The organism is Streptomyces sp. GS7 (genome assembly GCF_009834125.1).
In the GTDB taxonomy this organism is placed as follows: Bacteria; Actinomycetota; Actinomycetes; order Streptomycetales; family Streptomycetaceae; genus Streptomyces.
The window spans coordinates 4,462,360-4,574,830 of sequence record NZ_CP047146.1 but is presented as its reverse complement, the minus strand read 5'-3'; the positions used below and the strand labels follow the sequence as shown (position 1 = coordinate 4,574,830).

104 protein-coding genes and 20 pseudogenes (1 of these 124 cut by a window edge) are annotated in these 112,471 nt (G+C 69.5%); 70 read left to right on the top strand and 54 right to left on the bottom strand.

The features are described 5' to 3' along the window. Positions 1–477 precede the first annotated feature (477 nt). The 9 genes and pseudogenes from GR130_RS20390 to GR130_RS20350 all read left to right on the top strand — a co-directional run bounded on the left by GR130_RS20390 (position 478) and on the right by GR130_RS20350 (position 8,531). Positions 478–879 (top strand): alpha/beta hydrolase family protein, encoded by a 402-nt coding sequence (locus GR130_RS20390; RefSeq protein WP_159506045.1) that lies wholly within the window; start codon positions 478–480, stop codon positions 877–879. Beyond that, on the top strand, positions 852–1,682 hold the full coding sequence (locus GR130_RS20385) for a hypothetical protein (RefSeq protein ID WP_159506044.1): 831 nt from the start codon (positions 852–854) through the stop codon (positions 1,680–1,682). The genes GR130_RS20390 and GR130_RS20385 overlap by 28 nt, the downstream gene beginning before the upstream one ends. Positions 1,683–1,743: 61 nt before the next feature. Beyond that, positions 1,744–1,917, top strand: a pseudogene (locus GR130_RS20380) (LLM class flavin-dependent oxidoreductase); the annotation flags it as partial. 145 nt (positions 1,918–2,062) lie between these two features. Beyond that, positions 2,063–2,702: pseudogene (locus tag GR130_RS20375) on the top strand (dienelactone hydrolase family protein). Positions 2,703–3,115: 413 nt separating this feature from the next. Continuing rightward, positions 3,116–6,046, top strand: coding sequence for an ATP-binding protein (locus tag GR130_RS20370; protein WP_236573263.1), 2,931 nt, complete (start codon positions 3,116–3,118; stop codon positions 6,044–6,046). A gap of 434 nt (positions 6,047–6,480) precedes the next feature. Beyond that, positions 6,481–6,840 carry a hypothetical protein gene (locus GR130_RS20365; protein WP_159506043.1) on the top strand — a complete coding sequence of 120 codons (360 nt, stop codon included), beginning with the start codon at positions 6,481–6,483 and terminating at the stop codon, positions 6,838–6,840. 99 nt (positions 6,841–6,939) lie between these two features. Next, positions 6,940–7,674: a hypothetical protein gene (locus tag GR130_RS20360; protein WP_159506042.1), complete on the top strand. Its 735-nt coding sequence runs from the start codon at positions 6,940–6,942 to the stop codon at positions 7,672–7,674. A 39-nt stretch (positions 7,675–7,713) separates the two neighbouring features. Then, complete coding sequence (locus tag GR130_RS20355) at positions 7,714–8,109, top strand: hypothetical protein (RefSeq protein ID WP_159506041.1); 396 nt, start codon at positions 7,714–7,716, stop codon at positions 8,107–8,109. Between the two features lie 38 nt (positions 8,110–8,147). Beyond that, a complete protein-coding gene (locus tag GR130_RS20350; protein ID WP_159506040.1) occupies positions 8,148–8,531 on the top strand; it encodes a hypothetical protein in 384 nt (127 codons plus the stop codon). 293 nt (positions 8,532–8,824) lie between these two features. On the opposite strand, the gene GR130_RS20345 is transcribed toward GR130_RS20350, so the two are convergent. Further along, entirely contained in the window at positions 8,825–9,346 is a 522-nt protein-coding gene (locus tag GR130_RS20345) for an SRPBCC family protein (RefSeq protein WP_159506039.1), read from the bottom strand. A 63-nt stretch (positions 9,347–9,409) separates the two neighbouring features. Between GR130_RS20345 and GR130_RS20340 the strand changes: the two genes are divergently transcribed. From GR130_RS20340 to GR130_RS20300, 10 genes and pseudogenes are all read left to right on the top strand, one after another. After that, a complete protein-coding gene (locus GR130_RS20340; protein ID WP_159506038.1) occupies positions 9,410–9,997 on the top strand; it encodes a TetR/AcrR family transcriptional regulator in 588 nt (195 codons plus the stop codon). A gap of 192 nt (positions 9,998–10,189) precedes the next feature. Beyond that, positions 10,190–10,438, top strand: a pseudogene (locus GR130_RS41935) (alcohol dehydrogenase catalytic domain-containing protein); the annotation flags it as partial. A gap of 50 nt (positions 10,439–10,488) precedes the next feature. Beyond that, complete coding sequence (locus GR130_RS40745; RefSeq protein ID WP_236573261.1) at positions 10,489–11,424, top strand: NADP-dependent oxidoreductase; 936 nt, start codon at positions 10,489–10,491, stop codon at positions 11,422–11,424. Beyond that, positions 11,357–12,064, top strand: a complete 708-nt coding sequence (locus GR130_RS20330) for a TetR/AcrR family transcriptional regulator (protein ID WP_159506037.1) — start codon at positions 11,357–11,359, stop codon at positions 12,062–12,064. Before GR130_RS40745 ends, GR130_RS20330 begins: the two co-directional genes overlap by 68 nt. Positions 12,065–12,103: 39 nt before the next feature. Then, a complete protein-coding gene (locus tag GR130_RS20325) occupies positions 12,104–13,249 on the top strand; it encodes an FAD-dependent oxidoreductase (RefSeq protein ID WP_159506036.1) in 1,146 nt (381 codons plus the stop codon). 400 nt (positions 13,250–13,649) lie between these two features. Continuing rightward, positions 13,650–14,846, top strand: coding sequence for a DUF418 domain-containing protein (locus GR130_RS20320; protein ID WP_159506035.1), 1,197 nt, complete (start codon positions 13,650–13,652; stop codon positions 14,844–14,846). 710 nt (positions 14,847–15,556) lie between these two features. After that, the gene (locus tag GR130_RS20315; RefSeq protein ID WP_159506034.1) at positions 15,557–16,501 is read left to right on the top strand and encodes an ABC transporter ATP-binding protein; all 945 of its coding nucleotides are present in this window, start codon (positions 15,557–15,559) and stop codon (positions 16,499–16,501) included. Beyond that, positions 16,498–17,319 (top strand): ABC transporter permease subunit, encoded by an 822-nt coding sequence (locus GR130_RS20310; RefSeq protein ID WP_159506033.1) that lies wholly within the window; start codon positions 16,498–16,500, stop codon positions 17,317–17,319. The genes GR130_RS20315 and GR130_RS20310 overlap by 4 nt, the downstream gene beginning before the upstream one ends. Next, on the top strand, positions 17,316–18,575 hold the full coding sequence (locus tag GR130_RS20305) for a sensor histidine kinase (protein WP_159506032.1): 1,260 nt from the start codon (positions 17,316–17,318) through the stop codon (positions 18,573–18,575). The genes GR130_RS20310 and GR130_RS20305 overlap by 4 nt, the downstream gene beginning before the upstream one ends. Further along, positions 18,572–19,231 carry a response regulator gene (locus tag GR130_RS20300; protein WP_159506031.1) on the top strand — a complete coding sequence of 220 codons (660 nt, stop codon included), beginning with the start codon at positions 18,572–18,574 and terminating at the stop codon, positions 19,229–19,231. The genes GR130_RS20305 and GR130_RS20300 overlap by 4 nt, the downstream gene beginning before the upstream one ends. Before the next feature lie 236 nt (positions 19,232–19,467). On the opposite strand, the gene GR130_RS20295 is transcribed toward GR130_RS20300, so the two are convergent. The 3 genes from GR130_RS20295 to GR130_RS39905 all read right to left on the bottom strand — a co-directional run bounded on the left by GR130_RS20295 (position 19,468) and on the right by GR130_RS39905 (position 21,817). Further along, entirely contained in the window at positions 19,468–19,641 is a 174-nt protein-coding gene (locus GR130_RS20295; protein WP_159506030.1) for a hypothetical protein, read from the bottom strand. Between the two features lie 396 nt (positions 19,642–20,037). Then, on the bottom strand, positions 20,038–21,204 hold the full coding sequence (locus GR130_RS20290) for a copper resistance D family protein (RefSeq protein ID WP_159506029.1): 1,167 nt from the start codon (positions 21,202–21,204) through the stop codon (positions 20,038–20,040). A gap of 271 nt (positions 21,205–21,475) precedes the next feature. Next, positions 21,476–21,817 (bottom strand): hypothetical protein, encoded by a 342-nt coding sequence (locus tag GR130_RS39905; protein ID WP_201305275.1) that lies wholly within the window; start codon positions 21,815–21,817, stop codon positions 21,476–21,478. A gap of 338 nt (positions 21,818–22,155) precedes the next feature. Here GR130_RS39905 and GR130_RS20280 point away from each other — a divergent pair, with 338 nt between their 5' ends. Both GR130_RS20280 and GR130_RS40740 read left to right on the top strand, forming a co-directional pair. Next, positions 22,156–25,890, top strand: coding sequence for an nSTAND1 domain-containing NTPase (locus tag GR130_RS20280; protein ID WP_236573259.1), 3,735 nt, complete (start codon positions 22,156–22,158; stop codon positions 25,888–25,890). Positions 25,891–25,934: 44 nt separating this feature from the next. Next, positions 25,935–26,159: pseudogene (locus tag GR130_RS40740) on the top strand (transposase); the annotation flags it as partial. A 28-nt stretch (positions 26,160–26,187) separates the two neighbouring features. Here GR130_RS40740 and GR130_RS40735 read toward each other — a convergent pair. Both GR130_RS40735 and GR130_RS20265 read right to left on the bottom strand, forming a co-directional pair. Continuing rightward, positions 26,188–26,709, bottom strand: a pseudogene (locus GR130_RS40735) (transposase); the annotation flags it as partial. Positions 26,710–27,140: 431 nt separating this feature from the next. Further along, positions 27,141–28,400 (bottom strand): DUF2079 domain-containing protein, encoded by a 1,260-nt coding sequence (locus GR130_RS20265; RefSeq protein ID WP_159506025.1) that lies wholly within the window; start codon positions 28,398–28,400, stop codon positions 27,141–27,143. A 279-nt stretch (positions 28,401–28,679) separates the two neighbouring features. Between GR130_RS20265 and GR130_RS20260 the strand changes: the two genes are divergently transcribed. From GR130_RS20260 to GR130_RS20250, 3 genes and pseudogenes are all read left to right on the top strand, one after another. Next, entirely contained in the window at positions 28,680–29,363 is a 684-nt protein-coding gene (locus tag GR130_RS20260; protein WP_159506024.1) for a response regulator transcription factor, read from the top strand. Between the two features lie 55 nt (positions 29,364–29,418). Further along, positions 29,419–30,945, top strand: a complete 1,527-nt coding sequence (locus GR130_RS20255; RefSeq protein WP_236573257.1) for a sensor histidine kinase — start codon at positions 29,419–29,421, stop codon at positions 30,943–30,945. 65 nt (positions 30,946–31,010) lie between these two features. Beyond that, positions 31,011–31,801: pseudogene (locus tag GR130_RS20250) on the top strand (IS5 family transposase); the annotation flags it as partial. A 40-nt stretch (positions 31,802–31,841) separates the two neighbouring features. Here GR130_RS20250 and GR130_RS20245 read toward each other — a convergent pair. Further along, positions 31,842–32,297 (bottom strand): Lrp/AsnC family transcriptional regulator, encoded by a 456-nt coding sequence (locus GR130_RS20245; RefSeq protein ID WP_159506022.1) that lies wholly within the window; start codon positions 32,295–32,297, stop codon positions 31,842–31,844. Between the two features lie 120 nt (positions 32,298–32,417). Here GR130_RS20245 and GR130_RS20240 point away from each other — a divergent pair, with 120 nt between their 5' ends. From GR130_RS20240 to GR130_RS20230, 3 genes and pseudogenes are all read left to right on the top strand, one after another. After that, positions 32,418–32,963 (top strand): RBBP9/YdeN family alpha/beta hydrolase, encoded by a 546-nt coding sequence (locus GR130_RS20240; protein WP_159506021.1) that lies wholly within the window; start codon positions 32,418–32,420, stop codon positions 32,961–32,963. Positions 32,964–33,031: 68 nt separating this feature from the next. Then, positions 33,032–33,918: pseudogene (locus GR130_RS20235) on the top strand (IS481 family transposase); the annotation flags it as partial. A 49-nt stretch (positions 33,919–33,967) separates the two neighbouring features. Next, a pseudogene (locus GR130_RS20230) lies at positions 33,968–35,199 on the top strand (IS3 family transposase). A gap of 461 nt (positions 35,200–35,660) precedes the next feature. On the opposite strand, the gene GR130_RS20225 reads toward GR130_RS20230, so the two are convergent. From GR130_RS20225 to GR130_RS20200, 6 genes and pseudogenes are all read right to left on the bottom strand, one after another. Continuing rightward, positions 35,661–36,035 (bottom strand): VOC family protein, encoded by a 375-nt coding sequence (locus GR130_RS20225; RefSeq protein WP_159506020.1) that lies wholly within the window; start codon positions 36,033–36,035, stop codon positions 35,661–35,663. Between the two features lie 331 nt (positions 36,036–36,366). Next, positions 36,367–36,786, bottom strand: a pseudogene (locus GR130_RS20220) (tetratricopeptide repeat protein); the annotation flags it as partial. Positions 36,787–36,928: 142 nt separating this feature from the next. Continuing rightward, positions 36,929–37,882 carry an IS481 family transposase gene (locus GR130_RS20215; protein WP_159506019.1) on the bottom strand — a complete coding sequence of 318 codons (954 nt, stop codon included), beginning with the start codon at positions 37,880–37,882 and terminating at the stop codon, positions 36,929–36,931. Positions 37,883–38,381: 499 nt separating this feature from the next. Next, complete coding sequence (locus GR130_RS20210; RefSeq protein ID WP_159506018.1) at positions 38,382–39,362, bottom strand: terpene synthase family protein; 981 nt, start codon at positions 39,360–39,362, stop codon at positions 38,382–38,384. A gap of 104 nt (positions 39,363–39,466) precedes the next feature. Next, the gene (locus GR130_RS20205; protein WP_159510101.1) at positions 39,467–40,828 is read right to left on the bottom strand and encodes a cytochrome P450; all 1,362 of its coding nucleotides are present in this window, start codon (positions 40,826–40,828) and stop codon (positions 39,467–39,469) included. 786 nt (positions 40,829–41,614) lie between these two features. After that, positions 41,615–42,040 carry a zinc finger domain-containing protein gene (locus tag GR130_RS20200; protein WP_443043631.1) on the bottom strand — a complete coding sequence of 142 codons (426 nt, stop codon included), beginning with the start codon at positions 42,038–42,040 and terminating at the stop codon, positions 41,615–41,617. A 62-nt stretch (positions 42,041–42,102) separates the two neighbouring features. Here GR130_RS20200 and GR130_RS20195 point away from each other — a divergent pair, with 62 nt between their 5' ends. Together GR130_RS20195 and GR130_RS41930 are read left to right on the top strand one after the other, a co-directional pair. Beyond that, entirely contained in the window at positions 42,103–42,264 is a 162-nt protein-coding gene (locus GR130_RS20195) for a hypothetical protein (RefSeq protein ID WP_201304946.1), read from the top strand. A 6-nt stretch (positions 42,265–42,270) separates the two neighbouring features. Then, positions 42,271–42,384, top strand: coding sequence for a helix-turn-helix domain-containing protein (locus tag GR130_RS41930; RefSeq protein WP_201305195.1), 114 nt, complete (start codon positions 42,271–42,273; stop codon positions 42,382–42,384). Between the two features lie 23 nt (positions 42,385–42,407). Here GR130_RS41930 and GR130_RS20185 read toward each other — a convergent pair whose 3' ends face one another. Then, positions 42,408–43,064, bottom strand: coding sequence for a TetR/AcrR family transcriptional regulator (locus tag GR130_RS20185; protein ID WP_159506016.1), 657 nt, complete (start codon positions 43,062–43,064; stop codon positions 42,408–42,410). Positions 43,065–43,140: 76 nt separating this feature from the next. On the opposite strand from GR130_RS20185, the gene GR130_RS20180 reads away from it, so the two are divergent. From GR130_RS20180 to GR130_RS20165, 4 genes are all read left to right on the top strand, one after another. Further along, positions 43,141–43,833 carry an NAD(P)-dependent oxidoreductase gene (locus tag GR130_RS20180; RefSeq protein WP_159506015.1) on the top strand — a complete coding sequence of 231 codons (693 nt, stop codon included), beginning with the start codon at positions 43,141–43,143 and terminating at the stop codon, positions 43,831–43,833. Further along, positions 43,830–44,234 (top strand): pyridoxamine 5'-phosphate oxidase family protein, encoded by a 405-nt coding sequence (locus GR130_RS20175; RefSeq protein WP_159506014.1) that lies wholly within the window; start codon positions 43,830–43,832, stop codon positions 44,232–44,234. The genes GR130_RS20180 and GR130_RS20175 overlap by 4 nt, the downstream gene beginning before the upstream one ends. Next, positions 44,231–45,139, top strand: coding sequence for a haloalkane dehalogenase (locus tag GR130_RS20170; protein WP_268977974.1), 909 nt, complete (start codon positions 44,231–44,233; stop codon positions 45,137–45,139). Before GR130_RS20175 ends, GR130_RS20170 begins: the two co-directional genes overlap by 4 nt. Positions 45,140–45,911: 772 nt before the next feature. Continuing rightward, the gene (locus tag GR130_RS20165) at positions 45,912–46,229 is read left to right on the top strand and encodes a hypothetical protein (protein WP_159506012.1); all 318 of its coding nucleotides are present in this window, start codon (positions 45,912–45,914) and stop codon (positions 46,227–46,229) included. A 78-nt stretch (positions 46,230–46,307) separates the two neighbouring features. Here GR130_RS20165 and GR130_RS20160 read toward each other — a convergent pair whose 3' ends face one another. Next, positions 46,308–46,538 (bottom strand): hypothetical protein, encoded by a 231-nt coding sequence (locus tag GR130_RS20160; protein ID WP_159506011.1) that lies wholly within the window; start codon positions 46,536–46,538, stop codon positions 46,308–46,310. Positions 46,539–47,361: 823 nt separating this feature from the next. After that, on the bottom strand, positions 47,362–47,502 hold the full coding sequence (locus GR130_RS20155; RefSeq protein WP_159506010.1) for a hypothetical protein: 141 nt from the start codon (positions 47,500–47,502) through the stop codon (positions 47,362–47,364). On the opposite strand from GR130_RS20155, the gene GR130_RS41925 reads away from it, so the two are divergent. Next, a complete protein-coding gene (locus tag GR130_RS41925; protein WP_443043771.1) occupies positions 47,435–48,175 on the top strand; it encodes a glycine-rich domain-containing protein in 741 nt (246 codons plus the stop codon). The two genes, GR130_RS20155 and GR130_RS41925, sit on opposite strands and share 68 nt — an antisense overlap. 303 nt (positions 48,176–48,478) lie before the next feature. On the opposite strand, the gene GR130_RS20150 is transcribed toward GR130_RS41925, so the two are convergent. Further along, complete coding sequence (locus GR130_RS20150) at positions 48,479–49,411, bottom strand: hypothetical protein (protein WP_159506009.1); 933 nt, start codon at positions 49,409–49,411, stop codon at positions 48,479–48,481. Positions 49,412–49,544: 133 nt separating this feature from the next. Further along, the gene (locus GR130_RS20145) at positions 49,545–50,306 is read right to left on the bottom strand and encodes a GntR family transcriptional regulator (RefSeq protein ID WP_159506008.1); all 762 of its coding nucleotides are present in this window, start codon (positions 50,304–50,306) and stop codon (positions 49,545–49,547) included. 242 nt (positions 50,307–50,548) lie between these two features. Here GR130_RS20145 and GR130_RS20140 point away from each other — a divergent pair, with 242 nt between their 5' ends. Beyond that, complete coding sequence (locus GR130_RS20140) at positions 50,549–51,256, top strand: helix-turn-helix domain-containing protein (RefSeq protein ID WP_159506007.1); 708 nt, start codon at positions 50,549–50,551, stop codon at positions 51,254–51,256. A gap of 120 nt (positions 51,257–51,376) precedes the next feature. Here GR130_RS20140 and GR130_RS20135 read toward each other — a convergent pair whose 3' ends face one another. After that, the gene (locus GR130_RS20135; protein WP_159506006.1) at positions 51,377–51,838 is read right to left on the bottom strand and encodes a hypothetical protein; all 462 of its coding nucleotides are present in this window, start codon (positions 51,836–51,838) and stop codon (positions 51,377–51,379) included. A 74-nt stretch (positions 51,839–51,912) separates the two neighbouring features. After that, on the bottom strand, positions 51,913–52,767 hold the full coding sequence (locus GR130_RS20130; RefSeq protein ID WP_159506005.1) for a hypothetical protein: 855 nt from the start codon (positions 52,765–52,767) through the stop codon (positions 51,913–51,915). A 166-nt stretch (positions 52,768–52,933) separates the two neighbouring features. On the opposite strand from GR130_RS20130, the gene GR130_RS20125 reads away from it, so the two are divergent. After that, positions 52,934–53,776, top strand: a complete 843-nt coding sequence (locus GR130_RS20125; RefSeq protein ID WP_159506004.1) for an IS5 family transposase — start codon at positions 52,934–52,936, stop codon at positions 53,774–53,776. Between the two features lie 55 nt (positions 53,777–53,831). On the opposite strand, the gene GR130_RS20120 is transcribed toward GR130_RS20125, so the two are convergent. Then, positions 53,832–54,296, bottom strand: coding sequence for a MarR family winged helix-turn-helix transcriptional regulator (locus GR130_RS20120; protein ID WP_159506003.1), 465 nt, complete (start codon positions 54,294–54,296; stop codon positions 53,832–53,834). Positions 54,297–54,396: 100 nt separating this feature from the next. Here GR130_RS20120 and GR130_RS40730 point away from each other — a divergent pair, with 100 nt between their 5' ends. Together GR130_RS40730 and GR130_RS40725 are read left to right on the top strand one after the other, a co-directional pair. Further along, positions 54,397–54,819, top strand: coding sequence for a hypothetical protein (locus tag GR130_RS40730; protein WP_236573243.1), 423 nt, complete (start codon positions 54,397–54,399; stop codon positions 54,817–54,819). Beyond that, positions 54,820–55,629, top strand: a complete 810-nt coding sequence (locus tag GR130_RS40725; RefSeq protein ID WP_328707596.1) for an alpha/beta hydrolase — start codon at positions 54,820–54,822, stop codon at positions 55,627–55,629. A 153-nt stretch (positions 55,630–55,782) separates the two neighbouring features. On the opposite strand, the gene GR130_RS20110 is transcribed toward GR130_RS40725, so the two are convergent. Further along, complete coding sequence (locus GR130_RS20110; protein ID WP_159506002.1) at positions 55,783–56,121, bottom strand: hypothetical protein; 339 nt, start codon at positions 56,119–56,121, stop codon at positions 55,783–55,785. 318 nt (positions 56,122–56,439) lie between these two features. Here GR130_RS20110 and GR130_RS40720 point away from each other — a divergent pair. The 6 genes and pseudogenes from GR130_RS40720 to GR130_RS20085 form a co-directional block, all read left to right on the top strand. After that, positions 56,440–56,654, top strand: a pseudogene (locus GR130_RS40720) (NF041680 family putative transposase); the annotation flags it as partial. Positions 56,655–57,660: 1,006 nt separating this feature from the next. Then, entirely contained in the window at positions 57,661–58,131 is a 471-nt protein-coding gene (locus GR130_RS20105) for a helix-turn-helix domain-containing protein (RefSeq protein ID WP_268977972.1), read from the top strand. Continuing rightward, positions 58,019–58,327, top strand: coding sequence for a helix-turn-helix domain-containing protein (locus GR130_RS41920; protein ID WP_443043770.1), 309 nt, complete (start codon positions 58,019–58,021; stop codon positions 58,325–58,327). Before GR130_RS20105 ends, GR130_RS41920 begins: the two co-directional genes overlap by 113 nt. Before the next feature lie 851 nt (positions 58,328–59,178). Then, positions 59,179–59,616, top strand: coding sequence for a nucleotidyltransferase domain-containing protein (locus tag GR130_RS20095; protein WP_236573234.1), 438 nt, complete (start codon positions 59,179–59,181; stop codon positions 59,614–59,616). A gap of 1,783 nt (positions 59,617–61,399) precedes the next feature. Continuing rightward, positions 61,400–62,228 (top strand): annotated as a pseudogene (locus tag GR130_RS20090) (LLM class F420-dependent oxidoreductase). 110 nt (positions 62,229–62,338) lie between these two features. Then, positions 62,339–62,467, top strand: coding sequence for a PmrA (locus tag GR130_RS20085; RefSeq protein WP_236573233.1), 129 nt, complete (start codon positions 62,339–62,341; stop codon positions 62,465–62,467). A 245-nt stretch (positions 62,468–62,712) separates the two neighbouring features. Here GR130_RS20085 and GR130_RS20080 read toward each other — a convergent pair whose 3' ends face one another. Continuing rightward, positions 62,713–63,594, bottom strand: coding sequence for an SDR family oxidoreductase (locus GR130_RS20080; RefSeq protein ID WP_159505998.1), 882 nt, complete (start codon positions 63,592–63,594; stop codon positions 62,713–62,715). Between the two features lie 86 nt (positions 63,595–63,680). On the opposite strand from GR130_RS20080, the gene GR130_RS20075 reads away from it, so the two are divergent. Further along, positions 63,681–64,259: a TetR/AcrR family transcriptional regulator gene (locus tag GR130_RS20075; RefSeq protein WP_159505997.1), complete on the top strand. Its 579-nt coding sequence runs from the start codon at positions 63,681–63,683 to the stop codon at positions 64,257–64,259. Between the two features lie 872 nt (positions 64,260–65,131). Here GR130_RS20075 and GR130_RS20070 read toward each other — a convergent pair. Continuing rightward, positions 65,132–66,025, bottom strand: coding sequence for a LysR family transcriptional regulator (locus tag GR130_RS20070; protein ID WP_159505996.1), 894 nt, complete (start codon positions 66,023–66,025; stop codon positions 65,132–65,134). A 102-nt stretch (positions 66,026–66,127) separates the two neighbouring features. Here GR130_RS20070 and GR130_RS20065 point away from each other — a divergent pair, with 102 nt between their 5' ends. Both GR130_RS20065 and GR130_RS20060 read left to right on the top strand, forming a co-directional pair. Then, on the top strand, positions 66,128–67,261 hold the full coding sequence (locus GR130_RS20065; protein ID WP_201304945.1) for an alcohol dehydrogenase catalytic domain-containing protein: 1,134 nt from the start codon (positions 66,128–66,130) through the stop codon (positions 67,259–67,261). A gap of 28 nt (positions 67,262–67,289) precedes the next feature. Continuing rightward, positions 67,290–68,587, top strand: a pseudogene (locus GR130_RS20060) (IS256 family transposase). A gap of 78 nt (positions 68,588–68,665) precedes the next feature. Here GR130_RS20060 and GR130_RS20055 read toward each other — a convergent pair. The 4 genes from GR130_RS20055 to GR130_RS20040 form a co-directional block, all read right to left on the bottom strand. Next, on the bottom strand, positions 68,666–69,253 hold the full coding sequence (locus tag GR130_RS20055; protein ID WP_159505995.1) for a transcriptional regulator: 588 nt from the start codon (positions 69,251–69,253) through the stop codon (positions 68,666–68,668). Further along, positions 69,253–70,965, bottom strand: a complete 1,713-nt coding sequence (locus tag GR130_RS20050; protein WP_159505994.1) for a helix-turn-helix domain-containing protein — start codon at positions 70,963–70,965, stop codon at positions 69,253–69,255. Before GR130_RS20050 ends, GR130_RS20055 begins: the two co-directional genes overlap by 1 nt. Positions 70,966–70,979: 14 nt before the next feature. Next, positions 70,980–71,363 carry a hypothetical protein gene (locus GR130_RS20045; RefSeq protein WP_236573232.1) on the bottom strand — a complete coding sequence of 128 codons (384 nt, stop codon included), beginning with the start codon at positions 71,361–71,363 and terminating at the stop codon, positions 70,980–70,982. Positions 71,364–71,428: 65 nt separating this feature from the next. Next, positions 71,429–71,758 (bottom strand): hypothetical protein, encoded by a 330-nt coding sequence (locus tag GR130_RS20040; protein ID WP_159505993.1) that lies wholly within the window; start codon positions 71,756–71,758, stop codon positions 71,429–71,431. A gap of 160 nt (positions 71,759–71,918) precedes the next feature. Between GR130_RS20040 and GR130_RS20035 the strand changes: the two genes are divergently transcribed. From GR130_RS20035 to GR130_RS20020, 4 genes are all read left to right on the top strand, one after another. Continuing rightward, on the top strand, positions 71,919–72,098 hold the full coding sequence (locus GR130_RS20035; RefSeq protein ID WP_159505992.1) for a hypothetical protein: 180 nt from the start codon (positions 71,919–71,921) through the stop codon (positions 72,096–72,098). Between the two features lie 739 nt (positions 72,099–72,837). Continuing rightward, positions 72,838–73,158: a hypothetical protein gene (locus tag GR130_RS20030; RefSeq protein ID WP_159505991.1), complete on the top strand. Its 321-nt coding sequence runs from the start codon at positions 72,838–72,840 to the stop codon at positions 73,156–73,158. A gap of 591 nt (positions 73,159–73,749) precedes the next feature. Then, entirely contained in the window at positions 73,750–74,145 is a 396-nt protein-coding gene (locus GR130_RS20025) for a nuclear transport factor 2 family protein (RefSeq protein ID WP_159505990.1), read from the top strand. A 545-nt stretch (positions 74,146–74,690) separates the two neighbouring features. Then, positions 74,691–75,047: a hypothetical protein gene (locus GR130_RS20020; protein WP_159505989.1), complete on the top strand. Its 357-nt coding sequence runs from the start codon at positions 74,691–74,693 to the stop codon at positions 75,045–75,047. Between the two features lie 457 nt (positions 75,048–75,504). On the opposite strand, the gene GR130_RS20015 is transcribed toward GR130_RS20020, so the two are convergent. Then, a complete protein-coding gene (locus GR130_RS20015) occupies positions 75,505–76,494 on the bottom strand; it encodes a helix-turn-helix transcriptional regulator (RefSeq protein WP_159505988.1) in 990 nt (329 codons plus the stop codon). Between the two features lie 93 nt (positions 76,495–76,587). Between GR130_RS20015 and GR130_RS20010 the strand changes: the two genes are divergently transcribed. After that, positions 76,588–76,986, top strand: coding sequence for a VOC family protein (locus GR130_RS20010; protein ID WP_159505987.1), 399 nt, complete (start codon positions 76,588–76,590; stop codon positions 76,984–76,986). A 51-nt stretch (positions 76,987–77,037) separates the two neighbouring features. Here the strand turns inward: GR130_RS20010 and GR130_RS20005 are convergent, their stop codons facing one another. Continuing rightward, the gene (locus tag GR130_RS20005; RefSeq protein ID WP_159505986.1) at positions 77,038–77,190 is read right to left on the bottom strand and encodes a hypothetical protein; all 153 of its coding nucleotides are present in this window, start codon (positions 77,188–77,190) and stop codon (positions 77,038–77,040) included. A gap of 144 nt (positions 77,191–77,334) precedes the next feature. Between GR130_RS20005 and GR130_RS20000 the strand changes: the two genes are divergently transcribed. The 3 genes and pseudogenes from GR130_RS20000 (at position 77,335) to GR130_RS19985 (ending at position 79,189) form a co-directional block, all read left to right on the top strand. After that, positions 77,335–78,300 (top strand): SDR family oxidoreductase, encoded by a 966-nt coding sequence (locus GR130_RS20000; RefSeq protein WP_201304944.1) that lies wholly within the window; start codon positions 77,335–77,337, stop codon positions 78,298–78,300. 29 nt (positions 78,301–78,329) lie between these two features. Then, positions 78,330–78,740: pseudogene (locus tag GR130_RS41375) on the top strand (MmcQ/YjbR family DNA-binding protein). A 221-nt stretch (positions 78,741–78,961) separates the two neighbouring features. Further along, positions 78,962–79,189, top strand: coding sequence for a GLEYA domain-containing protein (locus GR130_RS19985; RefSeq protein ID WP_159505983.1), 228 nt, complete (start codon positions 78,962–78,964; stop codon positions 79,187–79,189). A gap of 94 nt (positions 79,190–79,283) precedes the next feature. On the opposite strand, the gene GR130_RS19980 is transcribed toward GR130_RS19985, so the two are convergent. Next, entirely contained in the window at positions 79,284–79,532 is a 249-nt protein-coding gene (locus GR130_RS19980) for an IS3 family transposase (RefSeq protein ID WP_159505982.1), read from the bottom strand. A gap of 106 nt (positions 79,533–79,638) precedes the next feature. On the opposite strand from GR130_RS19980, the pseudogene GR130_RS19975 reads away from it, so the two are divergent. Next, positions 79,639–81,009, top strand: a pseudogene (locus tag GR130_RS19975) (IS30 family transposase). Here GR130_RS19975 and GR130_RS19970 read toward each other — a convergent pair. From GR130_RS19970 to GR130_RS19955, 4 genes are all read right to left on the bottom strand, one after another. Further along, positions 81,002–81,622, bottom strand: coding sequence for an IS3 family transposase (locus GR130_RS19970; RefSeq protein ID WP_159505981.1), 621 nt, complete (start codon positions 81,620–81,622; stop codon positions 81,002–81,004). The pseudogene GR130_RS19975 and the gene GR130_RS19970 overlap by 8 nt on opposite strands. After that, positions 81,619–81,918, bottom strand: a complete 300-nt coding sequence (locus GR130_RS19965; protein ID WP_159505815.1) for a transposase — start codon at positions 81,916–81,918, stop codon at positions 81,619–81,621. Before GR130_RS19965 ends, GR130_RS19970 begins: the two co-directional genes overlap by 4 nt. Before the next feature lie 51 nt (positions 81,919–81,969). Further along, on the bottom strand, positions 81,970–82,572 hold the full coding sequence (locus tag GR130_RS19960; RefSeq protein ID WP_236573997.1) for a beta-ketoacyl [acyl carrier protein] synthase domain-containing protein: 603 nt from the start codon (positions 82,570–82,572) through the stop codon (positions 81,970–81,972). A 496-nt stretch (positions 82,573–83,068) separates the two neighbouring features. Further along, a complete protein-coding gene (locus GR130_RS19955) occupies positions 83,069–84,634 on the bottom strand; it encodes a hypothetical protein (protein WP_159505979.1) in 1,566 nt (521 codons plus the stop codon). A gap of 260 nt (positions 84,635–84,894) precedes the next feature. On the opposite strand from GR130_RS19955, the gene GR130_RS19950 reads away from it, so the two are divergent. The 3 genes from GR130_RS19950 (at position 84,895) to GR130_RS19940 (ending at position 86,546) form a co-directional block, all read left to right on the top strand. Next, positions 84,895–85,131: a hypothetical protein gene (locus GR130_RS19950; RefSeq protein WP_159505978.1), complete on the top strand. Its 237-nt coding sequence runs from the start codon at positions 84,895–84,897 to the stop codon at positions 85,129–85,131. 429 nt (positions 85,132–85,560) lie between these two features. Continuing rightward, entirely contained in the window at positions 85,561–85,851 is a 291-nt protein-coding gene (locus GR130_RS19945) for a hypothetical protein (RefSeq protein WP_159505977.1), read from the top strand. Between the two features lie 170 nt (positions 85,852–86,021). Then, complete coding sequence (locus GR130_RS19940) at positions 86,022–86,546, top strand: AAA family ATPase (protein WP_159505976.1); 525 nt, start codon at positions 86,022–86,024, stop codon at positions 86,544–86,546. Positions 86,547–86,718: 172 nt separating this feature from the next. On the opposite strand, the gene GR130_RS19935 is transcribed toward GR130_RS19940, so the two are convergent. Beyond that, positions 86,719–86,973 carry a hypothetical protein gene (locus GR130_RS19935; RefSeq protein ID WP_159505975.1) on the bottom strand — a complete coding sequence of 85 codons (255 nt, stop codon included), beginning with the start codon at positions 86,971–86,973 and terminating at the stop codon, positions 86,719–86,721. Positions 86,974–87,361: 388 nt separating this feature from the next. Between GR130_RS19935 and GR130_RS19930 the strand changes: the two genes are divergently transcribed. Together GR130_RS19930 and GR130_RS19925 are read left to right on the top strand one after the other, a co-directional pair. Beyond that, positions 87,362–87,619, top strand: a complete 258-nt coding sequence (locus GR130_RS19930; RefSeq protein WP_159505974.1) for a hypothetical protein — start codon at positions 87,362–87,364, stop codon at positions 87,617–87,619. A gap of 283 nt (positions 87,620–87,902) precedes the next feature. Further along, a complete protein-coding gene (locus tag GR130_RS19925) occupies positions 87,903–88,439 on the top strand; it encodes a hypothetical protein (protein WP_159505973.1) in 537 nt (178 codons plus the stop codon). Positions 88,440–88,756: 317 nt separating this feature from the next. Here the strand turns inward: GR130_RS19925 and GR130_RS19920 are convergent, their stop codons facing one another. From GR130_RS19920 to GR130_RS19910, 3 genes and pseudogenes are all read right to left on the bottom strand, one after another. After that, the gene (locus tag GR130_RS19920; RefSeq protein ID WP_159505972.1) at positions 88,757–90,013 is read right to left on the bottom strand and encodes a hypothetical protein; all 1,257 of its coding nucleotides are present in this window, start codon (positions 90,011–90,013) and stop codon (positions 88,757–88,759) included. A 269-nt stretch (positions 90,014–90,282) separates the two neighbouring features. After that, positions 90,283–91,839 carry an FAD-dependent oxidoreductase gene (locus GR130_RS19915; protein ID WP_236573230.1) on the bottom strand — a complete coding sequence of 519 codons (1,557 nt, stop codon included), beginning with the start codon at positions 91,837–91,839 and terminating at the stop codon, positions 90,283–90,285. A gap of 419 nt (positions 91,840–92,258) precedes the next feature. Beyond that, positions 92,259–92,960: pseudogene (locus GR130_RS19910) on the bottom strand (IS5 family transposase); the annotation flags it as partial. Between the two features lie 172 nt (positions 92,961–93,132). On the opposite strand from GR130_RS19910, the gene GR130_RS39890 reads away from it, so the two are divergent. Continuing rightward, a complete protein-coding gene (locus tag GR130_RS39890) occupies positions 93,133–93,591 on the top strand; it encodes a hypothetical protein (RefSeq protein WP_201304943.1) in 459 nt (152 codons plus the stop codon). Positions 93,592–94,084: 493 nt separating this feature from the next. On the opposite strand, the gene GR130_RS19900 is transcribed toward GR130_RS39890, so the two are convergent. Continuing rightward, the gene (locus GR130_RS19900; protein WP_159505971.1) at positions 94,085–94,486 is read right to left on the bottom strand and encodes a MerR family transcriptional regulator; all 402 of its coding nucleotides are present in this window, start codon (positions 94,484–94,486) and stop codon (positions 94,085–94,087) included. Between the two features lie 122 nt (positions 94,487–94,608). Between GR130_RS19900 and GR130_RS19895 the strand changes: the two genes are divergently transcribed. Next, positions 94,609–95,589 carry an alpha/beta hydrolase gene (locus tag GR130_RS19895; RefSeq protein ID WP_159505970.1) on the top strand — a complete coding sequence of 327 codons (981 nt, stop codon included), beginning with the start codon at positions 94,609–94,611 and terminating at the stop codon, positions 95,587–95,589. Positions 95,590–95,692: 103 nt separating this feature from the next. Here the strand turns inward: GR130_RS19895 and GR130_RS19890 are convergent, their stop codons facing one another. From GR130_RS19890 to GR130_RS19865, 6 genes are all read right to left on the bottom strand, one after another. Beyond that, positions 95,693–96,526 (bottom strand): transposase family protein, encoded by an 834-nt coding sequence (locus tag GR130_RS19890; protein ID WP_159505969.1) that lies wholly within the window; start codon positions 96,524–96,526, stop codon positions 95,693–95,695. A gap of 57 nt (positions 96,527–96,583) precedes the next feature. Then, positions 96,584–97,042, bottom strand: coding sequence for a hypothetical protein (locus GR130_RS39885; protein ID WP_201304943.1), 459 nt, complete (start codon positions 97,040–97,042; stop codon positions 96,584–96,586). A 179-nt stretch (positions 97,043–97,221) separates the two neighbouring features. Next, entirely contained in the window at positions 97,222–98,763 is a 1,542-nt protein-coding gene (locus tag GR130_RS19880) for a glycosyltransferase family 87 protein (protein WP_159505968.1), read from the bottom strand. After that, positions 98,760–99,629, bottom strand: coding sequence for a methyltransferase domain-containing protein (locus GR130_RS19875; RefSeq protein WP_159505967.1), 870 nt, complete (start codon positions 99,627–99,629; stop codon positions 98,760–98,762). Before GR130_RS19875 ends, GR130_RS19880 begins: the two co-directional genes overlap by 4 nt. Further along, complete coding sequence (locus GR130_RS19870; RefSeq protein ID WP_159505966.1) at positions 99,626–100,267, bottom strand: TIGR04282 family arsenosugar biosynthesis glycosyltransferase; 642 nt, start codon at positions 100,265–100,267, stop codon at positions 99,626–99,628. Before GR130_RS19870 ends, GR130_RS19875 begins: the two co-directional genes overlap by 4 nt. Continuing rightward, positions 100,264–100,989 (bottom strand): glycosyltransferase family 2 protein, encoded by a 726-nt coding sequence (locus GR130_RS19865; RefSeq protein ID WP_159505965.1) that lies wholly within the window; start codon positions 100,987–100,989, stop codon positions 100,264–100,266. Before GR130_RS19865 ends, GR130_RS19870 begins: the two co-directional genes overlap by 4 nt. Positions 100,990–101,131: 142 nt before the next feature. Here GR130_RS19865 and GR130_RS19860 point away from each other — a divergent pair, with 142 nt between their 5' ends. Together GR130_RS19860 and GR130_RS19855 are read left to right on the top strand one after the other, a co-directional pair. Continuing rightward, complete coding sequence (locus tag GR130_RS19860; RefSeq protein ID WP_159505964.1) at positions 101,132–101,860, top strand: response regulator transcription factor; 729 nt, start codon at positions 101,132–101,134, stop codon at positions 101,858–101,860. Beyond that, positions 101,850–102,962, top strand: coding sequence for a sensor histidine kinase (locus GR130_RS19855; RefSeq protein ID WP_201304942.1), 1,113 nt, complete (start codon positions 101,850–101,852; stop codon positions 102,960–102,962). Before GR130_RS19860 ends, GR130_RS19855 begins: the two co-directional genes overlap by 11 nt. A gap of 78 nt (positions 102,963–103,040) precedes the next feature. Here GR130_RS19855 and GR130_RS40705 read toward each other — a convergent pair. The 3 genes and pseudogenes from GR130_RS40705 to GR130_RS19840 form a co-directional block, all read right to left on the bottom strand. Next, positions 103,041–103,405 (bottom strand): annotated as a pseudogene (locus GR130_RS40705) (NAD-dependent epimerase/dehydratase family protein); the annotation flags it as partial. A gap of 223 nt (positions 103,406–103,628) precedes the next feature. After that, the gene (locus GR130_RS19845; RefSeq protein WP_159505963.1) at positions 103,629–104,042 is read right to left on the bottom strand and encodes a hypothetical protein; all 414 of its coding nucleotides are present in this window, start codon (positions 104,040–104,042) and stop codon (positions 103,629–103,631) included. Beyond that, the gene (locus tag GR130_RS19840) at positions 104,039–105,175 is read right to left on the bottom strand and encodes a molybdopterin-dependent oxidoreductase (RefSeq protein WP_159505962.1); all 1,137 of its coding nucleotides are present in this window, start codon (positions 105,173–105,175) and stop codon (positions 104,039–104,041) included. The genes GR130_RS19845 and GR130_RS19840 overlap by 4 nt, the downstream gene beginning before the upstream one ends. A 616-nt stretch (positions 105,176–105,791) precedes the next feature. Here GR130_RS19840 and GR130_RS19835 point away from each other — a divergent pair. Beyond that, entirely contained in the window at positions 105,792–106,625 is an 834-nt protein-coding gene (locus GR130_RS19835; protein ID WP_159505961.1) for an S-methyl-5'-thioadenosine phosphorylase, read from the top strand. Positions 106,626–106,782: 157 nt separating this feature from the next. Here the strand turns inward: GR130_RS19835 and GR130_RS19830 are convergent. Further along, positions 106,783–107,374, bottom strand: a pseudogene (locus tag GR130_RS19830) (molybdopterin-dependent oxidoreductase); the annotation flags it as partial. A gap of 210 nt (positions 107,375–107,584) precedes the next feature. Between GR130_RS19830 and GR130_RS19825 the strand changes: the two are divergent. Together GR130_RS19825 and GR130_RS19820 are read left to right on the top strand one after the other, a co-directional pair. Then, positions 107,585–108,043, top strand: a complete 459-nt coding sequence (locus tag GR130_RS19825; protein WP_159505960.1) for an SRPBCC family protein — start codon at positions 107,585–107,587, stop codon at positions 108,041–108,043. Further along, positions 108,043–108,372, top strand: coding sequence for a TfoX/Sxy family protein (locus GR130_RS19820; RefSeq protein ID WP_159505959.1), 330 nt, complete (start codon positions 108,043–108,045; stop codon positions 108,370–108,372). Before GR130_RS19825 ends, GR130_RS19820 begins: the two co-directional genes overlap by 1 nt. A 71-nt stretch (positions 108,373–108,443) precedes the next feature. On the opposite strand, the pseudogene GR130_RS19815 reads toward GR130_RS19820, so the two are convergent. Next, a pseudogene (locus GR130_RS19815) lies at positions 108,444–108,989 on the bottom strand (TetR/AcrR family transcriptional regulator). Positions 108,990–109,009: 20 nt separating this feature from the next. On the opposite strand from GR130_RS19815, the pseudogene GR130_RS19810 reads away from it, so the two are divergent. Further along, a pseudogene (locus tag GR130_RS19810) lies at positions 109,010–109,386 on the top strand (redoxin domain-containing protein); the annotation flags it as partial. A gap of 82 nt (positions 109,387–109,468) precedes the next feature. On the opposite strand, the pseudogene GR130_RS19805 reads toward GR130_RS19810, so the two are convergent. The 3 genes and pseudogenes from GR130_RS19805 to GR130_RS19795 all read right to left on the bottom strand — a co-directional run. Further along, positions 109,469–109,630, bottom strand: a pseudogene (locus GR130_RS19805) (flavodoxin family protein); the annotation flags it as partial. Positions 109,631–110,326: 696 nt separating this feature from the next. Further along, entirely contained in the window at positions 110,327–110,947 is a 621-nt protein-coding gene (locus GR130_RS19800) for a class I SAM-dependent methyltransferase (RefSeq protein ID WP_159505958.1), read from the bottom strand. A gap of 238 nt (positions 110,948–111,185) precedes the next feature. Then, the gene (locus GR130_RS19795) at positions 111,186–111,923 is read right to left on the bottom strand and encodes a flavodoxin family protein (RefSeq protein ID WP_159505957.1); all 738 of its coding nucleotides are present in this window, start codon (positions 111,921–111,923) and stop codon (positions 111,186–111,188) included. Between the two features lie 204 nt (positions 111,924–112,127). Between GR130_RS19795 and GR130_RS19790 the strand changes: the two genes are divergently transcribed. Next, a protein-coding gene (locus GR130_RS19790) for an acetolactate synthase large subunit (protein ID WP_159505956.1) crosses the window boundary here: on the top strand, positions 112,128–112,471 show its beginning. 1,348 nt of this gene lie beyond the right edge of the window; 344 of the gene's 1,692 nt are visible here — the first part of the coding sequence; its start codon is at positions 112,128–112,130; its stop codon lies off the right edge, out of view.

The following is a 112,471-nucleotide window of genomic DNA, read 5'->3' as shown; positions in this document are numbered from 1 at the left end:
CGCGTGGGTGCGGCCATAAGGGGCACGGATGGCCGGGTTCGGCGACTCCTATGGCCGATCTCGTTCGCCGTGGGTCCGTCCACGACCGGTGAGCCTGGGCGTACGCCAGCGTCGCTTGAGCCCCCATGAGCAGTCGGAACGACGGAAGTCGAGGGGACAATCCCCCGGGTCGGGCGGGGTGAACCCCCGCTCCTGCAGGGGGGTGTTCGGATGGGACAGGCGCGCGGTGCGCAGCAGAGTGGGGGTATGCGCCCGTCTCGAATCCTTCGATCCGTCGCAGCCGCGTCAGCCGCAACAGCCGCGGCTGTTGCGGCGACCGCGCTGCTGACGGGCACCGCTGCCGCCGCCCCACCGGCCCCTGCGCCGGTCACGACCCGCTCCGTCTCCTTCACCGGTTCTGGCGGGCTCACCTTGCACGGCACCGTCTTCGCCCCCTCGAACTTCCCTGCTGAGGCGACCCGTAGGCCCGGATTGGTGATGGTCGGTGGTTCCACCAGCGCCGTGCACGCGACACCCGCCACCACTGCCCTGCGCCCCGAGGCCGAGAGCTACGCCCGACGCGGCGTCGTCACCCTCGTCTACAACAAGCGGACCGTCGGCTACGCGACCTTCCACCACGACTACGCCCAGCTGGGCGACGACGCGCTGGCCGCTCTGCGTACCCTGGACCGTCAGCCTGGCGTCGACCCCGCCCGCAGCGGCCTGTGGGGGCTGAGCGAGGGGGCCTGGGCGGTGTCGCTGGCCGCCTGGAAGTCACAGGATGTCCGGTTCGTCGTGACGATCGGCGCCGCGGGGCTGCCCCCGCCCGACAGACCGGCTGGGCCGAAGAGCAGCTGTTCAGGCACGCGGGCGTGTCCGGCTCGATGCCCGGCGCCGTGACCCGTGCCCTGCGGCTGGTGTCGTCGGCGGGGCTGTTCCCGGCGGCCGGCTACGACCCGCTGCCCGCCTGGCGTCGACTCCGCCAGCCGGTGCTGCTGCTGTGGGGCGACCGGGACCGGCAGGCGGTGCCGGCCGAGAGCACCCGCCTGATCTCCGCGGCGCTCGCCCAGGGCGGCAACCGCCGGGTCAGCGTCCGCTTCCTGCCCAGCAACCACGACCTGCACACGCCGACCGACGACGGCTTCCCCCACACCCCCACCCCGACCCCGGGCACGGCCGACCTGGTGGCCGACTGGATCAACGATCCCACCCACACCCCGCCGCCGGGGCTCGGCACTTCCTCCCCAGCGCCACACCAGCTCACCGCGAGCCACCCACTGGCGCCGATGGACGTCGGCCTCCAACTCGCCGCAGCAACGGCCCTGCTGGCCGCGTTCGCGTCCTACCCGGCGACAGCGGCCGCCCGCCGCCTCATGGGGCGCCGCGCCGCACCCGCAGCGAGGGCCCCAGCCCGGCTGCTCGCCGCCGCCGGCCTGGCCGGCACCGGCCTCGGCCTCCTCTGTCTGCTGTTTCTGGTGGCCGACACCGGCGGGTATGCGCTCGGCCCGCTGCTCGGCGGCCGCACCCCGCCCTGGCTGGGCCTGCAGGCCCTCGCCGCGACCACGGTGGCCGCCACGGTGGCGACCACCATCGACTGGTGGCGAAGGCGGGACGGCGGCGGCGCCGTCCGGCTCGCGATGCTCCTCGCCGGCGGGCTGCTCTTCATCCCCTGGGCCCTCTCGTGGGGGCTGCTGGTCCCATGACGAGACGTCGGCCGCGAGCCGAGTTGATCAACGAGTACGTGCGAGCGTCAGCCTACGCCGGGACCACGTACTGCACCGAGTGCACCAGGGGCGCCCCGTCGGGGACTCCTGGATGCTGCTGACCGCAGCCGAGTTGGCGACCTCCCGGATCCGATTGGGCACCTTACTCACGCTGGTCACTCGTTACCGTCCGCAGCAACTCGCCCGCCAGGCGGCCACGCTGGACCACCTCAGTGCAGCTGATCCTCACGCACAACCGGGGAATCCACGGATCCGCGTTCGCCGAAACCGCAGGCGTTCTTGCGCCTCGGCAACCGCCCGCGACCGGCACGAGCACACGATCAACGACTCAAACCCGCCCCGCGACCGGCGACTTCACGATGGTGGATCTTCATTCGTTGTGGGGACTGCGCCCCGCGGTGCACGCCGCCGCGGATCGGCTGCGGCGCCGCCGGTCACGAGGTGATCGATCCCGACTTGTTCGAGGACCGGACCGCAGACTTGGTCTTCGGCCTCAACCGGGTCAAGGGCGAGTTGTGCAAGGAGGAGATGCGCAAGCCGGCGCACGCCGCCGTCGCCCCGTATTCCGACCGCGGGCTGGTCTGTGCCGGGTTGTCCTTCGGCACGCTGGTGCACAACCTCGCCCTGAGTGACGAGAAGGCTCGCGGGCTCCTCCTGGTGGCCGGCACCTCCGAGATCGCCAAGGGCGTCACCGCCCATGACCTGCCAGTGCAGCCGCACGTCGCCGGGCCTGGCCCGTACGAGCCGCACGACTGGCTGAACTTCCGGTACTTCCGGATGTGTCGGGCCGGCGCGGACATCGAGGCGGACCGCTGTGCCGGCGCCGGCCACTTCTTCACCGACCGGGACCTGCCGGACTACGACGCGGAGGCGGCGGAGCGTGTCTGGAAGGTGGCGCTGGGGTTCCTGGGCAGCGTGCCGGACCGGGCTGGCGAGGAGCGTGGGTCAGTGTCGAACGACTGGTTGCGGCGCGGGTCGCGACAGCGTCTGACCAGGTGAGATCGGTGTTCATCTGAGAGAGGTGCGCGTCTCGTCGGACAGGCCGAGGTGGCTCCGAAGCGCGCGCCGACCAGTGTTGGTGAGAGCGATGGCGCGACGGGTACTGATCCGACTGATCCAACCGGAGTCGAAGGTGTGACGGCACACGGCGGCACCGGCCAGGTGGGGCGGCGTTCGGTTAGGTCCAGGCACGAGCGGGCGCCGTGGCGGGAGGTGGCACGAGGCCGAGTTCGGCCGGGCAGTCGGTCCCGTTGCTGGTGGGAGTCAGCCCCTGCTCCCGGTCCAGCAAGCCCCCGGTCGGTCATCGCCTCGGTGATCGCGACCCCGAGGGCGCGCGCAAGATGGTCGTAGCACGTACGGGCGCGGGTCAACCGTCGGGGTCCTCACGTCGTCTGGAAGACCAGATGAGGACGATGAGAGTTGAGCAACTGGTGACGTTCGTACATTCCCGTGATGCGTGCGGTGACGACTGGCCGGTGGTCGGGCGTGAGCCCGAACTCGCAGCCATCGACGCGGTGGCCGCCGGCGTCCTGTCCGGCCGGACCCGCGTCGTCCAGCTCGAAGGGCCCGCAGGGATCGGCAAGTCGGCCCTGATGAGCAGCTGGTGGAACCGCAATGAGCGGTTCCGCGTGCTCCGGGCCCGCTGCCACCCTCTTGAACGTGCCTTCGCCTTCGGCGCGGTACGCCAGCTGTTCAAGCCCCTCCTGGCGGAAAGCGCCCCGGCCGATCGTACGGAGCTCGCGGAAGGGGCCGCGGCCGCCGCACTGCGGGCGCTGGACGGTGCCGCCGCGACAGATCGGCTCCGGGAGGCAGCCGATCAGACGGCATCGACGCTGCGGGAACTCGACGGTCTCGCCGCCCGGCTGGCCCAGCGGCGACCACTGCTCCTGGCCATCGACGCGGTGCAGTGGATCGACCAGCCCTCGCTGCGCTGGCTGGTGCACTTCGTCGGGCGGGCGGACGGCCACCCGGTGCTGGTAGCCGTGACCAGCCGGAGTGCCGAGGGCCGGGGGCGTGATCCGCTGTTCGCCGAGCTCGTCCGGCCCGCGAACTGCCGCACCATCACCGTGGCGCCGCTGAACGCTGCCGCCGTGACGCAGCTGGTGCGGACGGTATGGCCCACGGACCGGCCCGACGAGGCATTCTGCGCCGCCTGTCACACCGCCACGGGCGGGCACCCGCTGTTCGTTCGGGCGCTCCTTTGCCAGGCGCAGCGCGGTGGCGTGAAGCCGACGACGGAGTTCCTGGACCGTATCCCCACGGTCAACCTGTCGACGCTCGGTGCGGAGATCTCGCACCGGCTCTGTCAGACGCCGGACGAGGTCATGGAGCTGGCACAGGCGCTGGCCTTCCTGGGCGACCGCAAACCACCGGACCTGCTCGCCGCGTTCTGCGGGACCGGGCGGGCGGTGGTGCGCTCCGCGGCGGAGGAACTGCGGTCGCTGGGTCTGCTGCGGGCGGACGGCGACCCCGGCTTCACCCACCCGGTCGTCCGCGACACCGTGCTGGGCATGCTGTCGCCCGAGGAACTGGGCGCCGGCCATGCGCGGGCCGCCCAGGTGTCCTGCCTCAGCGGCCGGCCCGACGAGGAGGTCGCGGCCCATTTGCTGGCGGCCGGGCCCGTGCACGGACCCTGGGTTCTGCCGGTCCTGCGCAGAGCGGCCACCGAAGCCGTTCACCGCGGCGCGCCGGAGACCGCGGTGACCTATCTGCGCTCCGCCCTCAACCAGGCGCTGGACGCACCCGAGCGTGCCCGGGTGCTCCTGGAGCTGGGCACCGCGGCGAGCCACTACGACGCCGCTCTGGCGACCTCCTGCGTCACGAGCGCGCTCGAAGGGCTGACCGACGGGACGGCCCGCACCGACGCCCTGGGCGTGCTGGCCTACTCGCTGCTGCTGTCCCGGGGCTCCCGTACGGATCTGTCGAGCGTGGACCGGAAGATAGCGGCGTTGTGCGACCGGCCCGGGGCGGACGCCGGAGCCGCCGACGGGGAGCCGGCGCTGCGGATGACCGGACTGCGCGCGTGGATGGAGTTCGAGCGACCGTCCGTGGCCGGTCAGGGTCCGGCCCCGTCCCCCGGCGCGGACGACGACCTGGCCGACCGCACGGCGGGAGAGCGCCAACTGCTCGCCATACATGCCTTCCACGCCCTGCGCGCCGCCGAGCCGGCCCCGTACGTCGCCGGTCTCGTCGAGCGCGCGTCGGTCAATCTGCCGGCGTTCTCGCACGACCTGTTCCCGCTGCACTACTTCGTCGCACAGACGCTGCTCTACCTGGACGCGCTGGACTCGGCCGACCGGCTCAGCCGCCACCTGACCCAGGAGATCTCGGGCCGGGGCATGGAGCTGCTGGGCTCGTCCCTGAGGATCTACCAGGCCGCCCTGGCACTGCGCCGGGGAAACATCACCGAAGCCCTCGCCACCGCCAAGGCCGCCGCGGACCAGGCTTCCCCCACCGGGCGGCTCCCGTACGCACTGACCCTGGACACGATCAGGATCGACGCCCTGCTCGCGCTGGGCCGGACCGAGGCCGCGGAGCGGGTCGCCCTCGCGCACGCCGCGGCCGGGCAGGCGGAAGTGGCCTGGGAACGGCCCCGGTTCCTCATGAGCCTGGCAGCGTTGCGTACCGCCCAGGGCGATACACGGGCGGCGCTCTCCCTGCTGCGCGAGTGCGGTCACCACTGCGACGCCGTCGGCACGGTCAACCCCGCGATGTACCCGTGGCGCTCGCGCGCGGTGGCCGCCCATCTCGCCCTGGGCGAGGACGCATCGGCCCGTACGCTCGCCGGGCGGGAACTCGACCTCGCCCGCCGCTGCCGGATCCCCCGAGCCCTCGGGGTGGCGCTGCGGGCGTCCGGTACCGCGACCGGCGGTGCCCGGGGGCTCGACCTGCTGGCCGAGGCCGTGAGCGTACTCGACGCCACCCCGGCCCGCCTCGAACTCGCCCGTGCGCTCGACGACTTCGGAGCCGCCCTCATGCGCCGCGACGACAAGCCCGGTGCGCGCCAGGCACTGCGCCGGGGCCTGGACCTGGCCGCCGGGTGCGGTGCCACGACGCTCGCGGCGCGGCTGGAGCAGCGGCTCCACCTCGCCGGCGGACGGGTCGGCAGACCCGGGGGAATCCGGGTGCTGACCGCGGGGGAGGAGCGCGTCAGCGCCCTGGCGGCTCAGGGATACAGCAACAAGGAGATCGCCGAACGGCTCGTCGTCTCGCTGCGGACCGTGGAGACCCATCTCACCGGCGCCTACCGCAAACTGGGGATCCCCGGGCGCCCATATCTGGCCGCGGCAATGGCCGATGCGAGCGGTGTGAGCACGGAGCGTGGATCGGCCGCCTCCTCCTGAACTCGGCCACCTTCGCCTGAATTTCGGCGCTGCCGCCGGGCCCGGAACGGAACGCGCCGCCGCTCGGTCCTGCCGCCCGGTCGTCGGCTCCGGAAGCCTCTCATCCTCCTCGGACGAGGGGCTTCCGGCATGTCTGCGGGTATACCAACCTGGTCCCGTAGTTCGTGGTGCCGTGGGCGCTGTGGGCGCCGTGGTCGCGTTCCCGGGGCCGTGGATTCTCCCGGCTCTCCTCGTGGTTACCCCGAGAGCTGCAATCCGGGTACCGAAGACTTATCCGGAATCAATTGATCCGGCAGCTCTCTCATGACTTACTCATGCCCAACGACCTGATCGAACGACCTGATCGAACGACCTGGTCCCGAACGATCGGATTCTTCCGATGCCATGGGGAAGTGTGAGAGGGAGTAGCAACCGTGAAGTTCAATCGTAGAGCCGTGTATGGCCTTCTCGCGGCGGGAGCCGCGACCTTCTCGACCGTGCTCTCCGCGCCGGCCGCACACGCGGGAACCGGAAATTACCTCCAGATCACCAACAACGCCGGAATACTCGCCAACACCTGCTACAAGTGGCGGGACGCGGAGGACAAGAACTACTGCCACAACGTCCGGCCGGTGGGCACTACCTGGAAGGCGTATTTCCCCGCCGGTGCCACCGGCGCAAAGATCGACCTCAGCGCCAGTGTGGTCACCTACGCCACGGTGGACACCGCCGTCGTGACCGACACCAACCGGAATCACTGCTTCGAGGTGACCGGTCTCGTCGACCGCCCGAAACTCCAGGAAACGGGCTGCTGAACACGTCACTTGCCGTCACTTGTCGTCAATTGCGAGGCGGCCGCCGTCCCGCGTTCCCCCCAGGTGCGGGTTACCGCACATCTACCGAGTGAGGAAACAATGCCCCCCACATGCACTCCGACCGTCCGCTCCTCCCTCCCCGCCTCCGTCTCCAGAATAGGCGTCGCCATCGGAGCCGTCGCCGCCGCGCTCGCCCTGGCGGCGCCCGCGGCATCGGCCGCACAGGGCTCCGGAACGACCGATGTCAACGGCCACACCGACACCTGGGTGGAGGGAGGATCCCCCTCGGTCACCTACGACAACGGCTATCAGGTGAATTCCGCTGCGGAGGTCAAGCGGGCCCTGGACCAGTGCAAGAGCAGCAAGGTCTCGTGCTCGGCCACGACCACGTCGTCCCAGCAGGTGACGAAGTGGTTCGATGTCGACAACGCCGGTATGGGAATCGGCCCCATTCAGAACTGCAGCCCCGGGGCCTCCGAAATCAACCAGACGCTCAGCGGAAGCAAGACCTTCACCTGGGGCTGGAACGTCGGTGGCAGCATCGATATCACCCTGGTCAAGGACAAGTTGGGAGTCGGCGCCTCCGCGCAGTACAGCGAGACAAACGCCGAGACGAAGAGCGGCGACATCAGGATCACCATCAAGCCGGGTCAGAAGGGGATGCTGATGATGGGCCACGACATGGAACAGCGCGTCTCCGATGTGACCATCCAGGGCGGCGAGTTGGGCGGCGCGAAGATCACCGGACTGCGCACCGAAATCCCCCTCAAGGTGGCGGCGCGGGCGGACACCGACGTGGTCGCGTGCGGCGCGACCCTGAAGAACGGGCGCTGAGGCGTCGGTCCACCCGCGACAACTCACGAAGGAGCACCTGTGCGGAATGCGCGGAATATCAAGAAGTCGGTGGCATACGGAGCCGCAGCCCTGAGTCTCGCACTGGGCGGCGCGGTCATGACGGCACCGTCCGCCAGCGCTGCGGGATCGGGCAAGTACATCGGGTTCACCAACAACGGCTGGTTCCTGGTCGATACCTGCTACCACTGGAAGAACTCGGCGACCTCGGACTCCTGCGATTACGCAAAGCCCAAAGGCACCGACTGGCGAGTGGAGATCCCCGACGACGCGAAGGGCGTCAGGGTCGAGGTGACCGTAGCCGCACAGATCGGCGGCGGCAATGTGTCGCCCCAGATCACCGATCTGGGCAAGGGCCACTGCTACGAGCTGAGCGGCTACACCTTCAACCCGAAGATCACGGACAAGGGCTGCTAGGCATGTCCGACAGCCGAAGCGAGAGGTGGACTCCCATCGTGCGAAACACGAAGCGTTCGCGGACATGTGCGGTCGCCGCCCTGGGGGCGGCCCTGACCGGCGTGGTGCTCACGGCACCTTCGGCGGCCGCCGCCACGGACAACTACATCCAGTTCGATCACAAGGCAGGGTCGCTCATCGACACGTGCTACCAGTGGCAGGGACCGGACGGCATAGAGAAAAAGAACTACTGCCAGCACGACCGCCCGATCGGGACCAGCTGGAAGGCGTACTTCCCCGCGGGAGCCACCGGGGTCACCGCCACCGTCTACTGGACGGGAGGCTCCCAGCCCCTGTACATCAACGAGCCTGACAAGAACCACTGCTACCGGCTCGAAGGCACCCTGGTATCCGGAATCCACGTCCTCCGGGAGAACTGCTGACACCTGTGCTTCGCCCGCCGACCCCGGCGGGCAGGTGAGCCCGGCAGAGCGCACGGCCCGCTGACGGAGGTCGTCAGCGGGCCCCGTCCGGCCCGGACCTTCAGCAGAAACCAGAAACCTGTGAAGCCGCCCGACGATCACTCCGCCCGTCGACGGGCCGAACCAGCCGAAGCCGCCACCTGCCGGATGACCACTTGCCGGCGATCTCGCTCCTGACCCGCAGTGGCACCTCGGCCCCAGCTCACACCAGTCCCATGGCCCGCAACTTCAAGATAAAACGGGCTCATTGGAGCTCAAGCGGTTTCCTCCTCCGGCCGTGCCTTCCGGTTCGCGGTGCGGGCTATGGCGTGCAGGAGGCGGACGTAGGGGTTCCAGGTGGACGGTCGGAAGGGAGGTGCCCCGCAGGCCGTGGCGGCGCGGTCCATGCTGTCTTCCAGGCACGCGTCGTGCAGGGACCGCCACAGCAACGGCCAGGTGAGGCGGGCCGGGCCGCGGGTGCGCATGGCCAGGGTGTGGCGCAGCAGGGTGCGGTGCTCGCCGGCGGCGTGGACGGTGAACTCGTGGAAGCCGTCGAAACCGCGCGGCGCGCTGAAGGCGAAGCGCACCCACATGGAGGGTGCGTAACCGCTCACGGTGTAGCGGATCGGGCCGTGTCCGCCGACGGCTCCGACCGCAAGTGAGCGATCGAAAGCCATCCGAGGCCACGTGTGCACCGGCCACAGCGCGTCGCTTTCGCCGGCCAGCGTGTCGATCAGCGCTCCGACCTCGCTCTGCTGGGCGTTCAGTAGCCGTTCGTGCACGTTGTAGACGGCCATCGCGTCCCTCCGTTGTCATTTTGGAGACCCTCCTCTAATTCATTGGAGACTACTCTCTACTTCATGGCGAGACCAGCCCGATTCACCACCGAGCAGTTCCTCGACGCCGCCGTCCACAAGGCCGCGGAGGGCGGGGCGGCGGCGGTGACCATGTCCGCGGTCGCCTCCGAGGTGGGCGCCCCGAGTGGCTCGGTCTACCACCGGTTCACCGGACGCACCGAGCTGCTGGCCGAGACGTGGCTGCGAACGGTGACGGACTTCCAGGAGGGCTATCTGGCCGTGCTCAACGAGGCGGACAGCGATGCCCCACGGGCTGCCCGCATGGCGGCCCGCCATGTCATCGCCTGGAGCCGCGCCCACCCCGAGCGGGCCACCGTGCTGCTGTACGGCGCCGAAGCCTTCGGCCGCGCCCACTGGTCGCCCGAGCATCGCGGCCGCGCCGAGGCCGGCAACCGCCGTGTCTTCGCCGCCCTCGCCGCCCACGCCACTGCCCTGAGCCTCGACGGCCCCGAGGGCGCCGATCGCGTCGCCCTCGCCCTGGTCGACCTTCCCCTCGCCCTGGTCCGCCGCCACCTGCGCGCCGGCACGGGCCTCCCGGCGCACGCGGAGGATCTCGCCGAACAGGGCGCTTCTGCACTGCTGTTCAGATAGCGGCTTTCGGCCGGCTCTGTCGTAGAGCACGCCGACGCAGAGCGGATGTGAGTGTCACGATCGTTTGTGAGTGTTCACGCGCTCCGGGGCCGGTGCACGTCCGAACCGGCGGTGCAGGGCCGTGTGCACGCCACCATGCTGCTGCAGGCCCTCCTCGTCCTGGCGAACGCTGAGCTCGGCCGCTGATCCGCCGTGGCAGACGATCTCCCTGACACGATCACGCCGACCACCAGGGCGAGTACCCCGTCCCCCGCTCACGCCGGCGCCGTAACCTGCGAACTCCCCGCGCCGCAGGTTGAGCCCGGCGAGGTGCTCGTCCGGGTGCGCGCTGCGGGCCTCAACCCGATCGACTACAAGCTGCGGGAGGGCGGGCTGCGGCTGGTCGAGCGCCTGCCGTTGCCCATGGTCGCGGGCAGTGAACTGGCCGGAGAGGTCGAGGCGGTGGGCGCCGCGTCCCCCGATTCGCCGTCGGCGGCCGGGTGTTCGCGCGCGTGGACAAGGACAAGCCGGGTGCGTTCGCTCCCTTCGCCGTCGTCGAACAGTCACCGGTGGCGAAGATGCCCGCCGCGCTCCGCTTCACGGACGCGGCCGGACTGCCGCTCGCCGGCCTGACCGCGTTGCCGGCGCTGCGCGACGAGCTGGGCCCGCAGGCCGGCGACCGGGTGTTCATCTCCGGTGGCGCCGGCGGCGTGGGCACGCTCGCGATCCAGCTCGCCGTCTCGATGGGCGCCGAGGTGGCCACCACGGCCTCACCACGCGGCGCCGACCTCGTGAGCTCGCTCGGCGCGAAGACCGTCATCGGCTACCGCGAGCAGAAGTTCAAGGACGTACTGCGCGATGACGACGGCGCCTTCGACCTGACCGGCGGGCAGGACCTCCTGGACAGCTTCGCCATCCTCAAGCCGGGCACCACCACGGTCTCCGTCACGAAGGCCCCGGAGCCGACCACCGCCCGCAGGGACATGGGCAAGGGCCCGCTGCTCGCCGCCGTGTTCGGGTTGCTCAGCGTGAAGATCCGGCGCGAGGCGCGGCGGCACGGGGCGAGCTACCGCTTCCTGTTCATGCACCCCAGCGGTGCGGACCTGGCACACCTCGCCGCGCTGGTGGACGCGGGCGAACCGAAGCCGGTCACCGACCGCGTCTTCCCGTTCGAGCAGTTCGCCGACGGCTTCTCCTGCCTGGAGCAGGGTTGCGCCGAAGGCCAGGTCGTCGTCGAGACGTGGGCGTGTGGGGGACGGGCGTGTTGGCGGTACGGGGCGGAAGAGCCCCGGCGTGACCGCAGCGGGCGCTCCAAGCTTGTTCACCGAACATGTTCGTCACGTACTTGTTCGTGGCGAACGCGTTCGTTACGGTGGAGTCGTGACCCCACGTTCCACGAACCCGACCAGCCGGCGGCAGCGGCCGGCGAAGCCTGCCCTGACCCGTGAGGGGATCGTCGCCGCGGCGACGAGCATCATGCGCGCCGAGGGCCTGGAGAAGGTGACGATGCGGCGCCTGGCCCAGGAGTTGGACACCGGCCCGGCCTCGCTGTACGTGTACGTCGCCAACACCGCCGAACTGCACGCGGCCGTGCTGGACGAGCTGATGGGCGAGGTCGACCTGGACCTCGCCGAGGGCGGCGGCGACTGGCGCGAGCGGCTGGTGGGAGTGCTCACCTCCTACACCGCAGTGCTGTTCGCACACCCGGCGCTGGCCCGTTCCGCGCTGTCCGCGCGCCCCGGCGGCGAGCACTACCTGCGGTTGCTGGAAAGGCTGCTGGCTCTGCTCGATGACGGCGGTGTACCCCGGGCGCAGGCCGCCTGGGGTGTGGACGTCCTGCTCCAGGTCGCCACCGCCACGGCGGCCGAGCACGCCACCCGCGCGCAGTCGCCCCGTGCCGAGGCCGAGTGGGACGCCCTGACCCGCGCCGTCCATGAGGTACCCGAGGACACACACCCCCACGTGCGAGCCATGGCGGGAAGCCTGCTGAGCGGCTCCCCGCAGGACCGTCTCGGCTGGTACTTCCGGACGCTGATCAACGGCATTGCACACACGGCCGTCCCGGACACCCGCCCCCGCGGCCACTGATCCGGTCCGCCCTTTCGCACCCCGCAAAGGAGCACCGTCATGTCCACCACCCATCACCCGATCGCCATCGTCGGCGGCGGCCTCGGCGGTCTCGTCCTGGCCCGGGTACTGCATGTCAACGGCATCCAGGCACCGGTGTTCGACCTGGAGGCCGACCCTGAAATCCGCACCCAGGGCGGCATGCTCGACATCCACGAGGACTCGGGTCAGGCCGCGCTGCGCGCCGCCGGCCTGTACGAGGAGTTCCGCGGACTGATCCATGCCGGGGGCGAGGCGATGCGCATCGTCGACCCGCAGGGTGTGGTTCGCCTGGTAGAAGAGGACGACGGCACGGGCAGCCGTCCCGAGGTGGACCGCGGGCAACTGCGCGACCTGCTGCTGAACGCGCTGCCCGCGGGCGCGGTCCACTGGGGGAAGAAGGCGATCGGCGCCCGTGCACTGGGCGGCGGCCGGCACGAGGTGGCCTTCGCCGACGGCACGACGATCACCACTGATCTGCTCGTCGGCGCGGACGGCGCCTGGTCGCGGATCCGCCCCTTGCTCTGCGACGCCGTCCCCGCCTATACCGGCGTCTCCTTCGTCGAGACCGACCTGTGGGAGGCCGACACCCGGCATCCGTCGAGCGCGGCCCTGGTCGGCGGGGGCTTCTTCTTCTGCCTGGGGGACGCCAAGGGCTTCCTCGCCCACCGCGAGACCGACGGCAGCCTGCACGTCTACACCGCGCTCCGAACCGCCGAAGACTGGCTCGACACCGTCGACTTCAGCGACGTGCAGACGGCGAAGAAGGCCGTCCTGACACGCTTCGAGGGCTGGGACGAAGCCCTGCGTGCACTGGTCGCCGACGCCGACGGCCCCCTGGTGCCGCGCCGGATACACGCCCTGCCCGTCGGACACCGCTGGGACCGCGTCCCCGGCGTGACGCTGGTGGGCGACGCCGCTCACCTGATGTCTCCCTTCGCCGGGGAGGGCGCCAACCTGGCCATGCTCGACGGCGCCGAACTCGGCCGGGCGATCGCCGCCCACCCCGGCGACACCGAGGCCGCCCTGACCGCCTACGAGCAAGCGCTCTTCCCCCGCAGCGAGGCGTCCGCCGCCGAGTCCGCCGCCAACCTGGAGCTGATGTTCGGCGACAACGCCCTGCAGCGACTACTCGACATGTTCGCGTCCCACCACCAGGACCGGTGATGGCGCGTGAACCCGTCGAAGACGCTCACAGAACGTCACCACAGCTCTGACATCCCGCACTGTCCGCCAGTGGGGGATTCCGCGGCTCTTCAGTCACGGAAAGTGCCGAAGAGCCAATTCCCGATGTCCACGATCAGCGCTTTCCAGTCCACCACCGCGAACCGGGAACCCATGCGTTCCGCCCGATCGTTGCCTGTCCGTCTGCCATACCCGTAGGTCCGACCCGCGCATGGTGACAGCCGTCCCACGTCTGCCGCACCGACTGCAAAAGGCCAGGACGGCCGTGGAAGCTTCGTGCGCGGCGGCTCCAGCCACCTGGAGACGGTACACGCGAGGTGGCGGAGGTGGTTCGGACTGTCGCTGGAGACCCGGCGATCAGCGCGTTTTCCGACTGGAGACCATGACAACACAGCATGCACAGGCCGCCGCGCCCGCACTCGGCGCGGCGGCCCCGGCACATGGGAACGGCAGGGCTCGGGCGGGTCGGCTGATCGGAGTCGACCTGGCCCGCGGCCTTGCGGTCTTCGGTATGTACGCGGCCCATGTCGGCCCAGACCCGGACCAGGGTGGGGCGACCGGCTTCCTGATGGAGCTGGCCCATGGCAGGGCTTCGGCGCTCTTCGCCTTCCTGGCGGGCTTCGCCGTGGTGCTCATCACGGGGCGCAGCGCGCCGAAGACCGGGCTCGCCGGCCGCCAGGCCGTCGCCAAGGTCGTGATCCGGGCCGCGATCCTGATGGCGGCGGGCACGGCGCTGACCATGACCGGCACCCCGGTCGAGATCATCCTGGCCTACTACGGCGTGTACTTCCTGCTCGTTCTGCCGCTCCACCGGCTCGGCGCCGGATCGCTGGCGGTGATCGCGACGGGTGCGGCCGTCATCTTCCCCCAGGTGCTGTACCTCGCGGCGCCGGCGCTCGACGCGGGGAGTGCGCACCGAAGCCGGGGTGTGGTCGACGGCATCGTCTCCCTCCTCTTCAGTGGCAGCTACCCGGCCGTGGCATGGGTCCCGTTCGTCATCGCCGGTATGGCCGTCGCCCGCCTCGACCTGGCCTCTACCGCGGTCCGCATACGGCTCACCGTCTCCGGAGCCGCGCTCGCGGTGGCGGGGTACGGGGGCTCCTGGCTGGCGTTGCACCTCGTCCCCGGGGCGCTCGATGCGCTCACCGTCGTAGCCGGACCGGGCGCGGCGAGCGCGTGGTGGTCCGACATCGCCGGTTTCCCGACCGGCGACACCCCGGCCTGGCTGCTGGTGGCCTCCCCGCACAGCGAGACCACCATGTCCATAGTGGGCAACACCGGCGTGGCGGTAGCCGTCGTGGCCACCTGCCTGATCGCCGTCGACACCGTCCCGCGCCTGCGCGCCCTGGCCCGGCCGGTCATCGCGGTCGGGTCCATGTCGCTGACGGCGTACGTCTTCCACATCGTCGGCATACGGCTCATGGGCATAGAGGAACTGCCGGGATCGCCCCTGCCCGTCCTTGTCGGCTTCATCGCCGCCGCCCTCGTGTTCGCCACCATCTGGTCGCGGTTCTTCCGCCGCGGGCCGCTGGAATGGCTGATGGCCAAGGCAACCGGCATCGCCCGGTACATCCAGTAGGCCCGCGCAGGCCGACCGGGACGAGGGCTCAGCCACCGTTGTCGGGGCAGCCCCGGTCTCGTGGCCAACCTTTCCCGCATCCATGAGGAGCTCCGGACTCTCCCTGTGAAAGCTGGGGCAGCTGACAAGCGTCTCGGCGAGCTACCTCTCCCGGGTGTGGTCCGGCCGCCGCTTCCCGAGCCGACAGCCGACGTACCGGGTGGCCGAAGAGTGTGGGGCGTCCCTCGGCGAGGTCATGGCTGTCAGGAACCGCACGCTCGCCGCCCGGGGCCAGGCATACACCCGCGGAAGTGGTGTGGGGGCGTATCCCCGCAGCGAGCACCCGGCTCAGGCGGACAGGCCCGGGCCTCTCGGGCGGGGGCAGGAGGAAAGCACGCGCGAGCGAGAAGTCACCCCGCCACGGCCCTGACCCCGAACCCGGCCTGGGCGCCCACGGCCACGCCACCCAGACGGCAACAGGCCGGCGGACGGGTGCAAAACCCACGGAAAGCACACATCAGGGCAACGGACTCACGTCCGCAAGCGCATCCGCGTCGAATGACGGCCCGGCGCCAGCGAGGCGGCGTCAGCGCATCGGCGTACCCGCGTACACCCCCAGGCGGACCTCCCGGAGGTCGGAGATCCGACCTGCGGGGATCGTTCTGCGCGACAACGCCCCGTAGCTTTGTCGCGCCACGCCAGTCCACACGACGAGGAAGCACCCACCGTTCATGATCGAAGCCACCGCACTCACCAAGCGCTACGGGCCCAAAACGGCCGTGGAAGACCTCAGCTTCACCGTCCGTCCTGGCGTGGTCACCGGATTCCTCGGGCCCAACGGCGCCGGGAAGTCGACCACGATGCGCATGCTGCTCGGGCTCGACGCGCCGACCTCCGGACGCGCGACCGTGAACGGTCGCGCGTACGCCGGGCACCAGGCGCCGCTGCACGAGGTCGGCGCCATGCTGGAGGCCCGCGCCATCCACACCGGCCGGACCGCCTTCAACCACCTGCTGGCACTCGCCGCCACCACCGGCATCCCGCGCTCCCGGGTCGAGGAGGTCATCGAGCTGGTCGGCCTGGCCGAGGTGGCGAAGAAGCGCGCGGGCGGCTTCTCGCTCGGCATGGGCCAGCGCCTCGGCATCGCCAGCGCGCTGCTCGGGGACCCGGCCACCCTCATCCTGGACGAGCCGGTCAACGGCCTCGACCCCGAGGGCATCCTGTGGATCCGCAACCTGCTCAAGTCACTGGCCGCCGAAGGGCGGACAGTCTTCGTCTCCTCGCACCTGATGAGCGAGATGGCGCTGACCGCCGAGCACCTGATCATCGTCGGCCGCGGTCGGCTGATCGCGGACACCTCCGTGGCGGAGTTCACCCGCCAGGCGTCGAGCAACACCGTACGGGTGCGGACTCCGGACGCCGAGCGGCTGCGCGAGCAGCTGTCCGGTCCCGATGTGACGATCACCAGTGACGAGGCCGGAGTGCTGACGGTCTCCGGGCTGAGCAGCGAGCAGATCGGCCGGACCGCTGCCGAGCACCAGGTGGTGCTCTACGAACTGGCCACCCAGCAAGCCTCGTTGGAGGAGGCGTTCATGGAACTGACCCGTGACGCGGTGGAGTACCAGGCGGTCCCCGCCGCCACCCGCTCGAACGTGACCGAAGGAACCGCCGCATGACGACCGCGACCCTCCCCGCCCCGGCCACCGCGCGCCGCGGAAAGGTCACCCAGGCCCGGGGCCTCCACTCCGAGTGGATCAAGTTCCGTTCGCTGCGCTCCACCTATCTGACACTGCTGATCGCCGTCGTCGCCATGATCGGCATAGCGCTGATGGCCTGCTGGGCCGCCGCCAACCGCTGGCATCACCTGCCGATGGCGGAGCGGGCGCACTTCGACCCGGCCGGCCGCAGCATCGACGGCTATGTCTTCGCGCAGCTCGCCATCGGCGTGCTCGGGGTGCTGGTCGTCACGGGTGAGTACGCGACGGGCATGATCCGGGCGACGCTGTCCGCGGTGCCGCGCCGGCTGCCGGTGCTGTGGGCCAAGTTGGCCGTGTTCGGCGCGGTGACCTTGGTCGTCACCTCCGTCTCCTCGCTGCTGTCCTTCTTCGCCGGCCAGTCGATGCTCTCCTCCCAGCACATCCAGACCACGCTGTCGGCCTCCGGGGTGCCCCGCGTGGTGTTCGGTACGGCGATCTACCTCACTCTGGTCGGCCTGTTCGGTGTGGCCATGGGCGCGGTGACCCGGTCCACGCCGGGCGGCATAGCGAGCGTCTTCGGGATGCTGTTCGTCCTGCCGCTGATCCTGCACGCCCTGCCGTCCTCCTGGGTCGACAACATCGGCCCGTACCTGCCGAGCAACGCGGGCCAGGCTCTGACCGTGCTGCACACCGAGCCCCACCAGCTCGCTCCGTGGACCGGCTGCGGTCTCTTCGCGGGCTACGTCGCCGTGGCCATCGTGGTGGCGGCCGTGCTGCTCAAGCGGCGGGACGCGTGACCTCGGTACCTGAAGCAAGCCATGGCCCCGGTGCGGAACCTCCGCGCCGGGGCTCCGGCCTGCTCGAACTGACAAACCGTCACCAACTTCTCAGCGACGCCCTGTTGGTGGCCTTTCTGGGGATGGTGCTGACCGCGCCGCTGCACTGGCTCTTCCGTCAGCATCCGCACCTGCTGTTCTTCCAGGGCGCGTTGCTGGTTCCGCTGGTGCTGCGTCGCCGGGCGCCCTACGTGGTCTTCGGAGTCATCGCCGCGGTCGCCTTTCTGCAGTGGCTTTTCGGCGGGATGATCGTCACCGGCGACATCGCGTTGCTGGTCGCCCTCTACACCGTCGCCGTGCACTGCTCCCGCCGCCGGACCTGGACCGCCGCCGCCGTCCTGGGGCTGGGCAATCTGCTCGCGGTCACCCGCTGGGCCGACCCCGCGCGCGGTTGGAAGGGGTTCATCGCACTGTGCGCCATGTCCGTGGCGGCCGCCATGATCGGCGTCAATGTGCACGGACGGCGCGACTATCTCGCGGCACTGGAGGACCGTGCCGCCCGACTGGAACGTGAGCGCGACCAGCGCGCGCAGTTGGCGGTGGCGGGCGAACGGGCCAGGATCGCCCGGGAGATGCACGACATCGTCACGCACAGCCTCTCGGTGATGGTGGCCCTCGCCGACGGCGCCGCCTTCGCCGTACCGCGGGCTCCGCAGAAGGCGACCGCCGCGATGGAGCAGGTCTCCGGAACCGGCCGCCAGGCCCTCACCGACATGCGCCGGTTCCTCGGTGTGCTGAGGGCCGACGAACCCGACGCGCTGCGCCACCCGCAACCGGGCATCGCACAGCTCGACGGTCTGGCCACTCAGGTACGGGCGGTGGGGTTGCCGGTGCGGCTGCGCGTCGAGGGCGACCTGGCGGCCGTACCGGCCGCCGCGCAGCTCACCGTCTACCGGCTGGTGCAGGAGGCGCTCACCAACACCCTCAAGCACGCCGCCGCCGGAGCGCAGGCCACCGTGCGCGTAAGCTGCCACTCGGACCGGGTGGCCGTGGAGATCCGCGACGACGGCCGGCCGGTGGAGCCGTCCGGTGAGCCCGGTCACGGGATCGACGGTATGCGCGACCGGGTCGCGGCCTACGGCGGTGTCATCGAGGCCGGACCGCTGCCCGGCGGCGGCTGGCGGGTGGCGACCTGCCTCAAACTGGGTGAGGCCGCGGATGCGGGGGCCGGTGCCCCGGAAGCAGCGGAACACGGCGGATCGGAAGGGGAGCTGTGAGTATCGGCGTCCTGCTCGTCGACGACCAGCCGCTGATGCGGGTGGCGTTCAACCTGGTACTGGAGTCGCAGCCCGACCTGACCGTGGTCGGCGAGGCCGGCGACGGGGCCGAGGCGGTGCGGTTGGCCCGGCAGCTCCAGCCGCAGGTGGTGCTGATGGACGTGCGGATGCCCGGCGTCGACGGCATCGAGGCCACCGAGCAGATCATCGCCGCCTGCCCCGGCACCCGGGTGCTGATCCTGACCACCTTCGACCTCGACGAGTACGCCTTCGCCGGGCTGCGGGCGGGCGCCTCCGGGTTCCTGATCAAGAACGCGCTGCCGGAGGAACTGCTCTCCGCGATCCGGACCGTGGCGGCCGGGGACGCCGTCGTCTCGCCCCGGGTGACCCGGCGGCTGCTGGAGACCTGCGCCCATCAACTGCCCACCCCTGACGGGCCCACCGACGCCCGGCTGGCCCGGTTGACCGCCCGCGAGCTGGAGATCCTCACCGAGGTGGGCCAGGGCAAGTCCAACTCCGAGATCGCCGCCGACCTCCATCTCGCCGAGGCGACCGTGAAGACCCACCTCAGTCGGGTGCTGGTCAAGCTCGAACTGCGCGACCGCGTGCAGGCGGTGGTCTTCGCTTACGAGACCCGGCTGGTCAAACCGTCCTGATCGGACGGCCGGAGGCATGGCGGCGACGCGTCGACGGCGGCGGAGCAGGGCGCCGGCGGCGTGGAGTTGACGGAAGCGCCGCCACGGATGGAGCTCGCACCGCTACGGTGAGTGCGCGCGCCGGGGTGCCATGCCGATCGCGTAGGCGATGTCCTCGGACGAGCTCTCGTAGGGCAGGCCGGCCTTCTCCACGCTCCAGGCGAGCGCTCCGGGCCTGGCGTAGGAGGCGCAGTCGGTCAGCCCGGCGTCCAGGCGGGCCAGGCGGCGCAGGAAGCGTTCCCGGCGTTCATCGCGTAGCCGAGCAGGCGGCGGGAACGCAGGTCGATGACGGTGGCGAGGTAGAGCTTGCCCTCGCCCGTTTCGATCTCGGTCTCTCGACCACGGACCGCCGGCCACGTCGCGTCGTCCATAGGACGACGACGGCGCACCCACCAAATCGACCACATTCGTGGCGGCGACCCCGACCCACCTCATCGACACCCTCGGCGAACCGCACCGGTTCATCTGGGCGATGACGGGAGTGCCTTGAAACGTCGCTCGGCCAGGGCAGTCGGATCTCGGTCGATCTCTCTGTCCTCCCGAGGGCTCCGTTGCCGCGTCCGGGCTTCCCCGAAGCATCGCCAGACTGCGGCGAACTCCCCTGCGTCACCGGTGCGCAATCCCGCCTGAAGTCATCCTGCGCACCATGCTGAACTGCCCCGGTGTACTCACTCGCAGGCATTGCGCTGACCTGCTGTGCAAGTGAAACGAGGGGCTTCGACGTCGCACTCGGCTTTGTCTCGCCGCAGGTCTGGGAGGTTGCGGGGTCAGGGTGTGGCCGGGGGCTCGCGTCGGGAGAGGGCGTCGGAGGTCCTCACCGTGATGTAGAGCGAGGCCGCGAGGGCGAGGACCAGTGCGGCGCCCACGGCGAAGATGCTGCCGCTCGTGACGGGCGGCGGGCTGCCGGCCTCGGTGCGGGCGGAGCCGCTGAGGAAGGGGACGACGGCCAGGACGGTGGCCCCGAGGGCGACCTCGGCCCAGACGACTTTCGGGAAGTGCCGTAGCGTCAGGTGGAGGAGAGGGTCCGTGGAGTCGGCGCGGCGGGCCTGGGCGATGCGGGGCATCAGCCAGAACTGGTTGACGCCGCCAGCCGTGACCATGCCCAGGACCAGCACGATCTTGATGAGCAGGAAGAATCCGTAGGTCGTCGTCCACAACTGCCCGATGCCGCCGACGTGTTTCCAGCTCATCCACAGGCCGGAGGTGAGCACGGCGCCGACGCAGACCAGGGCGACGAAGCTGAAGCGGCGCCAGAGGTCCGCCCACAGCACCCCGGCGTTCTGGCTCAGTCGGCCACGGGCTTCGGCGAGGGTGGCGAGCAGGGCCAGACCGCCGATCCACACCGTGCCGCTGACGACGTGGACCTGAGCGAACAGAGGGTCGAGGACGTGGTCTGCGTTCTTCGGTGCGGAGGCGGGTATCGCCGCGATGAGCGAGGTCGCGAGCGCCAGGGGCAGGGCGGTCAGAGCGAGGGTGTTCAGGTGCCGTCGTGCCTGCGGGGTGAAGAGCGCGATGAGCGCGGCGGAGGACAGGACCAGGGCGGCGTTTTGGGCCAGGTAGATCGTGCCCTGGGCCATCCACGTCCCCTTCGCGGCGGGTGCGCGCAGGAAGTCCCAGATCCGTCCCGGCGCGAGAGCGTCGCCGAACGGCATGCCCTTGCCGGACCGGGCCAGGCGAGCGGCGAGCTGGAAGTAGCCGGCCACGAGCAGGACGACCCCGGCCCAGGCCAGAAAGACCGCCGTCCGCCGGCGTAGAGCGTCGACGTCACCGTGTTCGCTCTGGCTCGCGCGAAGTGCCGGGCGGACCACCGCCGCGTACGTCACCGTGGCGCCGACGGCTCCGGACAGGCCGGCGAAATAGCCGGATTTGGTGAGGATCCGCCAGGGCGGAGGCGTGCTGTAGCCGACCGAGGCGGCCAGATGCGCGAAGTTCACGGTAGGTTAGCCTAGCCTAAGTTTCTGCCCGGTTAGGGGGAGGTGGTGCCGCGGATCGGGCGCGTGAGGACGGATTGGCGCCCCCGCCCGCCGATGCCGCCCTCGCTACAGACGCGAAGAAGCGCACAAACAAGGGGTGCCCAGCCTTAACGGGCTGGGCACCCCTTGTTCACCGCTACTCGCCCCAGAAGCCGCTCCGGCGTTCAGCGACCGCCACGACGGCGGTTCCGGCGCCGACGAGGGCGTCGAGCGCCTGGGCGCTCTTTACGTGTCAGCAGAAATAGGTCGTGTAGTGGTGCCCGGGGGTGGTGCTCGACCAGTACCACAACGCGACTCCATTCGGACCGATTTCGATCCGCCCGTTCTTGTGCGTGTAGTTGCCCTCGATGTCCTTGGCGCACACCCCAACACGGTCCGGAGAACAGTTCTTATAGATCTGCATCATGGGACCGCCGTTGGCATTGGGGTTGTCGAACGACGTCCAGCAGGGGTAGTCCGCCGCCTTGCCCGTGTGTGAGGGCGCGGCGGATGCAGTCGTGGAGGCCGTCAGCATTGCGCCGACTGCCACAACGGCGGTCGCGATCGCGACCGCGCCCTTGCGTGGCGAATTCATCATCGTGTTCCTCTCGTGTTCGGAAATTGTGGTGGCAGGGACTACGGCGTTGTCCGTTGCCAGGTCGACGCGGACGGCGTCGGGCCGAGTTCTTGGCCGGGCGGACCCCTGCGTCCCGCGGCGCCCAAGGGCCAGAGCTCGGCACCCCCGTTCATCAGCCGAACCGCGGCCAACACTCGCTGACCGCCCGGTTGTTAGGCATCCCGGTTCCTGCTCACAACAATCCGCTTGCTGCCGACTTGGGAGGGCTGCACGCGGCATGGACCGGTCTTGCGGGGTACGCCGGGAAATGCCTAGCGTGGCCGGCGGTCAGGCACTGCGGGGGGACGGGGAGCAGCGTGGGGCGTCGTGAGAAGCCGGTGGACCCGGGAGCCGGGCCGGTGCAGCGGCTCGCCTATGAACTGCGCAAGCTGCGCCAAGAGGCGGGCGGCATCACCTACCGGGCGATGGCCGAGCACGTGCCGTACTCCGTTCCCACGCTCTCCCAGGCCGCCGCGGGCGAGAAACTGCCGTCCCTTGCGGTCACCTTGGCCTACGTGGAGGCGTGTGGCGGGGACACCGCCGAGTGGGAGACGCGCTGGCGCCAGGTGGGGGAGGACCTGGCTGCGCAGTCGGCCGCCGGGGACGATGCGAGCGCGCCGTATCGGGGCCTCGCCCGCTTCGAGACCGGCGACCAGGAACGGTTCTTCGGCCGCGGCGCGCTCACCGACGCACTCGTGAGGCTGGTGCGCGAGCACCGCGTCGCGGCCCTCTTCGGCCCTTCCGGCAGTGGCAAGTCCTCGCTGCTCCGCGCCGGACTGATCCCCTGCCTGCAGCACACCCAGGACCCGGGCCTGCGACCGGCTGCCCTGCGTATCCTCACCCCCGGGCCCCACCCGGTACGCAGCCACCAGCAGCTGTTCACCCCGGCCGAGGCCGACGGGGACGTCTGGCTGATCATCGACCAGTTCGAGGAACTCTTCTCCCTCTGCCACGACGCGGAGGAACGCAACCGGTTCATCGACCTGCTCCTGGCAGCGGAGGGTCCTGGCAGCCGGCTGCGGGTGGTCCTGGGCGTGCGCGCCGACTTCTATCCCCGCTGCGCCGAGCACCGCGGGCTCGTGGCGGCCCTCCAGCATGCGACGTTGATGGTCGGGCCCATGAGCCCGGCCGAGCTGCGCGAGGCCATCGTCAGACCCGCCACGGCCGAAAACCTGGTCGTCGAGCGCGCGTTGACCAGCCGGCTGATCGACGACCTGACCGATGAGCCCGGCGGGTTGCCCTTGCTGTCGCACGCCCTGCTGGAGACCTGGCGCCGCCGCCGCGGCCGGACCATGACCGTGGACGCCTATGAAGCGGCGGGCGGTGTGCACGGCGCCGTCGCCCAGACCGCCGAACACCTCTACACCCAACTCTCCCCGGCCCAGGCCCACCTCGCCCGCCGCATCCTGCTGCGGCTCATCGCCCCCGGGGAGGGAACGCAGGACACCCGCCGCCCCGCCCCGCACGCCGAACTCGACACGGACAACCCCACCGACACCCGCATCGTCCTCGAACACCTGGCCCGCGCTCGCCTGATCACCCTCGACGACGACACCGCCGACCTCGCCCACGAAGCCCTCATCACCTCATGGCCCCGCTTACGCGCCTGGATCGAGGAACACCGCGAACGCCTGCGGCTACACCGGAAACTGACCGAAGCCGCCCAAGCCTGGGAAGAACTGGGACACGACGCCGGCGTGCTGTACCGGGGAACCCGTCTGGCCGCAACGAAGGAAGCGTTCGCCACCCCGGAAGCACGGGCAGAACTCACCGTCCCGGAACGCGCATTCCTCGACGTCTCCCGCACCGCCGAGGAGAGTGCACAGGCCGCGGTCCACCGCCGCACCCGCCGGCTCCGCCAACTCGTCGCACTGCTCACCGCCGCGTTCCTCGTAGCGGGCGTCACCACTGTCCTTGCCGTCCGCGCGCGGCAGTCCGCCGACCGGCAACGCAACATCGCGGTGTCCCGGCAGGTGGCGATCGAGGCCATGGCGCAGCGCGCCACCACGCCGGCGCTGGCGGTACAGCTCAGTCTCGCCGCCTACCGTCTCGCCCCTACCGCCGAGGCCCGAGGCGGCCTGCTCAGTGCCTTCGCCACGCCTTATGCAAGCCGGCTGACCGGCATCACCGATGCCGCCGGCTTCAGCCCGGACGGGCGCATCATGGCCGCAGCGACCGATGACCACACCGTACGGCTTTGGAACGTCGCCGCCCGGGACAATCCGACGGGGCTGGCCACGCTCACCGTCCACTCCGACACGGTCCGGTCGGTGAAGTTCAGCCCCGCCGGGCACCTCCTGGCCACCGCCTCCGTCGACAGGACCATCCGCCTGTGGGACGTCACCGACCCCCGGCACCCCGCACGCCTGGCCACCCTCGGCAACCACACCGACAACGTCTGGTCGGTGGCGTTCAGTCCCGACGGTCGCACCCTCGCGGTGGCCAGTGACGACCGCCGCACCGTGCAGCTGTGGGATGTCACCGATCCCCGGAACCCCAACAGACTCGCGCCCCTCATCGGTCACACCGACACGGTCCTGTCGGTGGCGTTCAGTCCCGACGGACATTGTCTGGCCACCGCCGGAGACGACCACACCGCACGCTTGTGGGACGTCACCGATCCCCGGAACCCCAGCAGCCTCGCTACCCTTGACGGCCACACCGACACCGTCTGGTCAGCCGTCTTCACCCCCGACGGGCGCAGACTTGCCACCGCCGCAGCGGACAAGACCATACGTCTGTGGAACATCGAAGACCGGCATCGTCCGGTTGCCATGGCCACCATGACCGGCCACACCGACGCCGTCCGCTCGGCCGCCTTCAGCCCCGACGGGCGAACGCTTGCCACCGCGAGCAACGACCACACCGCACGCCTGTGGGATGTCACCGATCCCACACATCCCCACAGCCTGGCCACGCTCACAGGCCACACCGACGATGTCGTTCTGACGGCCTTCAGCCCGGACGGGCGCACCCTGGCCACGGTCGGTGACGACGCCACCGCACGGTTGTGGGACATCCCCGGCCCGATCCTCACCGGCCACACCGACGGTCTCTACAGTGCGGCATTCACCCCCGACCGCCGCACTCTCGCCACCGCCGGCATCGATCACACCGTGCGCTTGTGGAACGTCACCGATCCTCAGCAACCGAAGCACCTGGTCACCGTGACCGGCCACACCGGCACCGTCCGCTCTGCCGCCTTCAGCCCGGACGGCCGGATCCTCGCCACGACCAGCGACGATCGCACCACACGGCTGTGGGACGTCACCGACCCCCGGAACCCGCGCCGTCTGGCCACCCTCACCGGCCACAAGGACACCGTCTGGAAGGCCGCGTTCAGCCCCGACGGGCGCACCCTGGCCACCACCAGCGAAGACGCCACCGTACGCCTGTGGGACGTAGCCGATCCACGCAGTCCCACCACCCTGACCGTGCTGACCGGCCACCGCAACAACACCGAAGCAGCGGCGTTCACCCCGGACGGCCGTACCCTGGCGACGACCAGTCAGGACCGCACCATCCGCCTGTGGGACGTTACCGACCGCCGGAACCCACGCCGCCTCGCCGTCCTCTCGGGCCATGCCCGGTCCATCCGTGCCGCCGTCTTCAGCCCTGACGGACACACCCTCGCCACGGCCGGCCTCGACGGCACCGCACGTCTGTGGGACGTCACCGACCCTCATCACCCAGGGCCACTATCCGTCCTCACCGGCCACACCAATGCCGTCTACGGCGTAGCGTTCAGCCGCGACGGTCACGTCCTCGCCACGGCCAGCGCCGACACCACCGCACGCCTGTGGAACGTCGCAGACCGCCACAAGCCCACGGCCCTCGCCACCCTCGCCGGCCATACCGACCGCATCTACGCCCTGGCATTCAGTCCCGACGGCCACACACTGGCCACGGCCGGCGCGGATGCCACCGCCCGCCTGTGGGAGACGGACCCCCAGCGCGCCGCAGCCCGGATCTGCGCTACCGCTCACCCCGCACTCACCCGTTCCGACTGGAACCACTTTTTCTCCGGACTCCCCTATCACCCGCTCTGCTGACAGGGCTGACGGACACCGCCAACACCCGGCCCCCCCGGGGGATTCTCCCGAAGTCGGCCCAACCCGTAGCGAAGAAGGCCATCCAGGGCAACTACAACGCCGAGGACAAGGAGCACGCCGCCAAGGCAGTCAAGGTGTTCGGTGAGCAGTACGGGACGACAGTCCCCAAAGCCGCCAAGAAGATCGCGGACGATGATGAGGCCGAACTGCTGCCCTGCTACGGCTTCCCCGCCGAGCACTGGATCCGCCTGCGGACCACGAACCCGATCTGGGTGTGGTACTTCCTCGACGGCATCGGCGTGGGGCGCCGTAGACGCCATGGTGCTCGCTGTGGATGGCGCGGATCTCGCTCACGGTCCGCTCCTCCTCGGCCTGGCGCTCGGCGCGGGCCGGCTCGGTGGCCAGGTGCCGGTAGTAGTCGGCGCGGGACGCCCCGAGCATCCGGCAGATCCGCTGCACGCCGAAGCCAGCGCGGTTGGCGGAGATGAAGTCCCAGCGGCAGGGGCTCACTTCACCTCCCGAGTGAAATAGGCGGCTGCCCGGCACAGGATCTCGCGCTCCAGGTGCCACTCCTTCTCCACCTTCAGCAGCCGGGCATTCTCCGCCCGCAGTCGGGCCAGTTCCTCCGTTGCTCCCGCCCGCGTCACGGCGTCCGGGCACGGCCTGCGAGTCGTCCTTGCGGACCCACGTCCGCAGCGACTCCGCGGTGATGCCGAGGTCCGCGGCCACCGCAGCGTACGTCCGCTTGCCGGCCGCAGCGTGGTAGAGCGCGACGGCGTCCTTCCTGAACTCCTCCGGATACGGAGACTTGCGTCCTAATGAACATCCCTCCCCGGACCATCAAGATCCATTGTCAGGGTGTCCACTCCAAAGGAACATCCTCACCCCCCACCTTGGGGCGGTCCTCCCACGCCAGGTTCGGCCGGTCTGGGTCCACCCACGGCAATTCGACGTCGACGCTGGGGAATCGACCCGCATGCTCTTTGATCCGCTTGGCCAGCGTGTCGGGCACCGGCACCACGCGGTCCTGGTTGCCCTTCGGAGGGCCGAAGTACAGTCGCGACCTGATCCTCATGACCTGGCGCACGGTCCGCACTTCCCGAGGGCCCGCGCCTTCTGCTTCGGTTTGGCGGGAGGGCGAACCGTGGACAGAACGCGACACGGACGTTTGTTGCGGCAGAGCGCGGTTGCGAGACCGTGGGGTGGCCGTGCGAATGCTCAGGGCTTCGTTGCTCAGGGCGGGATGGAGTTCAAGGGCGGTGCAGCAAGAGGTAGCCATGCTGATCGGTGACGACCCGGTAGCCGTGGGACCGGGCGATATCGATGTCGCAAGCCTGTTGGGCATGTGAGGTGGGCCAGGTCTGCGGGGTGGCGGTGTCGACGATGATCCACTCAGGGTCGGGCCTGCTACCAGTCAGGCCGAATTCAGAGACGGTGGCGCGACTGGTGAGCTGCGGCACGAGACCGTTGGAGGCGGCAACGGTCGCTCCGTCGGGGATGCGGTCCAGGATGCGGTGGGCAGCGGTGATGCGCGCACTGGTGTGCCAGGTGGCGGCGTCGGCGAGGCGTGACAGGGGGAACAGCGGCAGCAGCAAGACGCTGATGGCGGCGCCGATGGCCAGGTGGGCGCGGGCGGCGCGTTGCCCACCCGGCCGGGTGGCGACCGCCTCGACGAGCGCGGCGAAGACGATGGGCATCAGAACCGCGCTGTAGTGGTACTTGGTGCCCCAGTAGGCAGGGTTGTGGGACAGGAAGCGCCACCCCAGGGTGGGGAGCGCGGTCCACAGCAGCGGGGAGCGGAGGGCCATGAACGCGGTCGGGGCCAGCAGCAGCACGACGGTGAGGCCACAATTGGCAGCGTGCAGCACCGCCGAGAGCCCGGCCCCGTTGGCCCCACCCGAACTGAGATTGTTCCAGTACCCGTACTGCAGACCGGGGTTGAACGCCGGTATCACGAGCAGGACTTCCAGCAGTGTCCCCACGATGCCGGCGGCGGATGCGACCAGGCCGAGCCGTACACGCCCGCGCCGGGCCACCAGTGCACCGATGACCGCAGCTGTGAGGCCGAGGTCTTCCTTGACGAGCAGGAGTGGCAGTGCCCACATGACGGCGGCGCGCAGTCTCCCCTCGCCCAGCGCGGTCAGCGAGAAGGCCAGCAGCGGCACGGCGAAGCACACCTCGTGGAAGTCGAAGCCCACGGCCTGGGCCATCCCCCAGGAGATGCCGTAGCCGAAGGCGACCGTCAGGGCGGTTGCTCGGCCGGCTGCGCGCTGCGCCCAAGAAGCCAGCGGCACCACTCCCACGGCGAACAGCGCTGCCTGGGCCAGGAGCAGCATGAGGGGAGAGGGCCACAGACGGTAGAAGGGCGCCAGAGTGGCCAGGATGGGCGAGAAGTGATCGCCGAGCAACGGGAAGCCGGGGCCCTTGAGTTCGGAGACGGGCAGTTGGCTGTGCGCGTAGGAACGGACGGCCTGCTCGAAGATGCCCAGGTCGAAACCGGTGGTGATCATCTGCTGGTGGTCTCGCACCGATACCGCCGTGTAGGCGGCGAACAGCGCAACCCCGGCAGCCCAAGGCCAGTACGCGCCGCACCAGCTACGCAGACGCCTCCCATCCCGGTCGGGGGCGGAAGCGGCAGGCAGGGCAGACGTGGTGGTGATAGCTGAGGGCACGGTTGGGGCCTTCCAGGTGTGGAGGGCCCCACGATCGCCAGGCGCTGCTGATGCTTCCCTGACCGTTCCTGATCACGCGGTCAGGAAGCGGCATCGGGGCTGTGCCAGGCTGGGCACATGCGGATCCTGCTGGTCGAGGACGAGCGCGAGCTCGCCGACACACTGCGACACGGCCTGTCGGCCGAGGGCTACCAAGTGGACCTGGCGCACGACGGCCGGGAGGGCCTGTGGAAAGCCCGCATGGGCGAGCACGCGTTGATCATCCTGGACCTGATGCTCCCGCTCATCAACGGCTACCGGGTCTGTGCCCAGCTGCGACGCGACGGCATCACGACCCCCATCCTGATCCTGACCGCCAAGGACGGCGAATGGGATCAGGCAGAGGCTCTGGACACCGGCGCCGACGACTACCTTGCCAAGCCCTTCTCCTACCCGGTGCTGCTCGCCCGGCTGCGCGCACTCCAGCGCCGCGCCAGCACATTCAGCACTGTGGTGCTCACCGTGGGCGACCTGACCCTCGACGTGGCAGCGCGCGCCTGCCGACGCGCCGGCAGCAAGATCGCGCTCACCCCCCGGGAGTTCGCCATCCTTCAACTGCTCGCCCGCCACCCTGGCAAGGCCGTCACCAAACGCGACCTCCTTTACCACGCATGGCCGGAGGACGCCGCGGACCCGAATCTCGTCGAGGCCCGCATCAGCGCCCTGCGGCGCAAGATCGACACACCCTTCGGCCGTCACTCGTTGCAGACCGTGCGTGGCCACGGCTACCGCCTCATCGACGACCGGCACCGCCATGAGTGACCGCCGGCTTGCACATGGGGTCGCCTGGCTACGTCGCAAGCTGCGCTCGGTCCGAGTGCGCACCTCATTGGCGGCTGCGGCCGCCAGTGCCGTCCTGCTGGGAGGGGGCGCCGCGTGGGTGCACCACACGGTCTTCGACCAGGCGATGGCCGCCACGCGGGAGCGGGCTGCCGTCGAGGCGGCCCACCTGGAGTCCATCCTGAGCGGCGGTTCCACCCCTTGGGGCGTCAAGGAGTGGATGGCCCTGCCCTACTCAGAGAACCTGCCCTACGAGATCGTCGCGGGAAAAGACACCTACGTCGCCTCCAGCCCCGAACTGCAGCCCTTCGATCACGGCGGCCCCACTCTGCCCGCACCAGACCGCGGCGGCATCCAGTTCAACCTGCCGGGGCGGAACGGTCCCCTCCCACCCGACGACATCCAGATCACCCCGCAAGACGGGGCGCACCTGGGCACCCCCGCCGGTAGTCGCGGCAACCCGCTCGCCGGACGCACGTTCCCCGTCGTCGCGATCGGCATGGCGGCCAAGGACGTGCACCCCCGTCAGGGTGTCAAGCTGCTCAGGAAGCTGGGCGACGGTGAAAACGTCGCCATCTACGTGCTCGTCACGCCCTTCGAGGCGCAAGCCGCCACCGACGCCATCGACCGCATCCTCCTGCCCGCCGTGCCCCTCGGCGTCCTCCTGGTCGCCGCCGTCGCGTACCTGGCCACCGCACGCGCGCTGCGCCCGGTGGAGGCCATCCGCGCCCGGACCGCGGCAGTCACCGCCACCAACCCCCGCGAACGCGTCGACATCCCTGATACCGCCGACGAGATCTCCGCGCTCGCCACCACCATCAACGCCACCCTCGAACGCCTGGATGCCGCCGCCACCGCCCAGCGGCGCTTCGTCGCCGACGCCGCACACGAACTCCGAAGCCCGCTCACCACCCTCCTAGCCGGACTCGAGATCGCCCTCGCCTACCCAGACAAGACAGAGTGGCCCACCGTCGGCACCCGCGCCGCCAGCCAAGCCCGCCGCCTACAGACACTCGCCAACGACCTCCTGCTCCTGGCCCGGCTGGACGCCACAAGCCCCTCTGCGCCCACCGACATCGACCTCGCAGACCTCGTCAGCTCCCTCGCGAACGACTACGCCGCCCAGACCCGCGGCCACCCACAGGTGCACTGCACCACAAAGGGCCCGGCCGCGGTCCTCGCCGCCCCCGGCGCACTCGAACGCATCCTGCGCAACCTGCTCGACAACGCCACCCGCTACGCGCACCACCGCGTTGACCTCACCATTCACACCGAACCGGCGGCCGAGGGATCCGGTTCGGCCGGTGCGGTCGTCGTGGAAGTCCGCGACGACGGCCCAGGCATCCCCGCGCACCAGCGTGAACGCATCTTCGAACGCTTCACCCGCCTCGATGACGCCCGCGACCGCGACTCCGGAGGCGCTGGCCTCGGACTCGCGATTGCACGAGAACTCGCCGAGCGCCACCACGCCGTCCTGCAGGCCGCCACAAGCGCCACCGGAGCCCACTTCATCCTGCGATGGCCAAAAGCCAACCCCTCGAACTCCAACCAATTGCTTTACTGATCATTTCAGAATGAGTTTGTGTTGGGGGCTTGGCAGTTGGGGTGAGAGACGGCAGTGTTCTGCGGGTGTCGGTCGATCTTGTGCCTGATGACCTGTGGGGACGTGTCGTGCCGTTGCTTCCTCCTCGGCCTCCGCGGCGCCGGCGGTATCCGGGCCGGTTGCCGGCGGATGACCGTGCTGCCCTGCGAGGCGTCGTGTACGTGCTGTGCAAGGGCGTGAGCTGGGTGGATGTGCCTGCGGAGAGGGTCGGTTGCAGCGGGGTGACTGCTTGGCGGCGGCTTCGGGACTGGGCCAAGGCTGGTGTCTGGCCTCGTCTGCACGAGGTCCTTCTGTCGGAGTTGCGGGCCGCCGGTCTGCTGGACATGGAGGACGCGGCAGTGGACGGCTCGCACGTCAGGGCTCTCAAAGGGGGGCTCGCACCGGACTTTCGCCAGTCGACCGCGCGCGTCCGGGCAGCAAGCACCATCTGATCACCGACCGGCACGGAATGCCGCCGGCGATCTCGCTGACCGGCGGAAACGGTCACGACGTCACCCGGCTGATGCCACTGCTGGACGCGATACCTCGCATTCGCGGAGTCCGGGGTCGTCCGCGTCACCGGCCAGGCCGGCCGTTCGCCGACCGTGGTTACGACTACGACAAGTACCGCCGCCTGCTCCGGGCCCGCGGCATCACACCGAAGATCGCCCGCAAAGGCACACCCCACGGCTCCGGCCCGGGCAAGACCCGCTGCGTCGTCGAGCGCACCTTCGCCCGGCTCCACCAGTTCAAACGCCTACGGATCCGCTACGAGATACGCACCGACCTCCACCTCCGCCTGCTCCAACTCACCTGCAGCGTCATCTGCTTGAGGAGACCCCGGACCTCATCTGAAATGATCAGTTGGGTGTTGTGGATCAGGACGTTGTTGACGGTGCCGTTGGCAACGACTTGGGCGGGTAGCTGCGTAGGACGAGTGAGGTGGTGACCGGTCCGTAGCGGGCGAGGGAGTCCACGACCTGTTCAAGGCGTTCGGCGTGAGAACAGTGCACGTCGAGCAGCAGGCAGTCCTCGCCAGTCACGCGGAGGGTCGAGACGACCTCGGGAGTGTGGGCGGCAAGGGTGAGTGCTTGGGACAGCTGCGCGTGGGTGGTGCGTAGCCGGACGATGGCGTGGATGTTCAATCCGACTGCGGCTGGGGCGACGACGGCACGGTAGCTGGTGATGATCCCGTTCTTCTCCAGGCGTTGGATGCGGGCGCTGGCTGCCGGCTGGGACAGCCCGATTCGGCGTCCGACCTCGGCTCCGGTGAGCCGCCCGTCGGTTTGGAGCAGTTCCAAGATGGCACGGTCGATCTCGTCGAGTGATTCCATCGTTGTCACCCCCACTTTCTTTGAGATCACTTGCTGAGCCCGATCGTTGCCGCTGATCCATCGAGAATCGCCCCAGGATGCCCCGGCGATGCGTGGGGGCCACGATTGGAAGGGTAGGCGATGGTCGCGTACGTCATCATCCCTGGGATCGACGGTTCGGACGAGCGGCACTGGCAGAGCTTGTGGGAGAAGCGATGGGGGCCCTCAGCGGTCCGGATCGCACCGGCCTCGTGGAGCAGACCGGACCTGCCGGACTGGGCTGCCGCAATCCAGGCTGCCTACGAGGTCGCTTCCCGGCGTGACAACCGGGTGGCGTTGGTGGCTCACAGCCTTGGCTGCTGGGCAGCCGCGCACTGGCTGGAGCAGGCGCGACCCGACACGGCGGCGGCGTTCCTGGTCGCGCCTCCCAATCCCCAGGGACCGGCGTTCCCACGTGAGGCCGCATCGACGTTCCTGAGCCTGTCCGCTCGCCCTTTGCCGTGCCCGAGCCTGATGGTGGCCAGCGACGACGACCCCTACTGCGACCCGACGACGTCCGCCTCCTTCGCGCACGAGTGGCAGGCGCAAGGCCATCTCATCCGAAGCCGCGGCCACATCAATTCCGACAGCGACCTCGGTGACTGGCAGACGGGCCTGGAACTCCTTCGCAGGCTCGTCGACTGCTGAGATGACTGATTCGACACGGATGCCCTCCGCGTCGACGCCGGCCCCTACCCTGCTCAGAAAGCCCATGCATGTCGCATCGCAATGCCCCGCTGTCTCCTGAAGGGCGGCGCCGTCTGATCGACCGCTGCCGGAACCGCCCGATCGCCCACGTCGCCGCAGAGATGGGAATCTCTCTCGCGCGTGCGCGTCGAAGTGGGGCAACCGCTTCCGCCGCCATGGCGACCTCGGCCTCCTGGACCGCTCTTCAGCGCCACACCGGCAACCCACGACAACTGATGCCGACGTCGTGGCCCGCATTGAGGACTTGCGCCGCACCCACAAGTGGTCAGCCGCGAGGATCACGTTCGAACTCAACAACGACGGCATCACCATCAGTCGCCGCACCGTGTCCCGCCACCTCGTGAGCCTGGGCCTGAACCGGCGCCGGTTCATCGACCCCAACGGCGAGACCGACCGCCAACCACGGAAGATCACCGCTCGCCGCCCCGGGCACATGGTCCACATCGACGTCAAGAAAGTCGGCCGCATGCCCGACGGCCGCGGCTGGCGCGCTCACGGGCGAGGCAGCGGACAAGCCAAAGCCGTGGATCGGCGCAAGAAGAAGGCCGAACGCGGCGGCTACGTCTATCTGCACTCCGCAGTCGACGGATACAGCCGCCTCGCCTACACCGAAGCCCTGCCAAACGAAAAGGCCGCGACCGCCGTCGGATTCCTCCACAGAGCCCACGCGTGGTACGCCACCCACGGCATCACCCGAATCGAACGCATCGTCACCGACAACGGCGCCTGCTACCGAGCCGACGCCTTCGCCCGCGCACTACTCGGATCCCGGCACCAACGAACCGCGCCCTACACCCCACGCCACAACGGCAAGGCGGAGCGGTACAACCGGATCCTCGCCGAGAAGTTCCTCCATGCCCGCCCTTGGCTCTCAGAGCAGCAGCGCGCCGAGGCTGAACCGCTCCGGGTCTGATGGAGGCTCGATTCCCTGAGAGGATCGAGTCATGGCACGTCCGTCCCCTTACCCTGCCGAGCTTCGCGAGCGTGCGGTGCGCATGGTCGCGGAGATCCGTCCGAACTACCCGACCGAGTGGGCCGCGATGAAGGCGGTCGCGGCGAAGCTGGGCATCGGTGCGGCCGAGACGGTGCGGACCTGGGTCCGCAAGGCCGAGGTGGACGCGGGCCGGCGGCCCGGCACCACGTCCGAGGAGGCCGCGGAGATCAAGCGTCTGCGGGCGGAGAACGCCGAACTGCGGCGGGCGAACGAGATCTTGAAGGCGGCGTCGGCTTTCTTCGCGGCCGAGCTCGACCGGCCGTCAAAGCGCTCGTAGCGTTCATCGACGAGTTCAAGAAGGTGTTCGGGGTCGAGCCGATCTGCCGTGTGCTCTGCGGCCACGGACTGAAGATCGCAACGAGCACCTACTACGCCGCCAAGAACCGCGCTCCCAGCGCCCGCGCGATACGGAGCTAAAGGCGCACATCAGTCGGGTGCATGCCGACAACTACGGCGCTACGGAGTCCGGAAGGTCTGGCGGCAGCTGCATCGCGAGGGCATGGTCGCGGCCCGCTGCACGGTCGCCCGGCTGATGCGCGAGCTCGGCCTGGAAGGCGCCCGTCGTGGCAAGAAGATCCGAACCACCCTGCGCGACGATGGGCATGAACGGGCGGCTGACCTGCTGCAACGCGACTTCACCGCCTCCAGGCCGAACGAGCGATGGGTCGCGGACTTCACCTACGTCGCCACCTGGTCCGGGATCGTCTACGTCGCATTCGTCGTGGACGTGTTCTCCCGGGCGATCGTCGGCCGGTCCGCGGCGACCAGCAAGCGGGCCAAGCTGGTCCTCGACGCCCTCGACATGGCCCTGTGGCGCCGGGATCGCGCCGGAACTCCCGCTGGACCAGGGCTGGTTCATCATTCGGATGCGGGCAGTACACGTCTTTCGCGTTCACCGCGCACCTGATCGAGGCCGGCATCGACGCCTCGATCGGCACCGTCGGCGACGCCCTGGACAACGCGCTCATGGAGTCCCAGATCGGCCTCTACAAAACGGAGCTGATCAAACCCCGCAGGCCCTGGCACGGCCTCGTCGACGTCGAGCTCGGCACCGCGGAATGGGTCGACTGGTTCAACAACCAGCGCCTCCACAGCGCGACCGGCGACATCCCGCCCCATGAGTACGAGACCAACCACTACGCTCAACACCAGCCCCGACCGGCGGCTGGAGTCAACGTATAGAGCCTCCACCGATCCCGGAGCGGTTCACTGTCAGTAACGGAGTGAGCAGTGTCCTTGGCTCGCCACGACAAGGGCGGCGGCTGTGCTCATCGTCGGACGCCAGTTGAGGGCGCTTCGCGCTGCTTAGCGGGGCCAAGGCGCGAAACCGCCAGCCCCGCCTGCGGTCGGCCCCTCGGGCGCAGGCCGTCTGGTGCTGTGGCCGGCCTGCCGCCGGCCAAGGCGCAGACGTGGGCCACCACCCACTGTGTCGCCGCGCGCCGTCGCGCTCCGCTGCCTGGCTGCCGCGTCCGGCCCGCCGCGCGGCTGTCGGGCCTCGGCTCCGTCAGCGACCGCTGCGCAGTCCTCATCTCGGTTGCGTGAAGTGTTGCTGTGTCGTTGGGCTGCGCCTGACTGATCGAATGCGAGGTCGAAGTCCTCGCTCGGTGGCAGGTTCTGACGTCGTCGCAGTGGCTGCGGTGGACTCAGTGGAAGCAGAGGCAGAACGGGTGGCCGGCCGGGTCCGCGTAGACCCTCCAGTTGGCCCCCGGGCGGAGCTGGTCCGTCCGCTCCAACACGGCCGCTCCGAGACTGAGCGCCCGCTTCTCCTCCTTGTCGAGGTCGTCCACGTCGAAGTCCAGGTGGAGCTGCTGTGGGCGCTGCTGGCCGGGCCATTCGGGCGGTTGGTAGCCTTCCACCCGTTGGCAGGCCAACGCCGTCCCCTCGAACCCGTGCACCTCGACCCAGTCGGGATCCTCCGGGTCTGCGACCACCCGGCCGCCGAGCAGATCTGCGTAGAACTCCGCGAGCCGTACCGGATCGGCGCAGTCCAGCGCGACCGCCTGCAGCTTCCGAATCAATTCCGACACCCTTCGCCCTTCAGGCGCTTCCACGGCGCCCCGTACGGGAAGGCGTACCCGCGGCCGCGGCCGGCATGCGTGGCGGTACACCGAGCCGCCTCCAGGCGTGGCCGCTGCACCGCGGTGAGCCTACGCAGTGATTCGGCCGAAGCGCTACCCGCTGCGAGCGACCGTCAGTGATGCGCAAGCGTCAGGCAGTCGTCGTCGGCGGGGTGGGTGGCGGTTGCAACCGAGGTGTCTCGGGGCCCGCAGCAATGGATGCCGCTTGTTCAACGCCCTCTCCTGGTGAGGGTCGCGCGCAGGCTGGATGCACCCGCTGCGGGTGCTGTGGCAGCAGTGGAGCCAGGCGTGCCCCCTCGTAGGCGAGTGGCATGGCGACACCGGCGGTGGTGAGAGCCGCCAGCGCCAGGAAGCGGCGGCGCTCGACGTCGGCACGCCCCAAGTCGGTGGCGGCGAGGACGGGGTCCGGCTCGTCTGTTGCTGCGGTTTCGGAGGTCCGTAGGCCGATTTCGGTCTGGGTGATGGTGCGGCCTGCGCGGCGGGAGAGCGCCTCGTCGAAGTACCGGCCGCTCCGGCCGGTGGGCTGGCGGGCCCCGTTCACCCAATGGGAGACGGCTGACTTGTTGGTCTGGAGGGTCTCGCCGTTCTCCGCGGCGATACGCCGGACGTCCTTGGCCAGGGCCTCGTAGGTGCAGCCGATCGCGTCGATGGTCTCGCGCAGGCGGGAGTCGGGCGCTCTCTGCGCTGCCACGATCGCCTCCGATCCGGAGCTGTAACCGCGTATACCGCTTCAACCCCCTCTCACCGTACCCATGATCCGAGTGCGCCTGGTCTATCCTCCCGGGCCCCGACGAGCCGGTGCTGCCCAGCCACGGCCGGGGTTATCCGCTGCGCTAGGTGTATTGCCCTGTGAGGTTGGGGACGCGGCTGGCGGGTGGTTTGCCCTTGAGCGCGGTGTGTCCGCGGTGGTGATTGTAGGTGTGGAGCCATTGGGGGAACGCTTCGCGGCGTTCGGTCTCTGAGCGGTAGGGCTTCGCGTAGGCCCATTCGTCAAGCAGGGTGCGGTTGAAGCGTTCGACTTTGCCGTTGGTCTGTGGCCGGTAGGGCCGGGTTCGCTTGTGGGTGATCCCGGCTGCTGTGAGGGCATCGCGCCAGGTGTGGGACTTGTAGCAGGCGCCGTTGTCGGTCAGGACGCGTTCGACGGTGATGCCGCAGGTGGTGAAGAACGTTTGGGCCCGGGTCCAGAAGGCGGTGGCGGTCTCCTTTTTCTCGTCGGTGTGGATCTCGCTGTAGGCCAGGCGGGAGTGGTCGTCGACGGCGGTGTGGATGTAGCTGTAGCCGACTCCCGAGCGGGTCTTGCGGCCTGCTTGCCGGCCGAGTGTCCTGTGGCCGCCGCCGTCGGGGATGTTGCCGAGCTTCTTGATGTCCACGTGGACCAACTCGCCGGGGCGGTCGCGTTCGTAGCGGCGTATCGGCCGGCCTGTGGCCCGGTCCAGGTGGGTCAGGCGGGCCAGGCCGAACCGGGTCAGCACGCGGTGCACGGTCGAGGGGACCAGTCGCAGCAGGTGGGCGATGCGGGCCGGGCCCCACCGGCGCAGGAGGCGGACCTTGATGATGCGCCGTTCCGTGCGTGTCGGGGTGCGGCGCGGGCTGTGGTGCGGGCGGCTTGAACGGTCTGCCATCCCCGCCTCACCCAGCAGCCGGTAGCGGTCGGCCCAGCGTTGGGCGGTGGTGGGCGAGACCTGGAAGCGTTCGGCGGCCCGCCGCAGGGTCCAGCCCTCGTCGACGACGCAGCGGGCCAGACGCAGCCGTCCAGTCTCGGTCAGGGGTGCATTACGGTGGGGCACGAGGGCCTTTCGGTCGGTGTAGACGTCGCAATCCACACCGAACCCGGAAGGCCCTCACCTGTTCAAGATCCCTCAGCCGAGACCTGCCTCACCGTCCACAACCTCCCCGGACAGAACACCTAGCGCTGCTGCGTCAGTGACGGTCGTCCGCGGCTGGTGGGCAGCCTCGGTGCAGTTGCCATGCCGGGAAAGTCTGAGCGCCGCTCCCGAGGGGAACGGCCAGTTTCCTGACGCTGACGGTCGCCGTGGCTCTGCTGGGTGCGGCGGCCGGCCTGCTCGTACCTCTCATCGTCGACCGCTTGGCTGTCGAACGTGGCTCCACCGCGCAGTTCGTGTCCTCGCGGCCATGCGCTGTACGCAAGCGGCGCCGAGGCTGGCTCGGCGCGCTCGTTATCTAGTGCTGTCAAGCGAACTAGCAGGTAGATCGCACAGAGAGCCGTCTGGCAGGTGAGGCAAGTTCTGCCGGGAGCGTCCGCCTATTGTCGCGAGGAAGGCGCCGTCACTCGGTGACGATGGGTTCTGAGGTTGGGGGGTCTGGGACGGCGTAGCGGTCGGTCTGCATGCTCCAGTCGAGGTTGCCGCGGATCCAGGTGCGTAGCCCGTCGATGTAGGCATGCACTCGCGCATCGTCGTGGCGGGTGGCGAGCTGGTCTGCTTGCCGGATGAAGGTGCGCATCTCGTGGGTGTGCAGGTCGACCGCAGCCTCCAGGGCCTTGGGGAGAGTGCACTGCCGTTCCTGGGCGATGCTATTGATGAGGTTCAGCGCTCCGGGCCAAACCAGTTCGCGCGGGCCGGAGAGGATGTCGTTGGTGTAGCCGACCACCCGGGCCGCGGTGCGGGAGGCTGTTTGGATCTCGGGCGTGGACCATACGGCGGCGGGCAGGGGGCAGTTGTTGGCGATCTCGTTGAGGACGAAGCAGCCGGCGCGCATGAAGACGGTCGATTCGCGCAGCTGCTGGTAGGCGTGCACGGTCGGGACGGTGCGGGCGGCCCAGTGGATGGCCTCGGGGCCGGCGGCGGCGAGGTACTCGATGAGGCCGAAGAGCAACCGCTGGACGTGTTCGGGGTCGGCGAAGTCGTCCAGCCGTCGGCGCAGGTCGGTGAGTGCCTGCATGTGCCCGGTGGCGGGCGGATCGCTCGGGTCGTGAAGGACTTGCAGGCAGTGGAGGATGTGTTCGGCAACGGTGAGAGTGTCGCCGCGGCTGCTGGCGCCTTCGACTTTGTCGTCGTCCTGCAAGAACAGCCACATCAGCCACTCGCAGGCGTACTTCACCCCTGGCAGCGTGCCGTGCGGGTGCACGCGGGCGGCCAGTTCCCCGAACCGTGCGGCCCGCGCCTTCTCCTCCTGCTCGCGGGTGGTGACGTAGCCGAAGCGGCGCAGCCAGGCTAGGGCGTGCTCGGCCAGTTCCTCGTGCTGGGGGTGAAGGGCCGGTTCGATAGGGCACCACAGGTCGGGCCTGGTCAGTCGTGCCGTGTTCACGGTGGATGCTCCTGTCGTCGGAGCCCGCACAGGTGGGGGAGTCGCCCGAGGGACGACTGTCGGCGCGCGCAAGGCGGTCGGTGCCTGCGTGGCTTCGCGCGCGTTCATAAGGCGGGTCTGTGTGAGCGGCGGGATGCCTGCATGGACAGATGTCGCGGCCGCAGGGAGGCGGCCAGGGCAGGGCGGACTCTGTGTTGGTGCAGCGGTTCCAGATGCCATTGGGCGACGATGGTCGCCAGGGCCAAGGTCGCTTCGGTGAGGGCGAACTGGTCGCCGACGCACTTGCGGGCCCCAGCGCCGAAGGCGATGAACTGGTGGTCCTGAGGGTTCGGTAGCCCGTTCGCCCATCGGTCCGGGTCGAAACGCTCTGGGCGGGGGAACAGGTCGGGGCGGTGGTGGATGACGAACGGACTGTAGATCACGGTGGTGCCCGCCGGGAGGGCGTAGCCGCCCAGGTCGGTGTCCGCGGCTAGGGTGCGGGTCAGGAGCCAGGCCGGCGGATACAGCCGCAGGGTCTCGGTGATGACCTGGCGGGTGAACGGCAAGTGCGGCAGGTCGGCATACGTCGCGTGCCGTCCGTGCAGCACTTGATCAGCCTCGTCGCGCAGGCGCACGCCGGTGTGGGGGTGGATGGCGGACAGGTGCAGGGCCCAGGCCAAAGCGGTGGCGGTCGTCTCCGTCCCGGCCAGGAACAGCGACACGACCTGGTCGGACAGCTCTGTATCCGACAGCCGCGCCGTCACTGCGTGTTCCTCGGAGATGTCCCGTGCGGCCAGAAGGGCGGACAGAAGGTCTTCGGTCTCTGCTGCCCCCTCCTGGGCGCGGCGGTCGGTGACGATCTCGCCGAGTGTCCGGCGCAGGCGTGCGCCGGCCCTCGAGAACCGGAGATTGCCCGGCGTCGGTACTCGGTTGAGCAGCCGGGGCACGATCATGCGACGGTAGACCCCGGTGAAGACGGTGACCAGGTCCTCCAGGGTCTGCCTCAGGTGTGGGGCCGTCAGCGCGTTGCCATACATCGTGGCGATCAGGCTCCTGCCGGTGATGGCCAGCATTTCCGAGAGGACGTCGATCCGCTGGCCGTCCCGCCACGTGTCGGTCACCGTGCTGATCTGCTCGGTCATCGTGCGGGCGTAGTCCTCCATACGCTTGGGGCGGAATGCCGGCTGGGTCAGGCGCCGCTGACGTCGGTGCATACTGTGCGGACAGGTGGGTAAGCCGTCTCCCACCACGTCCCGGAACCGCTCGAACAGCGGTCCCCCCTTGTCGAACAAGCTGTCTTGAAGGAGGAGTTGGCGGGTCAGCGCCGCGTCGCACACCATCACTGCCTGTGCTGGGCCTAGGCGGACACGCATGATCTCTCCCTGCTCCGGCAAGCCCGTCAGGAACCCCAACGGGTCTCTGACCAGCGAAAGCAGATGACCCAAGAAGGGAACGGCTCCCTGCGCTGTAGGAATAGCCTCCCGCACCGCCACGGCACCCCCAGCGTCACGTCGTCACGGCGCACCCGATGCCGCGGGCTCGAAGCGCCACACCTCATACCGCCCTCTCGCGAAGGCTGGGACAAGAAGATCCATCATTTCTCTCCGGGGGACTCGGCAAGGCGAAGCACCTCTTGTGCCGCACACGTCTCCGCTGGAGTCACCCAGACGCTGTCACCTCCTTCGATCCCTTCCGTAGAGGGCCGGTCGACTGCGGCGAGCCACCCGACAGCACTCGACTAGGGCTTCCCCGCCATCACGCACCGGGACTAACACTGTTGGGAACCCCTGCGGGCGCCTCGGCACGTGAACGGGTTGAACGCTTGCGCCCTTGTGAAAGGCCCGCTGCTGCCGGCTCGTCTCGATGTCGGCCATGCACAGACCAAACCGCCCTGAATGTCGGCGGCTGAGGTGGCCGGGCGTGTCCTGGCCTTGATGCCCCCTACATCCGGGGCCTTGCGGCAGTGCCGTGGCTTGCTCACGCTGTGGGATACGGACCTCGGGGGCTCCCAATGGCGGGGAACGCACCGCGCGCTGTTCGTACGCGCTCAGCGCCCCGTCGCTGGTGGAGGTGCAGAGGTCATGGGTACTGCGGAAGCGGCCTCCGAGAATGTGCCAGGGCAGCGGGCAGGTCGAGGTCCAGGACGGCGATGCCGGGGAGCGCCGACAGCTGATCGGTGGTGCCAGGCGGACGCGGTGGATGAGTCGGGAAGCCAGGACGTTGCCCTTGCCTGCCGCGGCCAACGCTGTCTCGTCGGCGCGGGTGGAGATCTTCTAGGAGAAGATCCGGGTAACCCCGGCTTCGGTGAGCGAGTCGAGCTGGGAGTCGAGGGACTGGCGGGCGGTGGATGCGCGGGCGTAGCCCAGGCGGGCGTGCCCGACGGTTTCGGCGCCGGCGTTCCTCGGCCGGGGTAGCTCGGCCCAGGCGGAGCCGGGTTTGCGCACGGCGGGAGTCGGCACGTTGAGGGCCTTGGCGAGTTGGGGCACCAGGCGAAAGCGGGCGGTGTGGTACTGGATGGCCACCTTGCCCTTGCCGGTGCGGCACGGCGAGCCCGCGGGGGCGGCGCAGGTGGACATCGGGCAGTCGTGCGATTCCACGCGCTTGTGTGAATATCCGTAGTCGCGTGCGCGGATGAGCTGGGATTCCGTCGTGGAGTGCAGGGAACTGTGACCTCCCCTACGTCGCGAAGTCGCCTGCATTACAGTCAAGTTGGCCGTAGTCGTGTGCGCGGTGCGGAGGGGGCCGGGTGGCGGAGGGACCGGTGGCCGAGCGTGGGGTGCTGACCGCCCCGGCCGATGTGTGGGATGCCGCGGTGCGGCAGGCCGAGGTGATCGTGCCTCTTGCCGAGAAGGCACCGCCGAGCGCGCCGCCCACGCCCGCGCCGTGGCCGAAGCAGTCGGCCGCCGCATCGGCCGCCCTGTAGCCCACCCTGCCGACGATCGAGTGCGCGCGCCTGCTCAAGGACCAGGGCGCCAGCCACGGACAGATCAGCGCCAAGACCGGTATCCCGAAAACCTCCCTGCACCGCTACCTGCAGGGGTAGCGGCACTGGAGGCGCTGAGGTGGTCAAGGCTGGGCGGCGCCTCCACCGGAGGCCGGTCGGCCCCGACGGCCTGCGCTGGTGGTTGCCGCGGTACGCGGCCTCGGGGCCAGTGCCGCGCGCAGCGCCGGGGTGAGGATGTGGCGGGTCTCGGACGGGGTGAGGGTGGCGGGGGTGGGGAGGGGGTTGAGGTAGCGGGTGTAGATGAGGCCGCCGAGGATCGTCACCACGGCCGTGGCGCGGGCGGTCGCGTCCCGGCCGCCGAGAAATTCAACAAGCCGGGCCAACAGCTCGTGTTCCAGGTACTCGCGGATCACCTCGGCGGCCTCGTCGCCCTGGCCGGTGAGCTGTCGGAAGTCGGCGTCCTCCCACAGGTCCGTCACCGCGTCGATCAGGCGGTCGGGGAGGGTGGCCTGGTCGCCGCCGAGGACGGCGTCCACCGCCAGCGCGTTGGCGCACTGGAACTGCATCACCTCCGCGAACAGGCCCTTCTTCGAGCCGAAGTGGTACGCGATCAGCGCCGGGTCGACCCCGGCAGCCCCGGCCACCGCGCGCACGGTGGTGCGCCGGTAGCCGCGCTCCAGGAACAGCGCGCGGGCCGCCGGGACGATCGACTCGCGGGTCGGCGGGTTGCCGCGGGGGCGGCCCCGGGGGCGGGCGGGGGCAGGAGCGTCGTTATTCATCAGCGTTGAGCCTGCGTTGGGTGGTCGGCACAGTCAAGGGCGTTCCGCGAACCACACGAAGGGATACCCCGACACCATGCGTATCGCAGTCTTCGGCGCCAACGGACCGACCGGCCGCCGCCTCACCGACCAGGCCCTCGCCGCCGGCCACGAGGTCGTCGCCGTAACCCGCCGCGCCGGCTCCCTCGCCGAGCGGCCCGGCCTCGCCGTGGCCGTCGCCGACGCCACCGACCCGGCGGCCGTCGCCGCCGCGATCGACGGCACCGACGCCGTCCTCTCCGCGCTGGGCGCGCGCTTCAGCAAGGACACCATCACCACCTACTCGGCGAGCGCCATGGCCATCACCGGGGCCATGGCCCGCCACGGCGTCAAGCGGCTGCTCGCCGTCAGCTCCAGCATCGCCGACCCGCACTGGCGTCCCACCGGCGCCCACTTCTTCAACCATGTGCTCGACCCGCTGGTGAACCGACGCCTCGGCCGCACCCTCCATGAGGACATGCGCGGCATGGAGGACCTGATCCGTCAGACGGACCTCGACTGGACCCTCGTCCGGCCCTCCGGCCTCTTCGACCACCCCGCCGTCACGGCCTACCACACCGCCGAGACCAGTGCCGACGGCGTCTTCACCGCACGCGCCGACCTGGCCGCGAGCATGCTGCGCGAGCTGGAGGAGCGGCGATACGTCCGCACGGCCATGGGCGTCATCACCACGGCCGTGAAACCGAACATCGCCAAGCTGATCTGGAACGAGGGCGTGAAGAAGAAGTGAGCCGGACGACAGTCGAACTCCCAGCCGGCATACGGGCATTCCTCACCCGCCCCCGCACGGCCACCCTCACCACCCTCCGCCCCGACCGCACCCCGCACGTCACCCCCGTCCGCTTCACTTTCGACCCGGGCCCGGCCCTGGCCCGGGTGACCACCCGGGAGGGGGCCCGCAAGGCCCGGAACGTGGCCGCGGGCGGCCCGGCGGCCCGTGTCGCGCTCTGCCAGGCGGACGGCTTCCGCTGGGTCACCCTCGAAGGCCGGGCCACCGTCACCGACGACCCCGAGCGCCTGGCCGAGGCCGTCCGCCGCTACACCGCCCGCTACCGCGCCGCCCCGCCCGCCCCGCTGGACCTGGTCGTCATCGAGATCGCCGTCGACCGCGTCCTGAGCCTCAACCTCTGAATCCCCCGTACGGAAAGCGAAGTGACACCGCGATGCCCACCCTCCCCGTCCTCGACTCCACCCTCTACTACCGCGAGTCCGGCGACCCCGACGGGCTGCCGTTCGTCTTCCTGCACGGCAACCCCACCTCCTCCCACCTGTGGCGGAACGTCCTGCCGGGGGTGGCCTCGCCCGGACGCCGCCTGCTGGCCCCCGACCTGATCGGCATGGGCGACTCCGGCAAGCCCGACCTGGCCTACTCCTTCGACGACCACGCACGCTACCTCGACGCCTGGTTCGACGCCCTCGGCCTTGCCGAGGCCGTCCTCGTCGGCCACGACTGGGGCGGCGCGCTCGCCTTCGACCGCGCCGCCCGTTTCCCGGGCCGCGTCCGCGGCCTCGCCTTCACCGAGACGATCATCAAGCCGCTGGTCGGCGACGAGTTCCCGGCGGCGGGCCGGGAGTTGTTCACCCTGCTGCGCACCCCCGGGGTGGGCGAGGAGACGATCCTGGAGAAATCGCTGTTCATCGAGGGGCTCCCCGACACGCTCGCCACGCCGCTCGACCCTGCCGACCTGGAGGTCTACCGCCACCCCTTCCCGACCCCGCAGAGCCGCCGCCCGGTGCTGGCGTGGACGCGCATGATGCCGCTGGACGGCGAGCCCGCCGACGTCGTGGCCCGCATCGAGCACTACGACGCCTGGCTGGCCGCCAGCCCCGAAGTCCCCAAGCTGCTCGCCGCGTTCGAGCCAGGCCCAGGCGCGATGACCGACGAGGGGGCCGTGGCCTGGTGCGAGGAGAACATCGTGGGCCTGGAAGTCTCCCACCACGGCCTCGCCGGCCACCACTCCCCGGAGGACCGCCCCGAGGAGCTGGCCGCAGCGATCAACGCTTGGGCCGACCGCCACGGGCTGGCGCGCCATTAAGGGTCCTCGATCCTGGCGGGGTCGATCGTCCCGGGGCCGACTGCGCTGCCGCCGACGGGTGTACGCGCCGCGATCGCTGCCACCATCGAGCGCCTCAGCGAACGAGAACCCTCGGACGTCGCTTCCCGGCCAACTCCTGGAGGCCCTGCGCGCGGGACGGCAACGACGCCACGCCGAGATGACCGTGCGATCAACCCACAGGCACGTGCAGGCGACTTCGGACTCCAGTGCAGCCGACTTCGAAAGCTGACACTGCTGAGGGGCCGTCATGGGCCCGGATCTTCGCACAATGCAACTCTCAGAAGGGGGGCCGTCCCGCTTTTGAGTGAGAACGGGTTCTGCGAACGAATCCGGTGTCGGCGGTGTCCCGGCGGGCCGTGATTGATCTTGCTCGCACAAAGGACCGTTTACGAGAGAGGCCACTCGTCGATCGCCATGGACCGCCGAGAGATGCCTTGCGCCCGGCGTCCGAAATACCGCTCTAGCCCTCGCACCTCTGATGGGGTCCACGCCCGCTTTTTGTGCCCCAGTGGCATTCCGCCGTACCGGGCGCCGCTTTCGGCGACTGGCGTCGACGCCAGTCGAGCAGCCGGGAAGTAACCTTGTACACCTTTTCGGGCTATCCTGCGCCTTCACGCGTGATGTCTTGATATACCCTTCCTCCGGGCAAGATCTCCTGATTTATTCGAGTGTGACTACGACAGAGAGGGGAAGGGAAATGGCACCTGAATCAGGGCGAGGCGAAAAGGGGCCGAAGGGGGAGGCCGGGGCTATGGGACCTGTCGACCCCCAGGGTCTCAGCGGGGAGCAGGAGCCGCCTGGACCGGTTCGTGCGGCCTACGGATATGTCGATGGATTCAAAAAAGTGAGTGGGTATGGCTTCACCGTGGAGCTCCACGGTCAAGGTCAGGCCGTACACTACGTCCTCACTTTCGACGATAAACCCCAGGCGGTCACCGTCACCCCGGCCACGAACTGGGGGTTGAGTGCGGGCGTCGATCCCCGGACGGATAAAGAGTTCAATGTTTTTATCGTTGATTGGAATGGAAAAGCCGCTACATGCGCCTTCTTCGTCATCGCCATTATTTAGTGGTATTCACTGAATTGTGATGACACATTCCGGGGCCGCGGCATGACGAAGGCACCGTTCGACATCTGGCGCGCCGAGCTAGCTGGCCTGCACCAGCAGGGCCTTCGCCAGGGTGAGGACGACCGGCGAGACCTTCCCGTCCAGGCGGCGGGCAACTTCCGCGGTCCCTGCCTCTTCGTCCAGGCCCTGAAGGGCTTTCACCGCCCCGGCGGTCATCTCGGTGGCCTTCGCGAGCGCGACCTGGGCCGGACCGCCGTCGTCGATGTTCTTCAGTACGGTGTGGTAGTTGCCGATCAGGGCCTCGGTCATCTCCCGCTCGGCGAGCCGGATCTCCTCCGGGTGACGGCCCGCCAGTTCAAGACTTCAAGATCATCCCGTGGCCCCTTTTGGGCTCACCTCGGCGATGCCCCTACAAGCCACCAGCGATGACGGTTACTCGGCGACGGGCGGGGTGCTCGGTGAGCCCTCCCCCGCTTTGGGTGGCTGACCTCGGTCGAGCCGCAGCGCTCAGTGGACCTGAGGGTCGGTCTTGGTGCGTGTGACGTGCGGTAGGGACGGCGACCGCGCCCGGCGCCGGCCGGGAGGCCGCCCCGCGGCCGAGATCTTTATCTAGGGTTGGGTCCAGTTTCCGCAGGTCAGGCGACCGTTGTTGTTGCAGGCAAGTTAGGCACGTCGCTGCACCGCCGCCGTGCTGCTGTCGGCGTCGGCACCTGCGCCCCACCTTGGTTCGGTCGAACCAAGGTGGGGCCAACTTCGTTTCGGTCGAAACAAAGTTGAGGTGGACGCTGCTCCGTAAGGCCACGAGGATTCGAATGCATCTGTGCGTCGGGGCCGGGACGGACAGCCACACTGACCGGCTCGTCGGGTATGCATGCGCCGGGCAGAGCAGGCCCCGGACTCGGTCCGGCCTCACGACCGCCCTCGACTACCTGCGCGACGGCGACATGCTCTGCGTCCAGGAAGTCGACCGCCGCGGACGGGGTCGTCGTTTGTGAGAGCCACGCGAACCGTGCGGACAGCGGCTGGATGCGGCGCCATCGAACGTCGTTCCCGGGCGAGTGAATCCCCGGCCGCGGCCGGTTGGACGCGGTGGATGAGGGAGAGGAGGCGGAGTGGTCTGTTCTGATGATGATCAGGGGGTTTTCATGAGGCTGCTCTTTCCCGCGCGGTTGAGGTGCGCGGTGCTGGTGGTCGTGGCGACGGCGGTGCCGTTGCTGGCGGTGCCGGGCTCGGCGTCGGCGGCACTGGCCCCGGTCGACCAGGCGTTCACCACCCCTGGCCGGTACGAGTTCACCGTGCCGCAGGGCGTCACCAGCCTTCACGTGCAAGCCCTGGGCGGGGGTGGCGGGGGCGGGGGCGGGGGCGGCAACAATGACGGCCGCCTCAGTGGTGCCGGCGGCGGGGGTGGCAGCAGCGGGGGCGCGGTGTCGTGCACTGCCACTGTCAAGGGCGGAGACAAACTCACCGTCGTCGTGGGCAACGGAGGCGCGGGAGGCGAGGGCGGAACGGGCAAGTACCACAACGGCAAACCCGGCAAGGACGGAAGCGACTCCGGTGTTGCGGACATGGAGCATTGGCGTCTTCTGGCCGATGCCCGGCACGGGCTGCCAGGGCGGGGCGGTGAGGCGTCAGGAACGTGGGAAAGCGGTTACGGAGGAGCCGGTGGGGCAAGCAACCGCACGCACCTCGTCTGCCAGCGCTCCGGCAGGGTCCTCGAAACAGGCGAGGCCGGTACACGCGGTCACGATGCCCGCATCAACGACCCGGGACAGGGCGGTGCGGGAGGCTACCTTTCGAAGTACCCGAAGCCCTGCCTCTTCGCGGGAGCCGGAGGCGGCGGCGGCCGCGGAGCGGGCAACTCCGGCGGAGGGGACCCCCACCAGAGGCCGTCCGAACCGGGCCGCGACGGAAAGTCTGGCTGCGTGGTGCTGACCTACACCCCCTAAGAGTCGCACCACCGGGATCCCGCTGTGCTCTCCCGCCCGGCACGTCGATTCCGGACGGGAGGCCAACCGGAAAGGTTCTGTCCTCCTCCCGGCGGCCAGGAGGCTGCGGAAGAGGTGCAACCGTGGCAACGGCCGGACGCCGATCCTCGGCCCGTAGCTGGGCGCTGCGCGGAAGATACCCAGTCCGGTGACCTTGTTCCGATCGGAGCGAGGTCACCGGACTTCTTTCGGTCCCGAAAGGAGTCGGGGAGGCTGTGATGTCACGTACGTGCCCAACTTGCCTGCACTTCCCGCTGACACCCGTCAGGCACGGGCTCCTGGAGCACCTTGCCGAACTTGCCTGACACTCAATCCGCCATCGCCGGGACGGAGCAGCCGAGGCCCACTCGCCGCTCCTTCTCGGCCGCCCACCTCGACTGCCCCTCTTCGGCTTACCTCGGTGTGGAGAGCCTGCGAGGCGTCGGCCCGCTGGGTGCGCCGCAGCGACTCGTAGAGGACGCCGCGGAGATGTCCTTGGTAGAGGAGGTGCGCCTCGCCTGGGCAGGGTGGGCACAGGGTGATGTAGCCGTTCGCGGTGGGCGTCCGCCAGGCGAGGTGCGGTCCTTGGGCCCCGCAGGCCGAGCAGGTGCGGGCCTTGTCGATCAGGTCGTCTTCCAGACGCTCCCAACGGTCCAGGAGCTCCATGTAGGCGCGCGGCAGAAGCCAGTGTGTGCCGGACCACGTCAGCAGCCGGCTCGGTTTGGTGCCGGCGATGTTCTGCATGAAGGGGGTGTCGCTGCGGGTCTGGATGAACTCGGTCATCGTCAGTCCGCCGGGCAGGCCGTTGTCCCCGAGTTTCTTCCAGGAATGCCAGTTCTCGTCGTACGGGCGTTCTTCCCGGAAGGCTTTGAGGCGGGCGGCGTCGAACATCAAGGACACCAGCTGGCGGCGCCAGTCCGGGCGGTACCACTCCTCCGGGCTGACGTCGTCGCGGTAGTCGGGCAGGTGGGTCTCTGCGAGGTCATCGAGGTCGACGGGGAGTTCGGCTAAGGCTCGTCCGGCGCGGCGCACGTCACGCTCGTCGTACGTCCAGCGCGACTTGTGCTTGTAGGCGCGCAGCGCGACGTCGCCGATGACCGTATGGCCGTGGTGGCGCAGGACGTCGGTGCGCAGCAGGACGTCTGGGTCCAAGGGGAGGGCGCAGTTGCGGGTGAGGTCCACGAATGTTGCGTGGGCTGATTTCGGGCTGATGAGCATGGGCGGATGGTGGCAGCGGGGTCTGACATCAGCGGCGCGCTGGCCGTACGCGCAAGCGGTGATTCGCACTGGTGACCCGAGGGGGGTACGTACCGCTGTGAACAGGTCACCCTCACTCCACAGGGACAGGGCTTCAGTTGGGCAATACGGCGGAGGGGTGGCGGGTGATGGAGTAGCCGATCTCGAAGGTGTCCGCGGGCATGCGCGTGTCGTTGACCTCCAGCACCGTTCCATCCGGGCTCTTGGTTGTCCGCACGATGCGCAGGAGTGGGATGCCCTTGGGCAGGCCGAGGCGTTCGGCCTCGGCCGGGGCGGGCATGCGGGCGCCCACGGTTTCCTCCCATGCCAGGGGGCCGTGGCCCATGTTTTCGAGGAGGTCGTAGATGCCGCCGGGGCCGGTGTCGCGTTCGGCGAGTTGTGTCCCGCGGGAGAGGGTGGCGGGCAGGAAGCTGGTGGCCAGTTGCATCGGCTTGCGTGCGGCGACATCGCCCATGATTCGGTCGCGGATCAGGACGTCCTCGCCCGGGGCGGCGCTGAGCAGGACGGCGACGTCGCGGGGAGCCGGGCCCCAGGTGATCGTCGGGGGCTCGAGCGCGTTCCAGGGCTGGGCGGTCGGGTCGAAGTAGTAGCCCCGCTCGTCGCGGAACACCTGCCGGCTTCGCGTGAGGCGCTGCTTTACGGGCCTGACGCGGACGGTGGTGCCGCGGCGCCGGCCCACCTCCACCAGGCCCTCGGCTTCCAGCTCGGCGATGGCCGCACGGGCGGTCTGCTTGGCGATCCCGTATTGCTCGGCGATCTCGGTGATCTTCGGCAGCGCCGCGCCTTCGGGATACGTTCCCCGTTCGATGGCCTCTCGCAGCTCCGAGGCGATCTGCCGATAGGCGGGGCTGTTCATGCCGTCCTCCTCATGTGTCACGCGGGATGCATCCCAACACGACTTAGTCCTAGCCCTATTGACGCGCCGGGCGTTCAGCAGAACCATAGTCCTAGTCCTAATGCCCCGTCAGTGACAGATCACCCCTGGGTGTAGTTCCTCCCGGGAAGTCCGTCTTGTTGCGCGGCGGTCGGATCCTTCCCCAAACGTCCTACGCCCTCGCGCGTGCACGCGCCGGGCATCGAAGGAGTCGCCCGGAGCCGGTGACCTCGTTCTACGGCTTCCCGTGCAAGTACCCGGTGGAGGAGGGGATGGACGTCTGCGCGATGCACCGGCGGGCCAAGGCTCACCCGGATACGGACAGCACCTCCTATGCCCTCGCCGCGGTTCGGATGCACGAGGGCTGGGAGGAACTCCGCGCGCGGATCTGGAACTTGGACAAGCGGGCGCTGCAGAGCGAGCGACTGCGCTTGTTCCGAGCGCTCGAGGCGCGGGCCACGCTGAGCGAAGAGGACTACCGCCTGGCAGCGCTGCTCCTGCCCTCCGACGATCCGGCGACGCAGGAGCGTCGCGCACTCGGCCTGCCGGGCCCGAACGACGGTATCGGCGACGGCGCCCGGCTGCGCGGCCTCGGTGTGTTGCTGGCGGCGGCGGAGTCGGCCGCGCTCGGCCTCAACTGGGGGCTTCCGGGACAGGATGGGGCGACCGGCACACCAGCGGAGAAGAAGAAGTCGGGGCCGATGCTCTACTCCGTTGCCGAAGCAGCCGAGCGACTCGACGTCGGAGCCTCATGGCTGCGCACCGAGTCCAGTGCAGGCCGGGTTCCTCACCGGATGATCGGCAGCCGACGGATGTTCAGCGAGGAGGACTTCGAGCAGATCGTCAAGGACGCCTATCAGCACCCGTCGACAGGCAGGACGGCGCACCCCCAGCCCCTTGTTTCCCGGCCGCCGCGTCGAAGCCGACGCTGAATCAAATGAGGCAAGCTGAAGGTCCTGTAGGAACGCGCTCGCAGTTCTCAAGAGCAGAACCTGCCGCTTGTCTCGGGCCTGGGCCTCCACGGGTGCAGCAGAAGGTGACAGTGGCGGTGGTCACGAGGTGGGCCAGCGCGGCCGCCATCCGCTGGAGTGGGCGTCTGGACCGTGCGGACTCCAGCCCTTGGGGAGGTAGGGCTTGAGGTCGTCCGCGTTGAACTCGGGTGGTGGTGGCTTCTTCGGTAGTCGCTGCAGCGGGTCCAGCGAGTCCAGATGCGCGCGTGCCCATTCCAGCCAGTCTCGTGCGCCGGCGAGATCCGGTGCCTCGGGCGTATCGGCATTGGCGATGCGCTGCTCCAACGCTGCGCAATACTCCCGCAGTTCACATGTCTCCCGCCAGCGTGCGGCCTGCTCGCGGAGACGCTCGGCGTGGTAGGCCCGGGTGGCCGCGGTCCGCGCTTCTTTCATGGCTCGTTCCCAGCGGGCCTGGCGCTCGGCCTGCCGGCGTTCTTCCTCGGCCTGACGTGCACGCTCCTCGACGGCGCGGATCTCCAACTCCCGAAGTACGGAGGCGAGCACGTCCTCCACCTGCCAGCGCTTGCGGTCGGCCCAGGAGGACTGCCGGCGTGAGCGGCTGTATCCGATGTCGATCTTCAGCTTCTCGGCGCGGAGCGGGTCGCTGCTTGGGGGAACTCCCGATCAATGATGATCTTGAAGTCGAACTCATCGATGCCGATCCCGAGTTCACCCTCACGCAGGGAGTAGCTCGGGATCGAAGGCTGCCCGAGAGCGGAATAGTAGGGATGGCGCTTCGCACGTTCCGGGACCGGGATCTCGTACACCCGATGTCCGCGGCGCGCGGCTTCCGCTGCCAGCCCCTGCAGGATCCGCAAAGAACGGTGCCGCAAGGCCGCGGGCATGACCAAGCGCTGCCTATCCTCGCGAAGACTCTCGACTACCGGATGCAGCGAGCGCAGTTGCGCTGGGACCGGCACCGGCGGGAGCTGATCGGGAGCGTCGCGCTTACTGTTCGGGTGGGGGCCGTCGACCAGGCGGATCACGAACTCCTTGTCCCTGGAGTAGAGCATCCGTGTGGTCTCGATACGTTTTCCCTCGGGCTCCAGGCCGTGCCGTTTGGCATAGTTGATATCGCGCCGCCATTCGGCGATCTCCTCGTCGCGGGGATGCATGATCGTTACGTGAGGGGCGGAGGAGAGCTGCTCCAGCAGATCGACGGCCTGGTGATGACGCCGCCCTGGTAGCGAGAGCTTCGGCGCCTCAGACTTGGACACCTTGCCGGGCCGGGGCTTCTGAGCAGGCTGCTTTGTGGCATGCGGCTGGGAGTAGGAGGCTGTGGGAGCGGGGCGAGAGCTGGTGTCGCGGTTTGGCGGGGCCGACTCCGACGCATTGTTCGGATGGTCGGGATGGTGGCCGTGCGTGAGGTAGAACAGTCCGGCGGGGGTGATGGTGGCTGTCCAGGTGCCGCGTCGCCGGCTGATGGTGACCAAGCCCCGGTTGGCCAGCGCGTGAGCGGAGCCGCGGTGTCTGGCCTCGGCGGGAGAATCGAGCTTAGAGCTCGCGCAGATAGGCGGCGTGGGGAGCTCCTGGCGACAAGGCGGGCACAGGGTCCGGCGATCATGGAGTTGCGACGCTCTGTGATCACTGGGGGGACCTGTGCCTGTGCTTCCATCATGGCTGACTGACCCGCTCTGGGACCAATTCGCGGCGCTGCTGCCCGAGCGCCCTACGGTCGATCCGTCCCACCCGCTGGGGTGCCACCGCCGCCGTATCAGCGACCGGATCGTGTTTGACAAGCTGCTGCAGCTCCTGCGGTTCGGCTGCTCCTACCAGGCGATCTCCGACACGACCTGCTCGGCGACCACCATCCGCAATCGTCGCGACGAGTGGAGCTGGCTTGGCGTCTTCGCCCGGCTCAAGCAGTTCGCGCTGGAGTCCTACGACCGGATCGTGGGGCTCGTGCTCGACCAGATCGCCGTCGACGGGTCCATCACCAAGGCCCCCGGTGGCGGCGAGGCCGCCGGGCGCTCACCGGTCGATCACGGCAAGCAGGGCCTGAAACGCTCGGGCATGACGGATGGTTACGGAATCCCGCTCGGCCGGGTCCTGGCCGGAGCGAACCGCCACGACTCGCCGCTGCGCGCGCCGACGCTGGACCTGCTGGACGGCCTCGGGCCGCTGCCCGACGACATCACGGTGCACCTGGACGCCGGCTACGACTCGGACAAGACCCGCGTCGAACTCGCCGCCCGCGACCTGCACGGCCGCATCGCGCACAAAGGTGAGAAGGCGCCGATCCAGGCGAGCCAGCGGTGGCATGTCGAGCGCACGCACGCCTGGCAGAACGCCTTCCACCGCCTTGCCCGCTGCTACGAGCGCCGCGCGACCGTCGTCAACGCCTTCTTCGACCTCGCGGACACGATCATCGCCGTCCGTAGCCTGATCCGCCGAGCCTGGACCACCCACCGCTGGGATACACGTCCTCAATGCCGACCATGAACGGTCGCCCATCTGCACGGCCTTCCAAAGGCGCCCCGGTGCGGCGTGGGGCTGCTCAGAGCTGGTCATAGATCGCCGACAGGTGATCCAGTACCTCGGAGGCCGAGTCCAGGGCCGGGCCGTCCCAGCTGGCCAGGGCGGTGTGCAGGGCTTCGGCCAGTGCCTGCTGGCGCTGGTCGTGCCGCGCTCGTCCGGCGGCGGTGAGGGTGACCAGGACGGAGCGTTTGTCCTCGGAGGCGCGGGTGCGGGTGACATAGCCGGCCGCGACGAGACCGTTGACCAGTTGGGTGGTGGCGGCGCCGGTGGTCTCCGTACCTGCGGCGAGTTGGCGGATGGTCAGCGGGCCCTGCTCGGCCAGGGCGCGTAGCGCGCGGGCGTGGGTGAGGGAGAGAGCACCGGGGGTCCGGGTGGCACGGCCGCGCAGCCGCGCGTCCGCAGCGCTCAGCCGGTAGGCGGCGCGGGCGAGGCGGTCGAGCGCTGCCGCGCGGACGGCATCCGGTCGGGACTCGGACTGGGACATGGGCGGAGGTCTTCCCATCGAGACGGGCGGGTTGACAACAGCCTAGACTAAGTACTTACTAGATAAGTACTTAGCTAATCGCAGCAGAGAAGGGATCCTCGTGACCATCCGTTCGACCGGCCGGAGCTGGACACTGGACATCGCACTCGCCCAGGGCGGCTTCGACGCCCTGCACCCCGAGGCCAAGGGCACCATGGAACTGCTCGGCCACGACCACACCGACTTCGACAAGGTCTTCGCGCTGGTCAAGAGCGGCGCAATGCTGCCCAAGGCATGGGCGACGGTTGCCGCGCAGGCCGAGGAGCGCGCGGCCCACCACGAGAAGAACGGCTTCGCGCGCACCGCCTCCGACCTGTACGAGCGGGCCGCGGTGATGTGGGGCCGCGCCCAGTACTCGATCTTCGACGCCGCCGATCCGCGCAAGGCCGCCTTCCGCGAGCGCACCAACCACTGCGTCGAGCGCCTCGGCGCCCTGCGCGACGGGCGCGTCCGGCGCGTAGTCCTGGACTTCGAGGGCAAGTAGATCTTCGCCCTGCTCCACCTGCCCGCCTCTGCGGTGCAGAACGCGCCCGCGGTGATCCTCGGCCCCGGGATGGACATGATCAAGGAGGACTACATCCACGCCGCCGAGCGGTACTACACCTCACGCGGCATGGTCGCCCTCTCGATCGAGGGCCCTGGCCAAGGCGAGTCCCGCGCCCGTGGCCTGACCGTGGACCTCGGCAACTACGAGCGCGCCATCAGCCTCTACGTAGACCACCTGGCATCTCTGCCCGAGGTCGACCTGACCCGGATCGGCATGTTCGGCATCAGCATGAGCGGCTACTGGGGCTCACGTGCCGCAGCCACGGACCGGCGCCTCGCCGCACTGGCCGCGTTCGAGGCCGTGACCGGCGACTTCCACACCATCTTCGAGCGCGCCCAGCCCACCTTCAAGAACAACTACATGTACATGGCTGGATACGACGACGAGGACGCCTTCGACCGCGATCTCGCCGCCCACATGCCGCTGGGCGACCTCGTCGAACAGATCATCTGCCCGGTCCTCTACGGAATCGGCGAGTTCGACGAACTCACCCCACTCCACCAGGCCCTCGCCTCCTTCGAACGCGTCCGTGCACCAAAGGAACTGCGCGTCTACGAGGACGAATTCCACCCCCTCGGCGGCGTGGCCGCCGAGGTCTTCCGCTTCGGCGCCGAGTGGCTCCAGCGCGCCCTCGACGGCGAACTGACCGAGCCCGGCCGCGACGTCCGCCACTACGTTCACCGCGACGGCCGTACCACCGACGGCACCGCCCACCCCGCCTGGTGGCAGGGCACCAAGCGGTCGTAGGGGGCGAGAGCGATCCACTTCAGCCTCGTGGCAGCGCAGGCACAGGTCCCCAGCGAGCACAGAGCGTGACCCAACTCCGTGATCACGGACCTGTACCTACCCTGCCTTCCCGCCGCCCCTCGACCGCCTATCTGCGTAACTTCTTACACGAAGTCACTGACACGTCCCGAATGACCAGGTTCGAAGCCTGAGGGGGATGGCGTCGAGGGCGGGGATCAGGTCCTGTTCGGTGTAGGCGTGGTAGCGGGCCATGGTGGTGGGCTTGAGGTGCAGTTCCTTCTTGGTGAGCCAGTCCCTCAGGTAGTCGGCGGTGCGCTGCCTGGGGTCGGTGATGACGCACAGGGCCAGGCCCGCGTTGAAACGCTGCAGCGCGATGCTGGCGTGGAGTTCGTCGGGGAAGCCGGCGCGGCGGATGGTGCGGCGGTGGCCGTCGACGGGCGGGGTGTTGACGGCGAAGGCCCAGGTGCTGTGGTGCGGATATGGTGCGGGCATTATGAACTGACTGTTGCATAATAGTGGGCCTTGTCCCCCGCGACGCCAGGGTTCTCGGGCCGCCCGACAACCCGCCCGCCGTTCGGGCTGGTCAGGCCTGTCCAGGGTGGGCAACGCGCAGCGCGGAGCGCCGCAATGCCACCTCAGGCGCCCTGGACCGGCCCGCACCGCCGCACACTCCACAAGCGGCTGGCCACGGTCGACAACGCAGGTGGAGTTCGCTGAAACTCCCACTCCGATGAATGCCGGACCGGGTGGGGCGACGAGTACGCCTGGCCGTTTTCAGAGATCCTCATCAGCACCTACGATCCCAAGGGCGGCCGACCGCCCGAGCACGGCGGCGAGTTCGTCTTCGGCGACCCGGCCACCTGGGGCGCCGAGCAGGCCGTGACCGTCACCAACACCCCGCCTCTACGGAATGGCCACCGCACAGGCACGGGACCGGGCTGCACTCACGGCTGACACGCCAAGCAGCCTGGACCGGCCACGACGGGCCGTTGCCCCTCATCGAGGGCACCGTCATCCGCCTGAACGACAAGCTCAGTCGGTGAATCCGGTGCTGGACACACGTGTGGCCCGGCCACATCGGCCGGGCCACATCTGCGCTGTCCCCAGCTTCGCGCTCTGGTGAGTGCGTGCTGATGAGTTGGTGGGGGTTCCGCTGCAACGGAAGATCCCCTGGTTGTCCCTGGTGCGTCCACAGCAGTACGGATGCGCCGCCCGGGGCTCGCACTGCTAACCAATCTGCGAGCTGACAAGTAAGAGTCTGACTGCCAGGACCGGAACTGTACAGCACCACGCCGCGTAGCTCTTACAGCGCATGAAAAATGACCGCTCTGACCTGCGAAAACTCACCCCTTCCGAAGCAATCTCATGGGATTATTCGCGGCACTCACGCGACAGTCCATAAATAACTGGCGAGAAGCGGAGCACGGACGGTTGTTTATGCCTTGTCGGGGATTTCCGAGATTCTTCTCGCCTTGCACCATGTACCGCCTGACCTGCGAAAACACCACCTGGAACTCTACGGAAGCCGCGCTTCCGGCGAATCCGCGCAATCCCACCGACGGTGCAGCGTGTGACGTGTTTCGTGACGCCGGGTCGGTGTTGACAGGTGTGCTCAGTCCTGCAACTCCGTGCGTATGTACCCCGCGTTGAGGCCAGTAGCGTGAAAACGGCCCTATCTTCCGGCTGCAACCGGGCGGGCCAGTCCACAGCAATCCGTCGCCTCCACTGGAGTCTTAGTGTCCCTGGTCCTTTCAAAGAACTCCGACGCCTCACAGCCCCAGTCCGAGCCCCCGGCTTCGCGTCCCCGCCTGTCCTGGGTCGACCTGGTCCTCCTGGTCGTCGTACTGGGTTCGCTGGTCACCCTCCTCGCCCCTGGGGATCGACCTGGAACGGTCGGTGGCCGTCGTGTGCGTCGCCGGCGTCGTCAGCGTCGAACTGCGGCGCCGCTTCACCCAGTCCTGACGATCCCTGGCCCGGGGCCACCGTGCCCCGGGCCGCGGGCTCGCGAAAGGAGCTGCGGTGGCCCGCCCCATGAACGCCCTGCCCACCGGCGACGGCCACGACCGTCACCTGGTGGACTTCGCCGAGGCCCTGCGCGCGCTGCGCCAACGGGCCTCGCACCCAAGCCTCGCCGAGATGTCCCGGCGCTCCGGCGTCTGCATCGCCTCGCTCTCAGGCGCGCACAACGGCCGCACGCTGCCCACCTGGCGGACGGTGGAGGGATACGTCCGGGCCTGCGGCGCCGATCCCGAGCGGTGGCGCTCCCGGTGGGAGAACCTCCGTCTCACCCAGCACACCGATACCGGCGACAAGCACGCAGCCGTGCTGAAAGAGATGGGCTCGCACCGGCCAGCTCACTCCACCCCAGTGGGTCAAGAGCGAGGCCGAGCTGGCCCGGCTCCTGGATCACATGCGCCGCTTCCGCGGGCTGAGCCTGCGAGACCTTGCACGCCACCGGGGCGGCTTCTCCCACCACACCTACGGCGCCGTTCTTCGCGGTGACCGGCCGATGTCCACCGCCCTGCTCATCGCCTTGCTGGGCGCCTGCAACGTGGATCCGGGCCCCACCGAGCGGTGGGTGTCGATACTGGCCGTTGTGCGACCGTCGGAGGTGGTATTCCGTCGAGTCCTGGCGGAGCGGCCAACCACGCCACTGGCGCCCCTTCGCCATGAACAGCGGCGGAGGCGTGATCAGTGACGGGGGGCGTCGCTTCTACTAGGTCATGAACAGCACAGGCTGAGGGAGAGAGTGAGGCGAACCGCTAGGGAAGGGGGGTGGGTGGTGAGCCAGTCCTGGAGCTCTCGGTGGCGGAACTGGTACGCCACACCAGAGATCCGGAGAAGACCTGCTCCATAGGACCAGTTCAGGAAGGTGCCCAGTTTCCACGGCAGTCGCCGACGGGAGCAGCAAAGGAAGACCAGGAAGCGGCGGCCAGCGCCTCCCGACAAGTAGAGCCCGGCCACAACACCCCACGCGAGCCCAGATACGAGTCCCTGCGTGAGTGCGATCACAAGTCCACGCACGAACCCGCCCATGACTCCGCCCATGAGCACGATCAGGAGCACCATAAAAAACCCGATGAACCCGCCCACGAGCAGACAATGAGCCCGCGCACCAGATCCTCCCGCACGGGGGACCTAGGGTCTGTCGGTGTCGAATCGCTGGTGAGTTCTGTGAGCCCTCCCCCTCCCCGAACGCCATGGTGAGCATAGCCATAAGCCCTAACAGGGGACCGACCACGAGACCGATCATGAGGCGGGTCATGAGCCCGAATACGAGCGCGCCCACGGCGCCCATGATGAAACCCAAAGACGAGGTCTTCCCTCACTAGTTGGCGGCGGGCGGCAGGGCTGCGCAGTCGCCTGAGTTGGATCCCGCTGGGAGCGGAAAACACTGACGCGGCTGGCCTGCCAGACGGCCCATAGTCCGGACAGTGCCGCCATGCTCGTGAAGACCGGGCTAGACAACCAAGCCGTAGGGGACGGTCGGATTCGGTTGGGAGTGCTGAGGACGATTGGTGTGACGCGGGGCAGACTACGGTGTGCGTTATGGCGAGAGAGACCGATCGTGCCGCCCTGGCCGCCGAGGTGTGCCTCGCGCTGAAGAGGTGTTGCCCGGGCTCAAGTACGGCGCTGATCGGCTCGCTGGCGTCAGGTACTGCGGACGCCTTCAGCGACATCGACGTCGCGTGGGTCGTGCCGGACGCGCAGTTCCCGGACTGTCTGGCCCGCGTGGTGGAGGCATTGGGTGAGGTTCGGCCGGTCGACGACGTCCGCAGTGACCCGGACTTTCACCGTTCCGACCGCCGCCGCTTGCTGTTCGTCCGCTTCGTGGGGGTGCCGCTGTTCTGGCGGCTTGATCTGGATGTCCGCACCGCATCGGTCGCGGATGACCTGCACTACGACGCGGGGAATCCGCGGCGCGCGCCCGTGAGGGTGAGTGGTCACGGCCGGCCAGTGCCCTGGCCAATGCCGTCGGCGCGGTAAAAAGCGGTGGCTCGGCAACGGGACGACGAGGCCCGCGGTCTGCTGGACCGGGGGTTCGCCCGAAATCGGTGAGGACGACCGGGCCACCGGCGCCTGGGGGAACGACGTGGCCCGGCTCGCACCGGGCCGCCGCACTGCGCGATTCCTCCCTGTCGGACCTGTCCGCCCAGGTCACCGCGCTCGCGGCCCGGCATCTTGGCAGCAAACGGCACCTGACACGCGGGATCTCCTCAGCACCGGGCATTGGTGGTGTCCTGGCCGTCACGATGCGATGGAGGGCGGTCGGATGCCCCACCGGATGCCTTTCCTCGCCGCGGACACGGGCGCGTTCCCTGCGCTGGGCGACCAGGACGTCGGGGTGGCGGGCGTTGGCGTTGCGCCAGTGCAGGTAGCGGTGCAACTTCCGGGTCTGGACAGTGTGGTGGGGATGATCCGAGTTGGCGAGGGTGAACTGCCGCAGCGGCACGAAGTGCGACTCGACCGGATTCGCCCAGGAGGCGTTCGTCGGGGTGAAGCACAGCTCGACCTTGTTCTTCGCCGCCCAGCGGCGGATTCTTCGCTCCGGTGTGGGCGGACAGGCTGTCCAAGATCACGTAGACGGGGACGCCGTCCTGACGGGCCGCCCCGGATGCTCTTGAGCGCGGCCAAGGTCGGCCGGTGCCCCTGCGGCGCCGGTTGACGACCCCAGAGAGTGTCGTCGCCGACCGAGTAGCAGCCGTGGAAATACGTCACCCCGTGGGTGCGGTGAAAGGTCGCCGGCAACCGGTCCGGCTTGCCCTGCTGCGCCCCAGCACGACCCGGCCGTCGGACGGATGCCCAAAGGACCGAACTCATCGAAGGCGAAAGTCCGTTCCGGGCGCTCGTTGCTCGCGTACTCGATCCGTTCCAGCTTGGCATCGCAGTCCGGATCCGTGGACACCTTCCAGGTCTTGGTCCGCTGGAACGTGATCCCGCGGCGGACCAACAGCGTCCGCAGGGCCTCGCGCCCGATGTGTATCGGACGGGCGACGTTGCGGCGCAGATGGTCGGCGAGTTTCCGGATCGACCAGCGGGTGAAGGGCTTGCCCAGCTTCGTCGGGCGGGTGCTGGCCGTCTGGACGACGAACCTCCTCGTCGGTCATCGCCGAGCAGGCGGGGACGGCCTCCCGCCCACGGAGAGTCCCAGACAGGCCAGCCCGCTCTCGTTGAACTTGTGGGATCAGGTCGCGGACACTGTCCTCGTCCGCCTGAACAAGCCTCGCGATGACCGGAACGCTGTTGCCGCCCGCCGGGGCCAGCAGCATCATCGCCCGCCGGAACCGCACCGTACGCGTACTGCCCCACCGTACGATCCGCCGCAGCCCCTGCCCCTCCTGCTCGGTCAGCCTGCGAACCCTGACCCGCCCCGCCATCCCGCCTCCGTGCGCTGATCGGACGTGTCGTCACATCCAACTCTCCCAAAGACCACGAACACCACCCCGGCGAACCTATGCGGTCACAGCACCAGCGGCGTCGGCTTCACTTGCGTGCGAGCAGAGCACGCCGGGCTGAAACGTCCGTTTCCCGGGGGCTGATCGGCCGGTATCCCCGATGATGAAGACCGCGAGCGCACCGGATCAAGCAACGCTGGGGAGTACGCACATGGCGGTGGAGGCCGGGACGCAGCAGGAGGCGCGCGTGGCAGGGCGGGTGTGGACGGTGCGCCTGGCCCCCCACGGCCGCCCGTCCGCCGGCGCGGTGAAACTCTCCTGCTCCCGCCCGGCCTGCGCCGAGCACCGCGGGCCCAGCGGCACTCTGGAAGACCATTTCCGCGAGCCGCGTCGAACTGCGCTCGCAGGACCCGGCCCAACGCGGCGAACTGGACGAGGCCACGGCCGAGCTGGAGGAACTCGGGTACGGCGCCATCTGGCTCGGTAACAACAGCACCGCCGACCATGCCGCCCCGTTGATCGGGACGACGCGCCGCATCCTCGTCGGCACCAGCATGCTGAACATCTGGCAGCAGGAGGCCGCCACGACCGCGGCCGGCTTCGCCAAGGTGGCATCGGCGCACCCCGGCCGCTACCTGGTGGGTCTCGGCGTGAGCCACGGCCCGCTGGTGAAGGACTACAGCCGCCCGTACGCGGCGATGACCGGCTACCTCGACGAGCTGGACGAGGTCGGCGTCGCCGCCGACAGCAGGGGCTGGCCGCGCTGGGCCCGAAGATGCTGAAGCTGTCCGGCGAGCGGGCGGCCGGCGCCATCCCCTACCTGGTCACGCCCGAACACACCGCCCAGGCTCGCGAGATCCTCGGCGAGGGCCCGCTGCTCGCCCCGGTGCTGAAGGTGGTTATGGAGACCGACCCGGCCCGGGCCCGCGCGCTGGCCCGCGACGCCCTCGCCATGTACCTCACGCTGCCGAACTACACCAACACCTTCTGCGGCACGGCTTCACCGAGGCCGACCTGACCGAGCGGCAGCGACCGCCTGATCGACGCGGTCTTCGCCTGGGGCGACGAGGACCGCATCCGCGACCGCATCGACACCTTCCATCAGGCAGGCGAGGACCACGTGGCCCCCAGGTGCTCACCGGCACCCACAGGGACAAGCTCCCGAGGGAGGAATGGCGCAGGCTCGCTTCTCTATTGGGATAACGGCCTCGTACTGGTGCGCTCGCGTATTCAACTGTCGCCGGTTCCCCGACGAGCCCAACGCGCTGATGACCTTGCGTGGCCATCGCGGGGATGGAGAGGCAGCGTCGGCAGTGGTGGCTCTCCTGGCCCGCTCCCGACACGCCTCCGTGCGGTCCCTGGAGCGATACGCCCGTCCCGGCGTCGACGCGGTCGCCCAGCACGTCGCCGAGCACGACCCCGCCGTTCGGTGGAACCGCTGACGGGCTTCAGGGTCGTTCCGCGGCGGGCTTTACAGCCACCTTGGTTGGGCCCCGAGGGGAATGATCAACCCAGGGCTGTTCCTCACGACCGGCCGGGGTCGCCACCGACACCGCAGGTCAACGACAAGCTCAGACGGGCGCGGGACATTGCCGTGCCGAGACGGTCGACCGCGAGTGACGTAGGTGAGGGGTGAGGGTCTGCCGTTGTCGGCGCGTGCGTCGTAAGCGGGCGTCCCGGTCGCTGGTCAGGGCTGGATGTTCTCCAGGTCCTCCAGGAGGCCGGGGTGTTGCGGCTCCCAGCCGAGGGTCTGCCGGGTATGGGTGCTGGACGAGGGCTGGTCGGTCGCGAAGATCGGGCCGAGAGGGCCGTACGTCTGCGACGGCACCGGCTCGACCGGCAGGCCCAGCCGTCGGCCGATGACCGCGGCGATGTCCCGCACCCGGTCTCCCTCGTCGGCCACGGCGTGCCAGACGCTGCCGGCTTGTGCCTGTTCCAGGGCGAGTCGGAGGAGGACTGCCGCGTCGAGCGCGTGGACGGCCGGCCAGCGCTGTGTGCCGTCGCCCGGGTAGCCGGACACCCCGCTCCGGCGTGCGATGTCGGTCAGCAGGCCGGCGAACCCGCCCGCGCCCTGGTTGTGGACCGTGCGCGGCAGGCGTACGGCCGTGCTCCGGACCCCGCGCGCGGCAAGGTCCAGGACGGCTGTGACCGTGCGGCCGCGGCCGCCGACCGGTCCGTCGGTCGGCACCGGGTCGGCCTCGGTGGAGGTGCGGCCCGGGGCCTGGGGCGTACCCGAGACGGTCACGAAGGGGCGGTTGCTGCCGACGAGTTCCTCGCCGAGGGCCGCGAGGGCGGTGCTCTCCTCGGCGATGTTCTTCGCGAGGGCCTCGGGGCTGCTGAAGTCATTGCCGAACGCCAGGTGGACGACCCCGTCGGCTTGAGTGACGCCGGCTCGGAGGACGTCCAGATCGGCGAGGGCTCCGCGGAGCGGCTCGGCGCCGGCAGCCTCGGCGGCGAGTGCGGACGCGTCGGAACGGGCGAGTGCGAGGACGGTGTGGCCGTTGCCGAGCAGTTCGGCGACGACGGTGGACCCGATCAGACCGGTGGCACCGGTGACGAAGACACGCATGGAGATCCCCCCCAAGTGATGGGACTCTTGTCCCGTCACACGCTACCAGGTGACGGGACAAGAGTCCCATCACATATGCTGACCCCATGAGTAGGTGGGAACCAGGCGCACGCGAACGCCTCGTCGTGGCCGCAGTCGACCTGTTCACCGAGCAGGGATACGACGCCACGACGGTCGCGCAGATCGCCGAGCGGGCCGGGGTCACCAAGAGCACCTTCTTCCGACACTTCCCCGACAAGCGCGAGCTGCTGGTGGCCGGACAGGAGACGCTGAGCCGGCTGCTCACCGAGGGGATCGCCGAAGCCCCCGACCGCGCCACCCCGCTACAGGCGGTCGCCGCCGGTCTTGAACGCGCGTCGAGCGCGATGGGCCCCATGAACCGCGAGCTCGCCCCGCGCCTGAAAGCGGCCGTCGCCGCCAGCGCCGAGCTGCAAGAGCGTGACGCCCTCAAGACCGTCAGCCTCGCCGCCGCGATGACGGCCGCCCTGGTCGCCCGCGGCCTGCCCGACCCCACCGCGGCCCTCGCGAGCGAGCTGGGCGTCCTCGCCTTCAAGCGCGGGTTCGCCCAATGGTCCGAGGGCGACCGTGACGGCAAGGACGAACTCGCCGGATACGTCCTGGCGGCCCTGGACGAGCTGCGTGCAGTGAGCGCATCGCTGGGCTGATCCGACAGATCCACCCGCTCATCGACTGGTTGCGCATCGACCCCTCGCTCGCCAGACCCGCCGACGGACGCGGCTCCGCCGCAGCCTGCTCACGTACGGCTTGACCGGTGGGCTCGCGTATTCAACTGTTGCCGGTTCCCCGAGGAGCCCAGCCCGCTGATGACCTTCCGTGATCCCCTGGGCCGTATCGGCTCCATGTTCCGCCGGTCTCGTTGCGGAGCCTGGTGGTGGTCTTGTCGTGGTAGCCGAGAGCGTCCGCGACGACGGGGGCTGGCAGTTCGAGTAGCTGCTGGCGGTGGAGGAGCCGCGGGCGGCTGCGGCCGGGATCCCGACCTCGTTCAGGAGGGCGGACAGGTGGTCGGGGCGGGACGGCTGGTCCGCCCGGCGGCCGGGGAAGAGCCAGCGGGATGCCGGGTTGGTGGCGGTGTTCATGTTGTCGCGGTTGGCGATGTGCTCCAGCAGCAGGGCAGCGACCGGTGCGGGGACGGGCGAGAGTGGCTCGCCGAGCCGTAGCGGCACGGTGTCGCCGTCGCGGATGACGTCGTCGAGGGTGAGTCGGACGATGCGGCTCACGGGCTGTGCGCAGAGGAGCAGGAGGACTCCGGCGACTCGGAGCCGCATCGGTATCTCCGTGTCGGTCAGCAGTCGGCTGGCTTTCTTCACGAGTTGTGAAGTCAGTTGTTCAGGGGTTTGGGCGGGGCCCAGATCCACAGTCTGGTGATGTTCACGAGTTTCGACGTCACCGCGGTACTTGCTCGGGCAGCAGCCGGGTGCTCCTGGTGGAAGGGGCCCCGGCGAGTGCTGAGGTCCGCGTGATGGTGTGCGCTCTTGGTGGGCTACGGCAGCGAATCCGACGTTCCCGGCAGCACGTATCAGGCAGTTGAGGTGATCGCTCGGGTGACGGCCGTGATCGCCGGGGTGGGGCGGCCGGGCAGGCGCGCCACGAGAACCCGGCGGATCTCGGGAGGCGCGCCTTCGACGTGCAGCAGGCTCACCCCGGGCGGCAGCACCGGCGAGAGCCGGGAGGGCACCGTCGTCATCCCGAAGCCGCCGGCGACCAGTTGAAGCTTCGTCAGCCAGTCGCGCGCGCAGTGGACGATGCGCGGCCGTCCGGGCAGGCCGGGCCAGACGCCGAGCAGTGGCTCGGAGTTCGACGCCGGGGTGGCGATCCACGCGGCGTCGACCAGTTCGTCGACGTGCACGGTGGTGCGGCCGGCGAACTCTCCGGTCGAAGGCGCCGCCACGACGAGCTCGGTGTCCGTGACGGTCTCGACGTGCAGGCGCGGTGACTCGCCGTCCAAGGGCCGGTGGGGCGGGCGGGACGTCAGCACGGCGAGGTCGATCGAGCCCGCGCGCAGCGCCCGGATCAGGGTGGGCGTGGTGCCCTCGGTCGTGGTGACCGTGATCTGTGGGTCGGTCGCCGCGAGGCGGGCGAGTGCGGGAGGCAGGATGGCCGCGCCCGCGCTCAGGAACAGTCCGAGCCGCACCAGTTCGGTCCGCACAACGGCGCCGGTGAGGTCCCGCTCGGCCGCCGTGAGGCAGTCCAGGATCGTGCGAGCGTGGCGCAGCAGGGTCAGACCCGCCGGGGTGAGCCGCACCCCGTCGGGACGGCGTTCGAACAGGGCAGTGCCCGCGCTCCGTTCGAGGGAGGCGGCCTGGCGCGAGACCGCCGACTGCGTGTAGCCGAGCCGGGCGGCTGCGGCGGTGAAGCTGCCGGACTCCGCGATCTGCCGCAGGACCCGTAGGCCCGCACTGGAGATATCCATGCGGCAAACGCATACCACAGATGCGAGAACGTCGCTTCCCGCATGGTCGCCGAACTCCTAGTGTCGATCGCGACGGACACGGACGAACATGGAGGTCATCACGTGCGAGCAGCGGTACTGACGCGGTTCGGCGCCCCGCTGACGGTGCGGGAGGTGCCCGACCCCGGATCCGGCGGCGGCGAGGTGGTGGTCGAGGTGCTCGCCGCCTTCGTGCCCCCGTACGCGGCCGAGGTCTTCAGCGGCGCGCGGAACTACCCCCTGGTCCCTCCCGTCGTGCCCGGTGTCGGCGGCGTGGGACGGATCGTCCAGGTCGGCCCGGACGCCACCCGGCTGCGCGTCGGCGACCTGGTGTGGTGCGACTCCACGGTGCGCTCGCGGGACGACGCCCTGACGCCCGACATCACGCTCCAGGGCTGGAGCTCCCGCGGCGAGGGCGGAGCGCGGCTCGCCCGGTACCTGCACGACGGATCGTTCGCCGAACTCATGCGGGTCCCGACGGAGAACGTCTTCCAGCTGCCCGCCGCCGCGGTGGAGGACCCGGCCCGCTGGGCCTCGCTCGGCGTGCACGTCATCCCTTACGGCGGGCTGCTGGCCGGCGGGCTCGCAGCCGGTGAGACGCTGCTCGTCAGTGGGGCCACCGGCAACCTCGGCAGCAGTGCGGTCGCGGTCGCGCTCGCGATGGGGGCGGGCCGCATGGTCGCCCCGGGCCGCAACCGGGTCGCGCTCGACCTTCTCGCCGACCGGTTCGGTCCGCGCGTGCGCCCGGTGCCGCTGACCGGGGACGTGGCCGGCGACAGCGCGGCGATGTCCGCGGCGGGCGACGGCCCGATCGACATGGTGATCGACCTGCTCCCGCCGAGCGCACCCAGCTCGGCGGCGCGCGCGGCGGCCATGACCGTGCGCGAGTACGGTCGCGTTGTCCTCATGGGCGGCGTCGGCATGCTCGGCGGCGACGACCTCGCGCTCCCGTACCCGTGGATCATGCGCAACTCGATCACCGTGCGCGGCCAGTGGATGTACCCGCGCACAACGAACGTCGGCATCATCCGGCTCCTCGCCTCGGGCGCGCTGGACCTCGCCCCCGAACGGGTCAGGTCGTTCGGCCTCGATGCCGTCAACGACGCCGTTGCGTACGCCGCCTCACATGGCGGCCCGTTCGACCGCACCACCCTTACCCCTGCCCAAGGGCCTCTGGAACCGAATGTGTCTGAAAGATCGTGTAAGTCCGTGATGTGACAGGCTGGCCGAGGCTCAGCCTCGGGCCCTGGCCAGCCGGGACGGACAGAGCGTGACGGACAACGAGAAGACCCCGGCTGTCGAGCCGGTCGAGGACAAGCTGGTGGACGAGGTCGTCGAGCGGCTTATGGACCGCGCCGACGCCTCAGGAGCATCCCTGCTGGGCGAAGGCGGGTTGCTGACCGAGGTCACCCGAGCCGTGCTGGAGCGGGCCCTGGACGTCGAGATGACCGAGCACCTCGGCTACGAGAAGCACGACCCGGCCGGCCGTGGGTCGAGCAACAGCCGCAACGGGACCTCGGCAAAGACCGTGCTCACCGACGCAGGCGCGGTCACGGTCGCCGTACCCCGGGACCGCAACGGCTCGTTCGAGCCGAGGCTGGTACCCAAACACGCACGTCGCCTGGCGGGCTTCAACGAGCAGATCCTCTCGCTGTACGCCCGCGGCATGAGCGTGCGCGACATCCGCTCCCACCTGGCCGGCATGTACGGCGTCGAGGTCTCACCAGACCTGATCAGCAAGGTCACCGATGCGGTCGCCGACGAGCTCGCAGCCTGGCAGAACCGCCCGCTGGATGCGATCTGGCCGATCATCTACATCGACGCGCTGTGGGTGAAGATCCGGTCCGGCTCGGTGTCTCCAAGCCGGTCTACCTCGCTGTCGGCGTCGACCTGGACGGCTGCGAAGACGTGCTCAGCTTGTGAGCCGGCGACGAGGGTGAAGGCGCAACGACCTGGATGACGGTCCTGACCGAACTTCGCAATCGCGGAGTGGAGGACGTGTGCATCGTCGCCTGCGACGGCCTCAAGGGCCTACCAGACGCGGTCACCGCGACCTGGCCCAAGGCCACGGTCCAGACCCGCGTGATCCACTTGATCCGCGCCTCCCTGCGGCCCGCGGCCAAGCAGCACCACGCCAAGCTGATCCCGGAGTCGAAGGCCATCTACACGGCGCCGACCGAGCAGGCCGCCGAGCAGGCCCTTGCCGACTTCACCGCCTCGGAATGGGGCCAGCGTTACCCGGCGATCGTGAAGACCTGGCAGTCCGCGTGGAGCGAGTTCACCCCGTACCTGGCCTTCCCACCGGAGATAAGGAAGGTCTTGTATTCAACGAACCTCATCGAGTCGATCAACGCACGGCTGCGGAAAGCAACCCGCAACCGAGGACACTTCCCCTCCGAACAAGCCGCGTTGAAGGTGCTCTACCTCGCGGTCCGCGAGCTGATCGCCCCCAAAGGACGCGACATCAACCACGTCGCGGCACACTGGAAGCAGGCATGGAACCAGCTCTCACTCTTCTTCGAGGACAGGCTCAATACCAGGTGAACCCCAAGGACTTACACAAAGTCACTGACACGTCCCCGAGCTGAGATTAGGACACGAAATCTGAGACCCTACATGTGGTTAGGCCGCCCAGCCGACGGAAGAGACATAGGTATAGGCGTCCCAGTCAGTGCCAAGGCCGCCTTGGATGATCTCGTCCCAGATCGCTTCGAGTTCTCGCGCGTCGTGCGAGATCCACGCGTCGACGGCCCGGTCCCAGATGGTGCCACGGACGTTGACGGAGCGGGTCTCCACGTCACGGCGGTGGCGGGGGTCTACCTGGGACTGGTCGGCGGGGTCGATCTCGATGCGCGTGCCGCGGCCCCGGTTGGCCAGCCGGCGTTTGAGGTCGGCGACCACGTTCCGGCGCCGCAGGTCCCAGTAGGCGTTGTCGAGGCGGACCAAGTTGGCTTTGCTGGGGGTGCGTTCCTCGGCGAGCCAGGCGATGAGGGTGCGGGGGCGGACGTGGATGCCGGCGCGGTCCATGGCCTCGTAGCCCGCGCCGGATGCGGTGAGGTAGCGCAGGCGGGCCGTCAGGCCGCGCTCGGATGTCACGGGCGATTCGATGCCGGTGACCATCTTGTCGATGCCTTCGGCCACGCAGACCCAGCCGGGCAGCGCCCTGGCACCGTAATGGCCGATCCGGCGCCAGCGGGAATCCAGGGCCATCAGCCGGCCACCTGGCCGACGATGTACTCACCGGACGCCTTGGCGTCGCTGCGCTTGATCTTCATCTGGGCCAGGCCGCGGCCCTCGGCGAAGACCTGCCGCCAATCGCCCGTGATGTGCAGTTCGTCGGTGCCCATCATGGCGATGACCTCCAGGCCGGCCTGGTGGGCCTTGTATGCCTTACCCCAGAGGTTGGCGTAGGCCTGGCTGTGGATGATGTGCATCCAGTCGGGCCGCTGGATCCCGCGGTTGTGGATCGACTCCCCCATCGTCGAGATGAACTTCGAGTACATCGCCTTCACATAGCCCTCGGTGATGGTGTCGCCCTGGGCGAGGGCGGTCTCGCGGGCTGCGGCCAGGACCTTGCGCAGGGCGTCGAGGAAGTTCTCCGTCGCACCCGACGTCCACGACTCGTGAACGGTCGGGGGATCGATCAGCCCGTACTTCGGGCCGGACAGGCGCAGCAGGAGCCGCAACGTGGCGTCCGTGATCCACAGGGCGCCGGGTTCTTCGCGGTCGCCGAGGGGGTCGGGCAGATGCGGGTGGTGCCATTCGGCCGGTGTGACCAGGTGGACGCCGGAGCGCTTCGGATCCACGCCGTCGCTGTCCGCGTGGTGCTCCAACTTCCCGATCGGCAGCCAGCACTTCAGGGCAGAGAGGTAGGCCGCGTTCGCGTCCAGAGCTGTGACGCGAACGTCGCCGGGGGCTTTGAGGGAGTAGCGGGGGTGGTGGAAGTTGGGCCGGGCCTCCCAGATCTGGTCCGGCTCCCGCTTCGAGGGCTTGTGCAGGATCTCCGGCAGGGACGGATAGGCCGTGTACTGGTAGCGGGCGGTCGCACGCGTCTCCTCGAACAGGCCCATCACGTCCGGGATCGCCCGCTTGACCAACGCCTGCAACGCGGCATCCGCATCGCCCTCCGCGCGCTCCAACTCCTCATGGACCGCTTGGACGATCAGACCGTTGGTCTCGGACTCGGCGCGGGCGGAGGACCGGGCCCGACGCTGCGGACGCGACGGTACTCGTGCCGGTGCCGGTGCCGGCGAAAGCCGTTGCGGTGCGACCGCGGCCGGGGAGCCGGCGTGCTGGGGTGCGACGGTAGCCGGAGGCGTAGCAGTGGGGGGTTGGCACATCGCACCGGGGTGCAAGGAGCGCCCGTCGGTGGCCTTGAAAGGGGTCACCACGCCGCAGCGGATGCACGCCTCCGGCTCACCCTGCACCACCAGACCATCGGGACGGTACGCCGTCGGCGGCAACTCAGCGGCAGACGGCAACCGCTGCGGCTGCGGCTGCGGCTGCGGCTGCGGCTGCGGCTGCGGCTGCGGCTGCGGGGCAGCGGACTCGGGGGCGTGCCGGGACGTTTCAGGGCCGGCATGCGGCTGCGGGGATTGCGGCGCCGGTGCAGCGGCACCTTCCTGCCGGGCACGCATCGTCGAAGCCGACGGCGGGACGGGTGCCGGGAAGCGGTGGGCGAGACCGTCGAGCAGTTTGCGGTAGGCCTCCAGGCGCTGCCCCCTGGGCTCGGCGCGGCCTGCCTCCCACGCCCGGATGCTCTGGACCCGTACCCCCAGGGCCTGGGCGACGGCAGCCTCGGTCAGTCCCGCGGCCTCACGCAGACGGACCCGTTCAAAGGGGGCGGGCAGCACCGTGTCGTCGTCGACGGCCTGAAGGAGCGAATCGATGGCGTCGAACAATCCCTGCGGCTGATCGGTCATCTGCTGCTTGTCTCCTACCGGATGCCCTGACGGATCTCTTCGAGGCGGGTGGTCAGCCGCTGGTAGCGCTGCGAGGCAGCCTGGGAGGAGTTGAAACCCTGATGCCGGGAAATCCGCTTCCAGTCCATCCCGCAACGCCGCGCCTCCACCACCACCTGCGTCTCCAACTGATCCAGCGCCACACGCAGCTGATCGAACAGACTCAGCGCCGCGGCCACCTCATCCGCCATGTCCCCCTGACGACCGTCATCTTCCCGCCGGCCGGCGGCAGCCGTCAGTAGCCGACCCAACAGGGCCGCGTCCTGTTCCAGGCGACGAGCGGGAGCACATTCGGCAGGGGAATCGACCACCAGCGCGGACAGCCGCCGACGCGCCACATCCAGAGGGTCTCGCGTCATGCAACCACTCTACCGCACATACACAATGAAACAACAGAAAGTTGTTTTGCTTCACAGTGAATCGGCTAGCTCATCGCGTACCGGAAGACCATCACCGCCGCTCCCCCGGTCAGGACTTCGCAGACACCGCCGCAGGCGGGTACAGCCACGCCGACCTCAGCTACCACCACGGCACCCGTGTCGCTCAGGCCCTCACCCGACAGCAGCCTCGACAGCCGCACGCGCTCCGACCTCAGAGCCACTTCGGCACCCAGGCGCAGTGGCCAGGTGCCGTCAACAGCCTCCCTGGCGTAGCGAGCCCACTCGCCCACAGCCGTGTCGAGTGCTCCGGCGAGCGGCTTCTTGCGGGGCCGGCCGCGCCTCCCCTCCCCCGGCTCTTCGCTCGGTAACGACATCAAAGAAACCCTCGAAATCGCCGCTCAGAGCAGTTGGCGCGGCCTTCGCACAAACTCCCGACCTGCGCATGCTCCCAGACGGCGGCGGCTCGGTAACGGGCAATGCCCCACCTGTGGCCGCCATGAGACATCCCTCGAACCGACCCACTGGAGGCCGACCATGACCACCGCACCGTCCACCCGCAGCCAGGACCGCACACACCGCCCGGCACCGCGCCGGCGCCAGCTGCAACGCAGGCTCTCACGCACCGCACTGGGCGATCTCGTCCGCGGAGCCGCCACCGCCATCCGCACCGCCCTCGCAGGCTGGCTCACCGCCCAGATCTGCGAACACCTGTGAACCCGCGGCGAGGGCTCGGACCATCAGAAGGCAGTCCAGGAAGCACCCGTGACGCTCGATCACCGTGTCCTTGGGCGGCGAACGCGGCCCCGCGGCCTGGACTCCACCTTGTGGTCGTTCGACGTCGTACAGCAGGCGGAGCCGAAGCGGGTAGAGGCGGCTGCCCGTCGGGAGAAGCCGGGGGGTGTTGTTAGGGTGCCCTGCCGTGAGCGAGACATGAACGAGAAGGACGCCGGCCCGTCGAAGGACCCCCGCCCCTCGGCAGACAAGCTCCTCGGCCGCCTGAGCGCATCTCAGCGGCAGACACGCGCGACGCCGGGTTCGAGGTGGAGGCGCTGCGCGCGACGGCGTCCGCGCCGGATGGCCCGGATCGGGTGGCCGCGCTGGTCGGGGAGTTCACCGACACCGGTGAACGGCTGCGCCCGGTCGACTGGTCCACCCTCTCGGAGCGGGAAGTGCCGCTGCGGCTCGTCGTGCGGCGGTGGTCGCAACTACTCGCCTTCGACCTCGCCACGGTGGCGCCCGGCGGACTCGTCGCCGTGAAGGCCGGGCACTGGCCCGCACTCGGCACCTGCACCGCGTTCACCCTCCTCTACATCTTCTGGCTCAGACGCCGGATGCCGCGCTCGCCGGGGCATAAGACAGCCGCCAAGGTCGCGGGGCTCGGCTTCGCGGCGCTGATCACCGGCGTGGGCTACGGTGCCCCCGCCTCTACCTCGACGCCTGGGGCAAGGAGGGCATGGCGACCGTCGTCGACCGGCGCGCCACATGGACGCACGGCGGCAAGGACTACACCTGTACGGTCACCCTGCCCAACGGCGACTCACGGCAACTGCAGGCATCGAGCCGCACGTGCCGGCACTTGGAACCGCTCCTCGCCGACCAGGTACCAGTGGTCTACGACCCGGCGCATGCGGTCCTGCCGATCGTCGGGACCAAGGCACAGTTGGGGACGGCGAAGACCGTACTGCCGGGCGGGATCGGACTGTTGCTCGTACTGACCGCCACCGTCCACGCGATCCGACAGACGGCAACAGCCCAGCCCGAGCACCTTCGCTAGGGCGTGACCCCGAAGGTGGTGGGCAACCGCCGGGTCTCGCTGCCACAGCACCCGCAGCCCGCAGCGGTCCTCCGGCGCCAGAGCCACGCCAGTCCCCTCTCCGTCCGCGAACACCTCACCCTGACATGAATTCGTCAACACCTGCGGACAACGCGATGCTCTTCGCATGAGCGTCCACCAACACGCAACAGTCGAGACCGCCTCCGGCATATTCAGCATCTTCAGGGGCATCCACAACGTCTTCGGCCTGTGGCTCCTGCTCGGCCTTCTCGGCGCCTTCATCCTGCTGATACTCGGCGCCGCCGCCTTCGAAGCCCTGCGCAAGCGCTTCCGCTCCGAGTTCGGCACCAGGAACGACGACGAGTCGCCCAACACATCCCCCAGAGCCCCCAGAACTCGTAAATCCCTCAGGCGGCGACGTCAAAGTCGCCCTGCCGCCTGCACATCTCGAACCACAGCAACCTCATGCTTTCCTCGGCCATGTTCAGCACTGCGAGGTGGTAAGAGCACCAGGCTGCCAGCACCTGCTGCCGTGGCGAGCTGCCTAGGATCGATGGGGAATTGACGACGTTCGGTGAAGAACGGGAGATCATGTCCACCAACAGCGTCGGCCCTACGGTCGCCAAACGCTTCCTCGCCGCGTTCCAGGCCCGAGACTGGGAGAGGCTGCGTGGCCTGCTGACCGACGACATCACCTGGACCATGCCGGGGACCGGCACCATCTCGGGCACTATCCATGGCGCGGACGCGGTCGTACGCAGAGCCCGGCACATCGCGGACCAGGGACTGCACACCGAGCTGCTCCACGTGCTCATCGGCGCACACGGCGCCGCCCTCTCGCTCCGCAACACGGCAACAGCCCCCGACGGACGCCAGCTCGACGAACACCTCGCGACCGTGCTGACCACCCGCCACGACCGCATCACCGCCATCGACAGCTACCTATCGGACGTCGACGGAATGAGCGCTTTCTTCACCACACCCTGAACTCGTCAACGCCTCGGCAGCACCTGCTGGGCAACCAGGAGTGCGACGGAGTTCACGGAACTGCGGCCAGAACCGTGATTTTCCCCAGACTCGATCGGGTTCCCCACTTGGTTTCGCGGTCAACAGACGGACGGCGCCGCCCAGTCGATGAGCGTGCGGGCCGAGCCGCCCGGCCCTGGACACCGCAACCGAACATCCGCCGATCCATGCACAACGCGCCCTGCGCCCCTCCCGGCGCGGCGCGTCACATCGGTCATGCCCGATGCGGCACACCCGCCGGGACCGGCGTGGGCTCGTGCGTGGGTACCTTCTTCAGCGCGGCGAGCACGTCCGGCTGCTCCACCAGAACGGCCTGTGTGTTCGTGACCGCGTCCAGTCGGCGGTGATCACCCGAAGAAACCCGGCATGCCGCATTACTCGGCCCGTCGGCGAGCCTGGTCGCGAAGCCGTACGGCTGCCTCGGCATGCAAGGCGGAACGTGGCCCGGCCGAGAGCCGTCTATGACTGCGTTGAAGCTCTTGCCCCGAATCGTGAAGGAATCCGCCGTGGCGCTCTCCCGCATCCGTCGCCGGTCGACCGCGTTTTGGCTCGCGGCTGTCGTGCTTCTGCTTGGCCTCGCGAGCTGGTACGTGTTCTCGGGCCGGGGTGCGGGGCTGCTGCCGCAGAGCAGCTGGGGGCCGTGGCGGGAGAAGCGCGTCGACGACTGGTCGGTGTGGGTGCGGGTCAACGCGTGGAGCGACGCAGCCGAAGCGGACGTGCACATGGGCAAGGCGGAAGGCTTCACCATGAAGGCGTACGGTACGCCGGCTCGTGCCACGACGGATATGGACGGCACCCGGTTCACCCTCACACCTGGCGGCGAGGTGACCGGACAGCGGTCCGATGAGTACAGGCTGAGGTGACCACACCCCGGCCGCACAACCGGGTACCGGATTCGAGAGGGTGAGCCGGAAACCGGCGGACGAGCCGGCCGTGTCGCGGGGCGCCCCCCTTCCCACCTCCGCCACGCTCGCGGCGATTTGATCCAACTCATCGGCGACGCAAAGGACCTGGTCGTGGACGCGCACCTCCGACGGCGCGTCGAGGCACCCTTCCACTGAGGTTGATGCTGGGGTTGACGGCCCGTCTGATGGTGCTATCCCATGGTTATGGAGGAGACGGGAGTGACGCGGGAGAGGCGTCTGCACCAACCCAGACACCGGCACCATCCGGGACGCCGCCGGCAATGAACTCCCCTGGAGCCGCCCCAGCCCGCCCGCGAGCCCGCGAGGTTGCCGAACGTGGCCATGAACCGAACTGCCGCACAGGCGTGCGGCAGGTGGCCTAACTGTGCCATCTCATGACATTGGTTCCTCGCGGTCAGGCTTGGTGGGCGTAGGGCGTGAGGCGATCGGCGAGCGCGATGACGAGGTCGCGGAGTTCATCGGGGCGCTCGATGACGAACGGCCGGTCGAGTGAGGCGAGTACCGAAGGCAACCAGTCGAGCCGCTCCGCCCGCAGCTCGACGCGCAGCCAGCGCTCGGTCGCCCGGACCTCACCGGCCGCGGACTCGTGCTCCTCCAGGCTCGCGACGCCGGCCGGAAGGTGGGTGCGGATCTGCTCAACTGTCCCGTGGATCCGCAAGGTCACCTCATGCCGGTACTCGGCCGTGGCGAACCCTGACAACACGCGCTGTGCCGGAGCGGGACCCACTGGCGCTTCGAATGAGCCGGGCAGGGTCCGCGCGTCTGCGATGCGATCGAGCCGGAAGGTTCGGTCCTCGCCGATCCGGGCGTCCTTGCCCGTGACGTACCACCGGCCCGCATGGGCGACGATCCCGTACGCGTGCAGCGTGCGTTCGCCGCGCCGTCCGTCGCGGTCGGTGTAGCGGATCGAGACCGGTCGGCGGTGGCGCACCGCATCGGCGATGGTGAGCAGGACCTCAGCGTCCGGGGTGTTGAACTCTCCGGGCTGGTCCGTGAAGGCGAGAGTCTCCACAAGTGTGTCGAGCCGACGGGCGATGTGCTTGGGCAGCACCCGCCGGATCTTCGCCGATGCCGTCTCGCTTGCCGTGTGCTCCGTCGTCGTCAACCCTGCTCGGCGGCCGGCGACCAGGCCGAGCAGCACGGCCAGCGCCTCGTCGTCGCTGAGCATGAGCGGCGGCAAGCGGTACCCGGGGGCAAGCCGGTACCCGCCGTAGCGGCCGCGCACCGATTCCACGGGCACGTCCAGGTCGATCAGCTGATCCACATACCGGCGCACGGTGCGCCCTTCGACGCCGAGCCGGTCGGCAAGTTCGGCCACCGTCCGGGTGCCGCCCGACTGCAGCAGCTCCAGGAGTGTCAGCACCCGGGCAGTAGGTCGAGGCATGTGCACAACCTAACGCGAATACAGGACCGATTCTGTCCACTATTTCTCCTAGCCTGCGACGTGCACGCCTCCAGCACAGCCAAGGAGATCCCCATGGACTTCGTCTCGATCCGCATCATCACCAGCGACGTAGCGCGCCTCGTCGAGTTCTACGAGCGCGCCACAGGGGCGCGGGCGACGTGGGCCACCGAGGACTTCGCCGAACTCAAGACCGCGGGCGCCACCCTCGCGATCGCCAGCACCCGCACCGTCCCGCTGTTCGCCCCGGGCTCTGCCCGCCCGGCGGCCAACCACAGCGTGATCACCGAGTTCCTCGTCGACGACGTGGACCGCGTTCACCAGAACCTGACCGGCTTCGTCACCGACTTCGTCACCGAGCCCACCACGATGCCCTGGGGCAACCGGTCGCTGCTGTTCCGCGACCCCGACGGCAACCTCGTCAACTTCTTCACCCCCGTCCCCCCAACGGCCATCGAAAAGTTCGCACGCTGACGCCACGCACAGCCGCTCACGCGGAAGCCGATGCTGAGACGGCCATGGTGGTCATCGCCGAGGTCGGATAGGCCACGCTCTGACGGTGTAGGCGACGTCGTCGGTGTACAGCGCCCCGAACCGGTCGAAGTCCTGGTCGTTGTAGGCGTCTACCCACTCGTGTGCGAGTTCGCTGGCGTCCGCGTGAACCGTGTTGCTGTTCATGACTGCTGGCCTTCCTGTTGCCGTTGAGAAGTCGTACCGAGAGGTTGACACCGATGTAGGTCGATTCATGTCCTATATCCGCAGAGTCGCCGATTGCTCCGTGTAGGACGCGTCCCGTCCTACTACGGGGGTGATGCTTCCGCTATGACGTCTCAGGACAACACCAAGATCACAGGCAGGAGCACGGGCATGGACGAGGGGAAGGCGCTGGCCGGGAAGGTGGCGCTGATCGCGGGGGCGACCCGGGGTGCGGGCCGGGCCATGGCGGTCGAGCTCGGCCGGGCCGGCGCCACCGTCTACGTGACCGGCCGCACCACGCACGGCAGCGCGAGCGAGACGGGCCGCCCGACAGAGACCATCGAGCAGACCTCCGAGCTGGTCACGGCGGCCGGCGGCGAGGGCATCGCGGCCGTGGTCGACCACCTCCAGCCGGAGCAGGTGCGGGCGCTGATCGAGCGCATCGACAACGAGCAGGGGCGACTGGACGTGCTCGTCAACGCCGTCTGGGGCGGCGACGGCCTCGTCGAGCACGGCAGGAAGATGTGGGAATGCGACATGGACAAGGGGCTGCGGATGCTGCGGCTCGGCGTCGAGACCCACTTCGTCACCAGCCGCTACGCCCTGCCGCTGATGATCCGTCGGCCCGGTGGTCTGGTGGTGGAGATGACCGACGGTACGGAGGAGTTCAACCGTCGCTACCGTGAGCCGTTCTACTACGACCTGGCCAAGTACGCGCCGATCAGGATGGCGAAGGCGCTGGCAGCCGAGGCCGGCGAGTACGGCTGCACGGCCGTGAGCCTGACCCCCGGATTCATGCGCACCGAGGCGGTGCTGGAGATGTTCGGGGTGAGCGAGGAGAACTGGCGCGAGGGCTGCAAGATGGACCCGACCTTCGCGGTCTCCGAGACCCCCACCTACGTCGCACGGGCGGTGGCGTCGCTCGCCACAGACCCGGACGTAGCCGGTCTCAACGGCCGCTCGCTGTCCGCGGGTGCTCTGGCCAAGGAGTACGGCTTCACGGACGTCGACGGTTCCTCCCCGGACCCCGCGCGGTACTTCGAGGACTTCATGACCACCGGCAAGGCCCCCGACCCCAACGACTACCGCTGACGACCGCGCCAGGCCCCGGGCTCCGGGGCATGCCCGCACCGCAATGCGACGAAGGAGGCAATGCCATGACCCCGGGGGATGTTGCGGAGTTCGCTATGGAGCTGCCGGAGGCGACGGAGAGCGATCCCGGCCCCGGGATGAGCCTGTTCAAGGTCGGCGGCAAGATCTTCGCCGTCCTGACGGAAGCCAACGACTCGCGTCCCGCCCAGGTGACCCTCAAGTGCGACCCCGAGTCCGCCCTGCACCTGCGTGAGCAGTAACAAGAGGTAGGCCCCAGCTACTACGCGCGCCTGCAGCACTGGAACACCGTGGTCCTGAACGGAACCGTGCCAGCCGACGAGCTCGCCGACATGATCGAACACTCCTGGGAACGCGTCGTGGTCGAACTGCCCCTCACCACCCGCGACCGGCTGCAAGGGTTCCACCAGGACCAACCCTGACCCTCCCGCCTGCCGAGCCTTCTTCCCTACCAGCCGCCACACCGCACGCCAAGGGGCGCCCTCCGGTGGCGCGTTCGGGGCCGCCCCGACCTCGATGGGATGGCGGGCCCGCGTGGCCTCCCGCCCCGCGGTGCGGTTGTACGACGGACACCATCCCGATCGACCGGTCGATTCGGCGGGCGCACGAGCGCTCCGCCTTCCCGAGCCACAAGGGAGTCTGCGTGAACCACACCCGTACCGCCGTCGCGACCGTCCTGGCCGCAGCCGCCTTCCTCGGCACCGTCGCCCTCGCCCCCGGTGCGGTCGCTGACGACGGCCGCGATAACGCCCCCCTCACCGTCTACAAAGACATCAAGGCCGGCACGTACTACCCCATCCGCGTCCTGTGGGGTAACACCGATGGCGCGGGGTACCTCCACCTCGACATCTACGGCCCGGACGGAAGGTAGGCGGCCGGATCCGCCCCGCGCGGGCGACGGACCGACGTGTCCGCGCCCGCGCACCGCATCACCCCGCGGCCCCGTGATCTTGGACACTCGATCTCTATGCCGTGAGGTCGTGTTGGTGCCGCTGCCGTGTCTCGGCTGGGGTGAGGTAGCCGAAGACTTTGCGCTTGCGCAGTCGGCGGCGGTTGTAAAACGTCTCGATGAAGTCGAATACCTCGGCGTGGGCGGTGGCTCGGTCGGGCCAGATTCGGGTGCCGATCTCTTCTTTGAGTAGGGCCCAGAAGCTCTCCGCGGCGGCGTTGTCGAAGCAAGATCCGGTTCGTCCGCAGCTTTGCCGGAGGTCCAACTCGCGTATTTCGAACTGGAATTGGCTGCTCGTGTATTCCCCGGGTTCAACGAGTCGTAGCAACATGCCTGATCAGAGGGGTGTTGTGGGACGACCAGCAGGTTGGATGACGGAGTTGACGGGACGGTCGCCGATGAAGTCGCCGGGGCGACCCTCGACCCGGCGGGAGATCGAGCGGCTGTTTTGGGGTGAGATCGCCAAGGGGCTGACCAGTGAGGACGCGGCGGTCACTGTTGGAGCGGCCCCCGCGGTGGGAACCCGGTGGTTCCGGCATGCTGGCGGGATGCCGCAGATCAGCCTGACTGTCTCGGGCCGCTACCTCTCGTTCGCCGAGCGGGAGGAGATCGCTCTGCTCCGCGTACAGGGTGCCGGAGTGCGGGAGATCGCCAGGCGGCTGGACCGGTCACCGTCGACCATCTCGCGGGAACTGCGCCGCAACGCGGCCACCCGCGGCGGCAAGCTCGAGTACCGGGCCTCGGTCGCGCAGTGGAAGGCCGACCTGGTGGCACAGCGACCGAAGGAAGCGAAACTCGTTGTGAACCACCGGCTGCGGGAGTACGTCCAGGACCGTTTGCTGGGCGTGATCCGCGCTCCGGACGGCACGGTGCTTTCCGGGCCGCAGGTTCCCGAGTGGAAAGGGCGCAACAAGCCGCATCGCCATGATCGCCGGTGGGCGAACGGGTGAAGCCCGGAGCAGATCTCGGCCCGATTGAAGATCGACTTTCCCGAGGACAAGTCCATGCGTATCAGCCACGAGGCGATCTACCAGGCCCTCTACGTCGAGAGCCACGGCGCTCTCAAGCGTGAGCTCGTGGCCTGCCTGCGCACGGGGCGCGCCCTGCGTGTTCCGCGCGCACGGGCCCGCAAGAAGCCGGGCGGTCACGTCACCCCGGAGGTGATGATCAGCCAGCGGCCCGTCGAAGCCGCCGACCGCGCTGTTCCCGGTCACCGGGAAGGAGACCTGATCATCGGGCTGAACCGGTCGGCGATCGGCACGCTCGTCGAACGCACGACCCGCTACACGATGTTGGTCCACCTGCCGCGGGCCGAGGGCTACGGCACGATCCCACGCACGAAGAACGGGCCCGCGCTGGCCGGCTACGGTGCCGTTGCCATGAAGGACGCCCTGGCCACCACCATCGTCACCCTGCCCGGGCAACTCCGCCGATCCCTCACCTGGGACCGCGGGAAGGAGCTCTCCGCTCACGCCCAACTCACGGTCGAAACCGGACTACCGGTCTACTTCACTGACCCGCACTCTCCCTGGCAGCGCGCCACGAACGAAAACACCAACGGACTGCTGCGCCAGTACTTCCCCAAGGGCACCGACCTGTCCCGATGGAACACCGACGAGCTGACAGCCATCGCCACCGTCCTCAACTCCCGCCCACGCAAGACCCTCGACTGGAAGACACCCGCCGAAGCCCTCGACGATCATCTACGATCACTGCAAGCCGGTGTTGCGACGATCAGTTGAATCCGCCTTCGCTGCCGCGGTCCGAATGCGCTATGCAGCCGGGCCGGAGGCGGCCGCGGCCGGCGGCCATCTTCAGCGCGTCGACGACGAGCGTGGCGCGGTGGTGGTCGGCCATCGGGTAGCCGACGACTTCGCGGGTGGCCAGGTCCAGCCAGCAGGCGAGGTAGAGCCAGCCCTGGCCGGTGGGCAGGGCGGTGATGTCGCCGACCAGCTTCGTGCCGGGGGTCTCGGCGTGGAAGTCGCGGCCGATCAGATCCGGTGCCGGCTTCGCCTTCTTGTCCGGCCGGGTCAGCGACCGCCGCCGTCGGCGGCGGCGGTCTCCCTGGATACCGTGCTCGCGCATCAGGCGGGCGACGCGTTTGCGGTTCACGCTCCGCCCCAGGCGCCGCAGTTCGGCATGGATGCGCGGGACGCCGTAGGTCTGGCGGGAGGCGATGTGGATGACGGTGGTCTCGTGCACCAGCACCTCGTCGGCGGCCTGCCGTGCGGCCCGGGTCTTCGAGGCGTCGAGCCAGGCGTAGAAGGAGGAACGGGCCACCTTCAGCAGCCTGCAGAGGAAAGCAACGCCGTGGGTGGTCTTCTCCGCCTCGATGAACGCGTACGTGTCGTTCATCGATCGCTCTCCTTCGCGAAGAAGACCGCGGCTTTTCGCAGCACCTCGATCGTCTTGGCCTGTTCGGCGTTCTGTCGGCGCAGCCGCTTGAGCTCCTCACGCTCGGCCGTGGTGAGCTCACCGGGCCGTCCCTCGCCCCGGTCTGTCTTGGCCTGGCGGTACCAGCCGCGCAGGGACTCCGAGCTGATGCCCAGATCCCGAGCCACCGCGGTGACCGTCTTGCCCGTGGAGTCCACGAGCGCGATCGCGTCCCGCTTGAACTCCTCGGTGTACCGCTTCGTGTACTTGTTTCCCACCTGGTGCTACTTCCTCTGGAACCTCAGGTCCCAGTCTCCAGGTGTCCACGATCAAGGGGAAGGCTCACTCAGCACGCTCACCCCGCCCGCGATCACCAGGGAGGACTCGCCGATGCGCAGACTCTGACAGGCGAGGTGGACCCCGGACAACGACGACGCGCACGCCGAGTCCACGGCGAGACTCGGGCCCCGCAGATCCAGCAGGTAGGAGATCCGGTTCGGCACCGCGTAGTACGCGGCCCCCAGCCCGGCCCACGGCTCAATGGCCGTCAGATCCGCCATGGTACGCAGCCCGTACTCGCCGAACGTCACCCCGATGTAGACCCCGGCATCCGTCCTCCGCAGCGACGCGGGAGCGATACCCGCGTGCTCCAGCGCCTCCCACGCCACCTCAAGGGCCAGCCGCTGCTGCGGGCCGGCGTAGAGGGCCTCCAGGGGCGAGACGCCGAAGAACGCAGCGTCGAACCCCTGGACATCGTCCAGATACGCGGCACGTCTCGTCGCCTCACGCAGCACACCCCGCTCCTGAGGGCTCCGCTCCTCGAACGAGGCCCAACGATCCACCGGAAGCTCGCGAACCGCATCACCTCCGCTTACCAGGAACCGCCACAGATCTTCGGGAGACGAGAGGTCGGGAGCAAACCGACACCCCATCCCAACCACCGCGATCGGCTCTGCAGCCCGGGCGCTCTTGGAGGATTCAACTGCCATGCCGCACGCTCCCGTCACAGCCGGCGCCGTACCCAGACGGCACCGCCGGGAAGGACTGCGGGTACTCCTGACTCGCAGCCGCCTGCCCACCGCAGACCCTGCCCACCCAGCTATAGCCCTGCCAAGCCCGCTCCACCCGGACGGACGCAAAACCGCTCTCAGGCTTGACAGGGGCGTCCCGACCGAGGGCACAGCGACCGCCCGGCAATGAAGAGGAGCTTTTGTGCCCCACGCCCAAGAAGGGCGTGCGACGAGAGTCCTTAGTTCAGAGAAGCGACCATCCCGAAGGCGAGGGTGCCCTTCCGGATCGATCGCATGTGTCGACGCTATGAGGACAGCCCTGTCGGTGCCCGCCACGCGGAGCTGTAGGGGGCATGACCCAGATACGCCAGTATCCCGCCACGGGGTGATCTTGAATCCAGAACGGCCTGTCGCGCTGTCAGTCGGCGCCTCCGAAGATCCCGGTGCTCGATCCGCCGCTGGAGTTGGAAGAGGAGTTGCTGTTCTTCCCGCCGTCAGGGCCGGCGAAGAGGCCGGATATGGATCCGCTGCTCGTCCCGCCGCCGGATGTAGATCCGTTGCTCGTCCCGCCGCCGGTTGTGGACCCGCTGCTCTTCCCGCCATCAAGGCCTCCGAGGAGGCCGGATGTGGATCCGCTGCTCGTGCCTCCGGAGGCGCCGGGGTCCCCGGTACCGCCGCCGGTGCTGGTGGCGCTGTTCTTGTGCCCGCCGTTGTCGGGCGGGGTGGAGTTCGATGGGGTGGTTGAGGGGCTCGGTTGGCCTGTGTGAGGTGCGGCAGACGGGCTCGGCGTGGGGTGATGCGGGGTCGGGCTGCTGGTTGCCGTTGCTGTCCGGGGGCCGTGGGTCGGGGGGATACGTGGGGAATCGGAGCTGAACAGGAGTGCGCCGGCCACCCCGGCCGTGGCGATCACGGCCGCCGCCGCGCGGCTGACGGGTCTGCCGTCCGACCACGCGCGGACCAGCGTCCGAATCGGCCGGGTAGCTGGAGATAAGAGCTTTCTGTTTGCGGCAGTGGACTTCCCGGCCTCCAGGGCGTCAGGGGCGGGCAGGGCTGGGTGGCCGACCGCGGTGCGCCGCCCGGCGACGATGGCGTTCGCCGTGTCCGCGTTGTCCGCGGACACGGAGTGGTCAACATCTGTGCTGGCAGCGGTGCTGTCCGGGTTGTCCGCCGCCTGGTTGCGGACAACTTCGCCCACCACGACGCGGTCTGCTTGTTCGTCCGAGCGGGACGGGGTGAGGCCCATGTGGCGTCGCAGCGCGGTGATCTGTGCGTCATGAGCGTCGAGCTGCTGGTCGGCAGCGGCCAGGACCTGGTCGAACTCCCACAGCTTTGGCAGCTCGTTCACCGCCGAGGACGACGACTGGCCGGGGACCTGGCCGTCGCTGTCCTCCTCCGCCGGGCGCCGGCGGCTGCGCTGCTGGAACTGCTCCAACGCCCGGCGGTGCTTCTGGGCAATCAGCTGGGCCTCGATGCGCAGTTCTTCGGCTTCTTCCCGTTCGCGCCGGGCCCGCTCCAGCCGGCTCTCGGTGTCCGCCAGCCGCCTTTCGGATTCGACCAGCTGCTGTTGGACCTCGGCCACCGTTGCGGGTAACCGCTCGGCGACGCGGTCGCGCTCTTTCTCCAGCACCGCACACCGCTCGCGCAGGGAGGCCACCACAGCCAGCAGGGTGTAGATGATCTGGGTGGTACTCAGCAACGTCTCCTGCGCCTGCAGCTGACCCTTGCGCGCCTCATCCAGCCGGATCAGCAGCTGCGTCTCAGACCCCGATGCCGGTTTCTCCTCCTCCAGCGCCGCTGTCTTCTCCAGCGCTGCCTTCTCCGCCGCCCGCAGCAACTCCCCTCCGCGCCGCAGCTGCCATTGCCGCGCCCTGGGCTCCCTGACCAGGCCGTTGACCACGTCCTCCAGCAGCCAGCTGGGGATCAGCTTGCGGCCCATGAGGAATTCGCCCCACGTCGTCTTTCCGTAGGCGAACCTCTTCTCCAAATCCCGCTGCCCCAGCCCCTGCGTGAGCTTTCTAAGCCACTGGGCCAGCTCTTGGGCCTGGGGAGTATCTCCGTCTACAGGGCCTCGCTTCCGGCCCGGTCCCACCTGCGGCATAGCCGCCCAACCCCCGTCCTGTCCGCCCTGTCCACAACATCACCGTCGCTGGCGTGCGGCAACGCCATCGGCCGAGGCGGACAATCAGACCACCTGCGCACGCTGGTCCTCAAATCCAACTCCGCTACCCAACAAAGGACTTGGCAATGAGGAACAGCACGCGGCGACCTCTGGACCTGATCGTCTTCATGGCCGTCTTGGCCACCGGGGTGCTCCTGATCGCTCTCGGCGTCCCGGCCAGCTCCCTGGCCACCATCAGCGTCGCCCTGTCCGGCCTGTACAACGCCTGGACCGGAATCGCCCGCACCCCGCCCTCCCCCCACCATCGCGAATCCTCCGACGACGGCGGACGTTCCCGGCCGGTACCGCAGCCCGGCAACTGATCGGGTTGCCTGCAGGGGCCGACCGTGCGCCGCACTCCTTCGTGTGCAGGACGCGGTCGGCTCGGCCCAAGGGCCCATTCAGATCGCCGGATCCGTTACACGGCTGAGATCGGAGTGACGGCTCGTTGACACCAGACCGTGTAAACCGGGTGAATCACGGTAGATACGTTGACTCCCGTCCTGTAGAACTACCTCTTTTCCGGAGTTGACATGCCTTCTGTGAGCATCGTCGGGAAACACCGTCATGTTCGGCGTTTCGTCTCGACGTCTATCGCCGCCGTCGCCGCCGTCGGCCTGACAGCGACGGCCGGTCACGCGGCATCGCCCTCCTCCAGCCATTCCGAGGGGCACTCGACCGCTGCCCACTCTCCCCTCGACACGTGCCGGAAAGGCAGTGACGGCGGCACCTACAACGGCCCCGTAGAGGGCATGTTGAAATACAAGGCGGGGGAGCTGACCGTCACGGAGCAGATCGGCGGATCTAAGGACATCCCCCACACGGTGGTGTCCCAGCTCTGCCTCACTGCGCACACCAAGGTGTTCGGCGCCCTTCGCATAGGCGACGCCCATCACCTCACCGTCAACAAAGAGGGCTACGGCACCGCACCGCGCACCCTCACCCAGCTCAAGAAGGCTGCCGAACGAGGCGACGTCGTAGTCCGGGCCGACATCAAGGACAATGTCGCCGTCAAGATCTGGGAGCACTACAAGCGGGGCTGATCCCGGCTCTGGTCCTCGGCCACATGGCCGAGGATCAATGCGCCCGCGTGGACTCGACCTCGTGCCGCGCCCATCAGCACGCCGCGGACGCCCGCACCGAAGCGCCGTGTGGCTCTGGACGACGCGGCCGGCTTGTTCGGCCAGACCCGCACGGGTGTAGCGTCGGTCCCATGATCGTATGGCTCAACGGCACCCACGGCGCAGGCAAGACGACGACCAGTGCACTTGTGCAGCAGCTGATCCCGGATTCACGGGTGTTCGACGCCGAGAAGGTCGGCGAGACACTCATGGACATCACGCCGGGGCTGCCCGAGACGGACAACTTCCAGCACTGGCCGCCGTGGCGGCCGCTCGTAGTCGAGACCGCCCGCCGCGTACTCGACTACACCGGCGGCACTCTGGTGATGCCCATGACTGTCCTGATCGAGGAGTACTGGCGCGAGATCAGCGCGGGCCTCGCCAACCATGCCATTCCGGTACGGCACTTCGTCCTCCACGCCGACCAGGACACCCTCCGCGAGCGCATCGCGGGCGACACTGTTCTTGGCCCCAACTCCCCGTTCCGTCTCAAATATCTTGAGCCCTATGCCGAGGCGGCCCGCACGTGGCTACACGGTGAGGCCGAGGTCATCGACACCACCCACCTCACGCCCGCACAGGCAGCCCTGCAGATCGCAGAGGCCGTCAAGAGTTGAGGCCCGCCCGCCACGCGAAACAGGCCCGGCGAGGATTGGACACGGTTCTGCGGAACGCGTTCGGAGGACACGAGCGCGGAATGCCGAAGCCCTGCAGGTCACGGCGATGCCGTTGGACACCGAAACACGGAACCTACAGAGCGGGAACGGTCAGCCTGCTGTCGCCCCCGGCTCAGCCGAAGAACACCAGCAGCAACGACCCCACGGTGACGACGACGGCACCGATCACAAACCCGAGGATCACCTTCCGCTGCCAGGGCGCGATATAGCCACCGCGCAGCGCGCTCCCCATCCGGCCGACCTGATCGACACGCCCCATCGGCGTCAGCGGATCCGTCGCCCCCTGCGGCATGCCCTGCGTCCAGTCGGGTCCCGACTGCGGGTAGCGGCGTCGCCACCCCTCGTCCTGTCGCCACGGCAGTTCCATCTGCTGCTCCTTGCCCTATCCGCCGGTTACGCCGAGCCTGCGCCCCCGTGTACCGACGTGGCTTCCCCGTCCTTCGGTTCCGTTCCTCGGCTACCCCGCCTCCATCGAACGATGCGGAGAAGTCCCGGGTGAGCCCGTGTCAGGCCGACGGTGGTGAGCCGGATGCGGCAAGCCCTTGCACACCGCAGGTGCTGCGACCCGCGCACCGCTCGTGCGACCTGGACTCCGTAACCGTCATCACCGGTGGTTCGTTGGCCCGGTGCGTCCCTCACATCCGTCCCCCGCGGATGGGGCTGCAGGGGCCTGAACCGACCGGTTCAGGCCCCTCACCCATACTCCGCCCCGCCAGCACCGACCATGACGTGACCGAGCTCAAACGAGCCCAGTTGTGCCGATCACGAGTGACATCGATGAACGACTCCTGGCAATGATCGACAGCGTGGCCGCCTGCGACGAGAAGCGCCTGCCACTGCTGACGCTGCACGAAGCACGCGCGGCGGTCGAACTGCTGCAACTACTCAGTGCCAGCAACGGCGAAGGAGCGTACGCGGCCCGGCACCTGGCGGGGAACCTTGCCCGCTGTCGGCGTACACGTGAACGTGCATGGCCGTGTACGAATGAACGTGCAGAGTTCTTGCTGTGCTGAGGGCTGGCGTTCGGCACCCTGTTGCCTGTGGTCAGGTCGCGGGAAGTGGCGGGCCGTGGTCTTGGATCCTCAGCCATGGCTGGAACTTCCGTGCATTCGCGGCTTGGTCGAGCCTGGCGGCATGAGCCTGTCGGAGGTCGCCAAGGTGGTCGGCTGGTCCCGGTCGTCGTAAAGGCAAGGTGCGGACTGATGGGCGCCGGCGGGGGTTACGCGAGCAGCGGCCCGCTGGTTCGAGGCCGGCTGCGGACGCGGTCGGCGACTTTCTCTTCCTGAGGGGAACGCCATGACGAAGTTCAAGACCTTGTCCCGGAGGGCTGCCGGTACGGCACTGGCCCTGGTTGCCTTGGTCGCACCGGCGGCCGCTCCGGCTGTGGCAGCGGGGCAGCCACCGCGGGAAGGCACCTACTGCACCCCGTGGTCGGAATTTTACGGCCACGGTCGGTACACATTCGCTGATGCCCGTGTCTGCTTGAGGACCACCAGTTTCGGGCTGACACAGGTCTGGTTGCAGACCGACCGGGTGACCTTCTGGGCACGAGGTGTCTGGAACAACGCGTCCAACCGCGAAGGGTTCAGGGCGAAGGTCTCTGCCCACGTGGAGGTTCGCAAGGACGGAAAGTGGCTGTACAACGAGTGGGCTCGCGGGACGCAGGAGCAGCGCAAGGACGAGTTCCACGGCGGCGATTTCAAGCAGGGTGAGTGTGGCACCTACTGGGTCACATACAAGTACCACCAGGTCGGCCCGCACTACGGCGGGGACAAGGCGATCAACCCGTCGTGGTGGCACGGGTCTCAGGTCGAGGTTCCCTGCGCCAGCTGAGCAGCGCGCCGGCGAGGGCCCTGGCGACTGACAACGGGGCCCTCGCCGCTTCACCGCGGCACGCCACGACCAACGGGCCGGCGGCGAGCCGGGGCGGCCGGTCCCGGCCGTGACGTGTTCGCGCCCGCTTCGCCGCCTTGCGCGAGCGCCATCGAGGCGCCTCCCTTTGCACGTTCATCCGCACCTGGCGCTGCACATACGCGAGTACGCCGACACCCGCCGGATCCCGGCGTAGAGATTCTCCTCCGCCAGCGTCAATGCGGACGTGTGGCGGGCCAGCGGACGCTGGCCCGCGGGTTCAACGGTCCAGGCGGGCGTCAGGGGTCCTCGGACCGATCGAAGTCCATTTCGTGCTGCCGCTGAGCGGTGGCGGCGAGCGCGTCGAGCCGGTCGACCAGCCGCGGTTCCACCAAGCCCTTGGCCAGGTCCGAGGTCGTCGTGCCGGACGGGACGGTGGCCGACTGGGTGTGCGCCCAGGCCACGTCGTAGGCCAGGTCGAGCACGGCCTCGTGCTCGACCCCGATCTCACCGTCGGCTTGTTGGATGGCGCGCAGCATTGCCACGGTGGGCGAGGTCATCTCCGGCAGCTGCCCGAGCGCCTCGACCACCGTGCTCCACCCGGAGCCAAGGAGAGTTGCCACTGGTGCGAGAGGCGTCAGGTGCACACGGGAGCCGTCCGCAGGCTGATCCAGCCCCCGGGCGCGCACGACGGCGTGAAGAGCAGCGGCCAACAGGCTGGTGACCACCGGGCCGCGGCCGTGCGGGTCGGTGTCCACCAGCCACCGCTCCGGATTCTGCTGCTGGTGCCACCACACCAACGTGATCGCCCACCGCTCGCACGCCTCCCAGACCGTCGCGAACTGCGTCTGGATGCCCATCAACTGCGCCCGTTCCAGGGCCTGCTCGTCTGGCGTGGCCGGGCGGAGTTGCTCCGCGCTGAGTACCTCGCGCTGGTGGCCGGCGTCCGGGTCGCGAAAGAGCACTTCGTAGCCCGTCAGCGGCCCATCGTTCAGCGTCTGACGCTCGGCGTCGAGGGCCCAGGTGCTGGACATGACGGTGGCCACCTGGCCCTCGTACCGGCCGTCCGTGGCGGTGACCAGGGTGCCGCGCTCGTAGCCGCCCCGCTCGCGGGTGAGAGCGGCGAGCGCGGCGTGGGTGGCCCGCGAGGTGAGGACCTCCACCGCCGGGTCGGACAGCCCAGGGGCCAGACCGCGCGGCATGCCGTCCCAGGGGCCGTCCTCGACCCACGTCCGGGTCAGCCACACCCAGGCGGCCACGCCCTCCGTGGCCATGTCCACGGAGGCTGGGTCGATGTCCCTCGCCACGGCGAGGTCCTGGCCGACCAGCCCGGCCGCCAACTGCCGCACGTGCCCCGAGCCTTGGTTGAGGTGCCACACCAGCTGCCCGGTATCCACCGGATCTTCCACGGCCTGGGTGCCAAGGGCGGTCAGCACGATCGCCACGAGCCGCCGCACGCCCACGTCCTCCCAGGCCGGTTCGGTGGTGGGCAGCCGGTCCACCGCGGCATTGTCCTCAGCCTGGGCGCACGCCTCGCCCCACCGCTCCCACCCCATGACCGGTCCCCTCACGTTCGGAACTGCGAAAACCTCACGCTACCCGTGGCCGGTGACAGCCCGGTCAGTTCGCGCAGGGCGCCCAGTCGCTCGCGGAAGACGGTCCAGCCCGACCGCTCTCTGATCCGCGCTCACTGGAGGCGGCAGTTCATCCGGCGCCGCTGGCGTTGCGTGCGGCGGGTTGCCGAACGGGTAGGACGGCCTGGTGTGCGGTTCGCCGGGCAGCCGGCCGACCCGCTCCACGAGCGGTCAGTCAGCAGAGCGGCGGATCATCCCGGCGTCACCGCACCCTCTGGCACTCCGAACCACTCCTCCAGCGCCTGCGCCAGCCCGGCCGTCGACGTCGGCGCCCCCGCGTCAGCCGCCCAGGCCGTGAAGCCGTCCGGACGGACGAGGACCGCCGCCAGTTTCGGTCGGGACGGGCAGCCGGCCGTCAGGGTGTCGACGCGGCCGGCATACCCCGCAGCGAGGGCCCGGAGCTCCGGGTCGTCGGTGAGGTCGAGCAGGAGCGCCCGGCCGCCGTGGAGGTGGTCCGCGAGGCGGCCGCCGTCGGTGAGTTCGAGGTCCGGGGTGCTGCGGCCGGTCAGCGGGTGCTCGCCCGGCACCTCGTACCGCACCCCGGCACCGTTGAGCCGCGCGGCGAGGTACGTGGTGCCCGTTACCGTCTCCGCCAGGTCGCTGACGATCTCGCGCAGGGCCCGGGACTGCGGGTCCGGGCGCATGGCCGCGACCTGGGACCGGGTCCAGTCCAGGACCCACGCGCCGACCGGGTGCCGCTCGGAGGTGTACGTGTCCAGCAGCCCTTCCAGCGCCCGGCCGGCGATCACCGCGGCGAGCTTCCAGCCGAGGTTCATCGCGTCCCCGATACCCAGGCTCAGCCCCTGGCTGCCGAACGCGGAGTGCACGTGCGCCGCGTCGCCCGCCAGCAGCACCCGGCCCTTGCGGTAGTCGGTGACCTGACGGGCGTGGTCGGTGAAGCGGGTCGCCGTCCGCACCTCGGTGATCGTGACGTCCACGCCGGAGATGCGGCGCAGCCGCGCCTGGAGGTCCTCGGCGGTGACCGGCGCGTCCCGGTCGGCCGGCGGGCCGTCGAACTCCACGGTGACGACGCGGCCCGGCATCGGCCCGTAGGCGTACACCCCGGTGTCCGTGGCGGTCCAGCCGACCTTCAGGTCCTCGGCGCCGGTCATCTCCACGACCGCCTGGTGACAGGTGACCTCCGGGTCCGTACCGGGAAATTCGAACCCCGCGAGCTTGCGGACCGTGCTGCGGCCGCCGTCGCAGCCCACGAGCCAGCCGGCGCGTATCGCCCCGTCGCTCGTCCGCACGGTGACGGCCCCATCGTCGGCGTCGAAGCCGGTCAGCTCCACTCCCCGGCGCACGTCGACGCCGAGCTCGTCCGCCCGCCCGCCGAGCAGCCGCTCGATGTCCTGCTGCGCCACGAAAGCGATCTCGGCGGCGGGCCCGGCGTCGCCGAGGCCCGGCTCCGTACGGTCGACCAGGTCGGCGCGCAGCATGATCCCGGCGAAGTGCCCGACGAATCCGAGCCCTTGGCCTGCGGCAACGCCTCCGTCCCCGCCGTTCCGCTCGCGCATGAACGCCTGGAAGCGGTCCATCGCCTGCCGCTGCACCTCGGCCAGCGCGGGCAACATACCCCGGCGGTAGAGCGCCTCGGCGCTGGGCGTGGTGATCGCCCCGCCCTTGATCGTCGGGTTCACTTCGGTGAGGCGCTCCAGGACGGCCACCCGCGTGCCTCCGAGCCGGAGCTCGCAGGCCAGCATCAGTCCGACCGGGCCGCCTCCGGCTACCACTACGTCATAGTCCATGGCGCCCACTATCACCGAGGGCCGAAAAGGCCAAAAAGGCGCCGCGGTGTCAAGGAGCCAGCCCCGCGAGGATGGACGGGAAGCGGGCCGTCCGCGCTCTCGCTCGGCAACCTCACCCGCCGCCCGCCGGTGTCCCGGCCGGTCCTCGATCGACCGACGCCGTCCGCACGGCGTACCTGGGCGGTCGGTCCATCGGCTCGCCCCTCACGGCAGCGGGCGGATTTCGCCGTCGCGGGCGAGGATCTTGGCCTCCACCTCGAACCCGGCGGACGTGAACTGCCGCGGTGGACGAGAGCGGGGGCGAGGAATCCGTCGACCATGGAAGGCGACAGTGCCGTGCGGGGCGGAGTCGCTGACGAGCACAGTCACGCCTCTACAGCCGCTGTGTCAGAGGACGTCCCGTTCAGGTGCGCGTTAGTTCATGGGTTGTGCCAGGTTGTGGTCGTTTCGCCGGTTGCTCGTTTGGCGAGGTTGGAGAGCATGGCGAGGCGGATCATGCTCTCGGAGTGTTGGGGTTTGGTTTCGTAGTCTCGGGCCAGGCGGCGGTGCATCATGAGCCAGCCGAAGCCTCGCTCCACCACCCAACGCCGCGGTAGCACTGAGAAGCCTTTGACCTGTGTGTTTCGCGGCACGACCTCGACGTCGATGCCGAGGGCGGCGCCGTGTTCGATGGCCTGGGTCTTGTATCCGGTGTCGGCCCACGCCTTGGTGATGGTGGGGTGGTTGGCGGCGACTTGGGTGAGGAGTTGATTGCCTGCCTGGTTGTCGGAGACACTGGCCGCGGTGACCATGACCAGCAGTAACAGGCCAAGGGTGTCTGTGACGATGCTGCGTTTGCGGCCCACGATTTTCTTGCCGGCGTCGGTGCCTTGGGTGCTGGTGGGCACACTGGGAGCGGTTTTCACGCTCTGGGCATCGATGACGCAGGCAGTTGGCTCGGCAGTGCGTCCTTCCCGCTCTCGGACGATCCGATGCAGGCGGACGCCGAGCTTCTCGATAGTCCCGTCGGCGGTCCAGGCACTGAAGTAGGAGAAGACCGTGGTGTGCGGCGGAAGGTCATGCGGTAGGTAACGCCAGGGAATCCCGGTCCGGTTGACATAGAGGATCGCATTGAAGCCCCGCCATCTTGAAGTCGCGGGTCATCGGGGTGGCATGGCGTCGTGCTGGGGTGCTCGTGCTGGTCGCGGGCGGCAGTCTGTGTCCTTGATCGTCAGGCAGCGGTCACGCCGGTCTGCTCGTTTCCAGGTCGTCGGTTCCAGGTCGCGGAGGCGTACGGATTCGTAGGCTCGCGGGATGACGGAGATCAACGAGGTCGCCGAACGCGTCGCAGCCCGCCGGGCGGAGCTCGACGAGGAGGAGAAGCTCCTGGCCGAACGGCTCGATGCGGTCCGCGCCGAGCGGGAGGAACTCGCGGTGGCGATGCGCGTGTGGGAACGAATGCACGCCCAGCTCGACGCGGAGAAGCCGTCGACGCAGGCGGAAACGGCTCAAGTGGGCGGGCGCGGTGTGCTGTTGGTCCCGCACCGGAAGGCCGGCGCGGGCGAGGACATCCTGCCGCCGGACTACCAGCGGCTGATGAAGATCGTGCGAGATGCCGGTGGTCCGGCCCGGGTCAAGGACGTCGGCGTCGAGCTGGACCTCGAGGTCGAGGTGAAGGGCCGGCTGGAGCCGCTGCGCGGCAAGCTGAGCAAGCTCGCCGGGCGGGGATGGCTGCGCAAACTGCCTGACGGACGCTTCCAGACCGCACCGTAGGTACGGCGTCGTACCCGTAACCGGCCTGTCCCCGGCGGCCGTTGGCTCGACGTGTGCATGAAGAGGATCAACGAGCCTGCCGGGGACACCGGCTTCCCTGTCTACCAGTGCCGCCTGCCGGTGTCCCGGAAAACCAACGAATACTGCACCGATCCGCTGAGCCGCCACCTGAAGAAGACCGGCTCCCGCTGGCGCCGTCTGGCACCCGGACGGATCGTCGTCATCGTGCTCGCCGTGCTCCGCCACGACCAGCGCATCGCCGACATGGCCGGCGGCAACCAGGTCGGCGACACCACCGTGCGCCGCTGGCCCGACGAACTGATATCCCTGCTCGCGGCCCACGCACCCCGTCCGGACCGCGCATGCAAGAGGAAGCCGCCGGATACGGATCACGCGACCTGCCCGGTCAGGGAGTGCAGGCAGCCGGCGACCCCGTCGCCCCGGGCCGAGGGGGAGCTGGTTGCGGAGGCTGTTCCGGCGAAAGTGAAGGAGCCTACGAGCCTCCGCCCGCCCGACCGGAGGGACCGGCGGCGACTCTCATGCCGCGTACCGTCTCCAGGTAGTCGCCGATCGCGTCCCGGTTGCGGGTCAGGCAGTCGATCCGCTGCGCCAGGTGGCCGTGTTCGCACTCCAGAACCCTGAGCATCTCGGGCGTCAGATCGTCGAAGTAGATGCTCCGGGGCTTGTCCAGGCAGGGCAGGATCTGCCGGATGATCCGGGTCGGCAGCCCGGAGCCGAGCAGTCCCTTGATCTGCATCACACGGCCCACGTGAGCTTCCTCGTACTCACGGTAGCCGTTGTAGGAACGCCCAGGCGTGATCAGCCGCTGCTCCTCGTAGTAGCGCAGCAACCGCCGGGAGGTGCCGGTGCGTTCCGCTAGTTCTCCGATCCTCATGCCGCCGAGCGTACGGCGTCGCCTTCGGGCCCCCGTTTGACCTTCACATAAATGTGAGGGTCTGAGACTCGCAGGGCGGCCAGGACGCGGCCGCTGTGCATCTGCGACGAGGAGGACCTGCCATGGTCTCGATCGATGTTCCCGTCTTCTACCAGGAATGGGCGACTCGCAGCGGCGGTGTCATCGATGCTGCCGCCGGGGTAGGCCCCGACAGTCTGGAGGACGCCCGGCTCGCCTACCGGAAGTTCTTCCAGGACAGCTTTCCGGCACCGGACGGGGTGACCTTCGACTCCGTGGACGCGGACGGGGTGGCCGCCGAGTGCGCGACTCCCGCGGACGCCGTCCCCGGCCGGCACCTGGTCTATCTCCACGGTGGCGCCTACCTGGCGGGAGACCCGCAGGGCTACCGTGGCCTGGTCGGCGATCTCGCCCGACGCCTGCGCGCCCGCGTTCTGGTCCCGCACTACCGGCTCGCGCCCGAGGCGGTCTTCCCCACCCCCATCGAGGACGCCGTCACCGCTTACCGCTGGCTGCTGGAAGAGGGCGCCGAACCGCACAACGTGGTACTCGCCGGCGACTCCGCCGGTGGCGCGATGGCGGTCAGCGCCCTGGTCGCCGCCCGTGACCAGGGACTTCCGATGCCGGCCGCCTCGATCGCCATCTCCCCCTGGGCCAACCTCGAACACACCGGGGCCACGATGTTCACGCTGGACGGCGTGGACCCGTCCGTCAACCGTGCGGGGCTGAGCCGCGCCGCGGACATCGTCCTGGGCGGCGCCCCGCGGAACAACCCGCTGGCCTCGCCGGTCTTCGCCGACACCCGCGGACTGCCTCCGGTTCTGATCCAGACCGGCGGTCACGAGGTCATGCTCAGCGACGCGGTCAGGCTGGCCGCCAAGCTGGCCGAGGACTCCGTACCCCTGCGCCTGGATGTCGCGCCGGGGATGGGACACGTGTGGCATCTGCTCGCCGCTCACCTCCCTGCCGCGGACAAGGCGGTCGCCGACGCCGTCGCCTTCGCCGAGGAGCACCTTCCTGCCGCGGTCGCCGAGGAGATCGTCGAGAGCCTCGGCCGCCCTCAGCCATCCCGCCTCTCGATATAGAGAAGCCCCGCCATTTTGAAGTCGCAGGTCATCGGGGTGGCGTGATCTCCTGTCGGGATGCTCGTGCTGGTCGCGGGCGGCAGTCTTGGGCCAAGCCCGTCTGTCAGCGGTTCACTTCGAGGTTGGTGAGCACGAGCAGGGCGCGCAGGAGATCGGTGGCGCGGGTGGGGTCGGTGCGGAGCTTGGTGAGGATGCGCCAGGTCTTCAAGTGCCCGAAGCCGTGCTCGACGGGGGCGCGTGCGGCGGCCAGGACGCGGTTGGCTTCCTTCTCGCCGGGCGTGAGCTTGCGGGCGCGGGTGGCCTTGTAGCCCGTGACGATCACCGGGTGGTCCGGATTGTCGTCCAGACCGAGGAAGCCGAGGTCGGCCAGGGCGCCGAGCCCGGCGGTGCGCAGGTGGGTGAGGATGTGGTCGCGGCGGGCGGCGGTGATGTCGTGGGTGCGGCCGGGGCGGGCTGCGGAGATCCAGACCAGGCGGCCCTTCTCGTCGGTCAGGGCGAGGAAGTGCAGGCCGTGTCGGCGGTGTTTTCCGGAGTAGTTGGGCCGGTTCGCTCTGCCGGTGCGGCGGACGGTGGGGATCAGGGTGCCGTCGATCAGGACGGCTGCGCCGCCCCGCTTGGCGATCCTCTTGCATGCGCGGTCCGGACGGGGTGCGTGGGCCGCGAGCAGGGATATCAGTTCGTCGGGCCAGCGGCGCACGGTGGTGTCGCCGACCTGGTTGCCGCCGGCCATGTCGGCGATGCGCTGGTCGTGGCGGAGCACGGCGAGCACGATGACGACGATCCGTCCGGGTGCCAGACGGCGCCAGCGGGAGCCGGTCTTCTTCAGGTGGCGGCTCAGCGGATCGGTGCAGTATTCGTTGGTTTTCCGGGACACCGGCAGGCGGCACTGGTAGACAGGGAAGCCGGTGTCCCCGGCAGGCTCGTTGATCCTCTTCATGCACACGTCGAGCCAACGGCCGCCGGGGACAGGCCGGTTACGGGTACGACGCCGTACCTACGGTGCGGTCTGGAAGCGTCCGTCAGGCAGTTTGCGCAGCCATCCCCGCCCGGCGAGCTTGCTCAGCTTGCCGCGCAGCGGCTCCAGCCGGCCCTTCACCTCGACCTCGAGGTCCAGCTCGACGCCGACGTCCTTGACCCGGGCCGGACCACCGGCATCTCGCACGATCTTCATCAGCCGCTGGTAGTCCGGCGGCAGGATGTCCTCGCCCGCGCCGGCCTTCCGGTGCGGGACCAACAGCACACCGCGCCCGCCCACTTGAGCCGTTTCCGCCTGCGTCGACGGCTTCTCCGCGTCGAGCTGGGCGTGCATTCGTTCCCACACGCGCATCGCCACCGCGAGTTCCTCCCGCTCGGCGCGGACCGCATCGAGCCGTTCGGCCAGGAGCTTCTCCTCCTCGTCGAGCTCCGCCCGGCGGGCTGCGACGCGTTCGGCGACCTCGTTGATCTCCGTCATCCCGCGAGCCTACGAATCCGTACGCCTCCGCGACCTGGAACCGACGACCTGGAAACGAGCAGACCGGCGTGACCGCTGCCTGACGATCAAGGACACAGACTGCCGCCCGCGACCAGCACGAGCACCCCAGCACGACGCCATGCCACCCCGATGACCCGCGACTTCAAGATGGCGGGGCTTCAATGGTCGTCGTGTTTCGCCGGAGCAGGCGGAGGCTGCTGCCGGACCCAGCCGCTCAGACTGCCGGCTCGCGCTCGCCCGATCGCCTCACGGCCGATCAGCAAGGGCTGGGGTGGCTTCATGCCTCTCAGGCAGGCACCCAGTGCGACAGCGAGAGCGGCAGCGCCGTAGGCCCATGCCTGCAGCGGGAATCCGGGCAACAGTCGCCCGGCGAGGTAGAGGACGGTGCCGGCCACTGTGACGGCGAGCCACTCCCAGCGGCCGTCCAGGGCTGCGAGGGCGATGACGAGCAGGGCGTACCAGGGGTAGTTGGGTGAGAACAGCAGCAGGGCCGTGCCGGTCAGAAGGAGGGCACCGCTCCAAGGGCGTGTCGGGTCGCCGCGCCACCACACGAACAGGGCCGTCAGCGCGAGCAGGACAACAGCGGCGATTCCGGCGGCGGAGTCCGGCAGGATCAGCCGTAGCAAGGCGAAGCGGCGTACGTTGCCGGGTTCGTAGCCCTCCTCGTTCAGGTAGCCGGGGAGATAGCCGAGGACGCTGGCACCGGAGGCCAGGACGTAGGGCAGGTAGGAGAGCGCGACCGCACCGAGGGCAGCCGCCGCCACGCGCCCGATGCGTCGCGCGCTGCGCTGTCCGGACAGAGCGCCGGGCAGCGCCAGTACGGGCAGCAGTTTGACCGCGATGGCCGCGCCGAGCAGGGCGCCGCGGCGCGCCCCGGCGGTGGCGGAGCCGAGTGCCAGCACGGTGAGCAGGACGCCGAGGGTGTCGATGTGGGCGTTGTTGACGGCCTCGAAGGGGACGGCCGGGCACCAGCCCCACAGTGCAGCCCGGGCAGGGGCCCGTTGCGGGTCGCCGCGTCGTCGCAGGACGGCGAGCAGGGCGACGGTGGTGCCGAACGCCAGTATCGCGCCGCCCACTTGGAGCGGCTTGTGACGAGTACCCGGTGGCGAGAGGGTGTGGACGGCGAAGAACCAGCCCTCCGCGACGGGCGGGTAGATCGTCGGCACGGTGGGCCGGTTGATGCGGACGCACACCCCGCTGTCGGTGCGCCTCAGTCCCCAGCCGTCGCAGGCTCCATGGGTGGGAAACAGCCACTCGTCCCGCAGATGGGCGAGTTGGGGGGCGGCCGGCGGGTGGGCGTAGGGGGAGATACCGGCCGCCTGCACGCGGCCGTCCCAGGCGTAGCGGTACATGTCGTCGCTGGTGCGGGGCGGTGCGGCCAGGCCGGAAAGTGCGACGGCGGCCGAGCCCGCGAGCACCAGGTAGGTCGCGGCGCGCGCGGGGACCTTGCGTACGGCCCAGACCCCGGCGGCGAACAGTGCCCAGGCGATGGCGTATCCCACGAGCAGGCGGCCCGGGGCGCTCTGGTTGTCGCCGGCGTGGAGGGTGCCGATGACGACTACGCCGAGTGCGACGAGCACCGCCACCGTCAGAGTGGTACGCGTACGACCGGCGCGGCGGTTCACCGGCTGTGCGGGGTGGTCGGGCAACGGCTCGGCGGGCCGGGGAGCCGACCAACGCGTTGCGGCGCTGTCGGTCATGAGTGGTGGGGCCTTTCGGTGATCGGGGGCTGCGCGTCGGGGCGATTCGCGTGTCGGAGGCGTAGTTCCACGAACGGGCGTCCCCCGGCCGTCCACCTGCCGGTCAGGATCCAGCCGGCGGAGTCGGCGGCGTTCAGGAGCGCGGTGGTGCCGAGCCTGGCCCAGGGGAAGGGCCGCCCGTGGTGGCCGTGGGCGTCCTCGACGCACACGGTGAGGCGCTCGTCCACGTCCTGCGGGGCGGCCTCGGCCAGCAAGAGCCCGCTGGGGGCGATGAGTTCGCGCATGCGGCGGAGCAGGGCGACGGGATCGCCGCCGATGCCGATGTTGCCGTCCATCAGCAGCACGGTGCCCCAGCGGCCTTCGCCCGGGAGGCGGTCGAAGGCCGACCGCTGGATGGCGGCGCCACCACCGCGCCGGGTGCGCTTCACGGCGTCCCGGCTGAGGTCCACGCCCAACGCCGGTACGCCGCGGGCGGCCAGTGCGGCCACCATGCGTCCCGGTCCGCAGCCCACGTCCAGGACGGAGCCCGTACATCGGCGCAGCACGTTCGTGTCCGCCGCATCGGCAGGCGCGCACCAGCGCTCGACGTCCAGCGGCAGCACGTGCTCCTCGCCGAAGCCGTCGGGGCGATCAGGGTGTGACAGGCGGCGCAGGAACAGCGGGCCGCGTCCGGTGCGCAGAGCGTGGGCATAGGGATCGTCGATCCACGGGGTGCCCGGTTCCACGGGCACGGTGGGGCGGACGGGGAGCGTCGGCATGTGGTTCCTGGCCATGACCACCGTCGGGCTCTCCGCCCGGGACTCCGCCATGGCCGGTTCCGGCCACTCGGCCACTGCGGCATCGATGCCGACCGCCGTCCCGCTCATCGGACCACCTCTGCCATCGAGTTGAGGACGGCGGCGAAGCGGGAGCCCCGTGCACAGCAGGCGGCGACCGCTGCGGCGTCGGCTGCGGCGTCCACGTCGCGCAGTACCGGCAGGTCGGTCACGGCCAGTCCTGCCTCGGCCAGGCGGATGCGCTGGATCGCGCCGGTGCGGTCCGTCGACATCGGCACCCCGCGGACCACGGCACCAGCCCGGGCGGGATCGGCGAGGCCCAGCGCCCAGAAGCCGCCGTCCGCGGCCGGACCGAACCAGGCATCGCGGCCGTCCCGGCCGACGTCGGCGATCATGTCGGCGGTCAGTTGCGGGGTGTCCATGCCGACCAGGAGTGTCGGACCGTCACAGTGGGCGAAAGCGGCGACGATCCGCTCGTCCAGGCCGCCGGGGCTCTGGGGTACGACCTCGTAGCCGGGTGGCAGCCAGGGGCCAGGGGTGCCGTCGAGAGCGAGGACGCGACGGCGTGCGGGGGCTCGAAGCAGGGTGTGGAGCGTGTCGGTAAGGGCGGCCTCGGCCAGGGTGGCTGCTTCTTGGGGCGTGTAGGGCGGGGTGAGCCGGGTCTTGACGCGGCCGGGCACGGGTTCCTTGGCGATCAACAGCAGGGTCACCGGAGGCAGGGCGCTCATCGTCCGCCTCCCCGCACGCCGGCGACGGCGGTCGTGGTGGCGGGCGTCTCGGCGAGCACGGCGCGCATGTCGTGTACCGCGTGCCAGGTGCCCCGCCAGGTGCCGGTGACCTTGGAGCGGCCGGTGCGCGGGTGATAGGGCACCTCCGTCTCGCGCACCCGCCAGCCGGCGTCGGCCCCGCGCACCACCATTTGCAGCGGGTAGCCGGAGCGCCGGTCGGTCAGGTCGAGGGCGAGCAGGGCCTCGCGGCGGACGGCGCGCATCGGGCCGAGGTCGTGCAGGCGCACCCCGGTACGTCTGCGGATGAGCCGGGCCAGCTCCAGGTTGGCCAGGCGCGCGTGCACGGGCCACGCCTTGGGGGACGTGGGGCGCCGTCGGCCCAGCACCAGATCGGCGGTGCCGCCCAGCACGGGTGCGGCGATGTCCGGCAGCAGGGCGGGGTCGAGGGAGGCGTCGCAGTCGCAGAAGCAGACGACGTCGGCGGTGGCGGCCATGAGGCCGGCGTGGCAGGCGGCGCCGAAACCGCGCACCGGCTCGGTCACCACGTGGGCGCCGAGTGCACGGGCGATGTCCGCCGAGCCGTCGGTGGAGCCGTTGTCGACCACGATGGCGCGCCAGCCGGGCGGGATCCGGTCGAGCACCCACGGCAGGGCCTCGGCCTCGTCCAGACAGGGCAGCACCACATCGACCCGGGCGGGAGAAGAGGGGGAAGTCTCGATCACCCCACTCACCCTACGAACGCAAAAGGAACATAAGTGACTTGGCGTCCTTACGGATCTCTGACGTCGGCGGCAGTCCTTACAGATCCCTGACGTTCGCTGCCGCTCCTGCTGACCGGCGAGAGGCGGTGTGAGACTCGATACCGTGAAACGCGTACTCGTCGTGGACGACGACCCGACTGTCTCCGAGGTCGTCGCCGGATACCTGACCCGGGCGGGCTTCGACGTCGATGTGGCCGCCGACGGCCCGTCCGCCGTGGCCAGGGCCGTGGCACAGCCGCCGGAACTGGTGGTGCTGGACCTCATGCTCCCCGGCATGGACGGGTTGGAGGTCTGCCGCCGTATCCGCGAGACCGGTCCGCTGCCCGTGATCATGCTGACGGCGCGGGGTGACGAGGAGGACCGCATCCTCGGCCTGGAGGTCGGGGCCGACGACTATGTCACCAAGCCTTTCAGCCCGAGGGAGCTGGTCCTGCGGGTGGAGTCGGTGCTGCGCCGTGCGGGAGCGCTGGCGACAGCGCAGAGCGCACCGTCCGCACCGCGCCTGACCGGACTGCGGGCCGGACCGCTCGCCCTGGACCCCACGGCTCGCCGGGCGACCCGCCACGGTCAGGAACTTGCCCTGACCATCAGGGAGTTCGATCTGCTGGAGTTCTTCCTGCGCAATCCCGGGCGAGCCACCAGCCGGGAGGAACTGATGCGTCGCGTGTGGGGCTGGGAGTTCGGCGACCTGTCCACCGTCACCGTCCATGTACGGCGGCTGCGCGAGAAGATCGAGGACGACCCGGCCCGCCCCCGGCTGATCAACACCGTGTGGGGCGTCGGCTACCGCTTCGACACACCTGAGACGAACGGGGCGGACGATGCTGCGTGACACCTTCCTGATCGCCCTGTACGCGGCGATCGGCGCGAGCCTCGCCGGAGTGCTCGGTGTGGCCGCCCTGAGGTTGCTGCGCAACCGCTCGGTCGCGCTGTCGCTGGCCGTGGTCACCGCCGTTGCCGTGGCGGCGATGCTCGCCGGGACGATGCTCGTGTCGTGGGCGATGCTGCTGTCGGATCACGACCTGTGGGTCGTCACCATGGTGTGCTCCATCGCGGCGGTCGTCTCCCTCGCGGTGGCGCTCGTCCTGGGCCGCAGCGTCGTCAAGGGCAGCCGGGCCCTCGCCGAGGCCACCCGCGCTCTCGGTGACGAGGGCCGCTTCACCCCGCCCAGGACCGCCCCCACGGCTGAACTGGCCCAACTGGTGCGGGAGCTGGACACGACCAGTGCGAAGCTGGCCGCCTCCAGGGAGCGCGAGCGGGCCTTGGAGGAGTCCCGACGGGAGCTGGTCGCCTGGATCTCCCACGACCTGCGCACCCCGCTCGCCGGACTGCAGGCGATGACCGAGGCGCTGGAGGACGGCATGGTCGACGATCCGAACGTCTACCACGCCCGGATCCGCACAGAGGTCGAGCGGCTCAGCGAGATGGTCAGCGACCTGTTCGAACTCTCCCGCATCCAGGCCGGCGTGCTCGCCCTGAACACGGCCCGCATGTCGGTCTACGACCTCGTCGGCGACGCGATCGCGGGCGCCGACGCCCTGGCCAGGGAACACGGCGTACGGCTCGTCGGCGACAGAGTCGAGCCGGTGCCGATCGAGGTCGACGGCCGCGAGATGTCCCGCGTCCTGGCCAACCTCCTCGTCAACGCCATCCACCGCACGCCCACCGACGGAACGGTCGCCGTCTCAGCCCGGCAGGAGGACGGCAGCGTCGTCGTCTCGGTGACCGACGGCTGCGGCGGCATCCCGGCCGAGGACCTGCCCCGCGTCTTCGACACCGGCTGGCGCGGCACCGACGCCCGCACCCCACCCGCTGGCGCGGGCCTGGGTCTGGCCATCGTGCGGGGCATCGTCGAGGCCCACAGCGGCCGGGCCGCCGTCCACAACGTGCCCGGCGGCTGCCGCTTCGAGGTCCGCCTGCCGACAGCCGCCTGAGTGCCCTTCCCCGTCCGGAGAAGGGCCGTCGCTGTTGAGGTACAGGGACGGCCCTTCCGGGTTGTCACCGAGGAAGGCTCAGCCGGCCCGCAGCGCAGCCTCCGCGAACTCCGCCATTCCCTCGCGAAGCCCACCACCGGTTTCCAGCCCAGCTCGTCGCACAACCTGCGCGAGGAAGCGGTGATGTGACGGACGTCGCCGAGCCGGTACTCCCCGGTGACGACGGGTGCGTCGCCGCCGTGTGCCGCGGCCGGCACGGAGGCCATCTCCCCCACCGTGTGCGGGTCGCCGCTGCCGACGTCGTACGCCCGCAGGCCACCCTCTGGCAGACCTGGCAGCCCGTCCAGGGCCGCGAGGTTGGCCCCTGCGACATCCCGGACGTGGACGAAGTCCCGACGCTGACCGCCGCCCTCGAACACACGAGGTGCCTCGCCGCGCGCCAGCAGAGGGAAGGCGAGAAGCAGGGCGACATGCAGCGCCGCCCAATGAGCGGCCGTCGACGCAACGAGATGCCGTGGGTGGACCAGGCCCGCCACAGCCAGAAGCAGGGGCGGAGCCGTTACGAGGGCCACCGTACGCAGAGTTCGCACGACGCCACCGTAGGAATGCCCTGGGCCGGGCGTGGCTCGTGCCGGGGGTGCGTAAGACACCCGTCAGACGCCGTCGTTACGAAGGTGGACGCCGTCGGCTGCGACGGACGGCCTTCGCCACCACCAGCAGAGCCGTGAACGTGGCCACGGCCACCAGGGTCAGCAGCCAGTTGAGCGGGTAGTCGAGCGGCAGCACCGTCGAGTTGGCCCGCGGCCCCGGTCGAAGCAGCACCGGCAGTGCCACCGCGGTCAGAGCGCCTGCCACGAGCAGCGCCCCGCGGATCGGCCCCCGTACCCCGCCACGGACCAGCACCAGCCCGACCAGCAGCACCACCGGCGCGATCAGGGCGTCGTGCAACACCACCGCCCCGCCGAGCCACTCCAGCACACCCATCAGGTCCTGCTGCCTGTCCAGCAGCAAGGACGCGCCGACACCCATCAGCGCCATCCCGGCGGCGCCCACCAGCAGTCGCAGCACGTTGGCCCTCATGACAGCACCTCCAGCCGTCCGACCCACTTGGTCTGCAGCACACCGGGACGGTTCGGGGCGATCAGACGCACCGGATAGCCGTGATCCGGCGACAGCTCCTCACCGTTGAGGCGCAGTGCGAGCAGGGTCAGCGGGTCCCGAGCGTGCTCGTGGCCCATCTCGGAGACCCGGTAACCGCCCCGGGTCTGCAACGACACCACCCGTACCCGCGCATGGACCGGGGCTCCCACCCGCTCCAGCAGGTCCACGACGCGCACGCCCGTCCAGTGCGCCGACTTGCTCCAGCCCTCCACGCAGGCGATCGGCAGCTCGACCTCGTGCTGGGGCAGTGCGCGCAGCTCGTCCAACGTCAGCTTGTAGGGCCTCGGTCCGGCGACGGTCAGGCGGTAGCGCTCGGCGTGGATCAGGCCGACGCCGGCCGCCGCGGCGGTCCGGTTGACCGGCAGGCCCTCGGGACCGTGGTCGGGGTGGCGCGGCGCGAGGAGGGTGAGGTCCTTCAACGGCGTGAAGGACTGCCCCACCGTGGTCACGGTGACCGCGCCGACCGCCGCTGCCACCGCCGCGAGCAGGGAGCGTCGATCGGGGCCGTCCTCGGCGGGCAGGGACAGCGTGCCCGCCGAGCGACGGCTCCAGTGTGCCGCGATCTCAGGTGCCTTGACCGCGATGTGCAGTACCAGCGCTCCTACCAGCAGCCAGGCCACGGCGTAGTGCACTTGCACGAAGGGGAAGGTCCACGGGTACCACTGGGCGGTGTTCAGCAGGCCGGTCGCCAGCTCGAAGAGGGCCGCCGCGACCAGGACGGCCACCGACACCCGTTCCAAGGCGTGCCGCACCGAGCGCACCGGGGGCCACTCGAACAGCCGGGGATACACCGTCCACAACTTGGCGAGCAGCAAGGGGATCGCCGCGATACCGGAAGCGACGTGGAGCCCCTGCGTGAATCGGTAGCCCCATACCGGGCGGCTCGGCAGCTCGTTGGCGAGCCATCCCGGCGGGTGCTGCATGAAGTGACTGATCAAGCCGGTGCAGAAGCACACCGCGAACGCCAAGCCGAGCCACCGCCCGATCGAGGTCGCCGTGCGGGCATCGTGCAGTCTGCCCTTGAACACGGGCGGAAAGAAGCGCGATCTCATGCCGTCCATCCCACTTGAAGGAAGGCCGCCATGGAACGTCCGACCGCCTTACGGAACACGGACGTCTTCCGGCTACGGGGCACGCGCAGCACCTTCGGGGCTCCACCCGTCGCCGTCCTGACCACCTGTGTGACAGGCACTTGGCCAAAGCCGGGAGCCTGTCCGGCGTCCGTGCTTCGCAATACAGCCGTCACGCCGTCCAGCACCTCGAAGCCTCCAAAGGGACCTTCCAGAAACGCCCCCCGCGAGGCGGTCGGGCCGGCGCACAGCCTTGCCTGAGCAGGACAGCCGCAGCGTGAGGACGCACCTGCGTCGCTGCCCGGCCAGGCCCAGCCACGTGTCCGCGAGGTCGACCTCCGACTCCTCACCCGCAGCTTTCGACCGAGGGAGCGTGCCCTCCAGGAACCTCCGGGCCGCCGTGGCCTACTCCTCCCCTCAACGGCAGTCCTCCCAGCAGCCGTCCTGACAGCCCGGAACAGGTCAGTGCGTACCCAAGTTGCCGGGCTGTCGACTCCGACGGTGGACACGCGCTCTGGGCGGTCGAATTCCTTTCGAGATCATGACGCTTCCCGATGCCGTGATCTCGAACTGTGCTTGCGCGGCTAGCGTGCTGGGCATGACGAACGCGGAGATCGGTGTCATCGGCGGGTCCGGCTTCTACTCCTTCCTCGACGAGGTGACCGAGGTCCAGGTCGACACCCCGTACGGAGCACCCAGCGACTCCCTCTTCCTCGGCCAGATAGCCGGCCGAAGGGTCGCCTTCCTCCCCCGCCACGGCCGCGGCCACCATCTGCCGCCGCACCGCATCAACTACCGCGCCAACCTGTGGGCGCTGCGCTCCGTCGGCGTACGGCAGGTGCTCGGCCCCTGCGCGGTGGGCGGACTGAGCCCGGAGTACGGGCCGGGCACGCTGCTGATCCCCGACCAGCTGGTGGACCGCACGAAGACCCGGGTGCAGACGTACTTCGACGGGCTGCCACTGCCGGACGGCACCGTGCCGAACGTGGTGCACGTGTCCCTGGCCGACCCGTACTGCACCGTCGGAAGGGCGGTCGCGTTGAAGACCGCGCGCGGACGGGACTGGAAACCGGTGGACGGCGGCGCCCTGGTCGTCGTCGAGGGGCCGCGGTTCTCCACCCGCGCAGAATCGTTGTGGCACCGGGCGCAGGGCTGGTCCGTGGTGGGCATGACCGGTCATCCCGAAGCCGCGCTCGCCCGTGAACTGGAGCTGTGCTACACGTCGTTGACTCTGGTCACGGACCTCGACGCGGGGGCGCAGACCGGGGAGGGCGTCTCGCACGACGAGGTACTGAAGGTCTTCGCGGCGAACGTGGACCGGTTGCGGGGCGTGCTGTTCGACACAGTGGCCGCGCTGCCCCGCACCGAGGAGCGGGACTGCCTGTGCATGAACGCGCTCGGCGGGATGAACCCGGGCTTCGAACTACCGTAGCCGCACGGGGCTCAAGGGTGTGGTCACTGCGGTCGAATCACACATTTCCCACGGCCGGATCGGCCAGTACCGGCGCGCGAAACTGACTCTTCCTCGCGCCGGATCGGAGAAACTCCGTGAGAAATACGTAAGCGGCCACGATGGAATCGCGGGCGAATAGGAGCAGCGATCCCGCTCCCACCATGCCCGCCGCGCCGCGGCGGGTCATCATGGGCGGGGCGGGAGCGGCTGCCACCAGGCCGTCGGGATCGGGTGGTTCGGGCACGGTGTGGGCAAGGTCGGTGCGCAGTTCGGCGGCCGGGCTGCGCGAGCGCAGTGCCCGGGCCATCCGGCCGAGTCTGAGGCACACGTGGACGACGAAGGCGGCGATGAACACCCAGGCGCCGTAGAAGTGCAGGCGGTAGAACGAGCCTGGGAAGACGTAGTAGAGCTGGATGTTGAAGATGCCGGTGACGAATTCGAAGATGGTGCCGCCGACCAGCATCGGCAGGGACAGCCTCTCCAGGCCGTGGGCCATGGAGCGTACCGGCGGCCATGCGAACAGCTTCGGGATCACCGACCACAGCTTGGCCAGCAGCACCGGCACCAGCACCACGCCCAGCGTCACGTGCATGCCCTGGAGCAGCCGATAGAGCCAGTACGGGTGTGTGGGCCAGCTGAAGAGGTAGAAGCCCAGGACGCCCTTGTCGGGGGTCTCGCCGTTGAGGGGGGCTCAGCGCGGGGTTGTAGGCGGCGTAGGAGAACAGTCCGGCTCATCAGGAGCGGTGCGTTCTTCCGCGGCCGTGCGGTCGAGCGTGCCGTTGGGCGGGGATGCCCTCGGCACGTTCGACGACAGAGGCGCTCGCAACTGATGAGCAGCGCAGCGAGTTCGTCGAAGCGGCAGGGCTTGGCGGAAGCCACGGCCGGCTCCGTCGATCGCAGACCGCGCGCCCGCCGGCGTCAGCTGGGATCCTGCCCTCGTGGCAATCGACGTGACGGTGCGACGCGTGATCCCGCTGCCGCCCGGGCAAGTGGCTACTTACGCCATGGACTGGCGCCACGACGCCGAGTGGACCCAAGGGATCCGTACGGCTGAGCTGACCCGTCCGGCGGAAGGCGGCGGGTTCGGCGTGGGCGCCGAGGTCACCCGCACGGCGTACTTCCTCACCCGGCGCATCGACTACGTCCTGCGCGTGGCCGCATATGAGCCGCCGCGGCTGCTGGACATGATCTCTGTCGGCGGACCGATGCCGATGCATGTCACTTACACCTTCGAGCGTCACCCGCGCGGCACGCTGGCCGGTATCCGTGTCCGAGGAGGACCCGGCGGCCCCTACCGCGTCGCGGCGCCCCTACTCGCCCGCCTGGTCCGAACCAACCTCACCAAGGACCTGCGCGACCTCGAACACCGACTCTCCGACCGCGAAGGAGGCGCGTAATGGCGTATGACGAAGGGCTCGCCGAGCGAATTCGGGAACGGCTGGGCGCGGACCCCGACATCACCGAGAAGCGGATGTTCGGTGGCATCGCGTTCCTCCACCGCGGCAACATGGCCGTCGGCGTGACCGGCGACGACCTCATGGTCCGGATCGGTCCCGACGCCACCGAGCAGGCTCTGGCCCGGCCAGGCACGAGGATCTTCGACATGACCGGTCGCCCGATGCGCGGCTGGGTCGTGGTCGCGGGCTCCGCCGTCGCAGAGTACGAGGTGCTCGGCGAGTGGATCGACGAGGGCCACGCCTTCGCTGCGAGCCTGCCACACAAGTAAGACCCCCGCCGCCACGCGCAACCCTCTGCCGGCGCCAGAGCCCGCAGAGCCATCGGATGCCAGTCACCGGTTCACACCACGGTCCGGCTGCTGAGTGACTGCAAGGCAGCGGTAACGGTCGCGCGCAGCGATCCCGCGTCGGCGCCTGCGCGAGAGCGCAGGATCACGCTCTAGGCGAGCAGTGCCAGCAGCTCGGCAGCCGCACCCGGATCGGTGCCGGCGGCCAGTTGCCCGTGTGCCTCGGCCGTGACGAGTGCCGCGTGCATGGCGTCACGCAGTTCCTGGTGGTGCTGGTCGAGGAGAGCGCGGACTTCGGGGTAGCCGTTCTCTGCGCCCGCGTGCGCATTGACGACCAGGCACCCCCAGCGGGCGTGCTCGCCTGCGCACCACGCCTCGACGAGCCCGTCGAAGAACTCCGCGACGTCCCGCAGCCCTCGCTGATCCTGGGCGAGAGAGCGCAACGCGGGCCGGAACCGCTGGTCGATGTAGCGGCGCAGCGCGGCGCCGTACAGCTCCTGCTTGCCGCCGAAGGTTGCGTACAGGCTGGAGCGATCGAGGCCGATCGCGGTCACGACGTCCTGTATCCCGGTCGTGGCCACGCCCTGGCGCCAGAACAGCCGACTCCGGGCAGGCCGACCGCGTCCTTCAGCAGCACCACACCGGCATCACCGCGCGCGGCGCACGCCTGGTCGCCGTCTCCCCGCAGATCCCCGACGAGTCCCTCACCCTCACGGAGAAGCACGGCCTGGCTTTCGACGTCCTGAGCGACATCGGCTCCGACACGGCCAAGCAGTACGGCCTTGCCTTCGACCTGCCCAACGACCTCGCCGCCGTTTACGACAGGCTGGGCTTCGACCTACAGCGCGTCAACGACGGTCACCCGCGTACTCTGCCGCTGCCCGCCACCTACGTCATCAATCGCGCCGGCACCATCCGATGGGCTTCGTCAACTCCGACCACACCACCCGAGCCGAACCCGCCGACATCCTCGCGGCTCTTGAGGCGCTGGGCTGACGACCCAGCACCGTGCCACGCTCGGAGGCGGAAGCGGACGCTACCTCCGGGCTGCGCGCGGCCGCCCCGGCCGCTGGTGTCCCTACCGGTGTTCGGGGTTCTCATAGTCGCGGCGGCAGCCGGCGCCCCACGCGGTGCGCTGGTTGCCATAGGCGGGGATGCCGCCGAACTCCTTCAGCGCCCCGGCCAGATGCAGGAGGTTCCAGGTCATGAAGGTGGCGTTGCGGTTCGTGAAGTCGTTCTGTGATCACCCAGCGGACTCCGGGCCGTCGTCCTTCCCGAACCGCTGGTGCCGGCGCAGGGCGTCCAGTGTCTGCCACAACATCCCAAGCTCGATCTGCGCCTGGGTGACCCGAGGCTGGACAGGGAGCGGCAGCTGACCGCGTGTTCGCAAAGACCTCCGTCTCGCTGGAGATCCCCTCCCCGCACAGATCACATAGCTCCGGCCGGAACTCGCCCTCATCCGGTTCACCCCTATCGGTCAAACCCTTCCCTACTACCGCTCCGACAGACGGACCGCGGAATCGCAAACGAGCATTGCCCTGTGGACGCACCGTGTCGAGTCACGCCGCGTTCAAGTCCGCGCAGCAGGAAGTCCACGCCATCAGCGACGCCCACGGCCGCGCCCACGTCCTGTACCGCCGTGCCGGACGCGCTCGACTGAGCCGTGTCCAGGCGGGCCGAGAGAAGATCCGCGCCCCTCCCCAAAGGTGGCCAAGGCTCGCGCGGCTTCCTGACACGATGTCCACCTTCATTGCGCTGCGCCCGGCCGGAACCGCACGGGCACAGAAGCAGTCGGCGAAGGTGCAGCTGATCGGCGCAGGGCCCTCTGGATGACTGGTGTGCGGGTCTCGTGTACGGCCAGTCACTTTTCCCTGGCCCTTCGTAGGCCGGCGCATCCGCGAGAGCGTGTGCCTAGATTCACCAGGCGCCGCCGACTTCAGCCGTTGCGGCTGGCCCACACCTCGACGTACGGGCCCCGATCCACACGGTCGACCTCGAAGCTCGCACCCCTCACGGCGGCGGCGAACTCGTCCGGGTCCCAGACGGTGTACCACCGTCTTCCCTCAGATTCGTCGAGCCAGCCCGTGTGCCCGGTGGCTTTGAGACACACGTACAGCTTGCCGCCGGGCCGCAGAAGCGTCCCGAACTGCCCCAGCACGTCCACCGTTTCTGCCGCATCGAGGTGGACGAGAGAGGCGGACGCCCAAACACCGTCGAATGTTCCGGCCGGAAACCGCGTCCCGATCTCACGCAGATCGCACTGCGAGGTGGGCGCGTAGGTATTGGCCTTCGCCACGAACACCGGGTTCAGGTCGACACCGCGCACCACATGCCCGTACGCCCGGAATCTCGCGAGATCGCGGCCCGGACCGCATCCGGCGTCGAGGATCAACGAAGGCGTCGGCAGAGACCCCGCGAACCGCTCTGCACGATCCGCCATCTTCGGAGCGTGCACAGCCGCATAGTCGTCGGCGTGGTCACTGTAGACGGCGACCGACTCGGCGACGGGGTCCAGCTCTCCCCTGGCGGACGTGGTGTGAGACATCATCCCGTCCATCCTGGCCAGCTCCTGCGTCACCAACCAGTAGCCAGCGCGAAAAAGGGATCAAGCTCATACACACCGCGTAGTCCCTCCGCTGTTTTCCCTCCCCGCCTCCGGGCCACACGAGCGGCGACGGCACCAGGGCCGCGCCTGGGCACCGTGCGCAGTCCACCCAGGCTGCGATCGCCGCGACTGGCGCAAGGACAGCGGCCCCCGCTTCCAACCGACACGGCTGCCCCGGCCGCTGGTGCCTCTACCGGTGTTCGGGGTTCTCGTAGTCGCGGCGGCAGCCGGCGTCCCAGGCGGTGCGTTGGTTGCCGTAGGCGGGGATGCCGCCGAGGTCCTTCAGCGCCCGGGCCAGGTGAAGCAGGTTCCAGGTCATGAAGGTGGTGTTGCGGTTGGTGAAGTCGTTCTCCGGACCGCCCGATCCGCGATCGAGGTAGGAGGGGCCAGGGCCGGCCTCGCCGATCCATCCGGCGTCGGCCTGGGGCGGGATGGTGTACCCCAGGTGCTGCAGGCTGTAGAGCACATTCATGGCGCAGTGCTTGACGCCGTCCTCGTTGCCGGTGATCAGGCAGCCGCCGACCCGGCCGTAATAGGAGTACTGGCCGCGTTCGTTGAGCAGGCTGGAGCAGGCATAAAGGCGTTCGATCACCCGCTTCATCACGGAGCTGTTGTCGCCCAGCCAGATCGGGCCGGCCAGGACGAGGATGTCGGCCTCCATGACCTGCTGGTACAGGTCCGGCCAGGCATCCGTCTCCCAGCCGTGTTCCGTCATGTCGGGCCACACACCAGTGGCGATGTCGTGGTCCACGGCCCGGACGACATCGACGGGCACGCCCTGCACGTCCAGGATCGCGGTGCTCCGGTCGATCAGCCCCTGCGTGTTGCTCGTCTCCGGCGAGCGCTTCAGAGTGCAGTTGATCACCAGGGCGCGCAGGTCGTCGTATCGGGCCGGCGGTGCGTCGGCGGCGGGCGACGAAGCGGTCACACAGTCCTCCCAGAGCCCTCTGCGCAGCACGATGCTCGGCGGCGCACGTCCACATCCGGCTCCAGCGTGCGGGCAGCCCACGGCCGCCGCCACCCCAACGCCGCCGAACGGCCCCGGCATGCTTGAGGCATCGGTATCCGCACGGCCGCCGCCGTCGGCGGCGGATGAGTGGCCGGGGCAAGCGGGCGTGCCTACGTTCGTCTCATGAGTACCGCAGGCGCGAGCGGGTCGCAGGACACGGCAGCAGCGGAGGACGTCGCACACCTGTTGGTGCGTTGTCTGCGCGCCGAGGGCGTGGAGTACGTCTTCGGGATTCCCGGCGAGGAGAACATCCGCTTCGTCGACGCTCTGAAGGGCTCCGGGATCCGGTACATCCTGGTGCGCCACGAGCAGGCCGCCTCGTTCATGGCGGAGATCTACGGGCGGCTGACCGGCCGGGCCGGAGTGTGCTCGGCCACCCTGGGACCTGGTGCGATCAATCTGCTGCTCGGCACCGCGGACGCGATGACCAACAGCGCGCCGATGGTGGCTCTGGCAGCGCAGGGGGC

What these genes read in the sequence shown, in the direction of transcription:
- GR130_RS20390 (WP_159506045.1), top strand. Translation starts at nt 478, where the DNA reads ATGGTCGGTGGTTCCACCAGCGCCGTGCACGCGACACCCGCCACCACT.
- GR130_RS20370 (WP_236573263.1), top strand. Translation starts at nt 3,116, where the DNA reads ATGAGAGTTGAGCAACTGGTGACGTTCGTACATTCCCGTGATGCGTGC.
- GR130_RS20360 (WP_159506042.1), top strand. Translation starts at nt 6,940, where the DNA reads ATGCCCCCCACATGCACTCCGACCGTCCGCTCCTCCCTCCCCGCCTCC.
- GR130_RS20345 (WP_159506039.1), bottom strand. Translation starts at nt 9,346, where the DNA reads ATGGCCGTCTACAACGTGCACGAACGGCTACTGAACGCCCAGCAGAGC.
- GR130_RS20340 (WP_159506038.1), top strand. Translation starts at nt 9,410, where the DNA reads ATGGCGAGACCAGCCCGATTCACCACCGAGCAGTTCCTCGACGCCGCC.
- GR130_RS20325 (WP_159506036.1), top strand. Translation starts at nt 12,104, where the DNA reads ATGTCCACCACCCATCACCCGATCGCCATCGTCGGCGGCGGCCTCGGC.
- GR130_RS20320 (WP_159506035.1), top strand. Translation starts at nt 13,650, where the DNA reads ATGACAACACAGCATGCACAGGCCGCCGCGCCCGCACTCGGCGCGGCG.
- GR130_RS20315 (WP_159506034.1), top strand. Translation starts at nt 15,557, where the DNA reads ATGATCGAAGCCACCGCACTCACCAAGCGCTACGGGCCCAAAACGGCC.
- GR130_RS20310 (WP_159506033.1), top strand. Translation starts at nt 16,498, where the DNA reads ATGACGACCGCGACCCTCCCCGCCCCGGCCACCGCGCGCCGCGGAAAG.
- GR130_RS20295 (WP_159506030.1), bottom strand. Translation starts at nt 19,641, where the DNA reads ATGGACGACGCGACGTGGCCGGCGGTCCGTGGTCGAGAGACCGAGATC.
- GR130_RS39905 (WP_201305275.1), bottom strand. Translation starts at nt 21,817, where the DNA reads ATGAATTCGCCACGCAAGGGCGCGGTCGCGATCGCGACCGCCGTTGTG.
- GR130_RS20265 (WP_159506025.1), bottom strand. Translation starts at nt 28,400, where the DNA reads ATGATCACCACCGGTTTCGACCTGGGCATCTTCGAGCAGGCCGTCCGT.
- GR130_RS20260 (WP_159506024.1), top strand. Translation starts at nt 28,680, where the DNA reads ATGCGGATCCTGCTGGTCGAGGACGAGCGCGAGCTCGCCGACACACTG.
- GR130_RS20245 (WP_159506022.1), bottom strand. Translation starts at nt 32,297, where the DNA reads ATGGAATCACTCGACGAGATCGACCGTGCCATCTTGGAACTGCTCCAA.
- GR130_RS20240 (WP_159506021.1), top strand. Translation starts at nt 32,418, where the DNA reads ATGGTCGCGTACGTCATCATCCCTGGGATCGACGGTTCGGACGAGCGG.
- GR130_RS20200 (WP_443043631.1), bottom strand. Translation starts at nt 42,040, where the DNA reads ATGCAGGCGACTTCGCGACGTAGGGGAGGTCACAGTTCCCTGCACTCC.
- GR130_RS20185 (WP_159506016.1), bottom strand. Translation starts at nt 43,064, where the DNA reads ATGAATAACGACGCTCCTGCCCCCGCCCGCCCCCGGGGCCGCCCCCGC.
- GR130_RS20180 (WP_159506015.1), top strand. Translation starts at nt 43,141, where the DNA reads ATGCGTATCGCAGTCTTCGGCGCCAACGGACCGACCGGCCGCCGCCTC.
- GR130_RS20165 (WP_159506012.1), top strand. Translation starts at nt 45,912, where the DNA reads ATGGGACCTGTCGACCCCCAGGGTCTCAGCGGGGAGCAGGAGCCGCCT.
- GR130_RS20160 (WP_159506011.1), bottom strand. Translation starts at nt 46,538, where the DNA reads ATGACCGAGGCCCTGATCGGCAACTACCACACCGTACTGAAGAACATC.
- GR130_RS20150 (WP_159506009.1), bottom strand. Translation starts at nt 49,411, where the DNA reads ATGCTCATCAGCCCGAAATCAGCCCACGCAACATTCGTGGACCTCACC.
- GR130_RS20145 (WP_159506008.1), bottom strand. Translation starts at nt 50,306, where the DNA reads ATGAACAGCCCCGCCTATCGGCAGATCGCCTCGGAGCTGCGAGAGGCC.
- GR130_RS20120 (WP_159506003.1), bottom strand. Translation starts at nt 54,296, where the DNA reads ATGTCCCAGTCCGAGTCCCGACCGGATGCCGTCCGCGCGGCAGCGCTC.
- GR130_RS20110 (WP_159506002.1), bottom strand. Translation starts at nt 56,121, where the DNA reads ATGCCCGCACCATATCCGCACCACAGCACCTGGGCCTTCGCCGTCAAC.
- GR130_RS20105 (WP_268977972.1), top strand. Translation starts at nt 57,661, where the DNA reads ATGAACGCCCTGCCCACCGGCGACGGCCACGACCGTCACCTGGTGGAC.
- GR130_RS20095 (WP_236573234.1), top strand. Translation starts at nt 59,179, where the DNA reads ATGGCGAGAGAGACCGATCGTGCCGCCCTGGCCGCCGAGGTGTGCCTC.
- GR130_RS20080 (WP_159505998.1), bottom strand. Translation starts at nt 63,594, where the DNA reads ATGCGTGTCTTCGTCACCGGTGCCACCGGTCTGATCGGGTCCACCGTC.
- GR130_RS20075 (WP_159505997.1), top strand. Translation starts at nt 63,681, where the DNA reads ATGAGTAGGTGGGAACCAGGCGCACGCGAACGCCTCGTCGTGGCCGCA.
- GR130_RS20070 (WP_159505996.1), bottom strand. Translation starts at nt 66,025, where the DNA reads ATGGATATCTCCAGTGCGGGCCTACGGGTCCTGCGGCAGATCGCGGAG.
- GR130_RS20055 (WP_159505995.1), bottom strand. Translation starts at nt 69,253, where the DNA reads ATGGCCCTGGATTCCCGCTGGCGCCGGATCGGCCATTACGGTGCCAGG.
- GR130_RS20050 (WP_159505994.1), bottom strand. Translation starts at nt 70,965, where the DNA reads ATGACCGATCAGCCGCAGGGATTGTTCGACGCCATCGATTCGCTCCTT.
- GR130_RS20045 (WP_236573232.1), bottom strand. Translation starts at nt 71,363, where the DNA reads ATGACGCGAGACCCTCTGGATGTGGCGCGTCGGCGGCTGTCCGCGCTG.
- GR130_RS20040 (WP_159505993.1), bottom strand. Translation starts at nt 71,758, where the DNA reads ATGTCGTTACCGAGCGAAGAGCCGGGGGAGGGGAGGCGCGGCCGGCCC.
- GR130_RS20035 (WP_159505992.1), top strand. Translation starts at nt 71,919, where the DNA reads ATGACCACCGCACCGTCCACCCGCAGCCAGGACCGCACACACCGCCCG.
- GR130_RS20030 (WP_159505991.1), top strand. Translation starts at nt 72,838, where the DNA reads ATGGCGACCGTCGTCGACCGGCGCGCCACATGGACGCACGGCGGCAAG.
- GR130_RS20025 (WP_159505990.1), top strand. Translation starts at nt 73,750, where the DNA reads ATGTCCACCAACAGCGTCGGCCCTACGGTCGCCAAACGCTTCCTCGCC.
- GR130_RS20015 (WP_159505988.1), bottom strand. Translation starts at nt 76,494, where the DNA reads ATGCCTCGACCTACTGCCCGGGTGCTGACACTCCTGGAGCTGCTGCAG.
- GR130_RS20010 (WP_159505987.1), top strand. Translation starts at nt 76,588, where the DNA reads ATGGACTTCGTCTCGATCCGCATCATCACCAGCGACGTAGCGCGCCTC.
- GR130_RS20005 (WP_159505986.1), bottom strand. Translation starts at nt 77,190, where the DNA reads ATGAACAGCAACACGGTTCACGCGGACGCCAGCGAACTCGCACACGAG.
- GR130_RS20000 (WP_201304944.1), top strand. Translation starts at nt 77,335, where the DNA reads ATGACGTCTCAGGACAACACCAAGATCACAGGCAGGAGCACGGGCATG.
- GR130_RS19970 (WP_159505981.1), bottom strand. Translation starts at nt 81,622, where the DNA reads ATGAACGACACGTACGCGTTCATCGAGGCGGAGAAGACCACCCACGGC.
- GR130_RS19960 (WP_236573997.1), bottom strand. Translation starts at nt 82,572, where the DNA reads ATGGGGTGTCGGTTTGCTCCCGACCTCTCGTCTCCCGAAGATCTGTGG.
- GR130_RS19950 (WP_159505978.1), top strand. Translation starts at nt 84,895, where the DNA reads ATGAGGAACAGCACGCGGCGACCTCTGGACCTGATCGTCTTCATGGCC.
- GR130_RS19945 (WP_159505977.1), top strand. Translation starts at nt 85,561, where the DNA reads ATGTTGAAATACAAGGCGGGGGAGCTGACCGTCACGGAGCAGATCGGC.
- GR130_RS19940 (WP_159505976.1), top strand. Translation starts at nt 86,022, where the DNA reads ATGATCGTATGGCTCAACGGCACCCACGGCGCAGGCAAGACGACGACC.
- GR130_RS19935 (WP_159505975.1), bottom strand. Translation starts at nt 86,973, where the DNA reads ATGGAACTGCCGTGGCGACAGGACGAGGGGTGGCGACGCCGCTACCCG.
- GR130_RS19925 (WP_159505973.1), top strand. Translation starts at nt 87,903, where the DNA reads ATGACGAAGTTCAAGACCTTGTCCCGGAGGGCTGCCGGTACGGCACTG.
- GR130_RS19920 (WP_159505972.1), bottom strand. Translation starts at nt 90,013, where the DNA reads ATGGGGTGGGAGCGGTGGGGCGAGGCGTGCGCCCAGGCTGAGGACAAT.
- GR130_RS19915 (WP_236573230.1), bottom strand. Translation starts at nt 91,839, where the DNA reads ATGGACTATGACGTAGTGGTAGCCGGAGGCGGCCCGGTCGGACTGATG.
- GR130_RS39890 (WP_201304943.1), top strand. Translation starts at nt 93,133, where the DNA reads ATGACGGAGATCAACGAGGTCGCCGAACGCGTCGCAGCCCGCCGGGCG.
- GR130_RS19900 (WP_159505971.1), bottom strand. Translation starts at nt 94,486, where the DNA reads ATGAGGATCGGAGAACTAGCGGAACGCACCGGCACCTCCCGGCGGTTG.
- GR130_RS19895 (WP_159505970.1), top strand. Translation starts at nt 94,609, where the DNA reads ATGGTCTCGATCGATGTTCCCGTCTTCTACCAGGAATGGGCGACTCGC.
- GR130_RS19890 (WP_159505969.1), bottom strand. Translation starts at nt 96,526, where the DNA reads ATGAAGAGGATCAACGAGCCTGCCGGGGACACCGGCTTCCCTGTCTAC.
- GR130_RS39885 (WP_201304943.1), bottom strand. Translation starts at nt 97,042, where the DNA reads ATGACGGAGATCAACGAGGTCGCCGAACGCGTCGCAGCCCGCCGGGCG.
- GR130_RS19880 (WP_159505968.1), bottom strand. Translation starts at nt 98,763, where the DNA reads ATGACCGACAGCGCCGCAACGCGTTGGTCGGCTCCCCGGCCCGCCGAG.
- GR130_RS19875 (WP_159505967.1), bottom strand. Translation starts at nt 99,629, where the DNA reads ATGAGCGGGACGGCGGTCGGCATCGATGCCGCAGTGGCCGAGTGGCCG.
- GR130_RS19870 (WP_159505966.1), bottom strand. Translation starts at nt 100,267, where the DNA reads ATGAGCGCCCTGCCTCCGGTGACCCTGCTGTTGATCGCCAAGGAACCC.
- GR130_RS19855 (WP_201304942.1), top strand. Translation starts at nt 101,850, where the DNA reads ATGCTGCGTGACACCTTCCTGATCGCCCTGTACGCGGCGATCGGCGCG.
- GR130_RS19845 (WP_159505963.1), bottom strand. Translation starts at nt 104,042, where the DNA reads ATGAGGGCCAACGTGCTGCGACTGCTGGTGGGCGCCGCCGGGATGGCG.
- GR130_RS19840 (WP_159505962.1), bottom strand. Translation starts at nt 105,175, where the DNA reads ATGAGATCGCGCTTCTTTCCGCCCGTGTTCAAGGGCAGACTGCACGAT.
- GR130_RS19835 (WP_159505961.1), top strand. Translation starts at nt 105,792, where the DNA reads ATGACGAACGCGGAGATCGGTGTCATCGGCGGGTCCGGCTTCTACTCC.
- GR130_RS19820 (WP_159505959.1), top strand. Translation starts at nt 108,043, where the DNA reads ATGGCGTATGACGAAGGGCTCGCCGAGCGAATTCGGGAACGGCTGGGC.
- GR130_RS19800 (WP_159505958.1), bottom strand. Translation starts at nt 110,947, where the DNA reads ATGGACGGGATGATGTCTCACACCACGTCCGCCAGGGGAGAGCTGGAC.